Raw genomic sequence first — 115343 nt, 5'->3', positions numbered from 1 at the left:
CTTCATTGCTGCACGCAGGCACCACGGTTGCATTTCAGCAGACAGGCAACCGGGTATCGCTCACAGTGCCGAAGGTAGAAATGTATGAGGTTGTTGCACTTGAAATATGAGGACAATTCGCACGAGAATGAATGAACGTCGATTTCCATTCTGTAAGACGGACCTGGTAACCCGTAATCGCACCACTTGTCGTCGTTCTTGTCCCCCTGTGCATGAGTGGGGCCGGCGTTGAAGTTCACTGTGCATTCATGCGGGATGGAAGCAAAAGTGAACCAACGCGTTCACTCAAAACGCGGGGACGGGACGCGTTAGCGGCGACTGCGCCGGTCTCGATCAAGATCTCAAATGGACGGATGATCCGTTGGGTGCTCTGGCATGCTCGAGGACAGGCTGCATCAAACCAGGATCGAGGAGAAAGTCAGCAGCTGTCTGGGTGCCTGCCATGTTAAAGCCGCCGACCAGCCTTCGCATAGCAATCGGGGTACAGCGCAGTGACGTTCTCGACATGGTCCTAATCGTCGCATCATTCGCGATTGCCCGATTTACTATCTAGCCTCGTTTTTTGGCATCACTGACCTGTCACATTTGCTGGAGCAGCGGTGCTTCTACGCACTCCCGTTGGCAACCTTACCGGGGTGTCATCGTTATGCGCGATTTTTTGGAAGATGGAACTTCAATTTGCGCACACATGCCGAGTAAAACATGCCCTTCAACGGACGTAACTTTTAGCTGCTTTCTCGGGTTCATCTGCGGAAAGCACCTTGCAAAATCGTATTCGAGTCGCGAGTCTTGGACTTTTGTGGAGTAGTCAAGCTGCTGAAACCGACGGTTCCCGGGAAGTGAACTTCAGACAAATAGCTATTTCCTCCCCTTCGACTGAAGACGAGAAATCCAAGTTCAGCAGGGAGAAAACTATCTTGGGGTCTTACGGTGATGTATTGTTTATTTCCGGTCTTTAGATTAATCACGGACATTCCAAATGCGTCCGGTGCCAGATTAAACTTGTATGATCCCGCTTCGAAATGCAGATGGTTCACTGAAAAGTCGAACGGAATACTAGCGATGAACTCTCGCCCATCCAGGGCGTGCGCTAAGGAAGTGAAGAGCGGAGCGGAGACCACGATGGCTGCGGCGAGGGTGCTTTTGAGGGTTATGTTAGATTTCATGAGAACCTCCATAGATGCACCGATTTTGGAGCGCTGCATTTTTTGCAGCTTGTGCATCTCTCATCTCACTTCATCAGTACGGCCCTCTGAGTGCGATAAAAATTGGTCAAACATTGAAAAGATACGTAAAGCCAGTACTGAGCCCCCACTGCATTTCCTGCATTGAAAAACGTCGTATTGAGGAAGTCTCGAAGGACTTGTGACGTCGTGAAGACCCCCGCGCTAGCTTAACAGCGAGGGAAAAGCTCGTGGCTACCTCGATCAGGTCGTCAGTGGTAGGAGAATGTGCACCGCTAGGCCATGCGGCGTGGCGTTTGCGGCATAAACTTCGCCGCCATGCATGCGGATGGCGCGTTTGGTGATTGCAAATCCGAGACCTGTTCCGCCTGTTTGTCTGTCGCGTTCAGTTCCGACGCGTTTAAAATGGCTCAAAAAAAATTTGCAGATCTTCTGATGGAACGCCGAGCCCATGATCGCGCACAGTAATCTTTGCGGAAGATCCCATATATCGTAGATGGCTTCGATCGTAAAGCCTTCTGGTTGAAGCCGCTCACTGAGCAATCGGCAAAGCTCTACATCATCGTCGATGATGAGCACGCGATCCTGTTTCATCTCTAACCCCCCGCGATCCTATGCTAGATCAACTTTCTGTACGGAGTACCAGCTTTACAAAACTTTGCATGGCTTGACCGTTCTTTATGGCACTCGCTGTGTCTGATTGTTGGAATGGGGTTGAAGTGAAGGGACAACCCGTTATGAAAAGTAGAGTGTTCATCGTTGCAACCGTTCTGATTCTGCTCGCCGGTTTATTTATCGCTCACGCAGAGACACGTGGTTGGTATAGAGGATTTTGGGCATAGAGGATGGCGCCATAGTCCTATAGGCTACGTGGCGAGAGAGCTTGATCTGACTGACACCCAAAGACAACAGAGTCGAACGATATGGGAAGGTGATCGACCAACCCTGTCTAAGCTTGCGAAGCAGTTTGCAGAAGAGAACAGGGACTTGAGCGCCGTGACTGCAAAGGGGCTGTCAACGAAGCCGAAGTGTCAAGGATCGCAGGCTTGCAAGGCGAGACATTGGCGCAGCTAATCGTAGAGAAAGAGCACTTGAAGACAAAGATATACGCGGATGTTCTCAGCTCGGTGCAGCGAGGTAAAGCGGATATGCTGCTGTCACGTTGGCAATCGCACCTGGACCACTTGGGATCTGTGACGAGATGATGATTGTGTAATATCGCCAATGCACTTATGGATTCCCACAAGGTCAAATCGTCCGCGACTGTCGATTAACGGGGTTATATAAAGTTACTCTTCCGCCATGATTTGGCTGGTCTGCAAACTTCATGTGTACAGACGGTTCACCCAGAGCCATGTCTTTCGTTTCTGACGCGTTCAGGCTTCACAACGGAATTTGTAAAAATAAAGTCACTAACCCTGCGGCCCAGAGCACGAGCGCGCTGCCCAACCCGACTACGACCCGGCGCACATCAATGCCGCCGTTCTCTATTACGCCAGGCGAGAATGCCGCGACGACGCATATGGCGCATTGCGTTCCCGCCACCCAGCGGAAGAGCGACATATCTGTTGCTTTCCATAACCCCATGAAATGAACCCAACGACTAATCCAATCGCGGCCAAGAGAAACTGCTGAAGGGAAGATGCCTTAGCGACCATACCGCGATGCCGATACCCGCCGCCTCGAGGGCGACAGCCACCCCGTACACCTGCCCACGAAAGGCAACAGACTTGCGCCGTGCGGGAAGCATCACCAGAGCTGCGACGAGGGCAGCTGAAATTCCAATGCTGAGTCCCACGCCCCACACATTCCAGGGGCTGGGCAGCGCGATCGCCCCTGCAATTCCCCAGACGCAACAAAACGCGACACCCACTGCCACTCTGATGCTCCCCCAATTCATATTGTCATCTCGATGGCCGTCCGAACGAACTCACTAATTCCAGTTTGAATATAGGCTTCAAATTCTCGTTAAATTCGTTGACAGGAAGCATATCGCGGTATTTGCACAAGCTCAATTGACGCGGAGCCGATGCCGGGGCGGATCACAGGCAAACCGGAAGTAATTCTCGATTCACAAGAACAGGGCGAGTCACTCATCGAGACATCTAGAGCGATTGATATCTTCGGCAAAATGCTGAATGATCGGCCTCTCGGACAAATGCCGGTCCGTGAATTTTCGCATCCGAGCGCTACGCGCAGAGAGCAAAGGCGCTTCGGCAGAATCATCGTGAAGGTTTCCTTTTCAGCAAGAACACAAATTCGGAAAAGAATCTTACCTACCTGCGGACATTTAATATCTATCTCCGCGAAAGTTTCTCCATGAACGAGTTGAAAACGGGTTAGACCCTCCCTCGGTAGTGACATTTTCGGGAAGATTGAGCGGGGTTGAACATATGGATTCATGGCCGCGAGGCGAGCGAGTCTTTATTTTTTTCAAAATCGTTCGATGAAGAGGAATAAAAGTTCTGGTCGAAAGTTGTTACTAGCAGAAAGATCATATTCAACGGCTGAATCTGTTTCAGATAACGGCCTTTACAAGGAGATTCAAATGGGCGCGATCGCAGGATTACTGGGCGGTATGTCAGGCATGGGAGAGATGGGTGGACTTGAGCAGGCCGCGGGCAGTCTGGAGCAGGCCGCGGGCGGATTGGAAAAGGCCGCTGGCGAACTCCTGCAGGGCGTTGGCGGATTGGAGCAGGCAGTTTCCGGCATGATGGGCGGAGGCCAGGGCCAAGGCCAGTCAAGTGGCGCAGGTGCTACTGGAGGTCAAAGCGGTCCACAGGGTCTTGAGCAAGAGCTTTCTCAGGCATTGCAGAAGCTTTCTCAGGAACTGCAACAACTGACTGGCGGGCAGCAGGGTGGGGGAGGTCAAGCTTCCGGATTGGGCGGTGGACAGGCGGGAGGCAGTGGACAGATAGCGGGAGGCAGTGGACAACCCGCAGTAGGCAGTGGACAGCCTACAGGTATCTCCGGCAATGCGGCTGCCGAGATGCCCGACCTCATGAACCTGGAGGTCGATTCGGCAGGAAATGCGCCGAGCTCTCGCCCGTCGCACGTAGGTGGCGATCTCGATCGTCTGCGCGGCGAGGTCCAAGATCAGATGAAGGACGGCAACATCAGTACGCAGGCCGGATCAAAGGTTTTGGAAGACATCGGCAGCGGAAATGTTAAAGCAGTCGAGCAGGATCTGTCCGGCACTTCCGGATCTACTGCCGGTGTGGACAACATGAGCGGAATTGAAAAGGTTCTGAGTGGTAACGGCGGGGCATACTAGCGAAATAACAAGAGTGGATGAGATTTTCCGAAGTCTCATCCACTAATCAATAAAGCAATGCTTACTCGTCGTCAGGCCGCTCTCACATGGGAACATCGTCGGCCACTTTCGAGAGCTGCCACGTGCCGACGGCGCGGAACCGGAGCCAGCTCCCGCGGATTCAATGAGCTTCCGAAGAACGCGGATTATTTTTTCCTTGCCTGTGTTGTAGTCAGTGCAAGCACGTTCCGGCCATAACACCCGGAAGCAACTTCGAGGGGGAATCGCTACATGGCGACTGGCAAACAATTAGCTGCAGACAAAAGCCAGGCCAAAAACCAGGCGATAGAGAAGTGGCGGCGGGCTCGTCCTCTTGCTAAATGGATAACAGACGAACCCAAACCGATTGCGGAACTACTTCCCCTTATGGTGAGCGTTCTGGAGGCCATCGCGAAAGCCAATGTGACGGAAGCGCGTTTCTGCAGTCTGAATCCGAGCAAGATCCTCGTTCGCGAAGACCAAACTGTTCAGATCGCAACGCACAAGCCCTTCGAGCTTGGCAAGACATTCGATTTGGACTCTGCGAAGTACACCTATCCTGAATTTTTCGGAGAGGTAGCGCCTGGAACACCTGTAGGAGCGAATGCCTACATCGCCGGCTTTGTTTTTTATGAGCTTCTGCTGGGCCGCAAGCTGTTCGACGCGCAGTTCAAAGATGTAGAGAAGAACAGCAATCTAGGCTGGCTCACTTGGCACACGGACGTAACGAAACACGCGACCTCTTTGAATGAGATGAATCGGTATCCAGCGTTCATCTGTAGGATAGTCGACCGGATGATCGAGAAAGACCCGAAGAATCGGCTGACAGATATAAATGGCATCACGCGCCTGCTCGGAAGCGTTTCGAACGCCACAATGGTTTATAAGGTGGTCCGTGATCCCTCGCCCGCGGGAGCCTCGGGCATAATTGCGGCTACCCCCAGCAACGAGCCGCGACTATGGCTTGCCAACCTCGGGCGACAGAGATACTGGACGTCGCTCTGGAAACACGTTGCGCCGAACGAGCCTCAGCTGCGCCAGCGCAGTATCGAGGAGCTGGAGCGTATGTTCCGAGCTGTCGAAACAACGTTTCAGAAACTCTTATCGATTTTCAGCTTCAGCCAGTCAGCAGCACGAAAGACACGTAGCTAGCGACTTTCCAACCTCTGCGACACATACACCCAGTCGTTGAGCAATGTGTATAGCAACAGGACTTGATTTATGGACCCAATTCTTACTAAAGCAGTAACTCCCACGGTCAGCGATTCCTTCAACGGGACAGGAGGAACACAGCTTCCAAAGGATGGCGCTTCGCAATTCGACAAGATAAAGGCGCAGCTCCAGGACACTGCTGACCAGTTGAATTCCCACGCGTCGCAATCCGTCTCGGCCGCTGCTCCTACGCCACCGGCATCAGTTGCTTCGCTACAGCCATCATCGACGGCAGTACAACCTGCTGAATCCGTTACGAGGATTACCACTGGAACAGCGCAAACAAAGAGCATCAATGGCCTTTCTTCCGGGGCAGAAAAGGTGCAGCAAACTATGGCAACGGGACGCTATCACCTGGATCGCGTCCAGACGACAGTGAAAGCTAACTCCTCAACCGGAACGATGAACAAAGTGAAAGGTAAGTTGAACAGCATCGAGGCCCAGTACAACCAGCTCGATGCAACCCTGCAGAAGATCTCACCGAATGCATCGCCGCAGGACTGGCTGAGATTGCAACAAATGGCCAATAGCATGAACGAGAACATCAGTGTGCTTTCCAAACTGGTCGACTCAGCCTCCAGCGGAGTCAAGACGATTCTGCAAACTCAAATCTGATCGGATGTAAGTATGAAAAAACACCTGCTGTCCTCATCGTTCTTGCTCGGTAGCGTTCTGTTCCTTACGGGGTGCTCAAAGCAGCTTGATTCTGGCCTCAACGAGTATGACGCGCAGCAAATTGTTGTTCTACTTCGCGAAAACGACATCAACGCCTCGCTCCAGCTGGACCCAACCGCCAAGAAAGATGCGGCAACTTGGATCGTGAGCGTACGTGGCCGCGACGACACACTTATCCGTGCATGGAAACTCCTCCAAGAAAACGGACTCCCGCGGCAAAAAGTAAAGGGGCTCGACAGCGTGTTTCAAGATGCGGGTATGATTCCTACCGCGTCGCAGGAAAAGGCTCGCTTTCTCTCCGGTCTCAACGGCGAAATCACCCGGACTCTGGATTCTCTCCCCGACGTAGCGGACGCTCGAGTGCAAGTGGTTTTACCTGAAAACACTCCCCTACTCGACAAATCGCAGCAGGCGCAACCCACAGCTTCCGTACTGCTCCAATACCGCAGTGAAACCCCTCCGCTCAGTGAATTGGAAGTCCAAAACCTGGTCGCCAAAAGTGTCGAAGGACTCACGCCGAGCAACGTCGCCGTGATCTACAAGAAGGTCACGATCCAGCCCATCCCAACCGAGATACTTGGTCCGTTATCTTTGAGCAGATGGATGGAAATTGCCGCTGTTTTTCTCACGATTGTGGCTGCAATCATATCTCTTTTGGTCACATCCGTGAGCAAGATTCGCAAGCGGAAGATTCAGAGCCTCGAGAAGCAGCTTGAGGAACTGAGAGGTGGCACCGCAAAGCAGAAGCAAATAGCTCCCGCAAAGGCGTAATCAGCAATGGATGCATTTGTTTTCGCTCACGCGTTACTCCTTTACAAAGCGGACTCACGCGTGGACATCCTCGCGTTGCTGCCTATCAAAAGCCGGGACGCGGTCGAGGCAGAACTAAAACGGATTGGGGATTTTTCCTCCGAACAAGTGCGTGGAAGTCTCCGCGCGCTTCGGGAGACGCAAGCCGCACGTGAACTTAAAAAGGCTGAAGATAAGTTCGGCTTCCCTCTCAAGCATTCCTCGCCACGCCTCATCGCGTGGCTAACTCGACCGTTTTAGCGAAAGGACGAAACACAGTGTCCGCAAACATCATCAAGGCGAAACTAGGTACGGGTCTGCCTCTCACCTCCCGTATTCCCAAAGCCCTATCGGACGCTTCCGAGCAAGCGAAGGAGACTATTGCAAAAGCACGCGATGAAGCTGAAGAAATCGTTCGTGCTGCGCATCTCGAACGGGAAGAACTGATCACGGAGAGTAGGCAGCAAGGCTATGCGGATGGCCTGGACAAGTGGCACAATACTCTCGTCGAAGCCTGGAACACTCGTAATCGTTACCTTGCAACAAATGAAACTGTCGTCGTGCAGTTGGCAATGGCGGTAGCGCGCAAAATTGTCGGTGAAACAGCAAACATCGATCCCACCGCAGTTCTGCAAAGCGCCCGCGAAGCAATACGTTCCGCGCGCGGTGAACAGAAACTCAGGCTGCGAGTCCGCCCTGAAGATGAATCGATCGTGCTTCAGCAGACGATCGAGCTGAAGCGCTCCAACTCTGAGATCGGCGAGATTCAAGTCGTCGTCGACGAATCCATAGCCTTGGGTGGTTGCATCGTTGAAAGCCCTTTGGGCACCATCGACGCCCAATTTAACACGCAACTCCAATCGTTGGAGCGCGCAATTTTGCGAGGTACTGATGCCGGAAGTCTCAGCGTTTAGCGTCGCTCCGTATCTGGCCGCCATCGACAAGTGCACCCCATTTGTCGTGAAGGGGCGCGTGAAAGGGCTTGTCGGACTCCTCATCCGTGCCACCGTACCTGACGCCTGGATAGGTGAGCTTTGTATGATTCATAATCACCGATCGGCAACGCCTCTCAAGGCCGAAGTCGTCGGTTTTGAAGATGGCGACGTGCTATTGATGCCGCTTGGGCCGCTCGTGGACATCGGCCCTCAGAGCGAAGTCCTGCCTACCGGCAACTATCTGACCGTCAAGGTGGGCGACGAATTGCTAGGCCGAGTGCTGAACGGACTCGGCGAGCCCATGGATGCGGAATTCAAGGGGCCGCTCCTCGCAAAGGAAGAGTACGCCGTCTACCAGGAAGCCCCTGACCCGATGCACCGAAATCGCGTGCTCAATCCCATTTCGGTCGGTGTACGAGCCATCGATGGACTGTTGGCATGCGGTGAAGGACAACGTATTGGTCTCTTTGCAGCCGCCGGCGTTGGAAAAAGTACCCTCCTCGGCATGATTGCAAGGAATACAGAGGCCGCCGTCAACGTTATTACTCTAGTGGGCGAACGTGGACGAGAAGTACGAGACTTCCTGGAACAGGATTTAGGCCCTGAAGGATTGAAACGCTCCGTGATTGTTTGCGCGACCTCTAATGAATCGTCGCTCGTACGCCTGAAGGCCGCGTACGTAGGCACAGCTATCGCAGAATACTTCCGTAACAAGGGGAAAAAGGTCATGCTGATGATGGATTCCGTCACACGTTTCGCACGTGCACAGCGTGAAGTAGGCCTCGCCTGCGGAGAGCCGCCGGCGCGGGCAGGCTACACACCTTCCGTATTCGCCGAGCTCCCACGCCTATTGGAACGAGCAGGCAACTCCGATCGCGGCTCTATCACAGCTTTCTACACGGTGCTTGTAGCCGGTGACGACATGAACGAGCCAGTCGCCGATGAAGTACGCTCGATCCTCGACGGCCATATCGTCATGTCTCGCGACCTTGCGGGAGCCGGTCACTTCCCTGCGATAGACGTTCTAGGCAGCGTAAGCCGTGTTATGAGTGCCGTTAGCACGAAACAGCATCGCGCGGCTGCAACTGCAATGCGAGGCGTGCTCGCAACCTACAACAAGAACAAGGACATCATTGCCCTCGGTGCCTATCAAGCAGGCAGCGACCCGAGGATCGATGATGCAGTTCGTCGAATTGACAGCATCAATGACTACCTAAAGCAGGCAACAGACGAGTCCATGCCGCAAAGCGAATCTGTTGAGAGACTCTGCGATATGTTCGCCAACTAGCGATGCCATTTGTATTTCGATTGCAGGCGCTTCTCGATCAGCGAATCGATCTGCGAAAACAAGCTGAAGACGAGTTGAAGGCAAGAGAGAATGAGCTCTCGGCGGAGAAAAAAACGCTACAAGAACTGGAACAGGCGGTAGTGATGACAGTCGCGCTCTATCGCCGCAGACGAACAGAGCGTTCGAAATCTGGAATGAGTCTAGGCGTACCGATTCTCATACAGAATGATGCACTGATCGGACTCGAGATGGATGTGCAGGAAGCGCGTTCTGCCGTTCTCTCCCAGCAGATCCTGGTGGACCAGGCGCTGGAACTTGTCAAGAAAGCAAATGTAGTCCTAACCTCTCGCAGGGTTGATGAAGAGGTTCTGGAGAAGTACCGGCAAAAGGCCAAAACCAGATTTGAGCATGAAGAGAACTACAAGGAAGAACTCGAACAGGACGAGATTGGTAGCGTCATTTACCTGGGCAAGCGAGCACGGACATGATTATTACGAATCAAAATACGGTAGACCCTCAGCTGACAGAAACCCAACAACAGCGACAGGAAAAGAAGGATGTCCAGAGATCCTCGGATCGCTTTGAAAGCTTACTGGACAGCCAGAGGAAGCAACAGCAGCAGTTTGACAAAGTTGCGGAGAAAGCGGAAAAAAAACAGGCGTTGGAGCTCCGGAATAAAGCCGGGTTTGCTCCTTTGGCTGGCTTAGGAGAGGCCGCCAGTGGCGTCGATTCGTCGTCGAGCCGTCAGGTCGCGGCAGGCAGTATCACCAAGCCCACTCCCACGATTCCACCTGATATCCAAAAGCTCGCCGAGGAATTCGGCCATCAGATCCAACTTCATCAACTGGGTAACAACACTCAGATGGTCGATATCACATTTCATTCAAAAACGCTTCCGGGACTCAAGGTGCAGATTCAACAGTCGAAGGGACAGTTAGCCATACGCTTTCTGTCGCAATCAATTAGCACCACACAGCTTCTCGCAAAACACACTGCCCGTCTGCGGGAAGCACTCGAAAGCAAAGGTCTCAATATCGCAAGCATCATCCTTGCCGGCAGTCGGTACCCCATGAACATTCCAGGAAGCTCCAGTGCCACGATCTGAAGTAAAGCGAAAACCCGAGAAACTGAAGCTGTTCGCCGAACTAACCCGATATTCGTCGGCGCAAGTGGCAGAGAACAATCTTTATCGCAAGTTCTTTGCGGCTCTCCCAGACTGCTCTTCGTGGGCAGAGGACGTTCTGCGTGAATTGTTACCAGTTTCCAGTGGAAATGAGCTTCAGATCACGCTCACAAATGAGCTCAACAGTGAGCAGAAACAAACCCTCGTTTTCACGCAGAAGGAGATATCCATCGGCAGGGCGACAACAAGTGACATTCCGCTGCCTCTGCAATCCATCAGCCGCCATCATGCACGTATTGTCGAGCGCGATGAGGCTTTCTACATTGAAGATCTGCATAGCGTGAGCGGCACCTTAGTCAACCGGCGCAAACTCGATGCTGCGCACCCATGCCTGTTAAGCGTAGGGGATGAAGTTCGAATGTACCCCTATGTCATGCGTATCGTGCCGAATGCCATGTGGACCCGTGACGACACGGTTCGAATTAAAACTCCACCTTCGCCTGTCTACCTGGACTCGGAGACTTTCGTTTCCAGCTTTGGCTCGGATGCCTGCATGTTTGAGGTCAGCATCAACTCCAACACCGGCAAGGCCGCCCTTGCCATCAGTCGCTCGCTGCTCACAGTAGCGCTTGCACGTCTGCTGCGTAGCAGTAAAGAAGCAGGATTAGTCGATGCTGATGGAACCCTGGTAGAGTTCGTGGCCGTCTGTATCCTCGAACGGATGAATCGCACACTGCAGTTCCCTTTCGAATTTTCGCTTTGTCCACTATCTAGGAAGACAGCGCAGCAAGAGTCAGGGCTCATGCTCGAAACTGCTATACAACTAAGCAACGAACATGGATATACGCGCCTCTTCCTTCCCAGGAGTGTGTTGGAAAAGCTCGCACATGAGCGCACAAGCCTGCCACTTTTCACCAGGACTCTTCTGTCCTGGGAGCTCTTGTTGTCCATTGGCTCCGTGACGCTGGGTGCAGGCGAGATACACCAGGTAGAACCTGGCGACACGCTGATCTATACGCCAGCATGTTGTCTTATCCTGCCCCCCGAACAAAGATCCGGAGCTACGCACAGGGGCTGGCAGATGAGCAGGAGCGAAGAGGAACCGTTCCACTTTGCTGTTCAAACATTTCACAAATGGGGTTTAGAAATGCCGCAAGAAAAGAAATTGCAAGAGCAAAATATCAAAGCGGGAGAGGTCGATCTATCGGCGCTTCCAGTCCACATCCATGTTGTGCTGACGCGCGTCGAGATGAGCTTGAACGAACTGGAAACACTCTCTGCCGGCAGCATCATTCAACTCGATAACGAAACTAACAGCACAGTTCAACTAGCGAGTGGAAATACCGTGATTGGCTCCGGTGAGCTCGTAAATATTGACAGTGGACGAATGGGTGTGAAGATCACACATTGGCGGGAACAGTAGATGACAGCTTCGTTTGTTCTGCAACAGACTGTGCCCCTTGGCTCCCTCTGGGGAGACTACGTGAAGACAATGGCCTTACTAATTGGCATCTGCCTGTTTGCTGTCGGGGCTCTGAAGCTTCTCGGGCCTCGTCTACGGGCCAATACAGGTTCCTCCTCAGGAAGTATCAGGGTGCTCGCCCGCCAGGCGCTCGAACCCCGGAAAAACCTATATGTCGTGCGCGCCGAAAACACAACCATGCTGATTGCTACAAGTGGCGAATCCATGCATTTTATGACGCTCCTTGAACAGACGGATTTCCCCGAAGAACGGCCAAACGAAGTCAACTTGCTCGCAAATGCACCCATGTTTCGGAAACTTACCCAACTTGTGAAAGATCGTTAGGCAGCGAAGATATGACACCGGACTCGTTACCCAATCCAGTTGTAATGGTCGTTATTCTCGGCTCGTTGGCCCTTGCGCCATTTGTGCTGGTCATGCTGACCTCCTTCGTCAAAATGTCGGTCGTTCTTTCCATGTTGCGAAATGCGCTGGGAACGCAGAACGTTCCACCGAACCAGGTCATCACAGGGCTGGCATTCGTCCTGACGTTTTTCGTGATGACCCCAGTCGTGAAGCAAATGTACAAGGATGCGGGATCAATCGCAGGCACGAAGGACATGATATCCGAGGCAAGCATAAAGAGTGTCTTCGACGCCGTTGGGCGTGGCAAAGAACCTTTGCGGCGCTTCCTCATCAAGCATGCTCACAACGAAGATCGCCTTCTCTTCGTAGAACTTGCTCGGCGTCTGGATGAATCATCGCATTCGCAGTTGAACGGAGTTCCCGCGACGCCCTCGCCATCAACTACAACCAACGCTCCTGTCGGCTCAACGGCTTTGACCGTCACACCTGTGGCTCAGGTAGCCGTCACAAACACCGCACCTGGCTCTCGCAATGCAGCGGCGCAACTCTCTTCGGTGCAGACACCAAACGTGTCTGCATCACAACCGGTGTCTTCGGTCCCCTTTTCGCAAGAAAAGTCGCCGCTTTCGAAAGATGACTTCCAAGTCATCATCCCTGCGTTTGTCACAAGCCAGTTGAAAGAGGCATTTCAGATTGGCTTCCTGATCTTCCTGCCGTTCATCATCATCGACATGGTTGTCGCGAACATCCTGCTCGCCATGGGCATGAGCATGCTTTCTCCCAGTGTTGTCTCGCTGCCATTCAAGCTCCTGCTCTTTGTTCTTGTCGACGGCTGGTTCCTTATTGTGCGAGGACTTGTCCTCAGTTATGTATAGACCGGAACGGAGCGAACTATAGATGGATACGGAAACAATAGTTTCCATTTTGCGCCAAGGGCTTTACCTCGTGCTGATGGTATCCGCGGGCCCGATGGCAGCAGCACTGGTGGTTGGTCTCTTCATCAGCATTCTGCAGGCGACCACGCAGGTACAGGAGCAGACTCTGAGCTATGTACCAAAGATTGTTGCCGTCTCGACCGCGCTCGCCATCCTTGGTCCCTGGATGCTGAAAGAAGTTGTGCAGTTTACGCAAATGATTCTCAACTCGATCCCTTCGGTGCATTGATGGATATGTTGGGCGCTCTGCAAGGCATCCTCACGAACCTGGGCCTTCATACGAATATCCAGGACTTTTTGATGTTGTTTTTCCTGATCTTCACCCGCGTCGCCTCAGCACTAAACCTGACACCGTTTCTCGGTGGCAAGACTCTGCCTAGTCAGATCAAGGTGGGGCTTGCGGTGATGATCGCAGCTTTACTCTTTCCCGGACTAAACAAGACTGCCGGCCCAATGCCGGACAACTTCTTGTTCTACTGTGCTCTCTTGGGGAAAGAGTTTATGGTTGGCATGATAATCGGTTTCATCTCACAGATGGTGTTCTTCGGGGTGCAGATCGCAGGCACCATCATCGATACACAAAGAGGGCTGAACCAGATCACATACCTTGCCCCCGAGCTCCCCGGCAACGTCTCGGCTACTGGCAACCTCCAGATTCAGGCGTCGATCGCCCTATTTCTCGTGTTGGGGGGCCATCTATTTTTTATCCGAAGCCTAGGGCTTAGCTTTCTGGTCATCCCTCCAATTCAGCTCCCACACCTGACTCCCGGCTGGGAAGCTCTGGCGGAAGAGTTTACAAGAATCTCGGCCTCTGCCATTCGCATTGGCGTACAGTTGTGCGCTCCAGTTGTGCTTACCATCTTCCTCGTCGATATCTCGTTCGGCAGCATCCAAAAAGTGGCTTCATCGCTCAAGATTAGTAACGACACAAACACTGCAAAATCATGGATTGGCCTGGCTGTATTTTGCCTGTCGGCGCCTTTCTTCTTCGAACAGCTCCTCCGTTATCTAGCTTCCATGATCCCGATGATTGACCACTTTATAAAAAGTCTTGCTTAGCGCAGATTCAAGAATCGCAGTAGCTAGAAAGTCCTGAAAATGGCCGATAAAACGGAAAAACCAACACCCAAAAAGCTAAAGGAAGCCCGAGATAAGGGGCAGATTCCCAAAAGCAACGACCTTACGCAGGCGGTGTTGTTTCTAGTTGCCGGCGCCATGCTTTCAGGTTGGGGCCCGAGCCTCGTCGAACAGCTCAAGAAATTTATGATCGACTCGTTCGATGCAAAACTACTTTCAGGTCCCCTCGATGGCTTGCTGTTTGCCCAGAGAATCGGTAACGCCGAACTCAAGTTCCTGCTGCTGATTATTCCGTTTCTGGCCGCCCTTATGGTCGCTGCCGTTGCCGTCAACTTCGCTCAGACCCAAGGATTGATCTTCTCCCCCGCGGCCCTGGCGCCCAAGTTCTCAAAGCTAAACCCCGTCGCAGCTCTTCAGAGTATGTTTCTGAAGCCGAGGACCTACATCGAACTCGTCAAAACTCTACTGAAGTTTATTATCATCGCGTGGCTCGCCTATTCCACGCTGATTCCTGAGGTTAGGGATCTTATCCTCTCGAGCAGAATCGGTTTGCCCGAGGTCGCGTCGTTCGCCCCTATGCTTCTTTTCAAGTTGCTCTTCAAAGTAGGAGGCGTATTCCTGCTCTTCGGCGCTGCAGATTTTGCTATTCAGAAAAAGCTATTCATGAATGAGCTGATGATGTCAAAGGAAGAGATCAAGCAAGAATTCAAAGAGCAGGAAGGCGATCCTCATCTCAAGGGTGAGCGCAAGCAACTACAGAGGAAACTCCTGCAGGAAGCCGCAACAAAGCGAGTTCCTGAAGCAAAAGCGGTAATCATAAACCCCACGCACATTGCGGTCGCCATCGAATATGACGAGCAGATCATGAACGCTCCGCGATTGGCAGCAAAAGGCCAGCTGCAGATGGCAAAGCGGATCGTCGAGATCGCAAAAAAACATAAAGTCCCGGTTATCCGGAATATTCCACTCGCCAGAACCCTTTTTACATTAGAGCTCGATCAGGAAGTGCCTGAAGACCTCTACGGAGCGGTCGCAGAGATTCTGAACTTCGTCGAAAAGCTGGAGAACATCAATGAAAGTCAATAACGTTAATACGCAGTACGAGATTCCGGGCTTTGATATCGCACCCCAGGCGTTCGAACCAGGGGAAGACGATGATTTCGAAGATGCGCCCTATAGCCGCGATCCCGGTCTCATCTCCCCCCCTTCGGCAGGTGGATGGCAACAGCTTCTCGGCTTGTTGCAGCCCTCCCCTACACCTACGAGCATTGAACCCCCTACCCGTCAAATGACCGGCCGGTCGCGTCTCGGCGACACGGCTTCCTATTCGGTCGGGGGAAATCCGGAAGATCGCAACGACTCGCAATCGTCAGCGCTCTCGCCGAAGGTCAGCAGGATGATGACAATGCTCGCAGACCGTCAGGAAATCGTCGTCAAAATCCGCATCCGTGCTGCGGAGGTTGGTCAATGAGCTCAATTCCAGTAGGTTGGAACGATGAGGTAGCCTTCGCTGCAAGCGAGCGCGCATACCTTCTGCACTCGGAAGGTCGCTATCAAGAGTCGCTTGCCCTCTTCGAGGGATTGCTGGACCTCTACCCCGGCAATACTTACTACATGGATGCCATCGGGGCGATCTATTTGGCCTTGGACCGCCCCGAGGTGGCAGCCCAAATAGTGACGGAACTACTTCGTGACGATCCGTCCCATGTGCAAGCGCTTGTACGTCGTAGCGAAGCGTATATTTCGCTGCGCATGTCCCATGAGGCTGAAGCGGACATTCAACAGCTTCGAAGATTGGGTGCCCGAGATCATGCGAACCGCATGGCAATGCGCCTTCTGGCCTCCCGCGGAACGGGTCTTCGCGTGTAACTAAAAAAATTGCTTATTTCGGGAATTACCTCATCGGAAACGCGTTATTCCAGACAGAGCAAGAAAGCTCAACCAATAGGAGGAAACAATGGGTATCAGCGGTTTATTAGGCGGCATCCTGGGTAGTTTGGGTGGTGGGAACGATCAGACCACAGGCTCAGTGCCGGACAACAGTCAGAATCTCGCGAACTTGCAGAATTCCGACTCGCAGTCTCTTCAGCAGCAGCAGGCCGAGGACAACGAAGATCTCGCTTTCCAGCAGGCCAGCAAAGAAGAGCAGGATCGCGCTCAGAACGACAAATCGGCAATTCAGGCAATCATTTAGCTTATTTCCGGTTCTCTTTGATCACCGAATATGGTGCGGCGTTGATTAGTTGAAGCCGCACCATATCTCTTGGCAGAGCATAAGTTTTCGATACAGGCTTTCTCTCAATGTTAAAAAGCATCCTCGCACAATTCGAAAACGTTAAAACGGAGGTCCGGGGCGGCAATTTTAGTAGCGTCGTGACTCGATTCAGCGACTTGCTGTTGGTGGCCTGTATCGTTCTTATCGTTGGCCTCATGATCGTTCCGTTGCCAACGTTTCTTCTGGACATCTTCATCACAGCAAACATCACGATCGCCATTACGATTTTGATGGTTGCGCTCTACGTTTCCAACGGTGCGCAACTTGCTTCGTACCCTACCCTGCTGCTGCTTACGACCCTCTATCGCCTGGCGTTGGAAATTTCCTCGACCCGTCTAATCCTGCTGCGGGCCGATGCTGGCGATGTCATCAAAGCATTCGGAGAGTTTGTGGTCGGCGGTAACTTTGTCGTCGGCGCAGTGATTTTCCTCATCATTACCCTTGTGCAATTCCTCGTAATTACAAAGGGTTCCGAACGCGTCGCTGAAGTTGCCGCACGCTTCACCCTCGATGCGATGCCGGGCAAACAGATGAGCATCGATGCCGATCTCCGATCCGGTAGCATCGACTTCAAAGTAGCGCGTAAACGTCGTCAGGCGCTTGCCAAGGAATCGCAGTTCTACGGTGCCATGGATGGCGCTATGAAGTTCGTCAAGGGCGACGCCATAGCGGGCATCATCATCACCGTCATCAACATCGTCGGCGGTCTTATAATCGGCGTGGCCATGAACGGTATGCCAGCATCCGAAGCCCTGCAGACCTATTCCATACTCACAATCGGCGACGGACTTGTCTCGCAGATTCCCGCGCTGCTGATCTCCATCTCTGCTGGTCTGGTTGTTACACGCGTCGCCTCTGAAGATGAAGAAACAAACCTGGGCAGCGATATTGCTGTGCAGATTCTCGCGCAGCCGAAAGCGATCGGCATCGCATCCGTCATTCTACTGATCCTCGGCCTTGTCCCCGGCATGCCGAAGCTCGCCTTCCTTTTGCTTGCAACGGTAACCGGCGGCATCTCCTACGGGCTCTATCGGGCAACAGGGCTTAAAAAGCAGGCTAAAGACCAGGAGACAGAGAAGCTTAAGCAGATTGTTCCTCCGCCTTCGTCTGATCCTTCGATTACACGCACTGTCCCGCTCATCATGGAACTCGGTAAGGAGCTTGCCCCGTACGTTTCGTATGAGACAGCGACGGGCAAGGAATACTTCCGCAAGCTGGTCGAACTCCGAGACACACTGTACCGGCAGCTTGGGGTTGTCTACCCTGCTCTGCGAGTCAATCTTGAAATGCTCGCATTCGAAGGCAACAACAACTATCGCTTCTGGTTGCAGGAGTCGCCTATCGCCACTGGACGCATCATCAGCGACAGGCTTTTGGTAAACACCTCCGCGCAACAGCTATCTCAATACGGAGTTCAGGCAGAAGCCACCATGAATCCGGCGGATTTCAAACCCGCTGCCTGGATTTCGCGTGCCGATAGAGCGCGTGTTGCTTCTTTACAGGTCAAGATTTGGGAAACAGACGACATCCTCCTATTGCAGACTTCTCGCTTCCTTCGCTCGCATGCCATGGACTTCATCTCGGTGCAGGAAGTGCAGTGGATGATTAACGAAACACGAAAGCTCTACCCTGCTCTCGTAGAAGAGATCGTACCGAAGACAATTAGTCTGCAACAGATAACGGATGTGCTTAAGCGTCTGCTCAGCGAAGAAGTCAGCATCCGCGATCTCAAGGTCGTCTTGCAGGCAATCGGAGAATGGTACCGCATCGATGGCGGCGACACAATTGAACTCGTAGAACATATTCGTATGGCGATGCGGCGGCGGATTTGCTTTGGTCTCAGCGGCGGAAAGGCGCGCCTCCTTGTCTATCAACTCGATCCCGGCATTGAAGACATGCTGCGCGATGCAATTCGCCAGGGGCCGGCAGGTCCATTCCTTGCCATTGAATACGACCAGCGCACAAAACTGGTTCAAACGTTGCGCGAACAGATTGCCGATGTTTCCACGCGCACCCAAAGTCCCGTACTGCTTGTCGACGCCTCCGTTCGCAGATACATAAAGGTTGCGGTTGGCGATGACTTTCCTGAATTACGTGCCATCAGCTACAACGAAATCGCCCCGGAGGTCGAAGTGGAGCCGATTGGCACCATCACGTTCGCGCCTACGGAGGCGGTCGATGAAGGTCAACTATCACTAAAGTAGGTACGCTTCATATGACCACTGCACGGAGAACGACTACACTTGACAAACCGGCTGGCACCACCGACAAGCAGACGCTACTGCCTGATTGGATGACATTTCCAACCCTCAACGAGGCTTGGATTCAATCTGCCGACGGCACTATCGCGCTTATGGCTGAGCGCATCAAGACCTTTCAGGCGCTAACCACTTCGGCGCATCCGACAGAACGGGCACGAGCGCGCCTGATAGCTCAAAGCTATCTCCAGGTCCACGCTGTGCTGCAAGAGCTAAACACCACTTACAAGAAGACGGCTTCCGCCGAACGCAAAACTATCTAGGAGTCGCGAGTATGGATACAATTTCCCCCAATACTGGATTCTCCGCTCCTAACGATAGCGATCAGGGCCTGCAACAGGAGATTCAGCGGGTTCGCTTGCAGCAAGTACAGCTTTACTCACAGGCACAGGCCCAGATGTTGAAACAGAGCAAGGGGCCAAGCAACTTCCGAAAGATCATGAGTGTCGTCGCTGGAGCAGCGGCGGACGTATTCGCTCCTGGCCTAGGGGGCGCCATCGGAAGGATGGTAATTGGCAACAGCCAGTCGAACTCGGTAAATAATCTGGTCACGCTCAACGCCGTGAACACGTTTGCAGCTAATGCAGGGCTGTCTGGAAACCTTGGTGGATCTGCAAACTCTGCCAGCATCAACGCTGCGAACAACAGCACCGCTGCCTTGCAAGAAGCGAATACCGAGCATCTGAACGCGATTCAGCAGGAACTCTCCGATCTTGCGGGCCTACCCAAGGGACCCGACCCTGTATCCTTCCTCGCGCTCGCTGAAAAGACCAACACCGAGTCCGAGATCTTCCAAGCGACAACTGCAATCGCCAAAGCTAAGCACGAAGCTGCGATGGCGGCGATTCAAAACATCAAGGACTAAAGGACACGGAATGGAAAGATTGAACGTGAAGATTCCCACAAAAGAACTAGCGCTGATAATGGAAGTGGGACACCTTTGCCGATATGCACAACGCTTCCGCGAAGCCCGGGACATCTTCCAGGGCGTTGGCGCTCTCTTGCATGTACGCGATACCGCAGACCTCGCGTTAGCTGCCGTAGCTTTCGATCAGCAAAAGTTTGGCGAGGTAGAGACGCTCTGTCGGCGTGTGCTAAACAACGATAGGCGAAATGTATCGGCATACACGCAACTGGCGGAGCTATATATCTGTCGCAACGAAATGGCAGAAGCTCTAAACCTCCTGAAAGTGGCACGCGATCTGCGACCCGCGGAACCCGTCGCCTCATTTGTAAATTCTCTACAGCGGTTTACGGAATTGCGTCTCAAGCTCGAACAGGCTACCAAGCAAAGGGCTGCGACGCGCTGACCGCTTTTGCGGCTTACTCTCAAACGTTTCACACGAAGGACCTGAGTTATGCAAGTAACGCTGATACGCCTCAATACTTCCACGCAGGAAACAGTCGAAGCTCAGGTTAACCTCGAAGATCGAGTGGTTTTGGGGCGAAATCTTGGTAGTCCACTGTTACTTCAGGGTGAAGCGATTTCGCGGCAACACTTCGCGCTCTTCATAACTGACGAGCAACTCATGATTGAAAATCTGAGCGGTAATGGCACCCGTCTCAACGGTGAGTCCCTTGCTGTACAGAATCCCTTATCTCTGCAATCTGGTGATTTGGTGGAGGTGCCCGGTTATCAGATCCGCGTGGAACAACGGGAAGCCTCTCAGAACGAAGCGACGGCGGAAATAAAGATTCCAGTCTGGCAAAGCTACGGCAAAATGGCTCTTAACTTCTTCGATCCGCTTGAGATCACTCTGTTGCTCTGCGCTGTGGCATGTGTCTGCCTCTTCACTTATTACATCGCTACCTAGACAGATTTTAAGGCGAAGCATAAAAAGAGTTCCGCAGGGAATAACTTCCTTCGGTTTTCGATTCCTAACCATAGGACTACAAACCGGTCTCCACTTCTCGGACCTACTCGAAGAGGACAGCATGCCTATCAACACATACGGACCATCTGCACAGAACCCATACCTTACACAAGCATTTAACGGGGATGCCCCGCAAGAACCGTTGCGGGACGATCCTCTTTCCTCAGCGAACCAAGAGCACTCGAACGGATCAAACAACGACACGGAACTTACTGCCCACGTAGCAGACATGTATGGCAGTACCTCGGCACTTCCTGAGCAGCAACATCCCACTACAATTTACGGCTATCCCACCATCGGCCCCGGTAGTGCCGGCGGAACTTACGATCCTCACGCCATTTTGAAGAGGAGATATGAGCAGCAGGAGCAACACTATCCCATGGAGGAACAGGCCCCTCATGCGGCAGGACCGTATCAGGTTCACCAAACTGATGCAGGGCCATACTCAACCCGGCGTGGGTGGGGAGGACAACCCTTCGTTCAAACTCAGCAAGCTAACTTCAACAATGTAGGGATGCGGGGTGACTATGACTCTTTGGTTGCCACATTGAATTCGGCGGATCCGATACGGCAAGAGAATATGGCACAGGCCATGCTCACACACATGCAAGGGCAACCCGTAAATTTCGGCAGATTTACAGACGGGGAGCGGCATGCGATGACCCTCATGATGGGCATCACTCAGAACGCAGAGGAAAACCGGACTACTGGAAGTGCAGCTTTCGCGCGAGCTTCGCTCAGAAACATAGCCGACGGCGTATCCACGTTCTCCGAGGAATTCAATCGCCAAAATGGAGCCTATGTGCCTGCACATATAGGAGGAACCGGGCAAATGCGCGAATACGCTCCGGGAAGGCATATTGATCCTCGCGCAGACGAGACCGCAGCAAACATGAGCGATGACGAGGACTTCTCCTAGGTGCTTGGGCGCCTCTTAGTTCGGGTTTGATTGAACCGAGGGTCACAACCTGCCGAATTACGAATGATATCGAAAGATCGGTCTGGCCAGGAAGGCTATGGCTACTGCTTTGGCCTCCATCACTCGACTTCAAAACGCAAGCACAAGCCCAAATGAGTACTCACTTCTACAGGAAAGTCATCCTTCACAACGAAGCACTTTGAATACAAAAAGAGGCCACTCTGGTTTAGAGTGGCCTCTTTGCCGATAACCAGTCAACTTTTACTGAACGCTTAGATTGATCGTAGCCGTCTCCGTGATGTTGCCGGATGACGCTTTGATCGTGACCTGCTGCATTCCCATTGGCGTAGGGGTTGACGAAGGCGAGTTGGACGACGAGCATCCTGTAACCAGACCGGCAATCGTGAGGAAGAGCACGAAGGCTCCAAGGGTACGCAGCTTTCCATTCCCTGTTCGCTTGCATGAGAAGGCAAGAATTGAACCGAATGGGAACAGGGCGGCAACAGCAATGCCAGCCGCTCCGTTGTACAGAAAGGAACCCTGACCTTTCGCCATTGTGCCCGTAGTCTTGATCTGGACATTTGCAGTGCCGACAGCCGTGGCGCTCAGAGAAATCGAGCTGGGAGAGAACGTGCACGAAATTCCTACAGGCCCGCTGCAGGAGAGCGCTACATCACCGCTGAAGCCGTTGGTTGGGACCAGGCTGACGGTAGCCGAAGTACTCGAACCATCCGTCACAGTCGCTGCCGAGGTCGACGTACTGAAGCCGAAGGTGGGAGTGGAGGTTGTGTTGTTTGCCGAGGTAATTGTCGCAAACAGGCCGTGGGCCGCGCCGGTTAGTCCGGACGTAAAAAATAGCGTATTTGGGTCTCCGGTTCCGGGAGGAGTCGCGCTGCTAGTCCCGAAGGCAATCTCCCACAAAGATGGATTTGCTATGGCCTTGCCGTCAGAGTCGATGAGTTGGCCCAGGAAGGCATAGGTGGTCGGGTTATAGACGTTGATGACCCCGTCGCCAAAATTGCCCACCAGCAGGTCGCCGCCAAAGACTCCGAAGGTGCTCGGCGCGATCGCTACACCCCATGGAGCGTTTAGGTTGCCTCCATTTACGGCGGTCGCGACAAAGTTTCCGTTGAGGTCGAACACATCGAGAATGCCGTCCCCAGCGCCGACCGTCTGCCTGAAGGCCGTTACACCGTTCGTTGTGGTCGTCGAACGCAAGGCATAAGCAACATAAACCTGGTTGCCAATGACGTGAACAGAGAATGGAGAATAGCCGGCTGGGAGCTTCGGATCGGTAAAATTGCCCGACAGTTTATCCTGCTTGAAGCCGGTGTTATATACCTCGATGTCGCTCGCCTGACCGAAGTTTGCGGCAAGCAGGTAAGTGCCGGCTGAGTTGTTCAGCAGAGTCAGACCTGTATACGAAGCATTACCGGCGCTATTATTGACAACGACTTGTGCTGTACTACCGTTCATTCCAAGCACAGCATTCCAGCCCGAGATTGTGCCGTCTTTCGTAGCAAAGAGGAATGTTGGAGGAGCGCCGACCGGCAGCACAAATCCCGTCGCAGCGCCGGAAAAGATCACTCCCGTCGGCTGTCCCAGGGCGTTGCCCGAGGCCGGAGGAACATTGACGTCGAACTTCTCGGTACCGGTAGCCGTAGATACGATTTCAAGTCCGGACTTTTGGCCGCTGATCCAGGCCGTCGATCCAATGCCAATGCCCCAGGGATTGATCAGGTTTGGGTCAGTAACTGAAGCGGCTACAGAACCGTCGGAGATCAGATTTGTTACTTGATAGCTATTGCCAACCTGTGCAGATGCGACTGCAGAGACGCTTCCGAGCAACAATGCAATAAAAGCTTTGTACGCGTTCATCCGTCGCCAAGAAGATTCATTCGCCGCAATTTCACCGCCAAGGGTGCTCCGAAAAAATCTGCCTCTATTTATGATGCGCGCTGTCTCTCTCGCCTCAGTTTTTGTAACCGAGATCGTTTCAATCTCGGTCGGTCGTTCATTGCCAATCATTTCGATGATGCTCCTATTTGGATTTCTGTTGTACACAACAAGAAAGGCAAATAGTTATTCCCATCTCATTCGAACAAAACTTGGTCAGTTATAGTTTCATTCGGAAACGGTGAATCACAGGAATTCAAAAATAACTAAGTCATGGAGCGACTAACGGCTCAAACTGTCCTGAAACACAAGTGCGATCGCACGTAACCACACACTAGAACGTCTCAGTCATTTGGATTTGAAATTTCGGTTCCCTTGCACTACATTTTCTCTGTTGCTCGAAATCATCCGCTCCAGATCCGAGATCGAGTAAAAGAGAGAGTTCTTAGGCAATGGGAAATTATTGTTCACCAAGGGAATAAGGGGCCTTGTTAGCGTGTTCCACCATCAGCAGGTCGAAAACGGATTTATCTTATGCTTTTCAACTCGACCCGAAGATTGCACTACTCCTCGCATCTAACAACGAGACAGCTTCAGAATTCGATTTGGGATCAACCACTATCGATTCGTGGAAAACATGTTGGACTTTAACTTGCTCTTCCCTCTCCGTGCTCTCCTGCTTACCGCATGTGAATGCTCAAGGGAATAGGAGCGCGATCGAGGTCCCCGTTGACTTACCACTGCTGCGGAAAGCAAAAGGAGAAGGAGTCCGGACTATGAATGTATCAACGGAAGTTGGGTGTTCCGGGCGCCGGCAGCTGATTTGGGCGAGCAGAGAAAAGTATCGGACGCCATATCTGCGCTCCTACACGGTGCAGGTCCCATACACTACGATGTATTCGCTTATTGGGAACCGCGATGATCCATCCGCAAGCGTGAAAATGTGAATGGAGGGAAATCCCATTTTTTGTTCCTTGGCAAGGCGACTTGTAATGATATGAAAACAAAGAGATGTTAGTTCATTACTATTCAATTTCGTACAATACGAACATGTCTGGAAGTCCGGGTGAAGCCTTCGCTAAAAACGAACTTGGCAGTGAGCATGTGGATGGGCTGTATGGATACGCGATGGTTCTCACCCGCAACCGTGCGGAAGCGGAAGATTTGGTGCAGGAGACCTATGTTCGGGCGCTGGGAGCCGTTGGACGTCTTCGCGAGAATAGCAACATCAAGGGATGGTTATTTACAATTCTGAGAAATCTCTGGTTCAACGAATTACGAAGACGTCGGAGTTCGCCCGCAATTGTGGATATGGATGGAGATGACCATACAGCGGATAGCCTTGTTGGGAATGCGAGAAATGCACATGAGCTTTTTGTGAGCAATGAGGACTCCAGCATCGTAAGGTCTGCCATTAATGATTTGCCACTGGAATTTAGAGAGATCATCCTGCTACGGGAGTTTGAAGAGCTTTCTTATCAAGAGATTGCAGATGTGCTTGGCTGTCCGGCGGGCACTGTTATGTCGCGGTTGGGAAGGGCGCGCGCCAAACTTCGTGCGGCGCTTGCCGACATGTGGAGCGCCCCTGGCCGCTCCGAAAAGAGGAATCAATCATGAGCGATTGCGTGGATCGCAGCTCACAAATACAACTCTATCTTGACGACGAGCTGACCGGGAGCGACATGGAGGAGCTGCTCGCTCACTTGAAATATTGCGCAAGCTGCCGAAATGCGATGGAAGAAGCCGAGGCATTCGCTCGAAGAGTAGCGCAAGCGCGCCCATTTGCAGTTGCCCCGGCTGCACTGCGTGAGCGCATTGAGAACTTGGCAGCGACTCAGGCAGTACTCAAGCCGGAGATGCCGCTCCATGTGAGCAAAGGCCTGGTTGTGAGTTCCCGCAAGAAGACGATTCGGTATGCTCTGGCATTTGCAGCGATGCTCTTTTTTGTTATCGGTGGCTTGCTCCTTGTGTCACGTTTGCGGGTCGAATCGAATGCAAACAGTTTCGTTACAACTGCCATCGATTCCCATCGCGCGCTCTCAGACGCAAACCTTCAACTCGACGTGCAATCAGAATCGCCAAGCGTAGTTTCGGCGTGGTTCTCTCAAAGAGTCTCATTTCCATTTCGTATGCCAAATGCTGGCATTGCTGCTAACGATTTGGCCAAGTACAAGCTCCTCGGTGGGCGTTTGGTGACGTTTGGAGGAGAGCGAGCAGCGGTACTCGTCTTTCGGCTGTCAAAAGACTTGGTCACTGTACTGATTGTTCCGGACAGACATGCTCGAGCAATCGGTGGAAATGTGATGTACTCTGACGGAATTAAATTCCACGCCTTGAACCGAGATCGGATGCATGTCGTGACCTGGGAAAACAGGAACCTCACCTATGCATTGACCTCACACATCACGGGAGGCACAGCTCGCAGCTGTTCGGCTTGCCACGAGGGCGCTTCTCCTGAAGTAGTGAGTTCTCAATCTATTCGATGGATTCGGGAGGCACGGCCATCGCAGGATTTGCAGCAAACTCACGCCTACGCCGAGGTAGCCCCGGCAACTCGATAACCGACTTCAGAAACATTCTGAACAAGACCTTCCCTAGGCTTGTCGACTGGGCCGCTTCGATTTCCTAAGCCTCGAGATGCATCGCATCACGAAGGTGGTTGGCAGCAGGGGTGTAAATCGACTAACGCTTGTTGACAAGCGGCTTGCGCGCATGAGATCGGCTGTAGGCTCACGACGATGAACGCGTAGCTAGTGACACGATCGCCAGTAAGCTTTCCTCTCTCCGAACTTAGTACGATCTCGACGCGGGACGGCAGCGTCGTTCGTGGCCGATCCTGCCACTCAGGTTACGTATCCGGAATGTTCCGTTTGGGCTTCTGATTAGCGGCCAAGAGTATTGACCCATTCTCCCGCTCATTCGGTCACTAACAGACCCCACGAATCATCTTTTTTTGAGCTGCAATGGAATAACGTCACAAACAATACGTTATCCCTTTCAGTCCAGTTACGAACGACTTGAGTTGGTATCGAACATTCAACGTTCAGCGGGACGGAAGCCCTATGATTGCAGAATTGTCAAATAACCCAATAACGAAAATCGGAAGATACCGCATCACCGGCGAACTCGGACGCGGCGGCATGGGTATTGTGTACCAAGGCGAGGACCGGCTGATCGGAAGGCGAGTCGCAATCAAAACACTGACGGAAGTCACGCCTGAATTGCGCGAACGTTTTTACCTTGAAGCCAGATCGGGAATTCTCAGCCATCCAAACATCGTGACCGTGTATGAGTTGGGTGAGCATGAAGGAAGCCCATTCATTGCAATGGAGTTCATTGAGGGCGAGTCTCTTGAGAAGCTCTTGCGCGAGCAGAAGCGCCTGTCGTTGCTTGAGGCGCTCTCCATTGTGGAACAGATTTGTGCTGGTCTGGGCTATGCCCACGGACATGGCGTGGTGCATCGCGATGTGAAGCCCGCGAACATCCTTGTACGACCCGATGGGCGAGTCACGATCGTTGATTTCGGAATCGCCCGTCTGGCCGATCAAACAAAGCAACTTACAAAAACCGATACGCTGCTCGGAACCTTCCATTACATCGCTCCAGAACGTCTGAAAGGCGAAGCCAGTGACGGAAAAGCGGACATTTGGTCGGTCGGCGTCATGCTTTACGAGATGCTGACTGGCGAGTTGCCGTTTAAAGGCAGGGATGTTTCCGCCTTATATCGTGTGATCCACGAGCCATATGTACCGCTTGCCGAACATATACGGGACATGCCAGACGATCTCAGCCATGTTCTCGATAAAGCTTTGGCGAAACAGCTTAACGCACGGTATGCAACCGCGGAAGAGATGGCCTTTGATCTCCATGTGCTTGCACATGGTTTGAAGCACGATCGGGTTGGCTCGCTGCTCGAAACAGCTCGGCGGTTGACAGACCAAAGTCAGTTCGCCAGTGCACGAACAGTATTGTTGCAGGCGCAACGGATCGACCCAGCTAATACCGATGCCAAATCACTCTTAAGTGATGTGCAGGATCACCTCAGTCACGTGCACCGAGGCGAACAGCTGCGCCAAATCATCGGACAGGTGCAGGACGCTGAGAACGGCAGACGCTGGAGCGACGCAGTCCTATTGCTTCAGCAAGCTCAGAAGCTGGACACGGAAAATGCATTCAACCTCGACGAACGACTGAAAAATGCTCAAGAAGAGAAGAGCCAGCAGCAGAGAGTATTGGAACTCTGGAAGCGAGCTGACGATGCGCGCAACTTCGGCGACTTGACGGGCGCGCAGGATTATCTGGGACAGGCTTTGCAAATCGATAGTCGCAATACCGAGTTGCAGAATGCCTACTCAGATTTGCTCCGGGAACTGAAGCGTCAGCAACAACAGCTGCGCTTGGGCGAACTATTGCGAAGCGCCCAGGAGGAGAACGAAAGGCAACTCTACACTGAGGCAATCTCGCATCTGCGCGAGGCAGCAGAGATCGATTCTGCTCATCCTGAAGTTCAGAGCCTCCTGGTCTTCGCAATGACCCGGCAGGAGGAAAAGCGACAGCAGTCTCCGAATCTCGTTAAGTCAAAGGTGCAGGAGTCGCTCGATCAGCCGGACTCTGGTGCAGCGGAGGATCACGTGACCCGCTTACTGGAGACACTGCCCGTGGACGTATCGCCACTTAAACTTCCGTCCGAGATTGAAGATAAGAAGCGAAGGGGCGATATCGACCAGGCAGTTACGGCGTCGGTAAGCAAGCCAGAACTGATCGCGAATGCTAACGATGGCACCGACCCGACGAGGCTGCTTCAAATGCCGCAGCAACCGCCCGACGGGAGAGAAGGCGAAAACGACCTAACTCTCCAGTTCTCGGAGGCGCTGCTAAAGGCACAGTTGGGCGAGACTCCGATTATTGGCCAGGATCTGTCCCGGGAACTTCGCGCGAAGCAAGATGAACTTGCCGCCAAGGCAAAGTATGAGGAGATTCAGACAGCTGTCGAAAGAGCCGTCGCGGCCTGCGACACTGCAATCGCCGCAAACAAATTTGAGCACTGTTTGCGTTCACTGAACGATTTGGAAGAACAACATCCCCGGAACGTTGTGCTCGCTGCTGCCAGAAAAGCATGCGAATTGAATCGTAAACAGAAGGCAACACAATTACTTCAAGGGGCCACTCAGGCGGCGCAGCTGCAACTGCAGAACAAATCCGCCAAACAAGCTGAAAAAGCTTTGAGGGAGGTGGAGTATGCCTTGCCGTACGCAGCTCTGGATGTTCGTAATGATTGGAAGCGGCTGAAGGTTGAATGTGAACCTCCTTTGCCCGCAAAGCAACCGCCTTCAACAAGCGGCATTCCTGTGGAGCGCCGCAAAGTCGGGCTGTACGCCATGGGCGTTACGATGGCCGTCGCCTTACTTGCAATTGGGAAAATCTTATATCCCTGGCATGGAATTCCAGCTCAGGTTAAGCCCGTAGTCGTCAGTGCGCCGACATCCGCGCCGGCAGCAAGCGCTGCAATTTCGACAGATTTGGAGATAAACGCCTCACCCTGGGCAACGGTGGTGAGTGTTCAAGATAAATCTGGTAAGAGTATCGCTCTGCCTGGTAAAGACTCAACTACGCCGCTGCGATTGGATGCCGTTGATGGTGGAGTTTACGAAGTCACACTCGCCGGACCAGACAACAAACAGCAGACTGTGGCATGCAGAGTGTCCTCGAGCGAGCACCTATGCTCTGCGGATATGGAATCACCAAATGTGGAGCAGGTACTGAGGGGAAAACAACCATGAAGCTGAAATGGGGTGGAATATTACTTCTGGCCGCAACAACGATGATGGCGCAGACCTCGAATCAGGACAAGAGCGCCGATCAACTCCGCGATCTTGCCGGCATCGCGAAGAATTCCGGTGACCTTCTGGCCAATGCCAACTATATTTGCCAAGCGGCTGCTCTTGATAGCAAGAAGTACGAGAAGAAGTGCGCCCGAGCAAAAGAGGATGCCAACAACGCGCTCTTACAATTCCAGATAGACCTTAACACTGGTCGCACGGAAATACAACATAAAGACTATGGTGGCGCATTGCGTGATCTCGGCAAGATCACTTTCGGCACTAACAGACCTGAAGCACAGGATCTGATGCAACTCGCTCGGATCGCAAGCAACGGAGGAACGCCGGTTGATCTGACTAGCTACGAAGCTTTCAAATCTGCTCGCGCCGCCTATGGCAGTGGTGACTTCGACGTAGCTCAATCCGAAGCAAAACGCGTTCAGTCCCCTCCTCTCCAGAATGCCACCAACAAGCTGCTAACAAACATCAATATTTACCGCGATATGATGAAGCAGGGAGAGGCCTTGACTCGTAGTGGTGACTTGAAGGGGGCAGAGCAGAAGTATCAGTTTGCAGCACTCATCAAGCAAAATGGACCAGGCCAGCCTCAGGATCGCTTACAAGAACTGCGAGCGACGGAAGCACAAGCCGCAAACGCGAAGCCTGCTCCTCCTCCTGCACAACCGCCTGTTCCAGTTCAGCCGCAAGCCCTGAGCAAAGCGTCGCAACCTACCCAGACGAGCAATAATCGAGCGAGGACCAAGATATCGCCGATTCCTGCCCCGCATGAGCGAGGGCTGGGTTTAGGGGACGATGCGCGGCAGCTACCGAAATCGTCGCAGGCAAATGCACGAAAAGCTGAAGACGCCTCCGATAAGAAAGAGGCACCAGGGAATATACAGCAAAATTCCGAAGCTGTGGAAGAGACGCTGACACAAGGGGTAACCGACTTTTACGCATCGCATTTCTCGCACGCCGATGACGCAATCGAAGTGTATTTGCAGGGCGGCGGAACCCACTATGCTGGTGCAGCTCATTTCTATTTGGGCGCATCGCTTTTCACCCAGGCACTCCTGATGTCTCCGAATGATCGGCCTCGCGCCGAATCACTTCGCCGAAAGGCGCAGGCTCAGTTTACTGCCGCAAGACAACTGCACTACAAACCCGTAGAGTCGGCCGTATCGCCTAAGGTGCTCGCCGAATGGACGCAAATAGGTAATCAGCAATGATGGATCAGCAGGCTAGAAAGGCAGATGCGCAACAGCATGGCCTTCAGTCGAACCATTCCGCAACAATGACAGAATTGCGGGTGGAGGTGGCAGCACTCTCAGACGTGGGCTACAGGCGATCGAACAATGAAGACAGCTTCGGATATGACTCAAAGACAAATATCTTCGTAGTTTGTGATGGAATGGGAGGGGTGGCAGCTGGCGAAATTGCGAGTTATAAGGCGGTGGAGCTGACCCTCAAGACCTATAACGACCTAAGCAACCAGGAAGTGAATATCGAAGAGCGACTCCGTTCCGCTATCGCCAGTGCCAACGAGACCGTCTGGAACATGTCCCAACAAGACCACAGGCTCCGAGGTATGGGAACGACTTTGGTCGCGGCATCCATACTCCGAAATAGGCTTCTTATTGGTAATGTTGGCGATAGCCGGGCGTACTTCCTAAGAGACGGCAACTGTACACAAATCACGGAAGACCACTCGTATGTCGCAGAACAGATGCGCCATGGAGGGACGATCATAAACGATGAAGCATCTCACCGACTACGGCAATTCATCACACGGGCGGTGGGAGTGCAATCGAGCGTTGAGCCTGACCTCTTCACTCTCGACCTGGAACAAGCCGATATGATCCTGCTCACAACTGACGGTCTGACCCGTTACGCCGATGAGAACAAGCTCGCGCACCATATATATATGCACTCAAACATAGAAGAAATCTGCCGAGGGCTGATCGCTTTAGCTCACGAAGGCGGGGCGGAAGACAACGTAACTTGTATGTTGTTGCGCGTCTCTTGACTGGCAGGCTGTGGGACGACTCCGTAAGAAAGTCGCTTCAACGAATAATCCACATTCCTTAGCTCACGGTTTTACCTCTTGTTCACGGTCAGACGCTAATAATTAAGAATTTCTCGGACGAGAGCGCACTTAGATCCGATTCACGTTGAATCGTCAGCCCCATATCGCGTCTGTTGCACTCGTCAATACACCGTCTGCGAGAGTAGAGGGCAAGCTCCGAGTGGAAGAGATATATTATTGCGCTGCTCCAATCGATCCGAGATAGAAGTTCGTTTGCGGAAGCATGCTCTCGAAGAAACGAAAAGGAAGTTTCTACCCGAAAGCTCAACCGATTTCTCCACACGTAGAAGTCAGTGAGAAAGAATTCGCCGTGACGGCGACAAGAGCGTAGAAGGCGGATTTTGGTTTTCGCGGCGAGTGGCGAATCGGCACAGCAGAACCAACCAGCCCACAGTTCTTTATGTCGTACCTAGGTTTGGTAATGTCCTCTTCCTGTGTCATTCCCCAGCGTGCAGGACGAATTTGTTGAGCAAAGAATAGATGTCTAATGAAGCTGTTTATTCAGAGTCGTTCTTTCCTGTCTCTTACAGTAAAAACGATCACTGCCTTACGCCTAACGACCTCTCCTGTGATTCATCTGGTATTGCTTGGCAGGAATCGTGCAAATGAAGCTCACAGTCGCGGAAAATCACATCGATTGCTTTTTAAGCGTTCTACTCTTCGATTTAGTAATATTCGATGAATCGCGGAACAAACCATTTGTGAAGGTGTCCTAGTCTTCATGAAGCCAAACGCGTTCTCTGCTGAAGTATTTGCGTCTCGAAATATCGAAGATAGTCGAAAAGCATCAAACAAAACGCAGTCTCGTTATGCCTGGCAATGGGGATCGATGGCATTTTTGCTCGCCGTCGCCTGGATGACGCCGAATTCTGTTGCCCAAACGACGAAAGAGTCGATCGACGTACCTGCTCATTCCAGGCTTTTGCTGCGGGCCGTTGGCAATGGAGATCAAGTTTATGGCTGCGTCAACGGCGGTTGGTCATTACAGGGCCCAGATGCCAAGCTCCTCAATCAGGAAGGAGCCGTTATTGGGCGACACTTTGCGGGCCCTACCTGGCAGCTCAATGACGGTAGTCGGGTAAAAGGGAAGGCCATCGCTAAACAAGTTGCTCCCGATGCGACTGCCGTGCCGTGGTTGTTGCTTGAGTCGGTTGGCGGTACCGGAAGATTAGCGGCGGTACGATTTATCCAGCGTACCGAGACGCACGGAGGAAATGCGCCTGACGGGAGTTGTAGCCAGAACGAAAAGCGCAGAATTTCTTACACAGCGACATATTCTTTCTATGAAGCGAAACCATGAAAAAATCGCGCTCACAGTTAGAAGGATGCAGGCATCGGCAACGCCTACATTCCGAGAATAAGTCGAAGCCAGACCGGCTAAATTTTTGCCCAAGGACTCTGCATTCTGCATCAACCGCCCCCTGTGCCTGCATCGTCCCAACCGATGAGCCCATTCTTCTTCGCATCCCCATAACTCGCCCACGAACTATGCCCCACGGTTCTTCGAAAGACCTCGACCCTGTCCCTCGCCATCCGCAATCTTCCCAATCGGACCCGACAGGGCTCATCATCCCGTGGCAACACCGCGGATCCCATCTTCATTATTAAGAGCGCCGTCGACACGCTTACTTATGCCCCGGGAATAAAAGCAGCGGCACCGTGTTCAGACTTACCGGGAAAGCCAGCGAGGTCTCGCTTTTCGCCAGACCTCGTACGTTGTGTCTGTGGCCGATGTCAAAAGACTCTTCCTCGCAGGAACACCACCGGCTGTTATTTGTTTTCTTTCGGGCCCGCTTGTACTGACTCTGCCGTTCCAGAAAACCTGTTTCAATTTTATCCTCGCTAACCACCAAAAGGTTTTATGAGAATTCTTATTGCGTCTACACCGGCGCCCGGACACCTCAATCCACTTCTGTCCATCGCCTCACCCTTCGTAGAGTCCGGGCCGCGAGGTCGCTGTGCAGGTCAACGAAGACTTGCGTCCCGCCGTCGAAGCTGCCGGATATCGCTTCCTCTCAGAGATTCCCAATGCTCAAACCTCAATAGGCTATTACTTCGAGAGCTATCCCGAGCGTATGCAGAAGTCGCCCGATATGGAGATGACCGGTTACGATCTCGTCCATTTTTTTGCCCGCGTCCTTGCCGCCCAGTTCGCCAGCCTCAAGATGTCGCTTTACGACTTCCAAGCCGATCTCATTCTCACTGACTCCCTCTACTGGGGCACGCTGCCCATGCTCGTCGGCCCTCGCGCTGCACACTTCCCTGTCAGCGACGAGTCTGCATTCCTAGTCTCAACTAGAAACGGAAAGCATCATGTCTTCGACCTCCGTTGAACTCCAGCCTCTCGAACTCCAACCCAGCGGTCCTCTCCGCCACTCGGCGCCTTTGAGGAGCTCTTCTGCCTCTTCGACTAACACTTTCCTACCAACGCTGCACTTGCAGCACAAATCACCGGCGCCACAACCGTCCGGCAGTGGCGCGATGCGCTCGATGCAGTGCAGCAGCGCCAACCGTTTCTCTCTTCCTGCATCGACACCACCCTCAACCGCGTCCCTCACTTTCGCCGCGTCACCGGTTCTAACATTCCCCTCCGCGTGGTTACATCGCCCGGTGCACAGTGGCAGCAGGAGATCGCCGAAGAGGTAAACGCACCTTTTACTCCCGATCAGACTCCTCTCTTCCGCGCTGTACTGCTCCATCAGGAGACGCACTGCACCTTTATCCTCTCCTCTCATCACGCTGTCTGTGACGGCTCCTCTCGCATCTTTCTCCTTCGCGACGTCCTCCTCGCCCTCAGCGGACATCCTCTCGAGGCTCTGCCTCTGGCACCATCGCGCGAAGCTCTCTTCAGAGCACAACAGCGCATCTCCGCCGAGCCCGGCCTGCCATCCTTTGCCGCGCAACGCCATCTCATGCCGCATGTGGAAGGGATTAGACTAACGCCAGAACACACTATTGCACTCCAGCGTCGAGCCCGCGAGCAAGGCGTTACCATCCATGCCGCTATCTCCGCCGCGCTTACCGTCGGAGGCAGAGCCATCGATAAAAACTGGCGCAATAACCCGCTCCGCATCATGTCGCCTGTGGAGATTCGTGACGTCCTTGGCCTCAAAGATCAATGCATCGTCTCTTTCTGTGGTGGTGAGATTTCTATCGCGCCAGGCAGTTCGATGACGTTCTGGGAGCTCGCACGCTTCGCGAAAGATGGCCTCTTTGCCGTCAAGAGCACAGAGAGTATCTCCAGGATGATCGATCTTCAATCCGCAGTCGTCTCTTCCAACCTGACCGTCGATCAGGCATTTCAACTCAAGCGAAACGCGTTCAACGCACAGGTCATGTTCTCCAACCTCGGCCGTCTCCCATTCGACAGCGTATTCGGTCCCTAAAGCTCGAAAGCCTCTGGGCACCATGTGCTCTCCGTGGAATCGACGGGGAACAGCCCCTCGGAGCGGTCACCGTCAACGATTCGCTGCACCTGGCGCATACTAGCCCGGTGCCAATCCGCGGCCTGCTCGAACGTATGGAAGAAGTACTCCGCAAAGCCTGCACGATCTTGCGAGGGGCTTCCAGCATAGCCAACTAGGTTTCGTCGAGAAAAAAATTGCGTAGCAAAGCTCGATTGCTGAAAGGGTCGGCACCTAATCGGAGACCGGCGATCTGCTAATCCTTCTGTCTTCCGTAATGCATCTATCCCTTGATCTTGGCACACACAATAGCCAAGTCACACAAAGGGTCCGATTCACTTAAGTTGGATAGTGGCTAATCTTCGAAATGTCCACGAACTCAAATCGCAGGAGTGCACAATCCATACAGTGGAGTTCCGGAGTTCCTGGTACGAGCACTCTCATACCTCAACCTCTGCCGTGTAAAATCTCCAAACTCGACAGCATGAGCGAGCAGAAAACAAGTAGGTAACAACGGGTGACAGCTCTTATTCCTATGAATGTTCCCTGACCACCCGTTCTGAACGCAACTTAAATGCGGTATGGACGGTGCCCATTACCGCATCGCTTTCTGATTGTCTTCTGCCTTCATGCAAAACCTTAGTGTGTAATACCGAAGCTCTGCGGATTCTCTCCAATCTTATTCAGATAGTTGCTCAGTTCTGTGGTGTCGCCGCCAGTCTTCTTGAGATGATCGGCTTCTTTCTGCATGTAATTATTGAATTGATCTTGCGTAATCGGGTGTCCATGGTCCGTGCCGTCAAGCCGGATGTAGGGAGTCAGCTCTCCCTCAGATGCGCCGATGTTATTACCGAATTTGTGCACAGCCGTACCGTTAGCATGTTTCGTTTCATATCCGTTTTCGAAGGCCTGTGCTTCAAGTTTGTGAACGTCTTTGGCAACACTCGTGTTGTATTTCGCTGGCTTGCCATTGGAGGACTCTTTTTTGATCTGACTATTAATCGCGGAGTCGCTCATCTTCGTGGTATTGAAGCCAGGCTTGTGTTTCCCTTTGTGCGGGAAGACAGCGTCTGATTTCTCCGGCCATTTCCGCACCTCCGCGTTTTGGCCCGCTTGGCTGCTCCCCGCATGCTTCGCGTCTTCCAGCGCATCGTTCGCGTAACCGAGGTGTTCCTTTGCAAGCCCAAAATTCCCTTGTTTAAAGGCCGATTCCGCATCCTGAGTGTGCCCCTCTACTTTTCGCCGGGTGTCGTTTGGCAGAGTCTTTGCTTCACTGCCGGCACGGTTTAGACCTTCTGACAGTTCTTGATGCGCCTGTCTCACCTGCTCTTTCTTGACATCGCCTAATTTGTCGTAGCCTTTCTGCATCTTTGGATTGGAACTCAACCAAGTATCAAAATTGTTTGGCTCGGGAGTTGTCGTATTCTGCGATGTCCCCCCCGCTGTCGCTTGCGGAGAACGCGTCGACCCTCCTGGCGCGTGAAATTCCGACGCGCTGTCGTTTGCATAGGACTTCAGAAAATCTGAGCCCTCCGTTGGGCTGCTATTGGTAGCTGCTGCGCCTTCAGAGTGCGAAGACCCTGGAGCGACTGCCCCGGAAGATGTTTCCTCATACGAAGGGACATGAGTTATTTCGGGGCTACTTGTTACATGAAGGGGACTCATCAATTAATCCTTTGGACCAGTGAACGCCGGTCACCAAGAATAACTTGTTGCAAGCAGAAATATTCCCTCCTTTAATTCCATAGAACGGCTTGCTGCAAAGCACAAGCAAGGCCCTTAGACTCAGGGTGCCATCGCCCAGTCGACGTAGCAGACAGTCAGCGCGACAAGGCATTGTCTGCCCCAAGATCCAGTCCCCGAGTCCGATCCGCTGAGCGCCCATGAACCAACATCACAACTCGTATATTTTGAGGCTGCTTGGAAGCTTTAATTTCCGAAAGAAGATCGCAACAATCAAACTGCGGTAGATCCGCTCCAAAAATGACGACGTCGGGTGCGAAAGCGAAAATGGCCTCCAATCCCTCGCTGGGAGTCAGTGGAACCTCATATCCCGAGTCTTGCAACAAAGGAGGGAAAGCTGCTCTCAGAGCGTCGTCAGACTCCACAATTAGCACTCTCCCAGTTTGGTCGTTCATAACATTCTTTCTTCGCGGGCCGAACCGGGGGTTAGCTGCCACAGCAACGTCGAAATCTGCCCTTCGTTCACGCGTTGCCCTCTGGTAAGAGACGATTAACGGCAAGATTGCAGAGATGGGCTCGTCGCCGCCCAACGGACCACCTGGACTCTTCAAACTCTGGCGTCACTCGATTTCATGAGCAAGAGGGGGTCCAGGCGACGTCCTTCTTCAATAGATAGAACGACGCCGCCAGTCGGAACCACATCTCTTCTCAGGAAGGCGACATTTTGACTATTAGGATTTCTTTTGGGAAAGAATTGTCTTCTTGCCGAAAGAGCTGATCAGGTAAAAAGACGCTCCAAGGGCTATAACATCCTTGAAAAGGAACAGGCCCAAGTTATTCATGTACCGCATACCGTGGTAGGAAATAGTTGCGTCCGGGGTAGTGATGAGCATCGTACTCGTCGTAAAGAACATCACCGTTAAGATGAGCCCTCCTACGATACCCGCCTTGGGTCTGAAATAGCCCGCGATAAGCAGAACTGCCGCAATCCACTCGGTAAGGCCGATAAGATCCGACCCGATATAGGGACCGAATACCTTAAAGTGCCACGAGATCAGCGGACTGTTGGAAACCAGCGGAATGATGCCTTCCGCGCCGGGAGCTGTCATCTTAAAAGACCCGGCCCAAAGCAGCATAACGATCATGCCGATACTAGTGACCAGGAAGGGGATATTGTGATCATTGATCCATGCAGCCAATCTGGTCAAATTGCTTTCTGTTCCCGTTAGAAACCCGCTAAGCTTGTACATCGTTCTCTCCTCTCGCTCCGGAACTTCCGGTGTCTTCGCTAGAGACTTGATAAATCTTTCCATCGTGCTCTCCTTTTGCTCCGGGACAACAACGCTTTTCACCCGGCTCACAGCTCCACTTCCACAACAGGAAAATCGATCTCAGTATCCGCAACTTCATTGGCATAGTTGGTGAAAGTATTCAGCGCAACATTCGCAACGACCTCCATCACCAACCCATCGTCGAGCCCCGCTTTCCGCGCTCGTTCCAACTCCTTGTCCGAAACATGTCCGCGCTGACGAACGATCTCCTTCGCAAACATAGCCACAGCGCGATCAGACCCGTCCTCGCCGTCTCCATTGCGTGCCTTAAGAGCACCGGCATCATCCAGTCCAGCACCCTTCGACGAAGCCGTATGCGCCGAAAGGCAGTACCGGCATTCGTTCTCCTGACCCACGGCGAGGGCAACAATCTCGCGCTGACGAGCCGTAAGCCGGCCACGCGAAAGCGTCTTCGACAACGCCAGAAAACCATCCAGAGCCACAGGGGCATTCCCCAACGTGGCAAAAATATTTGGGACCATCCCCAGGCTCTTCTCTACCAGCGAGAGCGTCGTGGCAACTTTATCGACATTCGAAAAAGCAACTGCGGCAACACGTGACATCGTCTCTCCAATTCTCCTGAAGCGCCTCAGCGGCGTTCAGGATCGGTTCTATTTATAAGATGGGACGGATTGTTGCGCAGAGTATTATAGAAATACCTTATAGTCTCACCTTTGGTTTTTTATATGGATCTCCTCGCCCCATTCTTCGAACGATTCGCCCTCTCTGCCCGCATGTTCTACTCCGGAGCCTTCTGCGGCATCTCTCCCAACCTCAACGAGCAGGCCGGTTACCTCCATGTGCTCAAAAAGGGACGGCTGACCATCACTCACCCCAAGGCTCGCCAGGTCGTCATCGATAAGCCCAGCATCATCTTCCTTCCGCGCCCCCACGAACATCGCCTTCACGCTTCAGAGGAAGAAGACACCGAACTCGTCTGCGCCACCATCGAATTCGGCGTCGGCATGCTTAACCCCCTCACCGCGTCTTTCCCTGAGCCCTTCGTCATCCCGCTCGACTCCCTCCCCGAGCTCGCCCCCACCCTCCAGCTCCTCTTCTCCGAGTCCGCCTCCGACCTCCCCGGTCGCCAGACCGCCCTCGATGCTCTCTTCGAGTACATCCTCGTGCTCCTCTTCCGCTCCGCCATGAATTTGCGCCTGGTCGATTCCGGAGTCCTGCTCGGTCTCAGTGACCCTCGCCTCTCGAAGGCCATTGAGCTGATGCACAAACGCCCGGAGACCTCCTGGTCGCTCGAAGCACTGGCCCAGCATGCCGGAATGTCCCGCGCGCGCTTCGCCGCCCACTTTCGCAAGGTCGTCGGCATAACGCCATTTGATTACCTGACGAACTGGCGCCTCGGAGTTGCCCAGACCATGTTGCGCAAGGGCAACTCGCTGAAGCTGATCGCATCCGCCGTGGGATATGCAAATGCCACAGCTCTAACGCGAGTCTTTACGCAACGTTTGGAAATGTCCCCTTCTGAATGGCTCGCTCGTAGGCAGGGACACAGCAAGTAACTCGGAAGACATCTGCTCCGGCATGTCGGACCGTCCAGCGAAACGCCGGCTGGCGGAGAAAGCAGCCTCCGTGGGCCCGTCCTGGTAACAGAGAACAACTACTCTTTATTGGCCGCAAGAGGCATCTGCCGTCCCTACTTTGCGTAATCTCTGAAACGAGCTGTAACGCTTGCGATCGTTGATCTTCACTCTACTTCGCGACTGGCAAGTAAAAGGCAAGTAAAAAGCGATGGATTTCTAAGGTGGACGAACTCCTTCTCTTCTAAACTTCTTCGTTCGACTCACACCTTATACGATAGAGATATGAAACCCAGCGAATTCAATGGGCGATGGCCAACTTCGAAGTCCGAAGAAAACTTTGAACCACTGGCCCGCGACACCCAATGCTGCAGAAAATCTCAGGCGGCACCGTGCTAAATAATTGCGTGACGAACAATTGAAGATCCGTCTAGCACCCTTATTTCTCCCCACGAAAGATTGAGATCAAATAATTCACTAACGTCCCATCAGATATACAGGAGACAGGTTTGACTCGCCTTCGCCCGACAACCTTTCAAAAAGCGCAATCCGAGCCAAGAGACAGATCTAGCGTCATCATCGCTATCTCCGTGCTCTTCACCTTTCTCACATGCTATCTCCGCAATTTCGTCCTACCCAATGTTCCCACCATGTCCTGGAACGATCAGATGCTCTTTGCAACAAATGGCACCAGGATACTGGCGGGACAGTTGCCATACCGAGACTACTTTCAATTCCTCACCCCAGGCACGGACCTGGTCTACAGCTTTTTATTTCGATGGTTCGGCGTGAGGCTTTGGGTAGCAGACTTAACAATGGTGTTTCTGGCGACGGCGGCAGCCTGGTTGATGATGCTTGCTGCACGCCGTGTTTTGCATGGCATGGCTCTCGCGATGCCACCCCTCTTCTTCATTGGATTTGCCCTGGCCAGAAGTCTCGATGCAACCCATCACTGGTTCAGCACCATCTTTGCGATGGCTGCAATGTTAGTGCTGATGCGCGGGCTGCGGCCTCGAAATATCGCGTTCGCCGGAATTTTGTGTGGAGTGGCGACAAGCTTCACTCAGACTAAGGGCGCATTCATAACAATTGGCTTTGTAATCTATTTGCTTTGGATTTCGATCAACCGGAAAGAACCGGCGCATTTTTTTTGGCGTAGATCGTCTCTGCTCGGAGCCGCCGCCGTATCTACCTTCCTTGCCCTGAATCTTCGCTTCATTCTCCTTGTAGGTTGGACGAGTTGGGTTCAATCAGTAATCGTTTTTCCGATGCGTTATTACCCCAGCATCCCCAATCAGACCGGCTTCGCCTTCGGGAGTCAGTTGCACGGTCAGGGAATCCTGACCTGGATCTCGGTTTTGTTCATCTACGGTATCGTGATCGCCGTCTATCCCATCTTTCTCCTGATAGTAGTGCGTCGAAACAGGATTGAAAGAAAAGAACCTTGGGACCAGCTTCTTCTCCTCACAATCACAGGCATCGCCATGTTTATGGCGGTCGCCCCCGGTATGACACTTCTGCGAGTCGCCCCAACGAGTCTTCCAGCCCTGGTCCTTCTCACATGGCTTTTGAGCCGCGTCAGAGGGCCGATCCTTCTGGTTGGTCAGGCGTTGGCTATCCTCTCGCTTGCATTTGCTATCTACTCGACGATCCACGTCCAGCGGCAACCATGGAACTATCTCACTCTACCCGCAGGTCGAACCGCGATCCCAGACCAAGGTAGGTATGAGCTTTATCGTTGGGCGGCGGCGCACACCAAACCAGGAGAGTTATGCTTTGGAGTTCCATATATCTATCTCCCCTTGTGGTTGCACTCACCCGCTCCGATTGACTCACCAGGACCGTGGAGCTATTACCGTCCCGAGCAGATCCAGGCATCGATTAAAGCGTTGGAAGAACATAAGGTTCGCGTTCTGATTCTTAGCGCATATACGGATGATCAATTAATGTGGAGCTATAAGGCTGAAAGTCTGCGTCCTCTGCGAACCTACCTCGATGCCCACTATCGTCATGTGAAGACCTTCTCGAACGCTCTGAAAAACGAGGCATGGGTAAGGATTAACGACACGGATTCGTCGGCGATTTTGGACGATCAGCGACCTCAAAAATAGAAGTACTTGAGGCGCTAGGTTGTTGCGCAAGTCCACCGTATGCGTAGACTATTGTTCTCTCGCAGTATCTAAGGTTTTTCCGGCCATTCATGCCTCGGATAGCGGCGCATCAATTCTCGTCGAACTTGCGGATAGAGGCTCTTCCAAAATCCGGCAAGGTGTGTCGTCGTTTGTACTGCGCGATGATTTGGCGCCAATAGATGAATAACGAGCGGGGTCTTGTTCGGACCGATCTTAGGCGTATCCTGCATCCCGAAGAAATCTTGGAGGCGTGATGAAATCCACGGTAGTCTGCCTTCCTCGTAATGGACTTTGATTTGACGTCCATTTTTCAGGCGAACGCTGAGCGGGGCGATCTCATTGAGGAGTTCCGTGTTTGACTTCTGTTCTAGCAATGGTATGAAGTTTTTGGAAACATTTTTAAGATCCCCGAAGCTTTGAAGTCCTAGACACAGTTCACGCAGCGTATCTTGGAGATTTGGTAGCTCGAAACCCGCAAAGGTCAATCGAGCCAGGAAGTATTCCAGAGACGCTTTCTCTACAAAGTGATCTATGCCTACCTCGAATGCCTTCTGAGCAAGCAGTTCAGCAGCTTGGGCCTCCGGCGCGGCGCCTCGCGATTCCTCAATGACGAGTTTGTCGTACAGCAATGCGCTTAATCTTTCGACACGCTCCGTCGTGCGATTCCATACCACGCTTAACCTTTCTTCAATGCGATCAGGAAAAAGTTCGAGCAGCCACTCCGGCTCGATTCTCGCGGTCATGCGGATAAGTGGCAAGGGATTTTCCTTACGATTCTCAGCATCGATGGCAAGCATGAATTCGTAGCGTGGCATCTCGCCGGTTACCTCGGCAAAGATGCCCGTCGACAGCTGCACTTGATTACCGATTCGCTGGCGGGCCACACGATCAGGAAAACCAACCAACAGGGACAGAAGCAATGCCTCGTCATCATGGCGAGCTTGTTTCGGTGGTCGAGCCATCCTGAGCAGTTGTTCCGTGTGCTGCCGCAAACGATGATCCTGAGGCAGGTCCATGGCCACAAGCAGATCATTCTTCTCACTGCGAGTGCCAAATCCAAGCATTGCTGCAGCCAGACATCCATCCTCTCCAACGCCTCGATCCAACGCTTCGATTAAGATGCGGGACAAGCGGGGAGATAAAGGAAACCGTGCAAGGCGTTGAACCATTCCTCCGCTTGTGCCGCCGTTTGCGCCAATACGATCGAGCAACAATTCAGCACTCCCAACGTTCTCTATAGGTGGGGCATCCAGCCAATCAAGATCATCGAGATGCGCGACCTTCATAGCCCGAATGCTAAGTAGAAGCTGCGACAGATCTGCGCGTGCAATCTCAGGAGGATCGTGCTCCGGTCGTAGCAAATAATCTTCTTCAGAATAGAGGCGTATCACCTGGCCAGGTCCGGTTCGGCCTGCTCTTCCGGCTCTTTGCGTGGCGGATGCCTTACTGACCCGGCCGACCTGCAGCGTCGGCAGTCCAGTCCAGGGCGAATAGGTTGCGATGCGCGCCAGACCAGTATCGATGACTGCGGTCACTCCTTCGACCGTTACAGAACTTTCAGCAACATTCGTCGCGAGAATGAGTTTTCTTTCCGCAGACGGTAAAACGGCGCGGTCCTGCTCGGCGGGCGAAAGGTCTCCATGCAAGGGTAGAACAAGCAGATTGGACTGCCGAGCAATCGTTTCGCACTCGCGCATCGTTCGCCGGATCTCGGCGATGCCAGGAAGGAAAGCCAGAATATTGCCGGAGTGCTGCCAGATATTCAGCAGTTCCACTGCCTTCCTCGTTTGAACATGAAGCGGCTCTCGGGAATAAGGTAGATGCCTAATCGATAACTCGAACAGCCGTCCCTCTGATCGAAGAATCGGACAATCTTCAAGATATCGAGCTATCGGCGCCGCATCGAGCGTGGCCGACATCACAATGATGCGTATCTCCGGCCTGGTGCGCTGGAGACGCTTCAGCAGCGCCAGCGCAAGATCGCTGTCCAGGTGGCGCTCGTGGAACTCATCGAGGACGATTGCATCGATACCCTTAAGCGTCGGGTCAGTGAGCAAGCGTCGGGTCAGAATGCCCTCTGTGACAAAGCGCAGTCGCGTGCGCGGACTAACCCTTTCTTCGAAACGGACTTGATAGCCAACTGTTTCGCCAACCTCTTCCCCCAGCTCCCACGCTACCCTTCGTGCCGCCATCCTCGCCGCGATTCTGCGCGGTTCGAGCACAATGACTCCGCCGACGACGAGACGGAGAATGGTCGGCGGGATGCGGGTGGTCTTGCCGGTTCCCGGCGGCGCTTCGATGACGAGGTTGGGCGTATGCTGCAGGGACGCAAGAATCTCCGGCAGAATCGCATCCACCGGAAGTGCTGGCTTTCGATTCACTGCATTGATCGGAACACAGCGTTCTAGCGCCGTCAATGCGGCGGTATACGGTTAGTCGTGTCTACAACGGTGAGATCTGGACGAATATTTCGAGGAGCATTCGGTCAGCGACATCGTATCGGACCGCCTGATCGAGCAGATAAGGGACAAGGCCATTGTGGAGTTGAACCTGATTAGAGTCTGACCGATCTCAGACGCATCTGCTCTTTCTCTATCTGGCGCGCGCGCGAGAGAGAGAGAGAGAGCAAAAGAGCGCCGGCTATTTCATTCTTCCCTCTTTCATGACTACTCCCGACGGGAGACGTCCGCACGATGTCGATCAGAAAATCATTGAACTATTTCTAATGACATTTATATGAACTTTTTCCGGTCTTGTAAGGGCCGCCAGTTATGTAATCGCGATGTCGTAATCGTTTTTGCCTCGAATCTCCACGCTCTGATGCTTACGAGATGAAATCCGGTTTCGTATTCGCGATCTGAGATTACTGGGGACCAAGAAAGGAAAGCAATGCTCATGTGGGATATTGGCATCATTTTCGCGATCATCATGTTCTTCGTCATCGCCGGAGCCTATGTCCGGGGATGCAGTTGGCTTAGCAGAAAGGGCCCTCATGATTGAGATTTTCGCTTTGTCGACTATCGTTCTGGCTTTATTTGTCTATCTCGTTTATGCGCTTCTGCAACCAGAAAAGTTTTAAAGGAAATTCAATCCATGACTGTCAATGGCTGGTTTCAAATTGTTTTTTTCTTCGCGCTCGTGCTTGTCTGTGCGAAACCGCTGGGCGTTTATATGGCACGGGTCTTTGAACGGGAACGCACATTTGCGGATATCATCTTCAGGCCCATTGAGCGTCTAATTTATAAACTCACGGGTATTGATGAAACGCACGAGATGCGATGGACCGAGTATGCCGCGTCAATGCTTGTCTTCAGCCTTGTGACGTTGCTCGTTACATACCTGCTTCAGCGAATGCAACAGTATCTTCCCCTCAACCCGCAACACCTTGCCGGAGTCGCCCCTGATCTGGCCTTCAACACCACGGTTTCGTTTACTGCCAACACGAATTGGCAGTCTTATGTTCCGGAGACCACGGTCAGCTATCTAACCCAGATGATGGGGCTTGCCTACCACAACTTCCTTTCCGCGGCTGTCGGAATCGCTGTCGCCATCGCTTTTGTGCGTGGCATCTCTCGGAAAGAGTCGAAGACCCTGGGTAATTTCTGGGTTGACACGACCCGCGCCTCTCTTTGGGTCTTGCTCCCTACCGCGTTCATTTGCGCTCTTCTTCTTGTCTCGCAAGGTGTCGTTCAGAACTTCCGCCCTTATGACCAAGCCAGGCTTTTGCAACCGCAGACAGTAACAACCACCGGCGCGGACGGTAAGACGTCGACGCAGATAATCACGACACAGACGATCGCTCAGGGACCGGCCGCTTCCCAGGAAGCCCCCAAGATGCTCGGCACTAACGGGGGCGGATTCTTCAATGCCAATAGTGCCCATCCATTCGAGAATCCAACGCCCTTCTCTAACTTGTTGGAGATGTTTGCGATCTTTCTCATCCCAGCCGGTTTGACAGTAACCCTCGGAAGAATGACTCGATCTCCAACTCACGGCTGGGCCGTATTCGCCGCGATGTCAATCCTGTTCTTTATCGGTGTATCCATTGCATATTACGCGGAGGCCCAGCCAAACCCGCTCCTTCACAGTAGCGCAATGCATATCGATCAGCGCTCCACGGCTCTACAGCCTGGCGGAAACATGGAAGGGAAAGAGGTTCGCTTCGGTATCGCTAATTCGGCACTCTTCGCTACCGTGACTACCGATGCAAGCTGTGGCGCTGTCAATGCGATGCACGACTCCTTCATGCCACTCGGCGGAATTGTGCCGCTGGTGAACATGATGCTAGGCGAAGTCATCTTCGGCGGGGTTGGCGCCGGTCTCTATGGAATGCTTAACTTTGTCGTTCTGGCTGTCTTCATCGCCGGTCTGATGGTGGGCCGAACCCCTGAGTACCTTGGTAAAAAGATCGAATCGTACGACATCAAGATGGTAATGCTCTACGTGTTGATCTTTCCGCTATCGATTCTGGGTTTTACCGCGGTCTCTCTGTTGATGCCCACTCTTGGTCTATCGTTGCTGGCGAACGCCGGGCCTCATGGTCTGACTGAGATTCTGTACGCCTATACGTCAACTACGGCCAATAACGGATCGGCGTTTGCAGGCTTGAGTGCCAACACTCATTGGTACAACCTGTCCCTAGGGACAGCTATGCTGGTCGGCCGTTTTCTGATGATTATCCCTATGCTTGCCATCGCTGGAAATCTTGCAAAGAAGAAGGTTGTCCCGCCCTCGCCGGGTACCTTCCCGGTTCATACCCCGTTGTTTACGGTGTTGCTCGTCGGAGTCGTCCTGATTGTGGGAGCCCTCACATTCTTTCCCGTGCTTTCGCTCGGTCCCATTCTCGAACATCTCCTGATGCAAGCCGGGAAAACCTTCTAAGAAAACAGAAAGAAGAGCAGACACGTATATGGCTAATACACGTAAACGGTCCCTGTGGGACACGAAGATCATTCGTCGCGCATCGGTCGATGCATTCGTCAAACTCAATCCTCGCACAATGATGAAGAATCCTGTCATGTTCGTGGTTGCGATTGGCAGTCTTATCACGAGTATCTATCTCTTTAGAGATCTTTTCACCCATCATGGCTCCTTCCGCTTTGATCTTCAGATCACTCTTTGGCTTTGGTTCACTGTTCTCTTTGCGAACTTCGCAGAAGCGATGGCAGAAGGGCGGGGCAAGGCGCAGGCCGACGCTCTTCGTCGGGCCAAGTCAGAGACGACTGCGCTTCGCTTCAAGGCAAATGGTCAGACGGAAGAAGTTCCCAACTCTCAGCTTCGGTCAGGTGACATCGTATCCGTCGTCGCAGGCTGTATGATTCCGGGCGATGGTGAAGTCATCGAGGGAGTCGCATCCGTAGATGAGTCTGCAATTACGGGCGAGTCGGCACCAGTGATCCGAGAGGCCGGCGGTGACCGTTCTGCCGTAACAGGTGGGACACGGGTTCTCTCCGATCAGATCAAGGTAGAGATCACATCTAATCCTGGCGAGACTTTCCTTGACCGTATGATCGCCTTGGTCGAGGGCGCAGAACGCCGAAAGACGCCGAACGAGATAGCGGTCAATATTCTATTGGCGGGATTGACGATCATCTTCTTGCTGGCGGTAGTTACGTTGCAGCCGGTCGCCATCTATTCGACCGTTCCGCAATCTGTCTTCGTCCTGATCTCTCTTCTGGTTTGTCTGATCCCTACGACGATCGGCGGTTTGCTTTCTGCCATAGGGATTGCAGGTATGGACCGTCTTGTACAACACAACGTTCTTGCGATGTCTGGCCGCGCAGTTGAGGCTGCGGGCGATGTAAATACGTTATTGCTCGATAAGACGGGGACCATCACTCTGGGTAATCGTCAGGCTTCGGAATTTATATCGGCTCCCGGTGTTAGCAAGGATCGTCTAGCCGATGCGGCACAACTATCGTCCTTGCCGGACGAGACGCCGGAAGGCCGCAGTATCGTCGTCCTGGCGAAGGAACTGTATGGCCTCCGCGGTCGTGAACTCGCCGACTTAGAGGCTGAATTCGTTCCTTTCAGCGCAGTGACCCAAATGTCTGGCGTGAATCTCGACGGCCGTATCATCCGCAAAGGATCTACAGATGCGATAGCTGCGTTCCTCAAGGAGAATGGCGGAAGCCTTCCCGAAGAGGTTCGAGCCGATGTCGAGGCGGTGGCCCGCAGCGGAGGTACGCCCCTTGTGGTGGCCGAGAATCGTCAGGCACTCGGGGTCATTCACCTCAAGGACATCGTGAAGGGGGGCATGAAGGAACGATTCGCTCAACTACGGGCGATGGGTATTAAAACCATCATGATCACTGGTGACAACCCGCTCACCGCCGCAGCGATATCGCGCGAAGCAGGTGTAGACGACTTCCTTGCCGAAGCTAAGCCCAAAGACAAGATGGATCTGATCAAACGCGAGCAGGCTGGAGGCAAGCTGGTCGCGATGACGGGCGACGGAACAAACGATGCTCCGGCGCTGGCCCAGGCAGACGTAGGTGTCGCCATGAACACCGGAACCCAGGCTGCTAAGGAAGCGGGCAATATGGTCGACCTTGACTCCAATCCGACCAAGCTGATCGAAATCGTCGAAATTGGTAAACAGCTCCTGATGACCCGGGGCGCACTCACAACCTTTTCCATCGCCAATGATGTGGCGAAATATTTCGCAATTATTCCGGCTATGTTTGCAGGGGCGTTTCCGGTGCTGAACGCGCTCAACATAATGCATTTGAAAAACGCGGAATCGGCAGTGCTCTCGGCGGTGATCTTCAACGCGATCATCATCATCGGCCTCATACCGCTCGCCCTGCGGGGTGTGAAATGCAAGGCCATGTCGGCAGAAGCTCTTCTTCGCCGCAATCTCATCATCTACGGCGGAGGGGGTATCATCGCTCCGTTTCTGGGTATCAAGCTCATTGACATGCTCATTACAGCCCTTCACCTGGCCTAAATAAAGGATCGTTTATGCGTCGTTATCTTATTACTGCAATCCTCTATACCGTCGTTACGACTATCATCTTCGGCATCGCTTACCCCTATCTAGTGACCGGAACTGCTCAACTGATCTTCAAAGACAAAGCCGATGGGCAGCTGATAAAAAAAGATGGTCATGTCCTCGGTTCGCAAATCATCGGGCAGCCATTTTCAGATCCGAAATACTTCCATTCACGTCCGTCGGCTGCCGGCAACGGATACGATGCTGCGAGTTCCGGCGGTTACAACTTTGCACCGACAAATAAAAAGCTTACCGATCGCATCACAGGGGATGCTACTGCGGCACAGACGGATCACCCCGGCGTCGACGTTCCTGTCGATCTGGTGACAGCCTCTGCTTCCGGTTTAGATCCCGACATAACTCCTGCTGCTGCGGAGTTTCAGGTCGCTCGCATCGCCAACGTAAGACATCTGCCGGAATCAGTTGTTCGTGAACTCGTCGCGAAGCATACGTTAGGACGGCAGTTTGGGTTTCTGGGCGAGCCGCGTGTTAACGTTCTTCAGCTCAATCTCGGCCTCGATGACGTAGCGTCTGCAAAATGATCGATTCAACACATAGGATGGTGCACAAGGTCACCAGAACCAGCTGGAGTTCCCTGATGGTTCTGGAAGCAGCATGGACGGCGATGATCGTCGGCTTCCTTCCCCTTGCAGGTAGCATGGTGGAAAGGTTCGGGTACGAACATTTGGTTCTCTTCAGCGCAGCCTATGCTGGGATTCTTCTCTTCCTTCAAGACAGAGCAAGTCGTTGGAAATGTCCGCGTTGTTCGAAGTGCTTCCTGCGTACAAACGGGTCCGGTAGGGCCTCGCCGTTCCGGTCACGATGCGGGACTTGCCGCCTGACGAGGGGCAGCGAAGATCTTTGACGAGCGCGGGATCCTACTGATCGTTCTCTTCTGAAGAGTTTAACGTGTAGCCGACCCATGGGTCGGTAAGTAAATAACGTGGGTGCAGTGGGTCAGGTTCGATCTTCTTTCGTAGCGCGGCAACCAGCACTCTTAGATATTCCGGTTGGTGTGTACTGTGTGGCCCCCAGATCGAGCGAATGACAATTGAGTGTGTCAGTACCCGATCCGCATTACGCAGAAGAAAGAGCAGGAGATCATACTCTTTCGGGGTTAGTTTTATCTCACGCTCTTGAATGGTTACATGTCTCTTAAGTAGCTCAACCTTGAAGTCTCCAACATGAAGGAGAGATTCATTCTCCGCTGGCTGAGAGGCCATGTTTCGGACCAGCTCCAATCTACGAAGTGCAGTGCGTACTCGGGCAAGGAGCTCTTCGATGCTGAAGGGTTTGGTGACATAATCGTCGGCGCCGGCATCGAGAGCACGAATCTTGGAATCCACGTCTTCCCGTACGGATAGAAGAATGATAGGCAATGCCGAGGCAGTTCTTATCCTTTTGCAAAGTGCTACGCCATCCATTTCCGGCATCGCCAGATCGGTGATGATTAAGTCAGGCTTCCAGTCCTCCAGAACGTTCAATCCCGAGATACCGTCTTGCGCTGTCCGGATGTCATAGCCATTTGCAACGAAGCTTGCTCGGAGAGCCCGCGTGATCGTAGGCTCATCGTCTATGACCAGAATTCTGCTACGGTGCGATGGTACTTGAATATCTTGATTCATGATTCGCCGTCTTCTCTGATGGGTATTCGAAACGTGATTGTGGTTCCCTTTGAGGCAATGGCCTCTGCTATCCATATGGATCCGCTATGCGCTTCCACCAGTCCCTTCGCAATGGATAAACCTACACCAAGCCCGCCTGGACTGTTGAGGCGTGAATTACTTCTATCTGTGCCCCGATAGAACTTGTCGAACACTTTGGACAAATCGTCTTTTTGTATTCCGCTGCCATGGTCCGAAACAGAGACCTCCACGTCACGCTCTATGCGTCGGGCGTTGATGCTGATTTCAGAGTTATCAGGAGAATACTTTCGAGCGTTGTCCAGGAGAGTATAGATAACTTCCGCCAGCGCCCGGACGTCGATGTGCATCAGCGGAAGGGTCTCGGGAATGTTGACGATTACACGATGCTTGAGCAGCAAAGTTTGAGCCCGTTTAATAGCCGCCTGCGCTACGTCGTTCAAAGAACCCCATGTTGTTTTGAGCATGAGATCTCCAGCCTCGATACGCGCAAGTTCTACGAAGCTGCTGATGATCTGATCGAGGTGAAGGCTCTCTTCGTCGACTAATTCGACTAATTCGCTGTTGACCTCAGGATTAAGGGTTTCTCCCATCCGTTGAGCTTTTCGCAACGTGGTCGCTGCGGCTCGAATCGATGTCAGAGGAGTCCGAAGATCATGAGTTACGGCGTCGAGGAGTGCCGTCTTCATCAGATCACTCCTCTTAATTGCTTCCGCCTGACTGGCCTTCTCAAATGCGGTTTGCAACTCTGTATAAAGACGGTCAGTTTGTTGTTTCGCCAACAACGCCTCTACGGCTCTTTCCTTCGCTTTCGCCGAGAGCTGGCCAGCGACGAGAGCCGTGACAGAAAATGCCGCAAGCGCGACCCAGTTCTGCGGGTCCGAAATAGTCAGACGCAAAATGGGAGGAAGAAAAAAGAAGTTGTATCCAAGCATGGCCACGACGGATGCAGCAAGTGCTGGCCTGCTTCCCATGTGAACAGCGGAGAAGAGCACTCCGAGTAGCAAGGCAAATCCTATTGTGGTCGTGTTCACGATGCCTTGGAGTGGCGCCAGTGCGAACACCAGAAACGCAAGACAAACGGTCGATGTTAGTGTGCGCCTCATCACGTTTTTAGAGATGAAAGACTCAGCACTTCGGAACATTGTGGCCGGCCGCAGCATGCTGATCTTAGTGTAGTCGACATCGCCCAAAGTCTTGCTCTTCTTCGTGCACTTTTCGAACGTGTCGCGTGTTGCGCTCCTTATGACTTTTCTATGATCTTTTTACGAGCAGCTAATTCCCGTCCGCGGTGTAATCGCCTTGGAATAAGGCGGTGATTGGAATGGCAACAGTATCAACGGGCGTTACGATCTTAGCGATTGGAACAGGTGGAGGAGTCGTCTTCTTTCTTTGTGTGCTTTACCACTTCATAAAAGAGAGCGGACGCCGGACAAGAAAAAGCATCTGTGCCTTGATCTTTGACTCTGTCCAGGAGGACAGTCGGCGCGATCATAGGACACTAACGATCGCCCTAATGTGCGCAGTCCTCTTCCTTGCATGCTCCGAGGCGAACGCCCAGACGTCGCCTCAATCTAATCCCGAAGTGGAAACACTCCAGCAGAAAGTGCTTTTGTTGCAGCATCAACTTAAGGAGATTCAAGGTGAGCTCGATAAGCTGAGGTCGCCTGCGACCTTACCGCCAGCTGCAGCGGAGAACGTTCCATCCGAGCCAACGAAGGCCGCGGAGGCGAAGACAGTCGATGTCGCTTCAGACTCGACAAGGCAATCCATTTTGCCAGCGAATTCGACATTGAACGTTATCTTTGACGGCTACTATGGCTACAATTTCAACCACCCCATTGGGCGCGTCAATTCACTGAGGGCTTATGACGTTCTAAGCAACAGTTTCAGTCTCAATCAGGCTGCCGTCATTTTCGAACTGCCAACGGATGTAGCGGCAGGCCGGCGCTATGGTATGCGCTTTGACCTGCAATTTGGGCAGGCTACTTCGACCCTCCAGGGAAATCCCTCCAATGAAAATCGCCCAGACATCTACAGAAACATCTTCCAGGCCTACGGAAGATATGTGGTTCCTGTGGGGAACGGTGTGACCGTAGATTTTGGAAAGTGGGCCAGTTCGCTTGGCTACGAAAGCAACTATACGAAAGATCAACTTAACTACAGCCGTTCGTTCTACTTTTATTACTTGCCGTTTTACCACACCGGTGTGCGCGTTAATTATCCGGTAAATGACAAAATTGCAGTCAATTACTGGCTGACAAATGGAACACAGCAGACGGAGCCATTCAACTCTTTCAAAGACCAGATGATTGGCCTCGCGATAACACCGCGAAAAACGATTACATGGAACGTTAACTACTACTATGGACAGGAACACCCGGATGTCACCCCATCCACCAATTGTGGTACAGCACCCATTCAGCCTGGATTGTGTTTTACTCCGATCAACCCCGCGCCAGACGGCCGCACCCACTATATAGACAGCTATGTGAGTTGGCAGGCTCGGCCTAAACTGCTGTTCGGGCTCGAGGGCGACTATGCCATCCAACGGCAGTGGAGAACTGCCGGTCCAGGGCGCTCCTCCGCTCCTTCGCACGTAGATGGTGGTGCGGCCTACACGCAGTATCAGTTCAACTCACGTGCCTCTTTCGCTGGTAGAGCAGAATATCTTTCGGACCGCGGCGGTCTTTTTAGCGGGACGACTCAAGCCTTGAAAGAGACTACCGGCACCTTTGAATACAAGTTTGGTTCTGGGTTCATAGGGATGGTGGAGTACCGGAGGGACTGGTCGAATAAGAATTTCTTTCCGACAAGTATCGAGGGAACAATGAAGGGGCACCAGGATACGGCAACGATAGGCCTGGTCTGGTGGTATGGGAACAAAGAAGGGGCGTGGTAATGCCCCACAGGGATCGTAGGTTGTGGCCTGGTTGGCTCAACTCATTGTTTTATTTCTGATTTGTCCCGGAGTAGTCGAGGATCGTAACGGAATGGCTCCGCGCGGCCAAGTGTGATCTTCTGGAACTCAGGATGATTAGGGTTTAGAAGCCAATTGTTCTCAGCGGGAGCCACGACCGAAGGAATGATCAACACAGCGGCTTGGTTCTCGCGAACGAATGTTTCACCGATGGCCGCAAGGGACTGAGGAGCCGGATAATCCTGCCATACTTTCGGCAGGTCATCGATCTGCAGGTGACGCCTGGGGATATCATCTGGAACTTCCGCCCTTGCAGGTACAAGGTCTCTTGGAGACTGGTCAGAGTCGAGATGCACAAGGTACTCAACCATGGCTAAGGAGAGATGCTCGGCTGTGTACACAATGCGGGTTCCCGGTGCCGACCAGCGGCCACCGTAACGGTAACTTCCCTCTCCATCAAACGGTGTTGAAGCAAATGGCTGTCTCAGCAGGCGGTACACAAAGGTCAACTAACACCGCCGTACCCAATGCGACCCAGTACGTTCTCCACCTCACGCGCCCCAAGTTCCGTGTCTACGATACTCAGAGGAGCTACGCCGCCCAACGCGTGATTCGGCCTCTTCATCCAGTCGATGGCGATCTTGTGGTCGCCGAGAAAGTATGCGGCCAGCGAGACTAGGCGTGCCAAACGATAGAGACGATCAGACTCATACCGAGCGAGACGTCCTTGACTCTTACGGCGTTGCAAGCTTCGAAGAGAGAGGTCGAGACTGCTGGCTATTTCCTGCAGCGAAAGTCCCGTTGAAGTGAGAGCGCTCACAGCTGCTTGCGGAAACCCCTCCCGGATGGCCGCACTCAGGTCCTCCGAAGTGCGCACCCTACGACCGACTCCGGCTTCGCCACCCAGTTCATCAACGACCGCAGTGAGCTCATTCACCATAATGTCATCTATTATACCGCCAAATGGCGCGAGTAGAGGGTCGTCAATTGTGAGCCACGCGATGGACACTCATTCATCTGAAGCTTTTGAGGCATTTACATGTAAAGATCCCCTGATCAGCCAACGTCCCCGGCAACAGAACGGAGCCGTTCTTAAAGGCCCAGTTTTCTACCGCTCAATGATTTCTACCGTCATATTGGTTCGCCGCGCCAGGAGTTGGAACGTTGTCGGAGACCTGTGCTCCATTGGTATGAGTCCGGGATAGTGGAGTGGTGAGGCTAATGCCGCTACCCGAGATCTGCGCGCCAGCTGCGTGGGCACGAGCGAGGGGTGCGACGACTGTGATAGTGGCCGCGCCACGGGCTCTACTCGAAGAAACAACTGCCGTTTCAGAATTTGCTCCTTCATCAATCGTGATTGTCTGACCTTTACCAAAGCCAGTCACGCTCACGACAGGCAGAAGAGTTGCTCCAGCATCAGTGGAAGTGCGGACCGTCGTGGCGCCTGCTGTTCCGACTGCGGCGATGACGGCGGATTCAGTATTTGCACCAGAATCAATTTGAACTGTTTGCCCAAGCCGAAACCCTTCCGTACTGGCAACCTTGATGTTCGTTGCACCCGCGGCCGACGTAGCCGACAAAGAGGCCGCCGCCTGCGTTGAAAAGTCGGTACAGTTGCTGTCGGTATCGGAACCGTCAGGGAACCGTCCTGCGCTCGTATTGATGGCAACAGGCGCCACAACTGTCGACCAGGGATTGAACACTGAACCAGGTGCAGGGGCGTAGCAACCGCTTAACTCAGCTCCTGAGACAGCTTGATCTCCTTCGGCGGCCCATGGATCGACGAGGCCTCCATAGTTAAGACTGTCGGCAACCACTCCCGAAGGGTCACGGAGTACGATGCTGCCTTCTTCGACGATGAGGGGACGGCCGAATTGCGGGGACGTCGTGGTTAATTCCGGTCCGCCAAACCACTGGTTGGGCGTTGGCATACCCTGGTATCCCGCGGTCTTGACTGCGGCATCGCGTACGGCCGCGTGGATCGCGTGATTGCTGGTCAGTGGCCTGTCGAGCGTTATGCCAGTCCCAAGCGCCTGGACTGGCTCATTGCTCGAATGGGCAAAGGCAGTCGCAGGCTGGAAGCTGATTCCTGTTCCACGATCGCTGAATGGAAGGTTGGCAGCATGCTGGAATCGTAAAGGATCGGCTAGGTCCAGTCCTGTGCCCGGGGATACAACCCACTCACTGACGACATGAGATTTGGCAAGAGCGGGCGTAAAGTCGATGGGGGTGCCATCCGGCCCTGGCGCGCCCACGGCGGTGACAGTGACGACCTGCTGACTTGCAGGCGTGCCGACCGTGATCTTGTCGCCTGCGGCGAAACCTTCAGCCCGGCGCACGCTGATTCGGGTTGCTCCGGCGCTCACAGGAGCTGAGAGATTGGTCTGGCTTGCAGGCGTGCCCACATGCGCCACCGTCACGGTTTCGATCCCATGCCCCACGCTGTCGATATCCAACCTGATCTTGTCACCGGTGGAGATATTTGCGAGGGATGTCAATTGGATATTGGTGGCTCCCGCAGGCGCGTCCATTGCAAGGTACGCCTGTGTGCCAGGCTTGCCAACCGCGGTCACCGTCGCGATCTCATACTGCTCCATCGTATTTGCAACAACCGGATAGGTAGAGCCATAGCCAAGCGCAATCTTCTGACCAACAACAAAACCGGATGCGTCCTCAACCGGTACATTGGTCGAACCGACAGGAATTGTGATCACTGGTTCTTCTGGCAGTGATTGACACAACGTTGTATGGTTGCTGGCAGCCGTCCCGAGGCTGGCGATCTTGCGCGCTTCCATGCTGGACCCTGTGCCGATGTTGATCGTATCGCCAACCGACACTCCCTCGGTGTTTCTAACATGGATGATGCTGTCGCCTGCACGAGCGGGGATCGCCAACCCGGAGTTGGAGAGGCCAAGCAGGTAGAAACCGCCCGCAGCAAGCTTCGTTCCAGGCAGGATCTTTACCGTCGAGGAGATGGCCTGATGGGCTGGATGCTCGGTCAACGTCCAGTTGGAGAGATCGACGCCTTCGGAACCTGCATTGTAGAGCTCAATAAATGAATTCGTCAGGTTACCTGGAGCGCCGGAGGTGACTCGAAACTCGTTGATCTTGACTGGTATGGCATTACGAACCTTTGCAACTGCCGTCTCAACTTGCCTTCTGCCTCCGGTCGCATTTGTCCACGATGCATGAGCGACGAGATCGCCGTTGAAGGCTGCTGGCGCAGAAGTGACTTTGAAAGTCGCGCTCACGCTCGCACCCGACGCGACCTGTTGAGCGAACGTCTTCGACGGCTCGGTCGTGCCTGAAACTACAGCGGTCCACTGTTTGCTCGGTACAGAAATGCTCAACGAGACTTGTGCTGCCGGAGCTCCTGTTGTATTCGTGAATGTGACGGTGAAATCTTGCGAAGATCCCGGAGTGAAGGTCTGCGGGCCCGCATGTTTTTTTGATGTCGCAGCCGGAACCAAACGAAGTGGAGCTTCGTCGTACTTGGCAGCCACAATGTTCGCCTGGACAAGCTGGTCGGTAGCGTTCGATGGAAATGTACCAGCTGCAGTCATCGCTCCTTCGTAGAACGTTCCTTGCGAGCCGACGCTATTGTCACCGCCGTTGCCCAGGAGAATCGCCCCCTGCTTGCGCATCGGGTCATAGGTTGGATTCACACGGTGCCCATCGAACATGACCGACAGAGCGCCCTTTTGAGCATCGCCACCCATGGATGTCCAATGATGTGGCTCTCCTTTGCCGATTGCGGTTACAAAGCGCCAGGGGATACTGGGTAAATTGGGGCAGCCTTTGGTCCCATCATCGTTGACGCAACCGACAAGGTTATTTTCCTGATCGGTCATAATCCACGGACCGTGACCAGCCCCGCTATACCACGGTGTGGCGTTACCGAAGTAGAGGGTCTCCATGGTGCCGTTATCATCATCGCGACTATCGATCTCGGCATTGCCGTAGTCGAAACAGCAACCGGCGTTGAAATGCTTCCCGTTGACCACCCAGTATTGCCCCTCTGCCTGGTCGTCGACCGCGGTGCCTTTCACATCGTTCTGGCGAAGCCCCATGCCCGGTTCGATGAACACGCCATAGACCTTGTGCCCCATGATCGTGATCGGGGCCATGTCCGCGATCGGAAGGGTGTTGAAGCCTCCCAGGGCCGGACCGCTGAATCCGCCACGGGGAGCCTGAATCAAGTCGTTGTGTTTGGGAGACTGGTCGTAGATGATACTGATCCAGCAATAAGTACCGGCGCAGAACTTATCCTGTGCGGCTGCGTCAGCGTATCCGCCTGGATCCGGAACTGGCGTGGCAGTCGCTCGGACAACGTCAATGTCAAGGGTCTTGCCGTCCGACTGGCGCAAAACCTGGTAGAGAGGACCGTTATAGGTCGCATATAACGCCCGGGTCGTACTATGTGCCGCGGCACATGGGTCCCCAGCAGCCGCGTAAATGTCGCACGGGCCCTGCAGCCTGTGTGAAGAAACGATGGCACCCGTAGGAGATTGTTGCGCTATCGTCGAGGTGACGCCAACAACCGTAAGTACAAGCGCGAGCCTAAGCACAAAATCGATTCTCGTTTTCATTCTTATCCTGATCTACTGGGACGAAATTGTCTTGGGCTCTGAAGAAACGAAGTCTCTCCGTTTTTGGGACCCAGTCTATTTTGAATTTTCTGTCGGGATACGTATACCACTTGGCAGTGATTCGTTCCATCTGCTTCTCCAACCCTGGCGTCCCGGTTGATGCGGACACGGTGTGCTTGTCCGGGTAGAAAGCAGCAGGGCACCCGTGAGCGTCGAGATATCCGCGCAGCCAGTCGAAGTAAGACAACGTGCTCTCGCTGCCACGAAGATTAGCGAACGCGCGTTTCCTCGACCTCATTGTCGAATATTGCCGTGAACGCAACTCTCAAATTTCTGTTCGTTGCCTATGCAGCGACAGAGCTATATGGTCAAAGCCTTGATCTCCGGCGAAGGTGGCTCATATCTCGAAATTCAGCGCAACTGATAAGGAGCTGCAGACGCAGCGACCAGTGCTGCCTCCGCAGGTGCCGCTGCCTTCGAGGCGTTCTCGATCCCTTTTCCTGAGACGTTCACAGTGCTCAGTAAAGGCCCGCTAAAGCCGGCGACCTGAATGCCACGCAGCCTCGCATTTCGTACGTTGGCGATCGTGATGCCTTTTTGACATGTGCCGGAGATACCCTCGAGAACAAGACCGTCGAGAGGCTTGCGTGCATCGATAGCCCTGGCATCTACAAGAACAGGAGCATCCTGCACACGAATATCTTCGAATCGGAAGTTTCGGTATAAGGGGAGTCCCTCAAGACCAGGCACAGGGTTCGCGTCCTGGATGCCTGCGCTGGTCTGGTTGATGCTGAGAAAGCCCATGCGCATCTTTGTTGCCTCCATATCGCGGACAGCAATGTTTTCAATGAAGGCGCCGCGGCCGATGCGACTCTTTATATAGATTCCAAATTTAAACACACTGGTGATCCGGCAGCGCTCGATGACCACATCGCGGATACCAGCTGACGTTTCGCTGCCGATGCCGATGCAGGCATAGCCCCGTCCTTCCAGCGTGCAGTTCACGATTCGCACGTCTTCAGTCGGGCGATTCATCTGACAGGCCTCTTCGCCCCGGCCGGATTTGAGCGAGATGCAGTCGTCGCCGGAGGCGATATCACACGAGTCGATAAGAACGTGCCGGCAGGAGTCGATATCGATGCCATCGCCATTGGTTTCGGTGCTCCGGACGGTCAGGTTGCGAAAGACAAGATTGTCGCAGCAGGTGGGATGAATCGACCACATATGCTCGTAGTTGGTGCTGAAGCCTTCCAGATGCACACCATCGCAGTAGATTGGTTCGATGAGCGCAGGACGACGCAGAGGGTTGTCTTTGGTGGGCCGTCCACTAACAGCTGGATTCCCTTCAATGCGCCCCTCACCAATAACAGCGATGTTTCGAGCGTCGAAGGCATGAAGAAGAGCTGTGTAACCCGGAATCCATTTGCCCTCCCAGCGCACTTCGGAGACTTTGTAGTCGGAAAGATTCGGTGACCCTACAAGAGTAGCGTCCTTCTCCAGGCGAAGCGTCACGTTACTCCGCAAGGTGAGGCCACCGGTGAGGTAGCGGCCAGCGGGAACAATGATCTGACCTCCTCCCAAAACATGACAACGGTCGAGTATCCGTTGCAGCGTATCCGTTTCGAGCGTAATGCCGTCGCCCTTAGCCCCAAAATCACGAACGTTCAATTCAATCTTCGGCGCTGCAGGCGACTGAGAAGCGGACTTCGAGGCAAACGAGCGGGGCGCCAGTGAGGCGGTGGCCGTTAAGCTGAGAGCTCCTTTGAAGAGGTCTCGCCGGTTAACCTCGATCAGCGACTGCGGCATTTTCATGAATTCCTTTCATCGTTTCGCGAACGCGTGCCCTTTTTGAGCGCATGAACCATTCGCTCTCAAAGGGGGCATATCGATTGATTTTTGCGGTGCAGAAGTGCTCTCTGTTCGGAGATGCCTATGTGGGTCTCTTCCCTGCCCAAAAAACCAAAAAGAAAAAAAGAGAGAGCACAAACATCGAAAAATTCCGTAAGTCCATTTATACCGCTACTTGACAGCTATTTCAAAAAGGGACTAGTTTCATATGTGAATTTCTAGTTCAATATCAAAATAGAGGCCTGCTTTGTCCCTATCAGTTATAAAGGCCGCGGTATCGCGTCAATTCGCCCAGTTCCTCGTTGTCGTTGTGCTGCTCGTGTTGCCCATTCGAACGCTTGCCCAAGAGTTTCGCGGAACTATCAGCGGCACGGTCACAGACAATACAGGCGCGGTGGTCCCCCATGCTTCTGTCGTCGTAACCAATATGGACACAGGCGGTCAGGCTCGGTTGCAGAGCAACGATGCCGGCGCATATGCTGCTCCCTCGCTTACTCCAGGTCCGTATTCAGTACGGGTGGAAGTACCTAACTTCCAGTCTGTTTTACGCAACGGCATTACGGTACAAGCGGGCGATCATCCTCAGATTGATATTCAGCTTCAGCTGGGCGAGGTTTCGCAGAGCGTTGTTGTCGATGCAGATGTTCCGTTGATTGATACCACGAACTCCGCGATTGGCCAGAGCATCGGCACCAAGGAGGTCGAAGATCTACCGCAGAATGGGCGCACACCAGTCGTGCTGGCTCAGCTTGCCCTTGGTGTTGCCAGTACGCAGCCGCCTGGGCAGGTTCGTCCCTTCGACAACGGCGGAGCGGCTTCTATCACGATCGCAGGCGCAAAGAATCAGACGACGGAGACACTGCTCGATGGCTCGCCCGATACCGACAGCCAGCTGAAGGTAGCCTACAGCCCGCCGCAGGATGTGGTGCAGGAGGTCAAGGTCTATGCCTTCCAGGCGGATGCGGCTTATGGTCACTCGGGCGGCGGCGTGGTAAATCAAGTCACGAAGGGCGGCGCAAACAAGCTTCATGGTTCGCTCTATGAGTACAACCAGACTGCCGCTTTGACGGCGAATAACTATTTCAGCAACCGAAACGGTACGCCTCGCCCGAATACGCACTTCAATCAGTATGGCCTGTCGATAGGTGGTCCCGTGTGGATTCCTAAGGTCTTCAACGGCCGTGACAAGGTGTTCTTTGAGTTTTCGTGGGAGGGGATCCGTGATTCGCAGCCGGCGGGCGGTTATCTGCACGTTCCCACCGCAGCGGAGAAGCAGGGCGACTTCAGCGACCTTTTGGCAAACGGTGGTTCCGCTTATACGGTCTACGATCCAGGTTCGGCTGTGACGACGAATGGCGTAACCCGACGCACTCCGTTTTCCAACAACAAGCTGCCGAACGTGAACCCGATCGCGGCAAAGCTGCTTTCGTACTACCCAGACCCGAACGTTCCGGGGGCGAATGCCCTCGCGATGAACAACTACTTCAGCAACTTCAACAGCACAGATACCTACGACAACCAGTTTGGACGTATGGATATTAACATCGGTGCCAACAATAAGCTCTTCTTCGATGTTCGCCACAACCAGAGAGTCCAGACGACCTCAGACTACTTCCACAACAATGCGACCGGCGCTTTGCTGACGCGCACCAACTGGGGCGCTGTTGTGGATGACGTCCATACCTTCAACGCAACGACAGTCGCCAACGTGCGATTCAACTGGACACGCTATGCTTCGCTGACGGGCGGACCGTCGCAGGGCACGGATCCGGCTTCGGTCGGCTATTCCGATGGGCTGAGCCAGGGCGCAAATATTCAGCAGCTTCCAAGCGTTGCGCTCAGCAGCACAGGTTCCTGCAACTCGCCTGGAAAGCAGACAACTTTTGCTTGCCTTTTCACTCCGAACAACACTCCGAATGCAAACTGGAACGATGTGTTCCATATCTTCGGCAGCGTCAATAAGTTGGCTGGAAATCATTCGCTCAAGTTTGGTGTAGATGCTCGTGAATACCGGATTGAAAATATCTCCTACGGGTATCCGACAGGACAATTTGTCTACGGTTCGGATTTCACGCAGGCGGCCAGCAACTCCAGCGCTGCACCGTTTGGTCAGGACCTCGCCGCGTTCGAATTAGGTCTGCCGACCTCTGGCGCGATCAACAGGAATGTCTTCACCGCGACGTGGAACCGCTATCTCAGCCTGTTCGCACAGGATGACTGGCGCATCTCCCGCACGCTGACGATTAATGCAGGTCTGCGTTTTGAGCATGACTTTCCGATGTACGAGCGTCACAACCGCGTGATCAGCAGCTTCGATCCAACGCTGACGACGACGCTCTCCTCGGCAGCAACCGCGGCCTACAACGCGAACCCGATTCCGCAGATTCCTGCGGGACAGTTCGCTGTGCCGGGAGGTGTAGTCTACGCCTCGAGTGCGCGACCGCAGATCTACAACACGGATTCCTACACCTTTAGCCCGCGCGTTGGGTTTGCCTGGAACCCGGAGCTCTACGGTGGCAAGACCACGATTACAGGTGGCTTCGGAATTTTCGTCTTCCCCGTCCAGAATCTCGCAACCATCAACAGCACCGGCTTTAGCCAGAACACTCCTTATGTTGCGACAAACGATAACTACGCAACGCCTGCCAGCACACTGGCAAATCCATTCCCCAACGGGCTTCTTGAGCCACAGGGCTCGGCGGGAGGAGCTGCAACCAACCAGGGACTAAGTACCGGTACGCTCAATCAGCATATGAAGAACGGGTATTCAGAGCGCTGGGCTCTGTCATTGCAGCAACAACTGGATGCCAATACCATCTTCCAGTTGGCCTATATCGGCGCCCAGTACATCAAACTGCAGGTCAGCAGCATACCTCTGAATCCAATTCCGGCGCAGTATCTGAGCTCCAGCGCTGTACGGGATCCGAATGTCGTGGCGTTACTCAACAACTCGGTGACGAACCCATTTCGCGGATTGCTTCCCGGAACCACACTGAATGGCAACACAATCGCCCGAGGTCAGTTGCTTACAGCGTATCCGCAGTACCCGATCAACGGTCTGACCCTGCAGGACATCCAGAACGGAAAATCCAGCTACAACAGTCTGAATGCACGCGTGCAGCGCAGGCTTTCGCATGGCTTGACGTTCATCGCGAACTATACCTGGTCAAAGAATATCGAGCAGACCACGCGTCTGAACGACTCCGACCTTCGTTACGAGAAGCGCATCGCCAGCTTTGACTACACCAACAAGCTTTCGATTGCGAGTGTGTATACGCTCCCGTTCTCTGCGGCGGGCGGGGACAGTGTAGCCGGTCACCTTGCACACGCCGTACTCGGCGGTTGGGCTGTGAGTGGCATCTATACCCTTCAGTCGGGCGCTCCGCTTGCCTTTGGCAATCTGATCTACTATGGCGGCGATCTCCGGTTGAACCCTCGCGAGACCAGGTCGAATGTTGCAGCATTCGATACGACTCAGTTTGATCAGAAGGCAAACGATCAACCAGGAATTTCTGTCAACGGCGTGGCGATACAGACGAATATCCGCACGTTGCCGTCAACGTTCTCGCAGTATCGTGGAGATCGCACAAACAATCTGGACACATCGCTTGCACGTCAGTTCCATTTTCGAGACACCCTGACCGCTGAGATACGAGGAGAAGCCTTCAATTCTCTTAACCGTGCTCAGTTCGGCGGTCCCAACCTTTCGCCGACGTCGACGAGTTTCGGTTTGATCAGTTCTCAGGCGAACCAACCGCGCGTGCTTCAGATCTCGGCGCACGTACGCTTCTAGCCAGCATTGCCAGAGAACAAACCGGAAAAGGCCAGATCGATCCGATCTGGCCTTTTCGCAGCGAGAAACATTCTTCTCTGGAGGAATGTTTCTGCGCCACTCACGTTAGCGCTAAAGCTTCCTTTGTGAGTAGAGAGAATCCCAGTATCCATTGCAGGGTCAAGGAATAGCTAGGCCGTTTTTATTTTTGAAACTATTTTTCCATTGACAATGACGGTCAACGGTTCCTAAGATTGGCGCGGTCAGAAAAAATATATCTATAGAAATAACCTTTGCGAGGAATGGTGCTTAACAAAAGTCTGTTGGGGTCTCTTCGTTTGTTTTTGTATCTTGGTCTGGCGCTCACAGCGACTCGCATAAGAGCCCAGATTGCTGGACAAGGCGCTATTTCGGGTACGGTGACGGACAGCACTGGGGCAGCCATTCCCAGCGCCAACATCACGGCCACAGAAAACAGCACGCATATTGCAACGGCGCGCAAGTCAACCGGAACGGGATACTACGTACTCTCTCCGCTTGCTCCCGGGACATATACGGTTATTGTCGCCGCACCAGGATTTCAGAATTTAAAGCAGGACAAGGTGACAGTTAACGCTTTGCAGACGGTGGGGCTGAATTTACAGCTCACGGTCGGAAGCGTTGCCGATACGGTTACCGTTTCGACGGAGCCACCGGCGTTGCAGACGACGAATGCAACCCTGGGCGCCGTGATGGAGAACAAAACATATTCGGAGCTGCCAATCCAGATGACGAGCGGAACTCCTCGCGACCCAACAGCATTCACGGGCCTCATGCCTGGAGTTCAAAGTGGAGGACGTTCTGGAATCTTCAACGGTGTCGGTTCGGGAAACTCGAATGAGATGTACGTGGAAGGCGTTCCGCAGACCACCGTGGACTCGCAGGGCGACAACCGTAAGCTAAACCAGAATCTATCGATTGAGGCGGTCGATCAGTTCCAGGTGCAAACCAGCGGTTCCTCAGCCCAGTATCAGGGTATCGGCGTGGAGAACTTCTCGATCAAACAAGGCACCAACCAGTTTCATGGAAACGCCTACGCTTTCTTTCGTAACACGGCGTTCGATAGTTGGGGATATTTTCAGCCGTGGACTCCGGTAGTGCATGCGGACGGCACAAAGGGGCTTCCTACAGCGAAGAATCCCGAACACCAGAACGAGCTTTCGTTTTCGCTGGGTGGACCGATCAAGCGAAATAAGCTGTTCTTCTTTCTAAATTACGATCGCTATCACTACACGGGTGTCGCCAATCCTTCCTCGCAGACGATACCGACGGTAGACGCGCGGAATGGCGACTTTTCGGCCTATAGCGCAAGCACGGGATACAACATCTACGATCCAACATCCGCTGCGGAGTGTACTGCCTCGAATGGCGGAGTTCCTTGTGTTCGCCAGTTTATGGGAGTGAAGAATGGAGCGCCTACCCCGAACGTGATTCCTGCTTCCAAGATCTCTTCCATCGCACAGGCCATGCAGAAGAATCTGCCCCCGGTTTCGAATTCGTCCTTAACCAATAACTACCTTTATGGACGTCCCGTGGGAAATGACGTCTGGGGAGTTACAGGACGGTTGGACTATACGATCAACGAGAAACAGCAGATATCCCTTATCTCCACGTCGGGAGATAAGAAATTCATTCCTTGTGATTACGGGTCAACGTCTGTCCTGCCAAATCCCTATACAAACTGTACGTTCGTGGACGAGCGTACGACGACCGACATCGTTAAGCACACGTACACGATTACGCCGCATGCGGTGAACCAGTTGCGGTATGGATACACGAGATTTGCGACTCCCGTGCACAATCTGACGGATGGTACCGACGATACTGCCGCCAACTTGGGGATCGGGAATCTGCCGGCGGGGCAGGCGTCTTCGACATTTCCTGGTGCAAGCTTTTCCGGTGGAGTCGACAATCCAACTGGATTCTCTTCGCCGACCGGGCAACATGAGGCGGTAAATACGTACACGATTGGAGATGAGTTCCAGTGGGTACGCGGACGCCATTCGATCACGTTCGGTGGAACCTTCCAGTGGTTGCAGTTCAATCAATCCGCAGCCGATAGCCAATCAATGCCAGTTACATTCACGTATACCAATAACTCGACTGCGGGCTTTACGAAGGGCGATATCAACGTAAAGAGTGGATTGGCATACGCAAGTTATTTGCTGGGAGCGGTGGATAAGACCTCTCTGTATATCCAGAACTTTTCGACGCTTGGAGCGAGATACAAAGCCTTTTCACCTTATGTCCAGGATGACTTCAAGGTAACGAAAAATCTTACGCTAAACCTTGGGCTGAGATGGGATCTCTACACGCCATTTACAGAGACCAAAGATCGTTGGTCTGGCTTTAGTCCAACGCAGATGAATCCTGCAACTGGATCGAATGGAGCGTTGTTCTACTATGGTCGCGGCGACAGTACTTGCAATTGCAAGACAACCATAAACACGTGGTACAAAAACCTCGGCCCAAGACTGGGCTTTGCTTACCAGGCCGGTTCCAAAGACGTTATTCGCGGCGCATTCTCCATCATGTATACGCACAGTGGAGGTGTGGGAGGATCGAGCGCAGGAAATTACAACGGAACAGGTCAGGTCGGTCTCACGATCAGCCCGGCCTTTGCGTCCTCGAATCAAGGAGAGCAGCCCGCATTCTTCCTGAACCCGGCACTGGGCAATAGCAGTCTTCCGGGTTATGCAACAACGATTAATCAGACACCGACTGCTAACGCCGGGAACTATATTGCAAGCGATGGATCGTCGGTTGTCGCCAGTACGGTAAGCTTCGCAGACCCATATCTTTCGGGGCGTCCCCCTTACGCGGTCAGCCGGAACTTTGGTGTGCAGCATCTGCTTACAAATACGCTTACGTTGAGTGTCGACTATGCAGCCAATCAGGGTCACTTTCTTATTGCTGGATTAAGGGGCTACTACAACAATCAGTTGGCTCCGCAGTACCAGGTATTGGGAGGCTTACTGAAGCAACTTCCTAGCAATGTAGATAAGGCTACCGGTAAGACCTATCTGCAGGAAGCGCAAGCAATCATCCCCGGAATCGGGCTACCTTACGCCAACTACGGTGGATCAACCGCTACGCTGGGGCAGATGCTCAAGCCGTTTCCGCAATACTCCGGAGTAACCGATACATATGGCAACGTTGGAAACAGCAACTATAACGCCCTGCAGATCTCTCTGTCGCAGCGTGAGTGGCATGGGTTGAGCTATACGCTGAACTATACGTTCGCGAAAACCATCGATGATATCTCGGGTTCGCGCAGCGGCTATGCCATTCCTGCCAGCGTCATCGATGGAGGACACGGAACGGTCGAGGCGAACAGAATCGATCGTTCCGTGAGCTCGAACAACGTTCCAAACAACCTGCATATCTTCGGAGTCTATTCATTGCCATTCGGACAGCGGGATCAGCCCGGAGGGCAGCATTTTGTTGTGCGTGCGCTTACAGGTGGATGGAAGCTGTCGTTTATCTTCTCGAAAACCTCGGGCGCTCCGCTTTCAATCAGTGGCGCTAACTGTCAAACACCGGGAAGCTGCTATCCGAGTTATAACCCGGCGTTTTCCGGACCAGTGCGAATCAATGGAAACGTCGGCAAAGGGATTACGGCGACGACGGTCAACGATGTTTCGTATATCGATGCGAATGCGTTTGTGACTACCCCAGGAAATGGAGGGTTCAATTTCGGTAATGTTGACCGCAATGCCCCCTATCATCTCTACAATATCGGGACTTATAACATGGACGCTGGATTGAAGCGTGAGTTTCCCATCTGGGAGCGGCTAAAGTTTACCTTCCAGGCGGATGCCTTCAATGTAACCAACCATACGCAGTTCGGTGGCCTGGGTACATCACTGTCCAATCTCAGCGCCTTTGGAAAAGTCACTAAACAAAACAACAGCGCTCGGGACTGGCAGTTTGCTGGCAAGTTCAACTTCTAAGGACGAGCAGTGAGAAGGGGACGGAATGGATGTCCTCTTCTCGCTTAATTTTCTATAGAGACATGGACCTGCAATCTTATTGGAATCGTCGTCGCTTTCTGTCGCATGCTGCAGCTACAGCAACGCTGGGGGTTCATCGGCCACTGCTATCGCTTCAGCAACGCTCGCATCCTCCTCAATCTGCAGCGAGCTCTCCAGAAGAGATTACGGGAAAGACTCGTGGTCTGATGGCTGGTCAGACTGCTCGGCCTCTTCGCTACCATCCTCAAGACAGCGGCTTCGCTATTCGGAATGGCCGCGAATTTTTTAATCGTCCTCTCTACGGGCCAAACAACGCATTTCGTGTCGATGCAGGCGACCTCCCTGAGTTCTCCCTTTATCTGCCCGGGCACGGCGGCAATCTGCGTCTCGGCTTTTCCACCGAGACAACGGCTAAGTGGCTCATCGAAGCTAGCGACGTCGTTGCTACCTACCGCATGGGACGCATGTCCTACGAAGTTCGAGATCCTCTACTTAAGCAGGGTTCGATTCTCCTTGAGCTATCCACGATGGGCCAAGGGGAAGGGCTGCAGGCCAGGATTCAGTCTCGGGAAATTCCTCAGGGGACCAGACTGATATGGATGTTTGGCGGAGTCAGCGGCCGCAAAGGAAAACGCGGAGGCGACATTGGTTGCGAAAGTGAGCCTGTAAGCCAGTTCTTTCAGGTTCGACCGGAAGAATGCAAGGAGAACCATTACTCCATTGAGAGTCATAAGGCTGTTCTTAGCAGCAAGGCCGCAAGGCTGCTTCTAACATTTCCAAGTGGCTCTGATCTTTCTGTAGGAGATGGAAAACACTGGAATGATGCATGGCAGGCGGTAAGCCGCTTCGGCAAGGCTCTTACGGAGGAGCCCGTACTGCTTGGCTCAGTGGATTTGAATCCCGGCAAGTCCCAATACATAGAAATCAAGAGAGCGGATGGCACCACATCTCCTTCCACACAGGAAGACGTGGCCGAATCTTTTACAAGACGCAGCAAGCAGCTCGAAACTCTGGCGAGCCAGATAGCTCTCTCCACTCCCGATCCATATATTGATGCAGCCGCCGGAGCTCTATGCTTTGCGGGAGATGCCATCTGGGATGACCGACAAAAGTGTGTCATGCATGGAGCGGTAGCCTGGCGTAATCCTCTAGCAGGTTGGCGAGGTCCTTACGTACTCGATTGCCTGGGATGGCATGATCGCTTTCGAGAGCATGCGAGGCATTGGATTGCAAAACAGAATAACTCACTAGTAACAACTGCGACGCCAACAAAGGGAGGCCCCGACCCTGGTTCGCACCTGACCCGTTCGGAAAATCTCCTGCACAGTCGAGGAGATCTCTCCCACAACCATTACGACATGAACCTCGTCTTCTTCGATGCGTTACTGCGTCATCTGCAATGGACGGGAGACAAGGAATTTGCGCAAGAGATATGGCCTGCGCTGCTCATGCATCTGGAGTGGGAGCGACGTCTGTTTCGGCGGACGTACCAAATTGAAGAGGGGCGGGAGCTGCCGCTGTACGAAGGATATGCCTGCATCTGGGCAAGCGATAACCTGCAGTACAACGGTGGTGGCGCTGCCCATTCCACGGCATACAACTACTACGCGAACATAATGGCGGCACAGATTGCGCGATGGCTGGAACAAGATCCTTCCGTCTTTGATCGCGAGAGTGCGCTGATTCTTGAAGGAATGCATAAGCTGCTGTGGCTGCCAGAAAAGGGAACCTTTGGCGAATCCAAAGACATTCTCACGAATCAACGCGTATACACTTTTCCGGCACTATGGTCGGTCTATCACACGATCGATTCTGAGGTAGGTTCTCCACGAGAAGCATGGCAGATGGCGGCGGAAGCTCTGGGGCGTCTGAAAAAGGTTCCCCTCGAGGGACCAGATGTTCCTCGCGAGGGCCTGTATATGCTTCCGTGCTCTGATTGGCTTCCGTACATATGGTCCTTGAACCTTCTACTGCTTGCAGAGAATATGCACATGGCCTTGGCTCTCTGGCAGGCAGGCATGGCAGAAGAGGCCTTCACCATCTTCAAAGGCAACATCGTTGACTCGATGTTCCAGGGACTATGCCCCGGAAACTTCCATATGACATCCGCTTTGGATGATCACCGTCAGGAAGCACAACGTGATTTTGGTGATCCTATCGGCATCACATCGCGTGCCTTGATCGAAGGATTGTTCGGTATCAAACCCGATCTTCTTCATGACACCCTCACAATCCAACCAGGATTTCCAAACAAATGGAATGATGCATCCCTGCATCATTGCGATGTCGATATGAAATGGCAGCGCATGGGAACGCGGGAAGTGCTGGAGGTTACCTCCAACTTCGGGAGGCCGGTTCAACTCCTCTTGAAGTTACGCTCTCCTCGGACTGGTAAGCCTTTTGTGCGGGTCAACCAACATCCAATTCACAACGCGAAGTTCGACCCCGAAGCTGTTGGAGCTCCACTGTTCACCGTTCCAGCTGGTGCAGGGGAACGTTGGATCGTGGAAGTGGAGTGGACGGGAAAACAAATTCTCTCCCCGGCCCCATTTCGCTCTTATGCCCTTGGAGAGAAGATCGTGCTTCCAAACCGAACGACGCATGCGATGGAAGACCCGCAGTCCTGCTTCAAGGATGGCCGCGCGATCCGTTCAGGGCAACATACGATCTTCATCCGTATGGAAGATAAGGATTGTCGATGGTGGATGCCGGTCTCGTTCGAAGTGAAGGCTGCCATTGGCAGCGACATATCGCAAAAGTTACCCAATAAGGCAGTGATCGAACCGCTGGACCTGACGGTGCATCTCAAGCACAGGGTTACGGATATCTTCCAGCGGAATTATTCTGCTCCTCGAGCTCCCTACTGTTCGCTTTCCATTCCAGAGCAGGGTGTGGGCGCATGGGCGGCTTTCGACCTGCACCCAGTTATCGACGACACCGGCCTTCGTGCTGCAGGCGGAAGCCTGGCGACTCCTATGGGTGTCTCCTTCCGTACGCCATCAGACCCAATCATTCCTAATTGCCTCTATCTGTCACAGTGGCAACAGGATCAAAACAGTGTCGAAGTCGCCCTTACTGGAAAGGCAAAGAGCCTATTTCTGCTGCTGACAGCGAGCACGTTCCCTCAATGCAGCCGCATGAGGCATGGAATGGTGACCGTGCGCTATGCAGATGACAGCGCTTCCCTGCTCGAGCTTCGTACACCGGAAACCTTATGGCCGATTGAACAGGATTTTCTCCTCGACGATTACCTGTTTGTGAGTGACGCCCCCATTCCTCCAAGAGTCGACCTCCGCTCCGGAAAGGTTCGGGTCCTCGATCCCGTTTCCTTCAAAGGGAAGGGTAAGTCCGTCTCCGGCGGAGCAGCGTCTATCTTGACGCTGCAACTTGATCCAGCCAAACAGCTCTCATCCTTGCGGGTTGAAGTGGATCTATACGGTCCTGTTATTGGTCTGCTTGGAGCAACACTCGTACGCTCTCATTAGTAAGAAGCTAAATATCATCAGACGCGACCGACTGTTGTTCATGCTCGACACAACAGAGGCGCTACGGCCGAGCGAGTTATTCACTCTGCGTTGGCATTCTTTTTGATGACCAAACACCCTGACACTATCCGAAACCGTCTACTGGGGCGCTCAGACCATTTGGCAAGACTCGGGAAAGTTCACCAAGGTCTATCTGCCGAAAGGGCCGGCTGAGAGTGTTCAGGAGAGGGTCGGATCAGTGTACGCTCCTACTGAAGCTCCAAGTCCCACTTCACGGGGATATCGACCACCTCTTTCAGTCTCCGAAACGATTGAGAAAGTACGCCGTCTTCCCAGGTTTCCAGAGATCCCATTGCGAGGAAATTGTAAAAAAGGAGATTTATGCAAAAATTTCCTGGACGATTGGTCGAATTCGGGTCCAGCCGTTCGTCGAGATGGTAGACGCGGCGTAACCAACCCGCCTGAATCGAGGTCGAGATGTTGTTCTTTCACGATTTGAAAATTGCCGTGCGGTCCCTTGCGCGAGTCCCTGCGCTGTGGACCACAGTCGCCCTTACCTTGGCATTGGGTATCGGAGCCAACGCCGCAATCTTCAGCGTAGTACGCGCCGTACTGCTGCGTCCGCTGGCGAATCGCGACGAAGATCGGTTGCTTTACCTGCGCCAGAGCGCCCCCGGTATCGGCCAGGACAACGCAACGTTCTCGGTCCCCGAGATTCAGAACATTGGCAGCGGGCTTAAATCCATTAAGGAATTGGGCACATTTTCAGAGGTAGATTTCACGCTCGTGGGTCTGGGCACGCCCCGCGAGATTCCAGCGGGTGTGGTGGACGGGCATTACTTCGAGGTGATGGGCCTGCGGCCCGTGCTTGGACGACTGCTGACTCCGGCTGATGACGGTCAGAATGCTGCCGGAGCCGTGGTGCTGACCCATCACTTCTGGAGGGCATCGCTGCATTCCGATCCCAGCGTGATTGGAAAGACGGTGCGGCTGGAGGGTCCCACCGGCGCGCGCACGGCTACCGTCGTTGGTGTTCTGGAACCATCCGTTCCCTATCCTGTGGCGACGGAGATTATCGCGAACCTCGTCACCAGCCCGCATCATCTTTCCGCCACCATGGTGACTGGACGCGAGCATCGCATGACGGAGGTCTTCGGCCGGCTGGCACCGGGCGCCAGTGTCGACGCTGCACGGGCTGAACTGCGCAGCGTATACGGCGGCATGCTGGCGGCACATCCGGAGGTTTACAAACCGGAGGACCATTACACAATCGACGTAACACGCATGCACGAGCAGATCAATTCGCGCGCCAATACGATCCTATGGATCCTGTTTGCGGCTTCGGGCCTGCTCTTCGTAATTGCGAGCTCGAACGTTGCGAATCTGGTGCTGGCGCGAACGGTACGCCGCGAACCTGAGCTGGCTATACGCTCGGCGCTGGGGGCAAGCAATGCGGTGCTGCGCCGTTCTCTGTTGGCGGAGAGCTTCGTCCTGAGCGGGAGCGGGGCCCTGGCAGCAGTAGCCCTCGCTATACCAATGGTGGCCGTTTTGGGCCGTTATGCATCGCGCTTCTCAGCGCGCGCCAACGATCTCACGCTCGATTTCAGTATCGTGTGGTTCGGGATTGGGCTGGCGCTGGTTGCGTCCATCTTCCTGGCATTCATTCCACGACTCCCTTCGGCTGACTCTCCGCAAGGCGGCCTTACCGGCCGCGGAGCACGTGTTGCCGGAGGGAGCAGCCGGCGTCTCCGCATCTTTGCTGTGACACAGATAGCGGCTTCCTTCCTGCTGCTCGCCGGAGCGTGTGTGTTGATGAAGACTCTGTTTGTACTGGAGCAGACGCGGCCGCCGTTCGATTCAGCCAACGTTCTGGCGGTGAATCTTCCGCTGATGTCGTATGGGAAGACACCCCAGCAGGTGGATGCGTTCTATCGGGAGGTGCAACGCCGCGTCAGCGCGCTGCCGGGCGTTGAGCACGTGTCTTCAGGTTTCGGCACCCCCTGGCGAGACGATCGGGGCCTGAGCATCAGCTTTCAATTCGCCGCGCAAGGCGCAAAGCGCGCAGACGGACAGGATTTTCGAGCCAAGTTCCGGGTGGTATCGCCGGGTTTCTTCAATACGTTCGGGGTTCCGATTCAAGAAGGGCGCGACTTCAACGACGCCGACAAAGACGTTTCCGAACGCGTCGTGATCATCAGTCAGAGCCTCGCCAAGTTGCTCTACCCGGGGCAGAACGCGGTGAACCATCAACTGTGGTGGACGGACGGGGTCATAAAGTTTGTCGGCATCAGCCCCGAGCCAAGGCGAATCATTGCCGTGGTCCCTGACTTCGACGATGAAAATATCATCCCGTCACCGGCCATGACGATCTATGAGCCGGTCGAACAAGAGCAAGGATGGACCGGCCGCCTGTTTGTACGCGCACATCAGGATGCTTACGCTCTGGTCCCGGCCATCACGCAGATCGTTCGCGAGCTTTCAGCAGATCAGCCCGTAGAAAAGGCCAGCACCCTCGAAGACGTTCGCGCGGAGGTGCTGACGCCCGACCGCCTCAACGCGATTGTTTTTGGAGGATTCGCCGCCGTGGCACTCTTAATCTCTGTGGTGGGCGTGGCGGGCGTTCTTGCTTTTTCTGTGAGCGGGCGGACGCGCGAGTTCGGAATCCGCATGGCCATGGGCGCTCTGCCGCGTAACATTCTCACCATTGTCCTTGTAGAGGGCGTGGCGATGGCCGGCATCGGAGTGGGCGCGGGTGTGGCGATCGGTTTTGCGGTCTCACGCATAGTTGCCAAATACGTCTCGGAGATCCACCAGCCTGGCTCACTTGCGTTTGTTGCGTCCGCTGTAGCCATCCTGGGTGCGGCTGTAATTGCTTCAGCCGTTCCCGCTATGCGCGCCGCGAAAGTGGACGCGGTCGAGGCATTGCGTTCCGAGTAAACCGCTGCTTTCGACGGCATAGTTTGGAGGAATCACTTCAGGCGTTTTCTTCGAGGATCAGTCATGATGACCCTTTATGTCTACCGAATCTCTTCGTTCCGGAAAGCACCCAGCATTCAAGGAGTCTTTTTGGATCAAAGGACATTCACTCAGAGACCTAACGACCATTCAATCTCAGCTGCTCGACCGGTCGTAACTTGTCAAGCCTGCCGGAATCTGCAATGGGATGAGGAAATCGCTAGCGAGAACATAGCTGTAAAGATGACCGAGTGGCGGTTCAGGATGAAGTTGATCGGCAGAAACCCATCCGTTCGAATCAGTCCAATGCCATCCAATTGTTGAATTGTTTGGAATCGATTGCTGGAGGTTGCTGGAGCTCATCGGATAAGCGTAGATGCGCACGTTTTGCGCCAGGAGACGAGACATACCTTCAAGGAAGCTACCGGTGAGATGAGCGTAGCGATATTCCCAGATGCGAATCAGAAGAGACAGGCCTACGACGAAGCGGACATGTTCCTTGGTGTACCGGTTGACGAATGCTGTCATGGTGTAGAGTTCTCGCTCACGGAACACCAACACGCCACCCCCACGCCCCTGAAGGGCATCAATACGTTCCAGCAGGCCAGCGGCTCCCGGAGGCGGATCAGCTTCTGTGAGCGGCTTTGCAGACAAGCAGAAAAAGCCGCTAGGCGCAGGGCCTTCATTACCCGATTCTCGACGGAGCTGGTCGACCCCCGAAGTCAACAGTTGTTCATGGATACCCGCCTTAATGGGATCTATGTGTTCGAACGATCCTGGAGCAAGCACGACAGATTTTTTATGAAGAACTTCAATGGGCGGCACGGGCAACCCATCAGGCGAAAAACAAACCGCTTCAGCAAGACCTCCACGCACTAATTCCGCCAGCATTGCTCGCTGATCCCACCCTTCGAAAGCGACCCCACGCATTTCCACATAGTCGATTTCAATGCGATTTTCGACATCCTCAGCAACATTCACGAAAAAAGATTCTTTCGTCAATGGTTGAAGCAAAGCAGCGTGAATGAGGTTCACACCCAAGATGCCGATCGCCTCTTGCTGCAGGGGGTTGGAAGGATCTCGCATGTTGATATGGAGAATGATGTCGTTCGGTTGGCTGCCGGGTTGCAATTGAAACCGCAAGCCGACCCAACCGTGAGGCTCATTTGTTCCAGCGTAGTTGCGAGCGGAGATAGTATCGACAAAGGAAAAGAATCGAGTTACCGATCCACGACTCTTGTTCAATTGGTTGATGAGTTGGGACCACTCGCTATCCAGCATGGCTTCGACGCGTTCTTTGGCAACGTAACGCGCCCCAGAACCATACAGATCGTCGCTGACCTCCTTGTCATACGCTGAGATTGATTTAGCGACCGTCCCGGAAGCCCCTCCGACAACCAGGAACCATCGCACAACTTCCTGGCCAGCACCAATTTCTGCGAAGGACCCGTAACTGGTCGGATCAAGGTTTATTGTTAGCGCTTTCTGGTGAGTGTTGAGTTTTTCCGCTGATGCCATAGAACGCCCCTTATCGCTTGAGTGATTGACATTTCATCGTTAGCAGCAGACGGCTTTTTTGGCCATCAAGCGCGTGGGTAATTTTTGTAGTCTCATAAGTATTTACGACGCTGTCGTTCTTCGTTGTCGCGAAGGCTGATAGATTCTTCCATTCGTCACTAGGCCAACATCGGGCAGCGTCGAAACTCAGGCCCGGCTGACGAGCAACTTTGTTGTTCAGAGATAGCAAGAAGCAATGTTTCGCGTGACACAATCGGCCTGGGAAGAAGCTCGCACGAAGAAAAGCGCCGGAAGAGTTGAGAGAAACCTCCCGGCAAATACCACATATACGTTAATGTTGGCCCGTAAGGAATAATACGCCGGGAAGGATCCTGCATCGAAGGACTTTGAGAGGGGCGCAGCAATTCTCTACAACCCTTGATACACGTTCTTTTGGGAATTATCTACATTCGTTTCCTCTGCGGTGATGCTCAACTCCGCATCGAAATTCGAGGCATCCGCGACAGGCGCATCGCTCTCGAGGCATAAGCGTTGAACGCTTGCTTCAGCCTGGTCTTCTGACTGGCGGCAGATTTGCAATGCGACCTCTTTCTGCGAACGGATAAAATCTGGAGATTCCATGAGCCTTGCCCAAACGCCATCTCACAAACGGATTCGCCTGATATATTCGGACGATTCGTATTCGGACCTCTGCGAGAGTCCATCCGATGCAAACGCTGCGATCCAACGATTACAACAACTACGGATCGCCCTGTTCGATGAGTGTTAGCAGCAGTCGACAGTCCTTTCTTCTTTGCCTGTGACCAGATTAATTTGACGGTTTTTAAGACTCCGCGTTGCGTACATCTCTGAAAGCTGGCGAGATCTGAAAAAAGCGTCTAAGCTGGTGCACAGAAACGGGCCTAGTGAGACAGCTATTCGTGTGAGAGAGACGAAAGCGAGGATTCACGATGGGCAAGAGATGCGAACGCTCTGTCCTCAATAGCAAGCCAATCAAATCTAGATCGATCTCCAGGCGGATTCGCGCTTCGCCTGCCCTCGTCTGTTCTGCTCGGCTCCTGCTATTACTCTCTCAAACTGCCTTCCTTAGCGGCTGCAGCGGAGCCCCTTCGCTGACCTTAGCCGGCGCTTACTTTCCTGCATGGCTGGCCTGCGCCGTCATCGGTGTGATAACAACTGTCATCGCACGTGGTCTCATGGCTTCAGCCCATCTGGCAACGGTTATACCTTTTCAGCTTGCGGTCTGCTCGGCTGTCGGTGTGTTGGTCGCACTCGCAGTATGGCTCTTCTGGACGGTGCACTAACGATGGAAGCTCGGGGTATCAACAAACGCAAACCGCTGGGCATTCTCATTGCTCTGGTTATCATAGGCGCTGCTGTCGGGCTTGCTGTAGAGGTAGCCTCCCGTGCAAAGCTCTCAACAGACGATGCCAGTATCGATGCGGAGGTCATTCACGTCGCCTCCGCAGTTGGTGGCCGGATCATCGAACTGCCCATCCATGAGAACGAGTCGGTTCACAAGGGCGATCTTCTCTTCCGAATCGATCCGATGGTCTACCAGACCAACGTCGCCGCTGCAGAAGCGCAGCTCGCTCTCTCCCGCGCCACGCTGGAATCCAAGCGGCGGCTCGTCTCCGCACAGCGTTCGAATGCCGAGATCGCAAGCGAACAGACCCGCAGGGCGCAAACCAACCTCGAACTATCGATGCGCACCGAGGAGCGCCTGAAGCCCCTGACTGCGAAAGGCTACGTCCCGAAGCAGCAGCTCGACCAAGCGGAGGTTGCAAGACAGAACGCCACGAGTTCTCTCACCGAGGCCGCAGAACAGGAGACTGCCGCTCACCATCTGGTCGATGATGTCGCAGCTGCGGAAGCTGCCGTAAAGGCCGCTGCCGCGGCGCTCACCAATGCGCACAGGGCCTTGGAAGATACGGAGGTGCGCGCTCCACATGAAGGACGCATCGTTGGTCTATCAATATCAACAGGAGAGATGGTCATACCATCCCAGTCGCTCTTCACACTTATCAATACGGAGGAATGGTTCGCGTCGGCCAACTTTCGCGAAATCGATCTCAAGCGGGTCAAGCAGGGTGATTGCGTGACGATCTACTCTATGATCGACCGCCATACTCCGATAAAAGGTGTTGTCGACAGCATCGGATTCGGAGTTTTGTCGGAGGACCGCATCAATGTTCCCAGGTCGGTTCCCTATGTCGAGCCGTCTCTCAACTGGGTTCGTGTTGCGCAGCGATTTCCCGTACGAATTCAGCTACAGGAGCCGCCCGAGCAGCTCGTACGCATCGGCGCTAGTGCCATCGCGGAGGTCGATCATGGTCCCGCCTGTAGATGACGCCACGTCTCAAAATAATGCCTGGATCCTTCTTACACGCTACTCTCCGGAACGCCTTTCGTTCGCGCTGAGGCTCGCCTTTATCTGTGCCCTAGTCGCTTTGATTGCCGAGACCTACAAAACGCCTGAGATCGCTCTGACCACCTACGTCGTCTTCTTCCTCAATAAACCAGACCGTGTCGAAAGTATCGTTCTCTCGATCGCGTTCACGATCATCATCACCATCATCGTCGGATTCCTGCTCGTAATCTCATCGCCTGTCCTCGCAAGTATTCCTCTGCGGGTGGGAGCCATGGCGGCAATCTCATTCACCCTCCTGTTCCTGGTATCTGCGAGTAAGCTCAAGCCGATCGGGTCAACTCTCACGCTAATCATTGCATACGCCTTGGATCTACTGGGCTCTGTTCCTCTTGGCGAACTGGCCACAAGAGCCTTCCTCTACACCTTGCTATTCGTCGCTATCCCCGCAGCAGTCTCCATCGTCATCAATCTCTTGTTCGGAGAGGCCCCTCGCAGCCTCGCGCAAAAGGACCTCGCAGCAAGGCTTCGTACAGCAGCAATGGCTCTGGAAACCGATGAGGAATCGATTCGCGAGTTGAATCAGCTCCTCGCCGAGGGAGACGAAGAGACGCAGAAGGGACTCAAGCTCTCCTCCATCGAACACAGCAGCCGTCCAGAAGATCTTGACGCACTCAAGGCCTCATCCGACGGCGTAATTACAATCCTCTCCGCCGTCCAGCTCATGGTCACCGAACCCGAGGCGCTCCCATCGACTGAGACACGATCGGTAATGCAGTCAACCCTCCTCGATATGGCCGCAATCTTCGAGAAGGGCGGCTATCCGGCCCTTGTCGAACCGATTCCAGTAGAAGGTGACTCCGCCGATCTCGTTGGCTCCTCCATCATGTTCTTCAACGCCGGGCTGGCCCAGTTTGGAGAAGCGCGACCCGCTCCACCCAAGGAGAAAAAAGCCAAGTCAGGATTCTTCCTTCCCGATGCGTTCTCCAATCCGGAGCACGTGCAGTACGCGTTCAAGACAACTCTGGCAGCGATGACCTGCTACTTCATCTACTCCACCCTGAACTGGCCCGGTATCCACACTGCTCTGATCACCTGCTTTATCGTATCGCTCGGAACCGTCGCGGAAACCGTAGAGAAGCTGGGACTGCGAATCCTCGGCTGCGTGGCAGGAACCGTTGTCGGACTCGGCGTCATGATCTTCATCATTCCCCAGACAACCGACATCGGGCACCTGATGATAGTCGTCTTCGCAGGAGCGTTCATCGGCGCATGGATAGCTGCTGGAAGCCCCCGCATCTCCTATGCGGGGCTCCAGTTCGCCTTCGCCTACTTTCTTTGCGTTATTCAAGGATCATCCCCGTCCTTCAACATGGTCGTCGCTCGCGACCGCGTCATCGGAATCTTTCTCGGAATCCTGGTCTCGTACTTCATCTCGACGCGTCTCTGGCCAACAAGTATCGCTCCGCAGATCGACGAAGCGCTTCAGACCGCACAGAAGCAACTGCAGGAGATCGATCAACTTCCCGATCCATGGCAGCGCCGCCGCCTTGCCGCAGAGACACAGGCTCTCCTCCACAAAATCGAAACTGACATTCAGTTGGCAGGTTATGAACCTTCCTCCATTCGCCCCACTACAGCATGGCGTCGCGCGCGCAGGAACGCAGTGCAAGCCGCGCAGCAACTGGACACAACACTCTTCGCACGTTCTGAGCTGAGAGATTCCGGGAAAGAGCCTGGGGCCAATAACGCCGCTCTATCGGAATTGTTAGACGTCAGATCGCATTCGTTCCAGCTTGCATGGTCGAGAATCGACCAGTCGGAGGAACATGGATAACACTCACCTGAAAACGGCCTCAGTGCTACTCACGCTATACGCCATCGCCGCAAAACCGCAAAGCACGTCTTTGCGCATCGCCCCCTCGGCTCTGGTGTCTTCCGAACAAAGACTCCCCACCCAATCTCCGCAGGAAACGCCGCCCGCCGTCGGACAGAGCTACGCTCTCACACCGAATCCCTCCGCTGCGGTTCTGCCAAAACCCCACGTCGATCTCGACGCCGAACACCCATACACCCTCCCCGAACTGATCGATCTTGCAGAACGCGAACATCCTGAAACGCGAATCGCATGGGAGACCGCGCGGAACGCTGCTCTGACTGCCGGCATAGCCAAAAGCACTTACCTCCCGCGTATGTCTGCAAACGTCATAGGCGGCCATCAAGCGTCATCCGGGAGTAGCAGCGCTTTTGGGGTCAACACGCAGGGGTCGGAGTCGGTTACCGGTTCTGTTTCCTCCGTCACACTCGCATGGCTCTTGTTCGACTTCGGAGCACGCAGGAATGCCGTGGACGCTGCCCAGAAGGTCTCGCTCGCCTCCAACATCCTCTTTACCGGAGTCCATCAAAAGATCATTCACGACGTATGTGTCGCATATTATTTCTATCTTGCCGCCTCCCGGCACACGGTAACCGCCGCCAAAGCGTTCCAGAATGCTCTGGAGATTCAGAAGGCCGCCGAAGAACGGTATCGCGGTGGAATCGGGACGGTACTGGAGTCGACCCAGACCCGCCAGGTGACTGCCCAGGCCCAGCTCGCCCAAATCCAGGCCCATGGGGCAGAGCGGAATGCCTATGCCTCTCTTCTCGAAGGCATCGGTTTTTCTGCTCTTGAAAAGATCAAAATTGCTCCGCTGGAGCGGCACACATTCACCGACGACACGCGCCCTGTAATCGAGCAGGTCGTGACCGACGCGCTCTCTCGTCGCGCGGACGTTCTCGCCGCATATGCGGCAGAGCAGGCAAGCCAGGCCGCAGTCAAGGCGGCGCAGACCGCCTACCGCCCAAAGATCTTCCTCGCTGGCACAGGGGCCTATGTGAGCGGACAACTCGGACTCACAGCAATTCCCGCGATTGGCGAGCAGCAATTGCCGACGCTAAACATCACCGGCAATCACTGGAACTCGACCGTTCTTCTGGGACTATCCGTTCCGATCTTCGACGGCCACGCCAGAGCGAACGCGATCAGCGAAGCAAAAAACAACTCAGCCAAAGCCTCGGCGACGCTGGATCAGACGCGAATCGTGGCGATTCGGGAGATCGTAGGCGCACAGAACGCGCTGGAAACCAGTCTCGCCGCCGATGAAGCGGCTCGCACCCTGCAGGACGCATCACAAATCTCCTATGACGCGGCTCTCGATGCCTATAGGCATGATGTGGGAACTATTACAGCTGTTGTTGCCGCTCAGACCCAACTCTTGCAGGCCACACTCGCCTCAGATGACGCCTACAGCTCCACGCTTTCTGCTGCGGCCACACTGGCATTCGTTTCTGGAACACTTGTGAGTTCGCCTCGATGACACCAAAAAATCAAAATGCACTTTGCCACAGGTTCTTTGTAGACGGGGCGAAGAAGCTCGCTCTTCTGTTTCCATTCCCTGGTACTGACGGTTTTGAGGGAACGGCGCAGAGATCCGGCCTCGCCGTCAGAAGACTCTGGGTAGTGCTTTCGAGCTAACTTTTAGAAGTGCCCTCTACCAGCAGCTTTCGAAGGAAGACCTTCGTGGCTGGCCAGTCCCTCTTCGTAAAGGAATAATTCACCGTGTCGCGAACAAAACCATCACGCATGATTGTGTGACAGCGCAAAACTCCATCCCGCACAGCACCGAGCCGCTCTATGGCACGTTGCGATCGGACATTTCTTGCATCAGTATTCAACTCAACTCTGTTCGCTGCAATCGTTTCAAAAGCGTGGTTGAGCATCAAATACTTCGCTGCAGTATTGATATGTGTCTTCCGATAGGGTGCTCCGAGCCAGGTCTTTCCCAGTTCGAGTCTCTTATGTTCTGGCACGACCCGATAAAAGCTGGTTGTACCAACTGCAGACTGGCTAGCTTCGTCGACGATCGCGAAGTTCATCTCAATTCCTCGCTTATTGGCATCCATCGCGGCGCCTATCCAATCCTGCAAGGCGTTTTTCGATACAAGGCGGGCGAAGGTCATGTACCGCCAGATATCCTCTTCTGCTGACCAGACAGCAAGCTGGTCGAGATGGGAGAAGTCGATGGGGACAATACGAACTGAAAAAGCCTGAAGAGTTACTTTTTGCAGGGGCCACTGAAAGAGCCTCTCCGAATGTACCGTCATATTGATACCTACCAAGTTCTCTTGCAGGCAGCGGTTCGTGACCGAAAGAAATGTTCCTTATCGTCAATCTGTGAAGAAGCTATCGTCAATTGAGCTTCTGCCGAACGCTTTCTAGAATCTCATCCGAGAGCTGCGAGTTTTTTACAGCCCGTGCCAACACAACTCCACCTAATAACGCAGCTGTCTGAAAGATAGCCTCTTTACGATCTGCGCCACTCGTGGCGAAAATCTCCTCGAGTCCCTTCTCGAAGGTTGCCTTCAGATCTGACGTGGAACGAGCTACATCAGGCCCTAGTGTAGCTATGGTGCAGCCGCCACCAGGATTATCGCGGTGATGGGCAGCCAGGTAACGTTCGGCATATGCACGTCTACCTTTTTTGGTCGCGCCGGCGCTTTGAACACGGTCTCTCGAGACTTCCAGACCGTATGCAACTGCAGCCTGCTGAAGCTCTTGCTTGGAATTGAAGTGGGCATAGAAGGCGCCGTGAGTAAGACCTGCAGCCTTCATCACCTCTCCCACAGTGACGTTTTCAAATCCCCGTTCGCGGAAGAGGCGGGAGGCTTCTTTCACGATGAGTTCATGCTTGACGGCGGTTTCTTTGGCTGGGTAGCGCATCTTTTCTGAATCCCCCATTCATGATAGCCATCATATCAAAATGTATGACGCTCATCATAGATGGGCACATGGAGGAAAAATGGCCACCATCCATCTTCACCAAACCACATCTCTTACACCCAGGCAGTACATCGCGGGTCTTACCGATTTCGGCCCTGGCCGATCGGCGCTTTTCGGAAAGAGCTCTGATGACTATCTCAAGGTCCATCAGTTAGGCGAATTACAAGCCGATGTCACTGAAGGTTCTGGCGGCATATGGGAACGACTGCACTATGACTGGACCGATTCGCATCATGTTGTTCTTACAACCGTCGACTCAAACGTATGGGGAGGCGCGTCTGGTCACACCTACACATTTACCACGCGACCGAACGGCACTACTGACATTGACGTGATCGTTATACGCGAAGGAAAGAACCTTTTAGGGCGCCTGCTCGGACTTGTGTTGGGATCCGTTGGCAAGCAAGTTCTGGAAAAGGCATTTGATGACAGTGTGAAGGCTATCGAAACCCTGAACGGAACAAGGCCTAAGGCATGGGCAGCATAAGTGAGCTGCCTCAAGTTGTCGAGTTCGACAGCGATGAGAAAGCCTTCGCAGCCCGCCAAAGCGAGGCGTACCAAAAGGCGCTTCAACCGTCCTTGACATGAGATTCTGCTATACACAAAAATCCCGGACAGAACAGTTCTCCTTCATCATTTCCCACCTCTTGTTTCTGATTGGTGGAATATCCGGGCTGGAATCAAGCACCGTACCGAAGACTGAGGAGGAATCGATGAAAGCACTGATCTTTCACGAGACCGGTGAACCGAAAAGTGTACTGAAATTGGCGGAGATCCCTACACCGCCGTTGGCACCTGGAGAAGCGCTCGTCCGAATGCTACTGAGCCCAATCAACGCATCAGACCTGCACATGGTGCGGGGGCGCTATGGCTATCAGCCGAAGTTGCCAGCCAGCCCGGGCATCGAAGGTGTTGGGATTGTGGAAGCCTTAGGTCCAGGAGTGCAGGCCCCGGCCGTTGGCACTCGTGTAGTCATCATTGACACGTGGAATACCTGGCGCGAGCAGATTGTATGCCCAGCGGAGAAGCTCGTGCCCGTTCCGGACGGCCTCGACAACGCGGCTGCCGCCGCTTCTTACATCAATCCGTTGACGGCATGGGCATTGACCATATCAACTCACAATCTTAAGGAGGGCGACTGGCTTCTGCAGACGGCGGCTGCATCCAGCGTCGGGAAGTTCGTGCTCCAGCTGGCGCAGCAGCACCGATTTAAGACAATCAACGTCATCCGACGGCGTGAGCAGGAGTCGATCATACGCAACCTCGGAGGCGATGAGGTTATCTGCACAGCCGACGAGGATCTGAGGGTACGCCTGCAGGAATTGACCGCAGGAAAAGGCGTTGAACGAGCGATTGACTGCGTCGCCGGGGACCTTGGCGCCGAGATTGTCCGCAACCTCTCTCCCGCTGGAACCATGCTTGTGTATGGTGCCCTCTCCAGTCATCGACAGACGGATCCCGCGAAATTCCTAATGCCGCTCTTTGCTCCTCGTTTGATTTATTCGACAGCAACGGTTCGCGGGTGGTGGCTTCCGCGCTGGGTGCCTTCCCAGCCGCTCGCCGAAATACGAGCAGCAGTAAGCGATCTCCTCACCATGTTGTCGAAGGGAGCACTTACGCCGCCAGCGAGCGTACGGTATTCAGTTAATGATTTCCGAGAAGCAGTAGAGCTCGCCGATGGTGAAGCAGGACAGGAAAAGGTTTTGCTCGATTTCTCCAATTAGTCTGTTGATAACTGGCCGATTCGCCTAGCGCCCAGCAAATCTTGGACTTCAGGGTAGATTTCGAAGAGCCTACCCGGTTAGTCGTATAAGCCTTCAAAACCCGCTCAACTCTCGCGCATCTTCGGCGGAGCAATCTCGCAGAAGCATATGCCTCCGTGAAAAAGACACAATCCGTCACATCGCCTAAGTTATTGAAAAGATTGGTGGGCGCAGCAGGATTCGAACCTACGACTTCCACCGTGTGAAGGTGTGCTAAAGGTGGACGGCTGAACATTCTAAAGGGGTTAATAGCCGGTATTGCTGGTAAAAACCGGCATTCTGGGCTCTGTTTGGCATCAAATTGGCATCAACTTTCTAACCAGTGGGCGTGGGCTGACCGTGGGGGTTCAGCCCATTTCTTTTTGCCTTATTAGCTTAAGAAGTCGGGGCGCGTGTTCATCTATCCATGTTGTTCACGTTACGTGAACAGGGTACAATCATGAACGGTAAGGGGGAGAGAGCATGGAGTTAGCAGGACGGGAAAATCAGACTCTTCAAACTGCGATTGCCGCCCTTCAGGCCACCGCTGGCTTGAAGACGGTTAAGGTTGACGTCCGCCCGCTAGCTAACGACCACCCAAATCCAGGGGCTGATGCTGTGCTGACGATCACCCTGAATGGGCACAGGCAGCTCTTTGTCGCAGAGATCAAAACAATCGATCGGCGTCTCGCCGTTGCCCAGATTCGTGCTCAGTTGCAGGCGTTTATTACAGAACGCTATCCCGGTTATCTTCCACTCCTCATCACGACGTTCGCTACACCCGATTTGGCTGAAGAATGTCGAAGACTTGATCTCCCCTTCCTCGACACCGCCGGCAACCTGTACCTCCCAACGGACACCTTTGTAGCCGACATACGAGGCAAAGCGCGCCCCCCTCGGCCCTTCAAGGATGAACATCGCGCCAACAATCCCGCGGGGCTCAAGGTCGTCTTCGCCCTCCTGTGCAGACCGGCATTAGCCGGTGCCCCATATCGGGAAGTTGCCAAATTTGCGAAGGTCGCCCTTGGAGCCATCGGCCCAGTTCTCAACGACCTCACCCAACGCGGGTACCTTCAAAAGGCCGAAACGCTGAATGGAACTCTTCTCAGAAAAAAGGAACTGCTCAACGAATGGGTCACTTACTATCCTGCAAACCTGCGTCCCACACTTAGACCGCGACGATATCAGGCTGATCGAGAGCAATTGACTCACATCGGCCTCGAAGCATTTGGAGCCCATTGGGGAGGAGAATACGGTGCCGAAAAACTCACTCGCTATCTAAAGGCCGAACATTTCCTGATCTATGCTCCCGGCACACCTCCGACCGCACTTATGACGAAAGCCCGAATGCGCTTGGCGACGGACGGGAACACAGAGATATTGGAGATGTTCTGGCACCCGGAGCTAATCGGCCTAGTGACGGACATCGCTCCACCGCTCCTGGTTTACGCTGATCTGATGGCGACCACCGATGGGCGCAACATAGAAGCAGCCAAAGAGGTCTATGAGCGTTTTCTCGAACCAATTGTTCATCAGCCCTAAACGTCCTGTCGATCCATTCACGCTCAGCATCTTGGAACTCATCGATCGGCTCCTTCGCGACGCGAAGATACGCTACATGCTGGTAGGTGCCACCGCGCGAGATCTGCTGCTCTATCACGTGTTCGGCCACGCTGTGACCCGCGCCACCTATGATCTAGACCTCGCCATTCTTGTGGACTCGTGGGAGCAGTTCACGACTGTGAAACAGCTGTTTCTCGACGTTCCGGGATTCACAGATAAAGGACGAAATGCCCAGCGGCTGTACTACCAGCCGACTGGCGCATCATTCGAAACAATAATTGATATCATTCCGTTCGGAAAGCTGGAGACAGCTGAGCGAACAATCGCCTGGCCACCCGATGCCGATGTCGTCATGAATGTGGCGGCCTTCTCGGATGTATTCGAGAACTCGCTGCGCGTACAGGTTCGCCCAGACCTCATCATTCCTGTTGCTTCCCTACCCGGACTTATTCTCCTCAAACTCTTCGCGTGGCTTGATCGGCATGAGGGGCGAGACGTCCAGGACATTCGAAGATTGATCGAAACGTATACGGACGCTGGCAATGTCAACAGACTCTACGACGAAGAGGCTGTTGAGCTGGAGCGGGTTGGCTTCGACACTATCTTGGCCGGAGCTTTCCTCTTGGGGAAGGACGCACAGCGCATAACCGATGAAAATGTGCGTGCCCGACTTTCGACCTCGTTTTCGGGCAAGGAACTCCCTGAGCTGGTACTTCAATTAGCCCGTACAATGAGCGTCTTGGATGATCGCACTGAGTCGGCGGAAGCCCTTCTCAGCAGTTTCTTTCGCGGAATGGGACTCGTTGATCTTCTGTAACCATTGAAATACCGATCCGATCACCTTGTCAGGAATCACGGTTGGCCGCTTTGAATGAGCCTGAAAGGCTGATGCCTATAACCAGTGACACCAGCCTCCAGGAACTGTCATCGGACAACCATCATCCCTACCAGCTTCGAGGTCTATTCCATGTAGTCGCGGCGGTTCTTGCGATGTCTGTTGCCCACTTCGACTGCGCAACCTGCATCTTAATGAAGATGCGATAGAAATCTGCGTGATCTCGAGCTCGCCTCGCATTCGAACTTACAGAAGAGGCCAGTCGCGTTTTATTTTCCCCATGGGCTTCAAGTGTCGATCTTCTATTGAGCTGCGTAATAGGTCTCCACTCTGGTGAGAATCGAGGACCCGCCACGAACTCGATGAACATTCTCTTCAAGAGTTTCTGTTTACCTTGGAAAACGCCCGCTCCGCATACATGAAACCGACCGAGATTCCTGTCGACGACGACGTACTCCCTGACCTCAGCACGAAGAACTGGATTGTTCTCAATAAATGTTTGGGGGGGGGGAAATCTGGGGCGGTACCTGTAATGCGCTTCTTCTCGAATCTGTTGAGACAGAACTTGCAAAAACTGCCCTCCAATCTCAAATTTCGCCATCGCACACATATGTAAGCCCTCGCAAGCTGTCACAAGGATCAAGCTAGATAACGATAAACGCCTTTGTGTTTACTGATCCCGCCGCGCGGTTCTAACAAGGTTCGCTAGGGATCTCAACAACAAAGGCTGCACCGCCGAGGACGCTATCCGTTTGCGAATGAATCGTGATCGACCCTCTGTGCCGTTCAATAATTTCCTTCGTGACCCACAGACCAAGCCCGTTACCGACGTCAGACTTTGTTGTGAAGAACGGCTCGAACAATCGATGGACATGTTCCGGTGCAATACCTGGACCATCATCTTCGATCACAGCACGAATCGAAATTCCGTTGGTGTTTTCAACGCACGACAACCTGATACAAATGGTGCCGTCATCACCTACCGCATCGGCAGCATTTGAAATAAGATTTGAGAGAGCCTGCTTCAACTCGCCGGACAACCCAGTCACAGGAGGACATTCTTCGAACTTACGCTGTACTGTGATTGATTTCGTTTTGAGTTTGTTCGAGTGTAGTTTAAGTACATATTCCACAAGTTGAACAAGGTCGATTCGTTCGGGAGTTTTGGTGTCTCGATAGAATCCGAGTGTCTGCTTCGTGATATGAGAAACGCGTTCCAACTCTTCTTCGGCAACATTGAGATGCTCTACCGCTGCCTCCGGAATACCAGGCGTACCTTTGACGATGTACAAGAGATTTCCGATTGCTTCCAATGGATTGTTGATCTCATGTGCGACCGTGGCGGACATACGGGCCGCCGAAGTAAGCTTTTCGCTTTCGCGGAGAGCTGCCTGGGTCTTACGCTCAATCGTCGCATCGCGAAACACCAGAACGACGCCTATTAATTTGTCCTGTTGGTCACGAATAGGCGCAGCGCTGTCCTCAATCGGTGTATATATTCCATTTGCATTTCGCAGTACGGTGTGATTTGCCAGACCCACGATTCGGCCCAACTCCATCACCTTTGCGACAGGATTTTCTACACGAAGTAGTGTCTGTTCATTGAAGATGGGAAACACATCTTCAATAGGATGGCCCTTTACCTGGGTCAATTGCTTTCCGATCAACTGCTCCGCGAGAGGGTTCAAATAATTAACGATGCCACGATCGTCGGTTGCGATGACCGCGTCTCCCAGGCTCGTCATCGTTACCCGAAACCACTCCTCTCGCTCAAGCAGTTGCGCTGCATGTCTTCGCCGAATCTCTAGTTCGCGGAGGATGTAGTAAGCCAATAAGATGAGACCAATGGCTGCGGCTGCGCTCGCCAGATAAACGCAGAGAATGGTTGTCTCGACGCTCTTCTCATAATTTGAAGAACGCTCGGCGTCGAGACGGTCTTCTTCTGCTTGCATCTGCACCACGACAGTGCGGATCTCGTCCATCAAATGAAGGCCTACATCTGATAAAACCAGCTGCTTCGCGATCTCACTCTTGCCAGCGCGCGCCATCGCTACCGTCTTTGCCAGTTCGTCCAGCTTCCTCCCTGTCAATTCACGCAAGGTACTAATGCGCATCTGCTGACCGAGATTGTCCGACGTCAGTCGCTGAAGTAAATCGAGGTGCCCTGTGATCTCGCCGGTCGCAGCTTTATAGGGAGCCAGATACTTCGAATCGTTCGTATATAAGTAACCGCGCTGACCGATCTCCGCATCCTGCAATAAAGACTCGGTCTTGACTAGTTCGAATTGAACTCGTCGAGTATGGGCCACCCAAACCTGGTTGGAGAGCTGCGTTGCGAGTTGCTTGCGAATAATGAGTGTGTTCGTCAGTAGCAGCGCCATCATGATGGCGAAACCAGTCAGAACACCAAAGCGCTTCGTCCAAATCTGCATAAGAGAATAGGGGATCCCCAATCTCATAGTATAGAATCGGGATCATTTGGTAGCCTAGTTAGTTCATAGACGCTTGTGCAGGAGCCTGTCTTCCCGGCTCTTTTGGGCAGAGTACTTTTCTTTGCCCGTCTGAGGTCCTTCTTCGGGCTGATTCGCGGACTCTTGCTGCGGCCAAAATCTTTGCTGCCGCCTGCTGTTCCTCTTTTAAATTCTTCGTGAGAAGCGCCGAAACATTTCTCAAGGCGAGCGCGTCCGCCATCTCGATTGCGGTAGTATAGCCAGCGATCTCATAGTGTTCCGTTCGAAGCGCCGCTCCGACAATTCCGGAATCGACTGACGCACCTTCTTCATCCTCCGAAATCTTAGAGTTTATGTGCAACCTGCAGGATCTCTCCGGCGCGTTCGCCGATGATGACGCAGGGAGCCATTGTGTTGCTGGTGGTGACGCGCGGCATGATCGATCCATCTGCGATGCGAAGGTTATCGATCCCATAGACTTTAAGATTGCCGTCGACTACGGACATTGAATCACGTCCCATCTTGGCAGAACACGTTCCATGCCAATAAGTGATAGCTCCCTCGCGAACGAAGCTCTCCAACTCTGCCCCATTTAAGTTGCCAGGCATCACCTCGCGTTTGACGTGTGGGCTAAGAGGTGCAGAGTTACCAATCTCTCGGCAAAGTTTTACGGATGTGATAGCGACCTTCAGATCATCTGGATGGGCCAGAGTATTGGGGTCGACGAGAAGAGGATCATTAGGGTTTGCTCCAGAGAGACGGATCTGGCCTCGACTTTTCGGAGCAACAACCCCTGCACTCAATCCCCAGGAACCGATGGGTGGCTTGAATCTGGCTGCTGCCTCCGCACTGCACACCGGTAATTCAACCTGGCAAGTCTGAATATCAGGACTGTCGAGGCTAGAATCACTCTTCCAGAAGAAGGTAGCCTCCGCCCCGTTGTTGTGCATAGGAAGAGGTTGCTGGTATTCCCAAATACATCCAATAGCAACATGATCTTGAAAATTCTGCCCAACACCTGGAAGATGCTGAACGACGGGTATTCCCAAACGTTGCAACTCACTCTGATCGCCGATGCCAGAGAGCATCAGAATTTTTGGCGTGTTCATTGCGCCCAGCGACAGAACAACTTCAAGCCCCGCACGGATGCGTTGTACTTTTCCTTCATACGCAATCTCCACACCCGTAGCTCGCTTGCCCTCCAATGTAAGCCTGGTGACCATTGCGTGAGGAAGTACCGTTAGATTTGGCCGGTCCATAAAGGGGAACACATAGGTACGAAAGATAGAGAGGCGCTTTCCATCGCGTATTCGCAAATCGAAGAGAGATGCGCCACCATCGGATTCCATCAAAGCGCCATTGTTACTGTCAAAGGCAGGCATTCCGATGGAACGTGCCGCCTCCACCATGGCCGGAGCGATTGGATTCGGCTCCGGGGCAGACTGCACAAAAACCAATCCGCCTGTTCCGCGACGTGTGGGGTCTGGTGCGCCCTGCCAATCTTCAATCCGGCGGTAGATATTAAGCACCGATTCGTAGTTCCATGCTGGATCGCCCGACTCGGACGCGAAGAAATCCCAATCGGTCTTATGTCCGCGTGCCCAGGCCATAATGTTGATGCTCGATCCCCCGCCCAAAACCTTACCCATACTAAGCGGAATGGCGCGCCCGTTGAGGTTCTGATTGGGCTGGCCCACAAAGCCCCAATCGCGCTCGGTCCCAAGATTCTCAGCCCACCTGAGCGATTCGGTCACGCTCGGCATATCGTCACTACCGCCTGCTTCCAGCAGGAGCACACTGACATCTGGATTTTCAGCAAGGCGACGAGCCACCACCGAGCCGGAGGAGCCTGATCCGCACACGATAAAGTCGTACTGGGGTTTCAGTTCGGCCGTGAGCTTCTCTTGACTGAACCGTACTTCCTCTGTGAAACTCGCGCGGGCATTCTGTTCAAGATGTGAATCAATCTCTGGGGTTCTCATGAATAGATCTCCTATATAAAATAGGACGATTTCCGAGTGCCATTTATTCCCAAGTCTAGATGCTTTGCAACGCCAAATTGCAACCGCTTGGAAATATCGGCTCGTTGCGGTAGTAGTAGGGTGTAGCGTGAGGAATTATTTGTCGTATGCGGCGAGAATCTCAGACTTGTCCCGATGACAAGACTATCCCTGGCTGCTTCGACGATCTCGACGGAGATGACCTGACATCGTTGACGCTCAGCGCTAGAGCGACGAGCGTGAGGTGAATGGAGATGTCGAGATTCAGCGGAATCAAGACAGAAAAGGCATGCAAAAGTTTTGACAGAATCCTTTGCTTCAGCCCAAGGTATCTTAGAGTCGAATAGGTCCCCCAATCGAGGATTGGGACTAATTGGCACTTTCCTGTTCATTGGGATTGGCACTGACAAGTAGGAAAACTCTGTACCAAGAACTGCCTGACGCGAATCATGGTTCTCAGGAAACAAGTTTTCGGAAGACTGCGATATTCCCTCATGACCGCCTCACAATCGAAATTTCGTGTATGGCAACTTGAGCATTCGCTACAGGCTGGCAACCTGCCAGTCGGTATTCTATCCCGCCGTCCGAACTACGCCTCTGGGGTGGTTCCTGCCATGAAAAACGCACGTGCAATCGTTCGACTGGTTGTAGGAATATTTCTACAGGCTAGGGCAAATTTCTACACCTTTAGGAATAGCGCAACCTGTCTGTAAATCAAAAAAACCGTTCTATAAGTAAAGGAGTAACGACAGCCGCAGGCATGACGTCGACCCTCAACTCTACCTCACCCAGTTGCTGATCAACCTGCCAACGCTATCCAGCGCCAAATATCCCAGTGGCTCCCAGATCAGTGGAAGACCAATCATGCCGTTCGACTTGACTGCTTGCAAAAGCCCAACGCGCGAATCCCATAACAGATAGCGCTCACGTTAAGTTAATTAGATGATGCCGCCATTCACCCGAATAGTCTGACCGTTCACCCAGCCACTCTCGGTTCCGGCCAGAAAAGAGATCACAGAGGAGATGTCTGCAGGTTGACCAAGGCGCTTAAGCGGAGTCATGGCTGTGAGGTGATCAAGAGACTCCTTCGGCGCGCCTTTGAGTAGATCCGTAGCCACCGGCCCCGGCGCGACTGCATTGACGCGGATCTTTTTGTCTCCAAGTTCTTTCGACAGAATACCGGTAATGGCTTCAATCGCAGCTTTTGTGGCACCATAGACCGTCATGGCAGGTTGCAACAATTTGGTGACTGAGGACGACACATTGATAATGCTGCCTCCCTCGCGCATACGGCCCGCGGCTTCGCGCATGCAATAGAGTGATCCCTTGATGTTGACGTCGAGAAGCTTGTCGATCGATGCGTCATCGATTGCGGTAAGGGGTGCGATAACCATTGCGCCCGCGCTGTTTACCAAGACGTCGATACCACCGAAGGTCTTCTCACCCTGGTCGAAAAGATCCTTCGCGACCTTAGGGTCAGCGATGTCACCGCCGACGGCGAGAGCCCTGCCCCCGGCCCCTTTTATTTTTTTGACCAGCTCATCCGCAGGTTTTGCAGCCGTCGCATAATTCATGACGACGGCGAAACCATCACTTGCCAGACGCTCCGCAACGGCCGCGCCAATTCCCCTTGAGGCACCTGTAACGATTGCAACTCTATTGTTATTGCTGCTCATCTTCTTACCGTCCTTTCGTAATGATGCCCCCCGGTTCCCCGGGGGTGGGAGTCAATTTATATGCTCCATTTATTTGATGGCGAGCAACATTAAGTGATTCTTCCGAAAACGGCGATTTATTTAACAAAATATGCGCCAATAAGTTTTGGCTTGATTTACCACGCTCGATGTATTTGTCAGGACTGAATTAGATCAGCAAGATGACGGCTTACATTTCTGAACAAAGCCTTGCAGCCACTTTGCAGCAAGCGGTTGCCACGGTCAACTTCCCAGGGGTAACTCTGGTGTGGATCAAACGGCCCTGGAAAAAGTTGGATGAGGTGAATGGCCACCTCTTCGAGCTTGGCCACCCAGTGAAGACTCTTCGGTTTACAGAGGCGCGGCGTTGCGCACCGAGGTTGAAGCCTCCATTGAATCCGGGTTTCCGATATTGCTCCAGTATGCGGAGAGCGAAGGAGACTTGGCCGAACTGCGGTCCAGACATATCGACGCTATGAACCTGCTGCCGAAAGAGATCACATGAGCCTACTACTGCGTGCATGATGTGGTCATGATGCCCAGCCCCAACCATCGTTCTTTGCTTATCACTTTTGATGAATGCTTGGTGGGTTTGCCGGTGTGATTCCTTTGCTCTGGGAAGAAGCGGAAGACTATAGCCATGCGTTCGAGCATACCCGTTATCTCCTTCAAAAGCGGGATCCGCAATGACCTACCAAGAGATCTTCTACGACGTCAGGTCTACAGGATGGAGCGTGAGATCTACAGTGGTCCACACTTTCAGATCTACCTCGCGCACGCAGAGAGAGAGTTGCTTCCAATGATGGAACATTCATCCTTCGTAGTGTCACTAACCCGCCCCTTCACGTTAATCGTGATTCTTTCGAGCTTCGGCCCGTTGACGACAGGCCCGGTTCAAAGGGGAGTCTTCATTGACTATGTATTCATTGTCGGGGCAAATGCAGTGTTCTTCGCCATAACGATGCGTAATCGAGACAATAGTGGCTCTTGAGTTGGCTAGTCTATCGGTCGAGTCCCGTTATACCGCAAAGAAACTCCGATTCAGGGCTGGATGATCTTGGTGCAAGGTATTACGCATCAACGGTGGGCCGATTTATGTCACCTGATCCGGGTGGTGCAACTGGATTTGAGCACATGGGTGATCCCCAGGGATGGAACGGATGCGCTTACGCGCGAAACAATCCTCTTCTCTATTCTGATCCAGATGGTGAGAGTTACCACGTCTGCGATCAGAATGGTCACTGTAGCGATGTATCAGATAAGGATTTCGATCAGATTTGTGCGAGGGAATTGGGTTCCTGCGTAGCGTCCGGAGATCATTCAGTTTGAGCAATACCTTCAAACCGAGCCGTGATTTCCGGCGACGAAAGTCGCCTAAGTCCGGGCCGTACTCGGCAATAAAACTTAGGGATGTAAGCGGTGGTTGGCTCCTGCAGCGAGCCCTGAGTATTGTCTGAATCACCGCCTTCTCGCTAGCGACGTAGTCGACGTTACACATGAGCGCGCTGAGGGTTCCCGCTAGAGCCTACGACGATAGTCGTTTGGGCTAACACCTATGACCTGTCGAAACACGCGGCTAAACTGTTTGTGACTTGAAAACCCACATGCAAGGGCAACATCGATCAAACGGACCGACCTATGCTTCATCATTGTCTGAGCCCTCGCCACTCGGAGTTGTAACAAGTACCGGTATGGAGTGTATCCCGTAGCTGCCCGGAACATCCTCAGAAAATGGGTTGTGCTGTAGCCGCTTTCTACCGCCAGTGTCCGGAGGTCGAGATCTTTGTCCAGAGCCGACTCCATTCTTTCTACAACACGCTTCAGACGAGGATGCGATAAAGGATTGTTCGAACGAGGCAGATCTTCCTTATTCATTTCAAGGTTGAGAAGACGCAGCGTAAGTGCAAAGGCTAAATGGTTCGAGATAGAGACGACCCGAGGCTCCGCCCGACTTGGCCTCGCCTTCTATAAGGCGTATGAGGGCGCCGACTGGCTCATCATGAAAATTCGTTCGGTCTCGAAGTTTGATAGCGAACGGTGACTTCTGCTCTGCGGACACTCCTTCAACAAATACCGGGTCCAGCGCACACAATATCATGTCTATTTGCGTAGATGGATAGACAGCGGGAACAACTCCCTCCGAGTAGAGATTAATCGCACCAGGAGTTTTTGCATATCGCAAACGACGTCCATTCCGAACGAACTCTCCAGATGAAACTTTCAATCCCGATGCGAGTGAGACTATTTGATGAGATATAGCGGCTTGTGGTTTTTCGCTTGAATCTATGAGATGGTGTTCGACTGCGATGCTCTCCCACCCAAGACCACTGCTCGATGATCGTCGTACTGAAGCGCCTCGTACACATGCATCGATCGAGCTTTCACCTGGAGGTTTGACAGACATCATGTATCCCAATAGTCTTTGATGCGCAATTTGCTGTATCGACTCATGGCGGACCGAGATCAGCAACCTCGTTACGGCTGTACCCGTGAACCAAATTTAAAAAGCGACTTACCTCAAGAATCTCCAATATTTCACGAGAGCTAGTTGCATAAATGTCTCAAGGTGATGAGGAGGCACGTGCAGCTGCGCTCAACCATCCAGGGTGCCACGAACAAGAGTGAGGCCACAACCGCTTCCTCAAGTGGACCTTCTTCGGCTGCGAAAGGAATCATCTCTGAAAACGGCCGCGATGAGCAGAGGAAGACACTTAAATAGCCACCTGTTGGCCAACTGCCTCATCTTCCATGACCTGTGCCACTAACCCGACTTGTCCAAGACCTGGAATAAAAGGGAGAGACGGTGTTGAAGACACCATCGCCTCTCAGTGCCTACCTTATCGAGCACATCAGCCGCTTCGGCGATTACATCCTCAATCTCGGCAGAAAACCTCCCTAACCCGACTATGGCTCATACCCTAAAGCAGGCTGCCTCCAGCGGCTAGCAAGCTCAGTTGCTGAATCCGTCGTCCCCTCCAGGAGGAACTGCCCATCCGGAGATACTCAATTGAAACCCGTGAATTGAAGAACCGATTTCATTTCTGCCTCTCTGGCCGCATCGCGTATAGCCTCCGGTGTGGCCGGCAGCAGACCAATGTACTTCACAGGCATTGGGCGATTGGTCGGGATACTCGAAGCTGCTGATTCCAAGATGCGATAAAGATCGCGCGGGTGGACGGCGTCACTGGTTTTGATCGGCTGTTGAATTGTTCCGGTCGAGCGCTTAGGCCAACTCACTCTCGTGCTTCCTGGTTGCTTGCTGCCGCAACCAGGGTACACATTAATCGGGCGCCGAATGCGCCATCAAGCCCCTGCTCGACCACTAGGGAACGCCAAACTTGGAACGCAAGTGCATGGCCGATCGTGGCACGAATACGACGCCGTGCTGGCCCATTAAGCTTTCGGCCTTTCATTAGAATCTCACACGCGCCACTAAGAAACCGGCGATAACCAGTTAGCATTTCCTTGACGAGGGGCATGGTCTCCTCATCGCGCAGGATATTGAACATCATCCGCTCTGTGCGCGCGTAGAAGGCGTAGAGGTCGCGCAACGCAACCCTAAGGCGCTCGTCCACATTTTCCACGCTTGCCCACTGCCCGAGGACGGGCAGTGGGTTAACCTCTGCCCAGTGCGTACTACAGGCGGTGAAAATGGCCCTCTCGTCGGGAAAATGGCGATAAACGGTTGCCCGGCGAACGCCTGCGTGTTCCGCGATTGCACTGACCGTGGAGTGGGAAGGGCCCAGGCTTCCATGGAGTTTGACGGCACTCTCAGTAATTCGCAGACGCGTCTGTTCTTCCGTCTCGGCGCGTTTCTTCATTCGGTAGGTGCGCTTTTTGATAGAACACGACTGTACATCCAATATTGACACCCCCCACAGTTCTGCGTATGTTTGGTTAGTCAGTAGCGTACTACCAAATCAAGGAGGGTACCAATGGAAACAGTAGAGAAAACGGCAGCAAGGGTCCTGGGTCCGCGTGACGGGAGGCTCGGTTTTTTGGGAAGTATCGGGGTGCGTTTCATGATCGATGGCTCCGACTCAAGAGGCGGTTTCTCGCTCGTCGAGCACCCGATGTCACCGTATGCACTGGCTGCCCCACTGCACAGGCATGCGCGCGAGGACGAATACAGTTTTGTCCTGGAGGGCCAGATCGGCGCGCTGCTCGGTGACGAGGTGCGGATCGGCAAGCCTGGGGACTTGATCTTCAAATCACGTAACCAGTGGCATACATTCTGGAACGCCAGCGACAAACCCGCGCGGATTCTTGAGATTATCTCGCCTGCCGGATTCGAGCAGTACTTTCGCGAGCTGGACGATCTTGGGGGAACGACTAAAGCCGAACCAAAGCTCCTTACCAATCTCTGCGAGCGCTATGGTTTGGAGATGGATATTTCCAGTGTGCCCGGTCTGGTCTCACGGTTTGGACTGCGCTTTCCCGGTGAACCGGTCTCTCCCTTTGCGGTCGAGGAGGATGCAAATTCATCTTTCTAACTGAACTTGTAAGGTGCGAAGGAAGATCACTCGCTTTTATCCATACCACCTCACCGACGATATGGAACAAGATCACGTTAATGGCTGACGACGGCCAGGCGTGCGTCTTCACCTATCTCCGGCCGAAGTTGATAGAGCAAAGGATTCTGGCCGACGAGACGGGGTTCCTCGCGCATTGCACGAATGAAGCTCGCGCGCGCATTGGATTGTCTGGCGCAATGTAGTCTGCGATGGCCTCGAGATCGCTCTCGATGTTGAAAGCTCAACGCGCATTATTTGCTCGCACGTGCTGCGTCCGCCAATGCGTGCAGGATAAGCTGAGGAGTTCTATCTAAGGTGGGCAGCGCCGCACTTTGGAGGGCGCGATCTTCCTACCCTGTTTCAGTAAGGGGTATCGCGTCAGCGCAACTTTCAAAGCCCTAAATTGTCATTCACCGCGATCTCGATATCCTGTTCGGAGCCCAGATTGTGGTTTGTGGAATCATTTGTCGTAGGCTGTGGCCGTGCAGACGTTCGCAGCGCGGTCCGAGATCGAGCGAAAGCTGGCTCTCGAGCGATTTCGGCTCTTAGAGCCTCACTTGCAGAACGGACGGGGCTCCGTTCCGTATCTGAGCAAAGGTGAGTACCGATGTCCCACACCAGGAAGCAATAGGATGAACCAGAGCGGAACCTTTGGAACGATTACCTCGCCAACCTCCGGTCGCGAGATTCAGCTTGCGCTCAAGCTACTCTCTAAAAACGAAGTTCATAACTCAGGAAGAACGCGGGAGACCAGGAATGGTTTCCCGCGTTCTTTTGAACAAGCAGCGGCTACAATTCCGCCGGTGCGTAGCAATTGATCTCACAGCCCAATGTCACCTCTTCAAAACCAGGACGTGTCCATACATTCATTTTCATTTCTCACTCTCCAAAAGTTCATGTTTCGGTTTTACGTTTTCCTTCCAGTGGGGACCGCACGCGCGTTGTAGTTGTGGGAACAAATACCACTTGTTCCGCCTCTTCTAATTAGGAAGGCTAAAGGCGAACAACTTGTTGTTTCCAGTACCCGGAAGGTTGACGATGTGGTATCCCGAACCCCAGTAAACCCACTCCATTCACGATGGAGGGTCCATCAATGACGGATCCCTTGCTATCGAAACGGATACTCTTCACACATTTTCTTCTTTCGAATAGTGAGTTATAACCAGCTACTTATGGTTGGCTGAAGTCGGGAGAGGGCGGTGCACACTATCTCCTATAAACAATCACAAGAATCAAACTAGTGTTTGATTGAACGGTACTTCTTATGGCTTGAAGGTGGAAGAAATTTACGGGTGGGCCATTAAATGACGACCAAGTTAGGTCGAATCGTTGATGGTCCATTCTATTGCTAGAAATATGAACGCGCGGTGCCGCAATTTATTCCCGCCGATAGGTATAACTGTCTACCGGAACTTAATAATTGGCAGTCATCCTTATCCTCCCTCAGTACGGGGCCTTTATATAGCAAGCGAAATCAAGCGGGAGGTACCAGGCCGCTCTGATGGCAGCAGGCCTGCTATATGTTCACGGAATAGAAAAGGAGTATCGACGAAGTTCTGTGGCGTGATGTGTTGGAAGGCCCGTGCTGTACTAAGAGGGCTTCTTGGGGTTAGGTTACTTTCGTCAGATCTGTGCGGGCCTGAATGCATCGCTACTCATCTGAATTAGTAGCAATTAATAGGCAATAAGGTGTTTATCGTCCGGCAAGCGTTTGCTAGATCCTTTACGCTTGCAAACATGAATCGGTCTAATGCACCAGCATTCGCAGAACGCGTCAACCAGGAGACACTTAATTCTAGTTTGAAACCACATTACGTCTTCATCCTCTGCGGATCAGGTTCGTCAGGTTTGCTTGCAATATGAGAATTGGATTTGTTTGCATGCCTTTTTCTGGGCACCTCAACCCCATGACAGCGCTCGCGCGCAAACTTCAGTCGCGCGGACATGAGATCTCGTTCATCTCTGTTCTGGACGCTGGCCCCATTGTTCAAGCCGCAGATTTGAACTTCGTTCCCTTTTGCGAAAAGGAATATCCCCCAGGATCTATCACCGCAGTTTTAGGCGACATGGCCAGAAATGCACGGCTGGGACGTCATCCGATATTGGTACAAGAATGTGACACCTGGACTTTCCCAGGCGGGGTTGGAGCACCTTCCGGAGGTGTTGGCGAAGACAGACATTGAGGCCTTTGCATTCGACACTACCTATCGACTTGAATTGGTACCGATCCATTTGCGCATACCCTATGCACAAATCTGGAACGTGCATCACATGGATTTCACGGGATCGACGCCTGCCTCCCTATTCGATTGGCCCTACGATCCGACTCCGGAAGGCCGCGTGAGGAATATGGAAGGACTTCGAAAGATCAAGGAAGTTTCTGCGGATATGAGAGCAGTCGCCATCTCTTACGCGGACAAGGTGGGGCTTGAGATCGACTGGACCGATCCCACCGCAACCTCTTCGAAACTCGCCATCATCTCGCAAACACCCAGAGAGTTCGACTTTCCTGGCATTCCCTGGCCAAGTCAATTTCATTATGCTGGCCCCTTCCATGACGATGAAGGACGAAAGCCAGTGCCCTTCCCTTGGGAGAAACTGACAGGCAAATACCTCATCTACGCATCTTTAGGGACACTTGTGAACGAGGGCGACAATGTGTACCAAATTATCCTGCAAGCAGTAGCAAATCTCCCTGGTGTCCAGATGGTGCTCTCGATAGGCCACAACGTCGACCCTAATTACCTCGGCACGATTCCATCGAACACCATTGTCGTTCCCGTAGCTCCTCAGATCGAATTGTTGAAGCGTGCGGAACTTTGCATCACGCACGCCGGTCTGAATACAACGCTTGAATCGCTTGCGCACGGAGTACCTATGATCGCGATTCCGCACGCATTCGATCAGCCGGGGATTGCAGCTAGAATCGCATATCACGGGGTGGGTGAATCCTTAAATTTAGGCTGTTTGACCGCAGAAGCCCTCTCTGAGCTAATCCAAAAAGTTCGAAGAAATTCAGGCTACAAAACCAAGGCGGATTACTTTCGGGCTCTGATCGCTCGGACCCGCGGGCTAGACGTGGCTGCAGACGTTCTCGAAGAGGCGTTCAGGAAGGCTTTAAGTTAAAAGTTATAACAATGGGTAGCCTGAGGGCTCTGTTGCATTCAAGAGCAGAAGCACAGCGTTCCTCGGCAGATATCTATGGCAAAGCATAGATGCAATCAAAGCGAAGTGTCCACACTAAAATGTGCAGATGATACTGTTGCAAGGACCGGCTGTCCGTGGCTGCAGCCCAAAGAAACTAATTGTCTGATCCTGACAGACACGTGAGCAGCCGTGCCTTTGTTCTCGCCTTACCCAACTGCGTTATCCCCAACACGTTATCGAACCGAATACACTTCGTCTGATAGCGGGTGAAGCGCACGTTCAAGCCGGGTGAGGCAAACCTTCGGCGATCAGTTTGATTGCTTCGGCAACCCCTGCGCCATACGCTAGGTCTGCCTTGGAACAGTTTGCGACGTGCCTTTGCTTGACTGCTTCGCTGGCATCACCGAGAGCTCTAGCGGTATTCCAGAAGAGTCTTTGCTGTTCATCCGGCTTCAGCAAACGGAAGAGATTGCCCGCTTGGGAGTAGTTGTCCTCGTCGACCCTATGATCCCAGTGATCCGCGACTCCGTCGATCGCAAGAGGCGGGTCGGCGTAGTTTGGTTGTTCTAGCCACTCACCTGTGCTGTTTGGTTCATAACTAGTAGTACCTCCTAAATTCCCATCAACCCGCATCTGACCATCCCTGTGATAGCTGTGAAACGGGCACCTGGGAGCGTTGACCGGAATGGTGCTGAAATTAACCCCGAGCCTATAGCGTTGTGCGTCGCTATACGCAAAAAGCCGCCCTTGGAGCATCTTGTCTGGTGAAAAACTAATGCCCGGAACAACGTTCGCAGGAGAGAACGCCGATTGCTCAGTTTCCGCAAAAAAATTATCCGGGTTTCGGTTCAACTCCATGATCCCGACCTCAATCAAAGGGTAGTCGTTATGTGGCCATACCTTGGTCAGGTCGAACGGATTGATGTGGTACGAAACAGTGTCTTTCTCTTCCATAATCTGCACAAAGAGTTTCCACCGCGGAAAATCCTTTCGCTCGATACTGTCGTATAAATCTCGTTGATTGCTTTCGCGGTCGCGGCCCACAACCTCTGCAGCTTCTGCATCAGTGATATTCTCGATGCCCTGCATCGTTCTGAATGTAAATTTGACCCAGTAACGCTCACTCCCAGCGTTGATAAAGCTGTACGTGTGACTGCCAAACCCATGCATGTGCCGGTACGATCGGGGAATTCCCCTATCGCTCATCACGATGGTCACCTGATGAAGTGCCTCCGGTAACAGAGTCCAATAGTCCCAATTATTTTGCGCACTGCGCATCCCGGTTTTAGGATCACGCTTGATTGCATGGTTAAGATCTGGAAATTTCAAGGGGTCGCGGTGAAAGAACACCGGGGTATTATTACCAACCAAATCCCAGTTCCCCTCTTCCGTGTAGAACTTAAGAGCAAAGCCACGGATGTCACGCTCCGCGTCCGCAGCACCGCGTTCACCGGCTACAATAGAAAATCTCGCAAACATCGATGTGACCTTGCCAATCTCAGAGAAGAGTTTCGCTTTCGTATATTTGGTGATGTCATGGGTGACGGTGAAAGTACCATAAGCACCAGCGCCCTTCGCGTGCATACGTCGCTCAGGAATTACCTCGCGATCGAAGCGGGCCAGTTTCTCTAAGAACCAAACATCTTGAAGAAGTGCTGGTCCGCGCCGTCCCGCAGTCTGGATGTTATTGTTGTCCACCACGGGTGCACCGAACTCCGTTGTTAGCTTTTTCATATTTATCTCCTGCAAGGATCGTTGGGTTAGATTAAAGGCACGATGTTCAGGCCTTTATTAGGAATTCTCGAATGGCGACTTTTGAATTTGGTCGTAGAAGTCGCTGTGCTCGTAGTTGCTTATGAAATGTGAGCAGATATCCTCATTGCAGGTGGCTTCCGTCGTTTGGGCTTTATACCCAAACCCGCCGAAAAAGGCTTCTGCTATGCCCCGTTTGAAGTTAGTCCTCGGATATTCCGCAACGACCCTCTCTCGAATGTCCTTTGGAAAGACATCGTATCCGATACCTAGAACATCGAGGCCAACCCCGTTATAGAGAAGCTCCACTTCAACCGCCTTGTAAGCCGCGATACCAGGGGTCGTATGGAGAGCGATCGCGTCCCATGCTGTTTGAATCCGATAGCTAGGAACTTTATGATGCTCGAGAAACTGACGAATTGCGTTTGCGCTATCGACCTCGAAACGATCGGTTTCACTTCGGAATGTTTTCAATAGCCCGAGATCATGAAATGCGGCGCAGAGAAAGAGCAACTCAACATCGAACTTCCATCCCGACTGTCTGCCCTGTTCGTTGGCCCAGAAGAACACTCGATGCGAATGATTGAAAAGGAGGGGCGTGCTAAACTCGCGGAGCAACCCTGTAGCTTCGCGCGTCATTTTGCTATCGGGGACTCCTGCTTGAACCCTCTGATATTGCGCAGCCGGCGTCGGAACCTTAATCATAGTCAGTGGACGGCGAAAGCTTATCGGAAGGTTGGAACCACCCAGTGGTAGGCCGGCTTCGGAAAATCCGACAAGTGAGGCGGAAGGAGTGTTCTTGGAACTTTTGTGATGTTTGAGAAACATGAATGATCTCCTTGAATGCGCTAGTCTCTATGAATGTTGTATTTCTGAATCAACACAAGCGGTTTGCGTGAGGATTCACCCGAACGAGGGACGCAATATGACCCCAGTTAGAAATGGAAGGGGATTGGACAGCGACAACAGAATGGCCCAGCTTCTAAACACTCTCTCCAACAAAACCATCTACTCAACTCTTTATCGAAGGGTGTGAATTCATATGAACTCCTTGGACGGTACACCGGCTGCCATATTCATACGCGGATGCTGCTCTTCAGAACTCATCCGTGACAAAGCATCGATGGAAATAACCTATTCTTCACCATGCCCTCTCTAAGAGCACGCCATCTGCCATCCACAAGTCCTTGGAAATATGCGAGGTTCGCCGTCGATCCGGCTACTGACTTCTCCAAATATGCGAGAACAGCGATTCTCACGAAAGCCAATCGGCTTCGAAGTCACGTTGAGCACTATTCAAGAAGTTCAGAAAGGCCTACGCTTGAGCCGAAATTCTAGTGAAGCGATTTGGCACTGATGACCTGCCGGATTCTCCATCACATTCCTCATGTGGCTCTTCCCTGGTTCCTGCGTTCCTAAGGCACATATGAATTCGTAGAATTACGTAGCACGGGCTTCCCTCAAACAGCCCCTCCCATAACGATCGGGATACGTAGTAGGAATAACTTTACGGCTGGAACGTCATCTTCTTTATATGACTCTCCAATCCACAATCAAAAATATCTTTTTAGCGGCGGCCGCCACCTTCGGCATCATTTGCGCCCAAGCATCACCATTAGAAAAGAACGCCTTAATAGTACAGAAGCTTTCCACAGACCCCGCTTTTGTCGGAAACACTAGCGAGGATTTATTGCTGCATGATGGTGGCGACGGTTTCACCTACCTATATGTCGAACAACAGCACGGGACCATCTTGGCTGTCTTTGATATCACTGATCCGGAACATATGAAATTCACCGAGTCAGTGCGAACAGAAGGCCACGGGGGCTATGATTTTGTTGGTGCGCTCAGCGCTGGTGTTGAGCTTATCGCGTTTCGTAACGGCTCCGGGACCGGGATGCTGGATTTGCACCGTACAAAGAGGCCGCGCTTGACTCCGGTGACGGGATCATCATCCACTCCAACTCAGATTTTAGGAGCCGTAGGGTACCTTGCGTTTCGACAGCAAGCGCCGGGAGCTGCAATAGAACTTCACCGCGATCTGCATCTTATAGATGCTAACCAGTCCGGATCTCATGAAACGACGATAACTGGCGTGACTAAACAGGTCAGGCGCGCAGACACGGGAACCATCTTTGTTTTGGCTGATAGTGGGATTACCGTCATTCGGCGCTTAGACATCGAGCGCGACTATAAATTTCAACTGCTGCTCAATGAGAACTAACGTATTTCACAGCACTTAAGTCTACCGACGAATGTAATCTCCTCGAGGAGGATTGACTTGACATGACGGCCCGGACGCACTGACCGCCAGTGCTTTGAGCACTTCGGAATGCTAAACATCGTTTACGACACACGAGAATCTGAAACTGCCCGTCGACGTCCCCATTAGGAATGTGATGCAGGAATCTATAAGCGCTAGATGATTGGCGGTTACTTCTCCTTAGGGCCGAGCCTAGCTCCGAGGTTATACTCGAAATCGCCTTTCTGTTGCAATCCACAATTCAGAAGTGACGCAAAGGCTGCTTTTGTCTCCGGCCATGTCGTTGTGTTAATGAAGTGCTGATTGGAGGCCCAGCGATCGGCTTCCTGAGTTACTCCTGCACGCGAATTGACCAGCTTCTTCGCGAGCTCAAGAGGTCGTCGCTCGAAGCTAGCGATACGGCGAGCGAGGTTATCTACAAACTCGTCCAGTTCAGAGTCGGGTAAAGCGCGGTTTATCCACCCGTAGCGCTCTGCTGTTTGAGCATCGAAGTCATTAGCTCCAAGTAAAATCTCGAGTGTCCTTGCCCGCCCGGCCAACCGCGATAGTCCTTCAGTCGCCCCCCCACCCGGTACAACAGCAACACCCACCTCGATTTGGCTAAACACTGCCTTTTCAAGGCTGGCAAAGCGCATATCACATGCGAGGGCGATTTCACTTCCGTGCCCGCGGGCCCGGCCCCGAACGAGCGCGATGCTCGCGACACGAGAATGGGTCAAACGCGTGACAAACTCGGGCCAGTGTGAAAACTCTGCCGCACCTGGGACCTGTGGGAGATCTTCGCCGCGAACTACATCGTAGTGGGCCACGAAATAGTCTGGATTTGCGCTGTCGAAGACAACTACTTTTAGGCCTGGATCGGAATCGATGTGGTCCATAAGTACTCGCAGCTCCGCAAACATTTCAGGGTCATAGAGATTAATGGGAGGGTTGTCTATTGTTATGCGCCAATATCCAGGTGTAACGACTTTGATGTTGAGACGTTGCTTTGTTGTGTTCATATAATCTGCCTCACTCGCAGAATTGGGTTTGGTAAGATTCCGGGACTTTGCTGGGCCGATGGTTACTCGTATTTCATGCATCCATAACATTGCGAAAACGCGTTGACGGTTAGCACTCGATGCAGAAAACAGATTCTCTATGTTTTGTCCCGCGTGGAACGAGTCATACGTTTTCACACCTTGCAACACTGCAAATCTTCAGAATAAGAATCACTACTCTCATACGGGCTTAGAGTACGGCCAGTATGAAACGATTCCACCTTTGTCAAAATTCTGAAAATCTTATTTGCGTTTGTATGAAGCATGAGATCACCGGCCATCTATTGGAATTCGCGGGCAGCATGAAACATCTGCACTGGCTATCTAGTGCCAATTAACTTCCATGCATTCTTAATACTGCTGTCCAGCAGATTGCACGCGGCAATGTTTATAGATGAATGGGATTGTCCTCAGTTGGAACTATAGGGAAGCAGTAATCATCTCGCCAAAGTCTTTAGAGGCGTTGGATCATGGTTCCGCTTGGCGTTTACCAACGATATTTTTCCGTTAGCTCGTGATTTAGCTTTGGACCACTTGCATCTCTGGAGCAAGCTAGCGAGCGAACTGAGGTCGGGGTCTCGTGATCTCGTTGCGTGCATCAGCCTTGATCAATAGGACAATTGTCGATACGACTGCGTGCCGGCAGGTTCTCCCAAGTGTATGAATCTCGATCTGCCTAAAGCTAGTCCCAAGATCGGGCTTCACTCATATCCCATGGGCAACCTTCAGAATCTCTGCTGCGCGCTCACCGATGACGACGCAGGGTGCCATTGTGTTCCCAGTCGTCACATGGGGCAGAACAGAACCTTCCGCAACACGAAGACTTTCAATCCCGTGCACCTTGAGGTCGCCGTTTACAACCGACATGGCGTCGCGGCCCATCTTCGCCGTGGAACACTGATGCCAGAAAGTCACAACACCGTTTCGAATGAAGTGCTCCAAACTCTTCTGATTAAGCTCTCCTGGAGCAACCTCGCGCTTTGCGTAGGCCAGAAGGGGGACCGAATTGCCGATTTCGCGGGCTCGCTCAATACCAAGGATAATACTTCCTATATCTTTTGAATCGGTGAGGTAGTTGGTTTGGATTTGCAAAGGATCGGAGGCGTTTGAGCCAGTCAGATGAATTTCACCTCTACTAGCGGGGCGCATGCCGGTAGAGAGAGACCATGAAGAGTCAGGAAGCGCGAATTCTGTCTGGTTCGCGGGAGTAATTGCTGCGCCCGGACGCGCGTAAGTGTAGAAATTGGGCGCATTCATGGCCGAGTCGGTCTTCCAAAAACAGACCGCCTGACTTCTTGGTGCTGTCGGCAGTGGTTTATCTGATGCCTCCCATATACAGCCCAGCGCTATATGGTCGTGTAGATTACGTCCGACGCCAGAGAGTTTCTCAACTACAGGAATATCGAACCGTCCAAGTTCCAAATCGTCCCCAATGCCAGACTGCATCAGAAGTTTTGGCGTTTGAATGGCACCGAGAGAAACTATGATTTCAAGAGACGCTCTCACGTTGACAAGCTTCCCTTGATAGAAAAACTCAACGCCCACAGCCCGCTGGCGTTCGAAGAGAATCCGGGTGACCATGGCCCCTGTCAACACTGTCAGGTTCGGTTGGTCCATGCGCGGATACGTGTAAGAGCGGAATATCGATTGCCTTTTTCCTTCGTGGACGATCTCGTCGACTAAGGCGCATCCATGTGCGGCCTCCATCAAACGTCCGCTCGAGTTTTCAAATCGTGGCAATCCTGCCGATACGGCGGCTTCTAGTAGAGCGCAGAAAAACGGATGAGGCTCGGGCGGGGACTGCACATGTACGGGCCCACCTGTCCCCCGATATTCCGGATCGGGTGTTCCTCTCCAATCCTCAATACGATTGCGATACAAGTCCAGCACCGCTTTGTATCCCCAAGACGGATCTCCTACTTCAGCCGCATAGGCATCCCAATCTACCTGATGGCCACGCGACCATGTTCCGACATTGACGCTTGAACCCCCACCTAGTACCTTTCCCATGGAATAGGGTATGGCTCGTCCGTTCAAGTGAGGGTTAGGCTCGGCGACGAAGCACCAATCCAGTTGGCTGCCAAGAGTCCTCACCCACAGATTCGGGTTCATCACTATCTCAAGCTCATCTGTATCACCGGCTTCAAGCAGCAACACTTTGACCGTTGGATTTGCTGCGAGTCTTCCGGCAACAACGGAGCCGGACGTACCGGCGCCGCATACGATAACGTCAAATTGTCTTTGATTCTCCGAAAGTTTCCTTTGATCTTCGGGGATCTGAGATGCACCCTCAACCGGCCTATCGGTGAAATTCCCGTGAGAACCCTTCATACTTCCCTCCCCTTAACCGTCGCGTAGCTGGCAAAACTATTGCTTCTTCAAATAGAGACGTGCACGAACCCACGGATATTCCCTAAGTTCACGGAGATGAACCGGCTTCTGAAGTGCCGAGGAGGCGTCTGGGGTCTCCAAGCTGCGGCTACGGCAACAAACTAACTTCCTTGAGATCGCCTCACAGAGTCCCTACGCAAGTCTTTTCGGGTTAATGCCACTGCTATCAGCCTTCTTGCCCTCCACAAACGCGATTTTGTCGCGCTTATTGAAGCTCCCGTGCAAGCAGCAATCTCCGGAACTGAACTGTCTCCTGTGCGCCGTATCTCAATGCATTCGCGAAGGGCAGGTGATAGCAGCCGGATCGCCTCTTTCAAGTGACGTCGCCTTTCATTCAGGAGGTACAGGCACTCTGGATTCGGCGTCGAGTCCGCATATTGCGTGCAAGGCGAATCATCATTCTCCAAGTCCGTGTCAAACCCAACTTCGGGATGCCTCCTTCTTTTGCGTAGCATCATAAGAGCACTGTTGATGGCAATGCGCGTTAGCCAAGTCGAGAAACTAGATCTGCCATCAAATGTGCTCAGGTGAAGGAAGGCCTTCATCAGAGTCTCCTGCAGGGCATCTTCAGCGTCTTCCTTATTCTTAGTTATTCGCATCAGAACGCGCAGGACCTTCGACGTAGAACGACGTGACAGTTCAATAAATGCGGAATGCTCGCCTTCTTTCGCCGCAGACAACAAGTCTTCATCGCTGTGGCGCTCCAGTCCTCCATCTATTTCATAACGATTCCAGCTCATGAAGCCTCCCTGAGGATCAATCTTCTTTGCTAGTCATAGGCCGAGTGTTGAGTATTGTCGAAATGTCACGCATGATAGGAGCATGGCCTTGTGTGTTGTAGACGCTCCTGGTTTTTTAAATAATGATGATTCCGTAACGTTGACCGTTGAGGTCTCATATAAAAAACAATGTTCGGCATACGTAGGCGGCATATCCGGACGACGGAACCTTGCCACGAGCTCATCCACATACGACTAATGCGCTTAATGTCTACGCGTTAGATCGCTTCTTTTGGAAACCGTGGACCGGAGAATCTCTCAAACGACTAATCACGTTCCCAATTCTTGTCTCGAGATGAACGAACCGACATGACCCTACCCTAAAGGCCTAATATCGCTACCGGACCCCCAGTAGCGCACAAGGAACTTCTTCAGCAATTTTTTGGGCAGTATGGCCCACGATCAATCTGTGTTTGGGCATGCCGATCACAAGAAGATCAGATTGATTGTGTCTTGCAGCTTCGATAATTCCCTCAACTTCATCTCCATTTGAAATCGTGGCCTCTAAAGTAAGCCCTGCATCTTCAGCTAACTCGCGGGCCCTTGATTGCAGGTCGGTGTATCTGGTTTGCATTTCATCCGTCCAACGAACATACGGTGCAACCAAGGTTGAAAATGAGAAATAAATAGGTGGAGGCTCAATAATACTTATTACGCCGAGACTGGCATTTAGTATTTTCGCTAGTTCTACGGCTGTTTTCAGTGCCCTGCCTGCCTCCTCTGATTCGTCGAATGCGACTGTGATTTTTTTGTACATACTTCTCGCCCTCTCGTTTCTGCCTTCAAAAAGCATCTACAACGCAATCGAACGTTACAAGCTGTATGGAGGGCCGGCTCCACAGAATACAAAAGCGATCGACCCAGTTCGCTGGAAACCACGCTAACGACGCAATTGCGTTAAGTTCATTTATTTATCCGCCCGGCGCATCAAATAAAAACTCGTTCTTACCATATGAAAGCACGTGAATAGCCATGTCGTAAGCGATTGAAACGGGAACATTTCGCAAGCCTTGGCTCGCGAAATTCGCGAGCCTCGCAGGTTTTAGCGGATTCAACAATCCTGCCCCGACCATGACGTGGTGCTCGTCGACAGAAACTCTTCTGCCTTATAAGGGCTCCAGCTCACGTCAATGCTCTGATAAAAACGGATGCACGTAGAATCAAGAATGTCTACATCTCGTAGCCTGCGCCCGCGGCGCTGGACATTGATCGACAACAGAGAGAGCTGACAAAGCACAAACGCAAACAACCTGTTTCTCGTTAGAGTGATACGGGATCGCGCTCTTCACAGACCTACAGAATGGGATTTTACTTGGGAAGTACAGCCTAAAGGCACATCCTCTGTCATTGTCCAACATACTTTCCGCTATGCGAGTTCCACCAACGTTTCAACCGTTAGCTTCAGGTCGGTCAGCATACAAAGATGATTGACCGGGAGGTATACGACTCGAATCGCCGGGTCTCGTTCCATCCTCTCAGCGGCGTCTTGGAATGAAGGAAATCCATTTCTTTGGCATCGTATGTAGCTCGTCGGTTTACTGGGAACTCCAGAAGGTATTTGAACTTTCTGAAAGAAGGTGCGCCAAGGCTGGCTCACTATTCTTGATTTCGTGAGCTCGCGAATTTCCGGTGTCGCAGCTTCAAAGTATTCCAGTGGAAGAGGCGGAATAGCAGAATTCTCAGCTTTTAATTTTTCCAATGAGGTCAGAAGCTCTGAAGCTGGGTAATAGTCCGATACCGACTTCCCATTTTCGGGGACGAACGCGTCAAGATATATGAGGGATTTGATCCGGTTCGAGCATCGCGCGACCACGTTCGGAACGACCATGCCTCCATAGCTCCAACCCACGAGAGTGACTCCCCAAAGATCATCCATCTCAATGTGATGACGATATCCTCGATGTGTGTTGACAGATCCAACGTATCGTTGACCAAATGTTTACGCTCGCCAAGTCCTGTGAGCGTCGGATTGCTAACGCGGTGGCCAAGCCCCCTCAGTGTCGAAACGACGTCGCGCCAGACCCACCCCCCGTACCAAGCACCTTGGACCAGGACAAATGTATGTCTTTTGTGGGATTCCACAGGGTCAGTGCCCGGAGCATCGGATACTTCTAATTTCGAAATGTTTTGCATTTAACTTCCTCTACAGGTTTAGACGAACACTCAAGGTTTCTATTCCCCCAGATTGGGGGACCACGTTGGTTTATGTGGCGTTACCGTCCTGACCTCATACTCGGCAAAAACATGATCCAGGGAATTGAAAATCTAACGATTCAGTATTCCGTAAAGTGATGATGGAATAAAAGGCTAGTTTTAGTGTCTTGACCATCAGAGGACTAACCACAATTGGTGGTTTCCAAGATACTGGTCGAGGGACATTCCACGCTGTGATCAAGACACGCTCTATATTTTTCTCTCAGTTACTAAGCTTCGCGCTGGCTTTTAATGCCTTTCTCTCCTCACGCACTGCGAATGCCCAGTTGGAGGTAAGAGTCAGCCAGGCAACGATTCCCTTTGCCTTCTACGCAGGGAACGAGAAGATGCCAGCAGGAGTTTATCGGTTCGAGAACAACTGGAATCATCTTCTTATGCTTCATGGACCAAACAACAAGTCGGCTTACGTATCTGTATACGATGCTTCACCTCCCAGGTCCGACGAAATGGGAACAATCGCGTTCCGGCGTTATGGAGAAATTTATTTTCTCGGAGAAATTAGGTACAAAGGCATTCCATTTGGAGTAAAGTGCGCTGCGAGCCGTGAGGAGGCAAGCATACAGGCATCAAGCCAAAGGCGTTTCAACTTAGTGACCTTGGCTCATGATTCCTTGCCACGATAGAACTAACGTTGTTCATCGCTCCTGAGCGATGAACAACTAGGCCCATCTTCCATTCAACAAACTACCTCTTAACGGGCGGCATGGCTGCTAGAAACAATAACCAACGAAGATCATCATCGGCTTCTCGCAGACGAGATAGCACGCAGATTGATTTATCCTCTCTCTAACCCCGCTCTGGTATGACGACAAAAGCTAGACTCCACAGGAATTCTTCAAAGATCTACAACGTAGGTTTCAAGCATGGTTCCAGTTGCTCATAGTTCGTGGCATGAGGTCTATCTTTCTCAAGCTCTACCGCAGCAGGTTATAGAAACTTGTTTGTGTGGCATCAATCGGATACATGCCATTCTTTTATGATTCAGAGATGCTTACAAAGCCTTCTTGTACCAGTTGCGTTATTCTCGCCATAGCGTCCGTGTCGATCTTGATTTCAGGAAGTAGATCTGCATTTCCCCAACTGTGAACCTTGGCTGTAGCCCCGCAGAGTTCCACTTTCACGCCACGCTGTATTAGTTCCGCAAGAAGCTCCTTGTACGGATTGCCGGTTACGATGTTTCGCTCGGAATTATAGGCCAAGTCATGCAACGTCACGTGGCCAGCATTAGTGTGGAAGACCGCAACAACTTGCGATTTTGCATGCCAATCAGCAATGTCATTCATAATGAGCTGAAGATGAAAGATAGCCGCCGGGAGATCTCCCTCAAACGATAACGAGGCGATGCTGAAGACGATCTTTACCTCTGCAAGCTTCACAGGGATATCGATGTGAAGCAATTGTTCTGACTTGGACATTTGGAGTCTCCTTTTAGCTGATACATAATCTGATCTGGTGCTTTAGTCTGTAACAACGATTCCTTGTTTCTTCTGAACCAGCGCCTCACTCGCGTTCTTGGTTCCTGCGAGATTCTGCTGCAAGTAATGCTGGATGAAATGCCATTCAATTGGAGTTAGGACTGGCGTAAGAGGGCCCTGCTTTCCTTCCCCGCATCTTCCCCCAAAAGCTTAGAGAGATCAGTATCCGTAAAGGCGAGTCAATCCTCAGGAGGATCTGCATCCTCCTCATCTCCACTAAGGGTCGATTAGGGCGAGGACCTCCATCCTCCTTGCGCTAACGACCTCTCTAGGCGTGTCGTCGTTTCCGAAACCGCCTATGGACTAAATCAAATGAACCAGGCTGCGATCTAAGCTGCTCCAATAAAACGTCCGATTGGCCGGACCCTAAACTCCGAAGTAGACCAGTGTTGTGAAGAGGGTCGGTGTGATCAGGAATTGTCCGAACTTCGCGTCATAGGCCACCGTCGGTTTTGCCGCGATCGTCTCGGACAGGGAGTTGCCTTGTTTCTTAAGTGTCGCTACGTTGTCCCGAATGGTGACTAACATGTCCTGGAATTGGACCAACCCCGCTCTCTCTCCCACGGGTCCATGGCCTGGGATGACAATCATGTTGTCCGTGATCACGCTTAGGTTCCATTCATTGGCGCGGATCATTCCGTCGATGCTCCCTCCGGTTGAGTAGTCGATAAACGGATAGATTCCGTTCCACCAGGTATCTCCGACATGGATGATGTCCGCCTCCTCGAAAACCACGGAAATATCGCTATCGGTGTGAGCTGGGTCGTAATATTTCAGGGCGATATTAGTGTCATTGTGATGCACGTCGTGTCTGTCGTCAAAGACGGTTGTGGGAAGGCCTCCTGCTGGAGCAGCTGGAAACGTCCATTGCCATCCCTCAACACGGGTTGAAGTAGCAAGATATTTCTTGGTGTTCACGTGCGCTGTGATTGTAGCTCCCGCTGAATGCACCCACGGATTTCCATCTGTGTGATCCGTATGCCAATGGGTATTTATCAGTTGGGTGATCGGGTCGGAGCTCAGACTCGCAAGAGCCGCTATTATCCTCAGCTTAGATACTGTGAACCCAGCGTCTATGAGGAGCTTACCTTCGTTGCCAATGAGCACCGCAATATTTCCGCCAGATCCTTCCAAGACGCTGATATTGCGTCGAAGCCGATTCATTTTGATGTTCGACTGAGCTGCATCATCGATCATCGTGGGGACGATGCCTTTGTTCTCCGCGACGAGAATATCTGGAACAAATATCATCGATGCAACACCAGCACTAGCATCAACGATGAAATCACGACGAGAGAGAGCCGATGGTCTCACAAGGTCCATAAAAACTCCTATCTACTCCACTCTGGTGAAATGCGTAAGGTGTCCGTATGCGGTGGCGGTTAATTCGCTCCATTCATCACGCTGATCAAATGTGCCAAACTCATTTCGACTGTCGAATCTACGCAGGAAAAGAACCAAGCTGTATGCCATCTCTAAAGGCAACCTCAGGAGAGCCTGGGTGATTGTCCGGACGCCGACCTAACAACCGTCACGGGTGAGCGGCGATACAGTGCACGCCCCTTCATCAGGTTCTGAGATGTCACCTACATCCATCCACAGGTGCTATCGAATACATCTCTTCTTATTGCACGCTGGATGCCATTCCATAACCTCTTGAAACAACGACGGATCAGCGTTCCGCTTCACTAACGGTGTACTCGAAGATTCGCGAAAGCTGCGATTTACTCGAAATATTTCTTTCAAATGCGAAATGTGACTATCGAGATACAGCTGGCCGGCGTAGCGGTATTCCTGTCCGCAGGTAGAATGCGCCGCTGCGATACGCTACCTTTCTCTTGTGTCCGCTGACGAATCTTCTATCTATGTCGGTCTCATCGTTTCTTCCTATTCAACGCTGGGAAGTAGGCGGCGTTGGAACGTAGCAGGGTTCGCAATTTGGCCCGCGCTCTCGCCAAACGAGACATCACTGTTCCAACGGGACAGTTCAACGTAGTCGCAATTTCTTCATAAGACATATCGTCGTATTCGCGTAGCACTATGATTTCCCGGGAAGACGGAGGGAGTCGCTGGAGTGCTTTCCTCACTGCTTCACCTTCAGCCTTGTTCAACAGACGTTCGCAGGGATCTGTTGGCATTCTTTCGGCAGGTCCTAGCATGTTGATTTCATTGTCAATTTCGATCATTGTCGGAGTAACGCGCTTCTTTCGTAACTGACTAATCCAAACATTCCGCAATATGGCCATTAGCCAAGGTTTTAGTTTGTTTTGGTCGGCTAGACTTGCAAGAGATTTGACTGCCCGCAAGTATGTCTCCTGGACTAAATCCTCCGATTCAATGCGGTTGCGCGTGAGAAACAATGCGTACGCATAGAGGTCATCTAGAAAAATGATCAACGATGCCACATTGCACATACCTGTGCACTCTACAGTCTCATTCTCCACCGGGCCGTTACGGGTTTGCGTTGTTGAGAGAGCATGGGACAGTTTCTTTCCAACTTCTGACATAACTTCCATCTAGGAGCCGCTAAAGAAGCCGGCCTTACGCTGACGTTGCTTGTCTTGAATCTGGCCAACCCAAATAGAGAGTGATTAGGTGGGTAGTCTGGCTTTGAATCAGAGACTGCGGATCATTCCTATCAGGAAGGGACAAGGCGGCTTACTGACAGAAAACGAGTCGATTAGAAATTCCCGATACGTCATCGCTGATGTCTCACGGGCATCCGTCGTGCTCGAACGCCTCTCTATAAACAGAATTGGTTTAGATCATGCATCAGTGCTCGGACATTCAGTATCGATGCTTGCTAGGCCGTCGAGAACGGTACTCGTGATAGTACCGACAAGGTGATTAAACATTGTCAGTACTATCAACTGGGTCAAAAGAAAAGTTACAGGATTCGACAACTTGTATATCTCACCATGCTACGAATATGAACGTCTTTTGCTTACCGCATGGACTTCTTTACGAGTGTTTGTTCCGCGCCTCAGGAGGCAAACCAACTTCCTATTGA

At 52.9% G+C, this 115343-nt stretch carries 90 protein-coding genes and 1 pseudogene (1 of these 91 running past the window's edge); 55 read left to right on the top strand and 36 right to left on the bottom strand.

Annotation, left to right across the window (positions count from 1 at the left end; genetic code table 11):
* A protein-coding gene (locus AC5S26_RS17505) for an alpha-amylase family protein (RefSeq protein WP_494186216.1) crosses the window boundary here: on the top strand, positions 1-110 show its 3' end. 2062 nt of this gene lie to the left of the window's left edge; the window shows 110 of its 2172 coding nt (coding positions 2063-2172); its start codon lies off the left edge, out of view; its stop codon occupies positions 108-110.
* A gap of 633 nt (positions 111-743) precedes the next feature.
* Here AC5S26_RS17505 and AC5S26_RS17500 read toward each other — a convergent pair.
* From AC5S26_RS17500 to AC5S26_RS17490, 3 genes are all read right to left on the bottom strand, one after another.
* Positions 744-1223, bottom strand: a complete 480-nt coding sequence (locus tag AC5S26_RS17500) for a hypothetical protein (RefSeq protein WP_494186215.1) — start codon at positions 1221-1223, stop codon at positions 744-746.
* Between the two features lie 204 nt (positions 1224-1427).
* The gene (locus AC5S26_RS17495) at positions 1428-1778 is read right to left on the bottom strand and encodes an ATP-binding protein (protein WP_494186214.1); all 351 of its coding nucleotides are present in this window, start codon (positions 1776-1778) and stop codon (positions 1428-1430) included.
* 1009 nt (positions 1779-2787) lie between these two features.
* Positions 2788-3063 carry a hypothetical protein gene (locus AC5S26_RS17490; RefSeq protein WP_494186213.1) on the bottom strand — a complete coding sequence of 92 codons (276 nt, stop codon included), beginning with the start codon at positions 3061-3063 and terminating at the stop codon, positions 2788-2790.
* 669 nt (positions 3064-3732) lie between these two features.
* Here AC5S26_RS17490 and AC5S26_RS17485 point away from each other — a divergent pair.
* From AC5S26_RS17485 to AC5S26_RS17375, 23 genes are all read left to right on the top strand, one after another.
* Positions 3733-4458 (top strand): hypothetical protein, encoded by a 726-nt coding sequence (locus AC5S26_RS17485; RefSeq protein WP_494186212.1) that lies wholly within the window; start codon positions 3733-3735, stop codon positions 4456-4458.
* Between the two features lie 270 nt (positions 4459-4728).
* Positions 4729-5628 carry a serine/threonine-protein kinase gene (locus AC5S26_RS17480; RefSeq protein WP_494186211.1) on the top strand — a complete coding sequence of 300 codons (900 nt, stop codon included), beginning with the start codon at positions 4729-4731 and terminating at the stop codon, positions 5626-5628.
* 69 nt (positions 5629-5697) lie between these two features.
* Entirely contained in the window at positions 5698-6303 is a 606-nt protein-coding gene (locus tag AC5S26_RS17475) for a hypothetical protein (RefSeq protein ID WP_494186210.1), read from the top strand.
* Between the two features lie 12 nt (positions 6304-6315).
* A complete protein-coding gene (locus tag AC5S26_RS17470) occupies positions 6316-7134 on the top strand; it encodes a hypothetical protein (protein ID WP_494186209.1) in 819 nt (272 codons plus the stop codon).
* Between the two features lie 296 nt (positions 7135-7430).
* Positions 7431-8066 carry a FliH/SctL family protein gene (locus tag AC5S26_RS17465; protein ID WP_494186208.1) on the top strand — a complete coding sequence of 212 codons (636 nt, stop codon included), beginning with the start codon at positions 7431-7433 and terminating at the stop codon, positions 8064-8066.
* Entirely contained in the window at positions 8044-9375 is a 1332-nt protein-coding gene (sctN, locus tag AC5S26_RS17460) for a type III secretion system ATPase SctN (protein WP_494186207.1), read from the top strand. Before AC5S26_RS17465 ends, sctN begins: the two co-directional genes overlap by 23 nt.
* Before the next feature lie 2 nt (positions 9376-9377).
* Positions 9378-9863, top strand: coding sequence for a flagellar export protein FliJ (locus tag AC5S26_RS17455; protein WP_494186206.1), 486 nt, complete (start codon positions 9378-9380; stop codon positions 9861-9863).
* Positions 9860-10480 (top strand): flagellar hook-length control protein FliK, encoded by a 621-nt coding sequence (locus AC5S26_RS17450; RefSeq protein ID WP_494186205.1) that lies wholly within the window; start codon positions 9860-9862, stop codon positions 10478-10480. The genes AC5S26_RS17455 and AC5S26_RS17450 overlap by 4 nt, the downstream gene beginning before the upstream one ends.
* Positions 10467-11921 carry an FHA domain-containing protein gene (locus tag AC5S26_RS17445; RefSeq protein ID WP_494186204.1) on the top strand — a complete coding sequence of 485 codons (1455 nt, stop codon included), beginning with the start codon at positions 10467-10469 and terminating at the stop codon, positions 11919-11921. The genes AC5S26_RS17450 and AC5S26_RS17445 overlap by 14 nt, the downstream gene beginning before the upstream one ends.
* A gap of 69 nt (positions 11922-11990) precedes the next feature.
* Positions 11991-12305, top strand: a complete 315-nt coding sequence (locus tag AC5S26_RS17440) for a flagellar biosynthetic protein FliO (protein WP_494186658.1) — start codon at positions 11991-11993, stop codon at positions 12303-12305.
* Positions 12306-12349: 44 nt separating this feature from the next.
* On the top strand, positions 12350-13201 hold the full coding sequence (locus AC5S26_RS17435) for a hypothetical protein (protein WP_494186203.1): 852 nt from the start codon (positions 12350-12352) through the stop codon (positions 13199-13201).
* Positions 13202-13223: 22 nt separating this feature from the next.
* Positions 13224-13490: a flagellar biosynthesis protein FliQ gene (gene fliQ, locus AC5S26_RS17430; protein WP_494186202.1), complete on the top strand. Its 267-nt coding sequence runs from the start codon at positions 13224-13226 to the stop codon at positions 13488-13490.
* Positions 13490-14320 (top strand): EscT/YscT/HrcT family type III secretion system export apparatus protein, encoded by an 831-nt coding sequence (locus AC5S26_RS17425; protein WP_494186201.1) that lies wholly within the window; start codon positions 13490-13492, stop codon positions 14318-14320. The genes fliQ and AC5S26_RS17425 overlap by 1 nt, the downstream gene beginning before the upstream one ends.
* 39 nt (positions 14321-14359) lie before the next feature.
* Positions 14360-15424 (top strand): EscU/YscU/HrcU family type III secretion system export apparatus switch protein, encoded by a 1065-nt coding sequence (locus tag AC5S26_RS17420; RefSeq protein ID WP_494186200.1) that lies wholly within the window; start codon positions 14360-14362, stop codon positions 15422-15424.
* Complete coding sequence (locus tag AC5S26_RS17415) at positions 15411-15809, top strand: hypothetical protein (RefSeq protein WP_494186199.1); 399 nt, start codon at positions 15411-15413, stop codon at positions 15807-15809. The genes AC5S26_RS17420 and AC5S26_RS17415 overlap by 14 nt, the downstream gene beginning before the upstream one ends.
* Positions 15806-16207 (top strand): tetratricopeptide repeat protein, encoded by a 402-nt coding sequence (locus AC5S26_RS17410; RefSeq protein WP_494186198.1) that lies wholly within the window; start codon positions 15806-15808, stop codon positions 16205-16207. Before AC5S26_RS17415 ends, AC5S26_RS17410 begins: the two co-directional genes overlap by 4 nt.
* 88 nt (positions 16208-16295) lie before the next feature.
* Positions 16296-16532, top strand: a complete 237-nt coding sequence (locus AC5S26_RS17405; protein ID WP_494186197.1) for a hypothetical protein — start codon at positions 16296-16298, stop codon at positions 16530-16532.
* Between the two features lie 179 nt (positions 16533-16711).
* A complete protein-coding gene (gene sctV, locus AC5S26_RS17400) occupies positions 16712-18817 on the top strand; it encodes a type III secretion system export apparatus subunit SctV (protein WP_494186196.1) in 2106 nt (701 codons plus the stop codon).
* Between the two features lie 11 nt (positions 18818-18828).
* Positions 18829-19134 (top strand): hypothetical protein, encoded by a 306-nt coding sequence (locus AC5S26_RS17395; protein ID WP_494186195.1) that lies wholly within the window; start codon positions 18829-18831, stop codon positions 19132-19134.
* A gap of 11 nt (positions 19135-19145) precedes the next feature.
* Complete coding sequence (locus tag AC5S26_RS17390) at positions 19146-19736, top strand: hypothetical protein (protein ID WP_494186194.1); 591 nt, start codon at positions 19146-19148, stop codon at positions 19734-19736.
* Positions 19737-19761: 25 nt separating this feature from the next.
* On the top strand, positions 19762-20181 hold the full coding sequence (locus AC5S26_RS17385; RefSeq protein ID WP_494186193.1) for a hypothetical protein: 420 nt from the start codon (positions 19762-19764) through the stop codon (positions 20179-20181).
* A 48-nt stretch (positions 20182-20229) separates the two neighbouring features.
* Positions 20230-20685 carry an FHA domain-containing protein gene (locus AC5S26_RS17380; protein ID WP_494186192.1) on the top strand — a complete coding sequence of 152 codons (456 nt, stop codon included), beginning with the start codon at positions 20230-20232 and terminating at the stop codon, positions 20683-20685.
* Between the two features lie 121 nt (positions 20686-20806).
* The gene (locus AC5S26_RS17375; RefSeq protein ID WP_494186191.1) at positions 20807-21664 is read left to right on the top strand and encodes a hypothetical protein; all 858 of its coding nucleotides are present in this window, start codon (positions 20807-20809) and stop codon (positions 21662-21664) included.
* Positions 21665-21925: 261 nt separating this feature from the next.
* On the opposite strand, the gene AC5S26_RS17370 is transcribed toward AC5S26_RS17375, so the two are convergent.
* Positions 21926-23542 (bottom strand): TIGR03118 family protein, encoded by a 1617-nt coding sequence (locus AC5S26_RS17370; protein ID WP_494186190.1) that lies wholly within the window; start codon positions 23540-23542, stop codon positions 21926-21928.
* A gap of 1029 nt (positions 23543-24571) precedes the next feature.
* Between AC5S26_RS17370 and AC5S26_RS17365 the strand changes: the two genes are divergently transcribed.
* The 8 genes from AC5S26_RS17365 (at position 24572) to AC5S26_RS17330 (ending at position 34851) form a co-directional block, all read left to right on the top strand.
* Complete coding sequence (locus tag AC5S26_RS17365; RefSeq protein WP_494186189.1) at positions 24572-25177, top strand: sigma-70 family RNA polymerase sigma factor; 606 nt, start codon at positions 24572-24574, stop codon at positions 25175-25177.
* Positions 25174-26121, top strand: coding sequence for a zf-HC2 domain-containing protein (locus AC5S26_RS17360; RefSeq protein WP_494186188.1), 948 nt, complete (start codon positions 25174-25176; stop codon positions 26119-26121). The genes AC5S26_RS17365 and AC5S26_RS17360 overlap by 4 nt, the downstream gene beginning before the upstream one ends.
* A gap of 501 nt (positions 26122-26622) precedes the next feature.
* Complete coding sequence (locus tag AC5S26_RS17355) at positions 26623-29340, top strand: serine/threonine-protein kinase (protein ID WP_494186187.1); 2718 nt, start codon at positions 26623-26625, stop codon at positions 29338-29340.
* Positions 29280-30608, top strand: a complete 1329-nt coding sequence (locus AC5S26_RS17350; RefSeq protein WP_494186186.1) for a hypothetical protein — start codon at positions 29280-29282, stop codon at positions 30606-30608. The genes AC5S26_RS17355 and AC5S26_RS17350 overlap by 61 nt, the downstream gene beginning before the upstream one ends.
* Entirely contained in the window at positions 30605-31405 is an 801-nt protein-coding gene (locus tag AC5S26_RS17345; RefSeq protein WP_494186185.1) for a Stp1/IreP family PP2C-type Ser/Thr phosphatase, read from the top strand. The genes AC5S26_RS17350 and AC5S26_RS17345 overlap by 4 nt, the downstream gene beginning before the upstream one ends.
* A gap of 781 nt (positions 31406-32186) precedes the next feature.
* Positions 32187-32765 carry a DUF3455 domain-containing protein gene (locus AC5S26_RS17340; RefSeq protein WP_494186184.1) on the top strand — a complete coding sequence of 193 codons (579 nt, stop codon included), beginning with the start codon at positions 32187-32189 and terminating at the stop codon, positions 32763-32765.
* A gap of 658 nt (positions 32766-33423) precedes the next feature.
* Positions 33424-33798, top strand: coding sequence for a hypothetical protein (locus AC5S26_RS17335; RefSeq protein ID WP_494186183.1), 375 nt, complete (start codon positions 33424-33426; stop codon positions 33796-33798).
* 162 nt (positions 33799-33960) lie between these two features.
* Positions 33961-34851 carry a phthiocerol/phthiodiolone dimycocerosyl transferase family protein gene (locus tag AC5S26_RS17330; RefSeq protein ID WP_494186182.1) on the top strand — a complete coding sequence of 297 codons (891 nt, stop codon included), beginning with the start codon at positions 33961-33963 and terminating at the stop codon, positions 34849-34851.
* A 657-nt stretch (positions 34852-35508) separates the two neighbouring features.
* Here the strand turns inward: AC5S26_RS17330 and AC5S26_RS17325 are convergent.
* The 4 genes from AC5S26_RS17325 to AC5S26_RS17310 all read right to left on the bottom strand — a co-directional run bounded on the left by AC5S26_RS17325 (position 35509) and on the right by AC5S26_RS17310 (position 38446).
* The gene (locus AC5S26_RS17325; protein WP_494186181.1) at positions 35509-36237 is read right to left on the bottom strand and encodes a hypothetical protein; all 729 of its coding nucleotides are present in this window, start codon (positions 36235-36237) and stop codon (positions 35509-35511) included.
* A gap of 452 nt (positions 36238-36689) precedes the next feature.
* Positions 36690-37007, bottom strand: coding sequence for a response regulator transcription factor (locus AC5S26_RS17320; RefSeq protein WP_494186180.1), 318 nt, complete (start codon positions 37005-37007; stop codon positions 36690-36692).
* A 276-nt stretch (positions 37008-37283) separates the two neighbouring features.
* Entirely contained in the window at positions 37284-37802 is a 519-nt protein-coding gene (locus AC5S26_RS17315) for a DUF417 family protein (RefSeq protein ID WP_494186179.1), read from the bottom strand.
* A 107-nt stretch (positions 37803-37909) separates the two neighbouring features.
* The gene (locus AC5S26_RS17310) at positions 37910-38446 is read right to left on the bottom strand and encodes a carboxymuconolactone decarboxylase family protein (protein WP_494186178.1); all 537 of its coding nucleotides are present in this window, start codon (positions 38444-38446) and stop codon (positions 37910-37912) included.
* 123 nt (positions 38447-38569) lie between these two features.
* Between AC5S26_RS17310 and AC5S26_RS17305 the strand changes: the two genes are divergently transcribed.
* Positions 38570-39400, top strand: a complete 831-nt coding sequence (locus AC5S26_RS17305) for an AraC family transcriptional regulator (protein WP_494186177.1) — start codon at positions 38570-38572, stop codon at positions 39398-39400.
* Between the two features lie 527 nt (positions 39401-39927).
* On the top strand, positions 39928-41529 hold the full coding sequence (locus tag AC5S26_RS17300; RefSeq protein WP_494186176.1) for a hypothetical protein: 1602 nt from the start codon (positions 39928-39930) through the stop codon (positions 41527-41529).
* Between the two features lie 68 nt (positions 41530-41597).
* Here the strand turns inward: AC5S26_RS17300 and hrpB are convergent, their stop codons facing one another.
* The gene (gene hrpB, locus AC5S26_RS17295; protein WP_494186657.1) at positions 41598-43907 is read right to left on the bottom strand and encodes an ATP-dependent helicase HrpB; all 2310 of its coding nucleotides are present in this window, start codon (positions 43905-43907) and stop codon (positions 41598-41600) included.
* Positions 43908-44503: 596 nt separating this feature from the next.
* Here hrpB and kdpF point away from each other — a divergent pair.
* From kdpF to kdpC, 4 genes are read left to right on the top strand one after another with little or no spacing between them, the layout of a single operon-like run.
* A complete protein-coding gene (gene kdpF, locus AC5S26_RS17290) occupies positions 44504-44629 on the top strand; it encodes a K(+)-transporting ATPase subunit F (RefSeq protein ID WP_494186175.1) in 126 nt (41 codons plus the stop codon).
* A gap of 14 nt (positions 44630-44643) precedes the next feature.
* Complete coding sequence (gene kdpA / locus AC5S26_RS17285; protein WP_494186174.1) at positions 44644-46431, top strand: potassium-transporting ATPase subunit KdpA; 1788 nt, start codon at positions 44644-44646, stop codon at positions 46429-46431.
* 28 nt (positions 46432-46459) lie between these two features.
* Positions 46460-48499, top strand: coding sequence for a potassium-transporting ATPase subunit KdpB (gene kdpB, locus AC5S26_RS17280; protein WP_494186173.1), 2040 nt, complete (start codon positions 46460-46462; stop codon positions 48497-48499).
* Between the two features lie 14 nt (positions 48500-48513).
* Positions 48514-49086 carry a potassium-transporting ATPase subunit KdpC gene (gene kdpC, locus AC5S26_RS17275; protein WP_494186172.1) on the top strand — a complete coding sequence of 191 codons (573 nt, stop codon included), beginning with the start codon at positions 48514-48516 and terminating at the stop codon, positions 49084-49086.
* Positions 49087-49422: 336 nt separating this feature from the next.
* Here the strand turns inward: kdpC and AC5S26_RS17270 are convergent, their stop codons facing one another.
* From AC5S26_RS17270 to AC5S26_RS17260, 3 genes and pseudogenes are all read right to left on the bottom strand, one after another.
* Positions 49423-50169, bottom strand: coding sequence for a response regulator transcription factor (locus AC5S26_RS17270; RefSeq protein ID WP_494186171.1), 747 nt, complete (start codon positions 50167-50169; stop codon positions 49423-49425).
* Positions 50166-50969 carry a sensor histidine kinase gene (locus AC5S26_RS17265; protein ID WP_494186656.1) on the bottom strand — a complete coding sequence of 268 codons (804 nt, stop codon included), beginning with the start codon at positions 50967-50969 and terminating at the stop codon, positions 50166-50168. Before AC5S26_RS17265 ends, AC5S26_RS17270 begins: the two co-directional genes overlap by 4 nt.
* A gap of 15 nt (positions 50970-50984) precedes the next feature.
* A pseudogene (locus AC5S26_RS17260) lies at positions 50985-51293 on the bottom strand (DUF4118 domain-containing protein); the annotation flags it as partial.
* A gap of 218 nt (positions 51294-51511) precedes the next feature.
* On the opposite strand from AC5S26_RS17260, the gene AC5S26_RS17255 reads away from it, so the two are divergent.
* Positions 51512-53089 carry an outer membrane beta-barrel protein gene (locus AC5S26_RS17255; RefSeq protein ID WP_494186170.1) on the top strand — a complete coding sequence of 526 codons (1578 nt, stop codon included), beginning with the start codon at positions 51512-51514 and terminating at the stop codon, positions 53087-53089.
* A gap of 41 nt (positions 53090-53130) precedes the next feature.
* Here AC5S26_RS17255 and AC5S26_RS17250 read toward each other — a convergent pair whose 3' ends face one another.
* From AC5S26_RS17250 to AC5S26_RS17235, 4 genes are all read right to left on the bottom strand, one after another.
* The gene (locus AC5S26_RS17250) at positions 53131-53607 is read right to left on the bottom strand and encodes an RES family NAD+ phosphorylase (RefSeq protein ID WP_494186655.1); all 477 of its coding nucleotides are present in this window, start codon (positions 53605-53607) and stop codon (positions 53131-53133) included.
* 5 nt (positions 53608-53612) lie between these two features.
* Positions 53613-54047: an Xre family toxin-antitoxin system antitoxin gene (locus tag AC5S26_RS17245; RefSeq protein WP_494186169.1), complete on the bottom strand. Its 435-nt coding sequence runs from the start codon at positions 54045-54047 to the stop codon at positions 53613-53615.
* Positions 54048-54222: 175 nt separating this feature from the next.
* A complete protein-coding gene (locus AC5S26_RS17240; RefSeq protein WP_494186168.1) occupies positions 54223-57696 on the bottom strand; it encodes an arabinofuranosidase catalytic domain-containing protein in 3474 nt (1157 codons plus the stop codon).
* Between the two features lie 411 nt (positions 57697-58107).
* Entirely contained in the window at positions 58108-59502 is a 1395-nt protein-coding gene (locus AC5S26_RS17235; RefSeq protein ID WP_494186167.1) for a glycoside hydrolase family 28 protein, read from the bottom strand.
* 289 nt (positions 59503-59791) lie between these two features.
* On the opposite strand from AC5S26_RS17235, the gene AC5S26_RS17230 reads away from it, so the two are divergent.
* The 4 genes from AC5S26_RS17230 to AC5S26_RS17215 all read left to right on the top strand — a co-directional run bounded on the left by AC5S26_RS17230 (position 59792) and on the right by AC5S26_RS17215 (position 73751).
* Positions 59792-63337 carry an outer membrane beta-barrel protein gene (locus AC5S26_RS17230; protein ID WP_494186166.1) on the top strand — a complete coding sequence of 1182 codons (3546 nt, stop codon included), beginning with the start codon at positions 59792-59794 and terminating at the stop codon, positions 63335-63337.
* 398 nt (positions 63338-63735) lie between these two features.
* On the top strand, positions 63736-67308 hold the full coding sequence (locus AC5S26_RS17225) for a carboxypeptidase-like regulatory domain-containing protein (RefSeq protein ID WP_494186165.1): 3573 nt from the start codon (positions 63736-63738) through the stop codon (positions 67306-67308).
* Positions 67309-67370: 62 nt separating this feature from the next.
* Positions 67371-70814 carry a DUF4450 domain-containing protein gene (locus AC5S26_RS17220; RefSeq protein WP_494186164.1) on the top strand — a complete coding sequence of 1148 codons (3444 nt, stop codon included), beginning with the start codon at positions 67371-67373 and terminating at the stop codon, positions 70812-70814.
* A gap of 477 nt (positions 70815-71291) precedes the next feature.
* The gene (locus AC5S26_RS17215; protein ID WP_494186163.1) at positions 71292-73751 is read left to right on the top strand and encodes an ABC transporter permease; all 2460 of its coding nucleotides are present in this window, start codon (positions 71292-71294) and stop codon (positions 73749-73751) included.
* A 174-nt stretch (positions 73752-73925) separates the two neighbouring features.
* On the opposite strand, the gene AC5S26_RS17210 is transcribed toward AC5S26_RS17215, so the two are convergent.
* Positions 73926-75287 carry a hypothetical protein gene (locus AC5S26_RS17210; protein WP_494186162.1) on the bottom strand — a complete coding sequence of 454 codons (1362 nt, stop codon included), beginning with the start codon at positions 75285-75287 and terminating at the stop codon, positions 73926-73928.
* 950 nt (positions 75288-76237) lie between these two features.
* Here AC5S26_RS17210 and AC5S26_RS17205 point away from each other — a divergent pair.
* Genes AC5S26_RS17205 through AC5S26_RS17190 form a run of 4 tightly spaced genes read left to right on the top strand, consistent with a single transcriptional unit; the run spans position 76238 to position 81011 of the window.
* A complete protein-coding gene (locus AC5S26_RS17205) occupies positions 76238-76591 on the top strand; it encodes a YtcA family lipoprotein (RefSeq protein ID WP_494186161.1) in 354 nt (117 codons plus the stop codon).
* A 2-nt stretch (positions 76592-76593) separates the two neighbouring features.
* Positions 76594-77637 carry a multidrug transporter subunit MdtN gene (gene mdtN / locus AC5S26_RS17200; RefSeq protein ID WP_494186160.1) on the top strand — a complete coding sequence of 348 codons (1044 nt, stop codon included), beginning with the start codon at positions 76594-76596 and terminating at the stop codon, positions 77635-77637.
* Positions 77618-79492, top strand: a complete 1875-nt coding sequence (locus AC5S26_RS17195) for an FUSC family protein (RefSeq protein WP_494186159.1) — start codon at positions 77618-77620, stop codon at positions 79490-79492. The genes mdtN and AC5S26_RS17195 overlap by 20 nt, the downstream gene beginning before the upstream one ends.
* Complete coding sequence (locus tag AC5S26_RS17190) at positions 79485-81011, top strand: TolC family protein (protein ID WP_494186158.1); 1527 nt, start codon at positions 79485-79487, stop codon at positions 81009-81011. Before AC5S26_RS17195 ends, AC5S26_RS17190 begins: the two co-directional genes overlap by 8 nt.
* Positions 81012-81165: 154 nt before the next feature.
* On the opposite strand, the gene AC5S26_RS17185 is transcribed toward AC5S26_RS17190, so the two are convergent.
* Entirely contained in the window at positions 81166-81798 is a 633-nt protein-coding gene (locus tag AC5S26_RS17185; protein ID WP_494186157.1) for a GNAT family N-acetyltransferase, read from the bottom strand.
* A gap of 85 nt (positions 81799-81883) precedes the next feature.
* Positions 81884-82414: a TetR/AcrR family transcriptional regulator gene (locus AC5S26_RS17180; protein WP_494186156.1), complete on the bottom strand. Its 531-nt coding sequence runs from the start codon at positions 82412-82414 to the stop codon at positions 81884-81886.
* Between the two features lie 79 nt (positions 82415-82493).
* Between AC5S26_RS17180 and AC5S26_RS17175 the strand changes: the two genes are divergently transcribed.
* The 4 genes from AC5S26_RS17175 to AC5S26_RS17160 all read left to right on the top strand — a co-directional run bounded on the left by AC5S26_RS17175 (position 82494) and on the right by AC5S26_RS17160 (position 86596).
* Positions 82494-82961, top strand: a complete 468-nt coding sequence (locus AC5S26_RS17175) for a hypothetical protein (protein ID WP_494186155.1) — start codon at positions 82494-82496, stop codon at positions 82959-82961.
* 226 nt (positions 82962-83187) lie between these two features.
* On the top strand, positions 83188-84198 hold the full coding sequence (locus tag AC5S26_RS17170; RefSeq protein ID WP_494186154.1) for a zinc-dependent alcohol dehydrogenase family protein: 1011 nt from the start codon (positions 83188-83190) through the stop codon (positions 84196-84198).
* 501 nt (positions 84199-84699) lie between these two features.
* Positions 84700-85758, top strand: coding sequence for a type IV toxin-antitoxin system AbiEi family antitoxin (locus AC5S26_RS17165; protein WP_494186153.1), 1059 nt, complete (start codon positions 84700-84702; stop codon positions 85756-85758).
* Positions 85721-86596, top strand: a complete 876-nt coding sequence (locus AC5S26_RS17160; protein WP_494186152.1) for a nucleotidyl transferase AbiEii/AbiGii toxin family protein — start codon at positions 85721-85723, stop codon at positions 86594-86596. The genes AC5S26_RS17165 and AC5S26_RS17160 overlap by 38 nt, the downstream gene beginning before the upstream one ends.
* Positions 86597-87306: 710 nt before the next feature.
* On the opposite strand, the gene AC5S26_RS17155 is transcribed toward AC5S26_RS17160, so the two are convergent.
* From AC5S26_RS17155 to AC5S26_RS17140, 4 genes are all read right to left on the bottom strand, one after another.
* Positions 87307-89046: a CHASE3 domain-containing protein gene (locus tag AC5S26_RS17155; protein ID WP_494186151.1), complete on the bottom strand. Its 1740-nt coding sequence runs from the start codon at positions 89044-89046 to the stop codon at positions 87307-87309.
* 58 nt (positions 89047-89104) lie between these two features.
* Positions 89105-89512 carry a DUF892 family protein gene (locus AC5S26_RS17150; protein ID WP_494186150.1) on the bottom strand — a complete coding sequence of 136 codons (408 nt, stop codon included), beginning with the start codon at positions 89510-89512 and terminating at the stop codon, positions 89105-89107.
* The gene (locus tag AC5S26_RS17145; protein WP_494186149.1) at positions 89409-91046 is read right to left on the bottom strand and encodes a GMC family oxidoreductase; all 1638 of its coding nucleotides are present in this window, start codon (positions 91044-91046) and stop codon (positions 89409-89411) included. Before AC5S26_RS17145 ends, AC5S26_RS17150 begins: the two co-directional genes overlap by 104 nt.
* Before the next feature lie 956 nt (positions 91047-92002).
* The gene (locus AC5S26_RS17140) at positions 92003-92740 is read right to left on the bottom strand and encodes an SDR family oxidoreductase (RefSeq protein ID WP_494186148.1); all 738 of its coding nucleotides are present in this window, start codon (positions 92738-92740) and stop codon (positions 92003-92005) included.
* 1005 nt (positions 92741-93745) lie between these two features.
* Between AC5S26_RS17140 and AC5S26_RS17135 the strand changes: the two genes are divergently transcribed.
* A complete protein-coding gene (locus tag AC5S26_RS17135; RefSeq protein WP_494186147.1) occupies positions 93746-94087 on the top strand; it encodes an RHS repeat-associated core domain-containing protein in 342 nt (113 codons plus the stop codon).
* A 189-nt stretch (positions 94088-94276) separates the two neighbouring features.
* Here AC5S26_RS17135 and AC5S26_RS17130 read toward each other — a convergent pair whose 3' ends face one another.
* Entirely contained in the window at positions 94277-94561 is a 285-nt protein-coding gene (locus AC5S26_RS17130) for a helix-turn-helix domain-containing protein (protein WP_494186146.1), read from the bottom strand.
* 1430 nt (positions 94562-95991) lie between these two features.
* A complete protein-coding gene (locus AC5S26_RS17125; protein ID WP_494186145.1) occupies positions 95992-96579 on the bottom strand; it encodes a TetR/AcrR family transcriptional regulator in 588 nt (195 codons plus the stop codon).
* 114 nt (positions 96580-96693) lie between these two features.
* On the opposite strand from AC5S26_RS17125, the gene AC5S26_RS17120 reads away from it, so the two are divergent.
* The gene (locus tag AC5S26_RS17120; RefSeq protein ID WP_494186144.1) at positions 96694-97251 is read left to right on the top strand and encodes a cupin domain-containing protein; all 558 of its coding nucleotides are present in this window, start codon (positions 96694-96696) and stop codon (positions 97249-97251) included.
* An 810-nt stretch (positions 97252-98061) separates the two neighbouring features.
* Here the strand turns inward: AC5S26_RS17120 and pqqA are convergent.
* On the bottom strand, positions 98062-98142 hold the full coding sequence (gene pqqA / locus AC5S26_RS17115) for a pyrroloquinoline quinone precursor peptide PqqA (RefSeq protein WP_494186654.1): 81 nt from the start codon (positions 98140-98142) through the stop codon (positions 98062-98064).
* Between the two features lie 1206 nt (positions 98143-99348).
* Between pqqA and AC5S26_RS17110 the strand changes: the two genes are divergently transcribed.
* Positions 99349-100398, top strand: a complete 1050-nt coding sequence (locus tag AC5S26_RS17110) for a glycosyltransferase (protein WP_494186143.1) — start codon at positions 99349-99351, stop codon at positions 100396-100398.
* Positions 100399-100698: 300 nt separating this feature from the next.
* On the opposite strand, the gene AC5S26_RS17105 is transcribed toward AC5S26_RS17110, so the two are convergent.
* Together AC5S26_RS17105 and AC5S26_RS17100 are read right to left on the bottom strand one after the other, a co-directional pair.
* Complete coding sequence (locus AC5S26_RS17105; protein ID WP_494186142.1) at positions 100699-102153, bottom strand: catalase; 1455 nt, start codon at positions 102151-102153, stop codon at positions 100699-100701.
* A 57-nt stretch (positions 102154-102210) separates the two neighbouring features.
* Positions 102211-102810, bottom strand: a complete 600-nt coding sequence (locus AC5S26_RS17100) for an HD domain-containing protein (protein WP_494186141.1) — start codon at positions 102808-102810, stop codon at positions 102211-102213.
* An 895-nt stretch (positions 102811-103705) separates the two neighbouring features.
* On the opposite strand from AC5S26_RS17100, the gene AC5S26_RS17095 reads away from it, so the two are divergent.
* Positions 103706-104395: a hypothetical protein gene (locus tag AC5S26_RS17095; protein ID WP_494186140.1), complete on the top strand. Its 690-nt coding sequence runs from the start codon at positions 103706-103708 to the stop codon at positions 104393-104395.
* A 209-nt stretch (positions 104396-104604) separates the two neighbouring features.
* Here the strand turns inward: AC5S26_RS17095 and AC5S26_RS17090 are convergent, their stop codons facing one another.
* The 8 genes from AC5S26_RS17090 to AC5S26_RS17055 form a co-directional block, all read right to left on the bottom strand.
* On the bottom strand, positions 104605-105624 hold the full coding sequence (locus AC5S26_RS17090; protein WP_494186139.1) for an enoyl-CoA hydratase/isomerase family protein: 1020 nt from the start codon (positions 105622-105624) through the stop codon (positions 104605-104607).
* A 555-nt stretch (positions 105625-106179) separates the two neighbouring features.
* Positions 106180-107805 carry a GMC family oxidoreductase gene (locus AC5S26_RS17085; protein WP_494186138.1) on the bottom strand — a complete coding sequence of 542 codons (1626 nt, stop codon included), beginning with the start codon at positions 107803-107805 and terminating at the stop codon, positions 106180-106182.
* Positions 107806-107966: 161 nt separating this feature from the next.
* Positions 107967-108605, bottom strand: a complete 639-nt coding sequence (locus AC5S26_RS17080; protein ID WP_494186137.1) for an RNA polymerase sigma factor — start codon at positions 108603-108605, stop codon at positions 107967-107969.
* A gap of 376 nt (positions 108606-108981) precedes the next feature.
* Positions 108982-109401, bottom strand: a complete 420-nt coding sequence (locus tag AC5S26_RS17075) for a universal stress protein (RefSeq protein ID WP_494186136.1) — start codon at positions 109399-109401, stop codon at positions 108982-108984.
* Positions 109402-110010: 609 nt separating this feature from the next.
* A complete protein-coding gene (locus tag AC5S26_RS17070; protein WP_494186135.1) occupies positions 110011-110472 on the bottom strand; it encodes a hypothetical protein in 462 nt (153 codons plus the stop codon).
* 1360 nt (positions 110473-111832) lie between these two features.
* Complete coding sequence (locus AC5S26_RS17065; protein ID WP_494186134.1) at positions 111833-112273, bottom strand: DsrE family protein; 441 nt, start codon at positions 112271-112273, stop codon at positions 111833-111835.
* Positions 112274-112699: 426 nt separating this feature from the next.
* Complete coding sequence (locus AC5S26_RS17060) at positions 112700-113656, bottom strand: MBL fold metallo-hydrolase (protein WP_494186133.1); 957 nt, start codon at positions 113654-113656, stop codon at positions 112700-112702.
* A gap of 551 nt (positions 113657-114207) precedes the next feature.
* On the bottom strand, positions 114208-114840 hold the full coding sequence (locus AC5S26_RS17055) for an RNA polymerase sigma factor (protein WP_494186132.1): 633 nt from the start codon (positions 114838-114840) through the stop codon (positions 114208-114210).
* Between the last annotated feature and the right edge of the window lie 503 nt (positions 114841-115343).

The organism is Edaphobacter sp. FHG110511_03, from assembly GCF_059115365.1.
This window is presented reverse-complemented; position numbering and strand designations above follow the sequence as displayed.

Bases quoted from the DNA above. Each gene is read 5' to 3' on its own strand.
- AC5S26_RS17205 (WP_494186161.1), top strand. From the start codon at position 76,238: ATGGGCAAGAGATGCGAACGCTCTGTCCTCAATAGCAAGCCAATCAAA.
- AC5S26_RS17110 (WP_494186143.1), top strand. From the start codon at position 99,349: ATGCACGGCTGGGACGTCATCCGATATTGGTACAAGAATGTGACACCT.
- AC5S26_RS17450 (WP_494186205.1), top strand. From the start codon at position 9,860: ATGATTATTACGAATCAAAATACGGTAGACCCTCAGCTGACAGAAACC.
- kdpF (WP_494186175.1), top strand. From the start codon at position 44,504: ATGTCCGGGGATGCAGTTGGCTTAGCAGAAAGGGCCCTCATGATTGAG.
- AC5S26_RS17315 (WP_494186179.1), bottom strand. From the start codon at position 37,802: ATGTACAAGCTTAGCGGGTTTCTAACGGGAACAGAAAGCAATTTGACC.
- AC5S26_RS17500 (WP_494186215.1), bottom strand. From the start codon at position 1,223: ATGCACAAGCTGCAAAAAATGCAGCGCTCCAAAATCGGTGCATCTATG.
- AC5S26_RS17475 (WP_494186210.1), top strand. From the start codon at position 5,698: ATGGACCCAATTCTTACTAAAGCAGTAACTCCCACGGTCAGCGATTCC.
- AC5S26_RS17495 (WP_494186214.1), bottom strand. From the start codon at position 1,778: ATGAAACAGGATCGCGTGCTCATCATCGACGATGATGTAGAGCTTTGC.
- AC5S26_RS17060 (WP_494186133.1), bottom strand. From the start codon at position 113,656: ATGGACCTTGTGAGACCATCGGCTCTCTCTCGTCGTGATTTCATCGTT.
- AC5S26_RS17215 (WP_494186163.1), top strand. From the start codon at position 71,292: ATGTTGTTCTTTCACGATTTGAAAATTGCCGTGCGGTCCCTTGCGCGA.
- AC5S26_RS17310 (WP_494186178.1), bottom strand. From the start codon at position 38,446: ATGTCACGTGTTGCCGCAGTTGCTTTTTCGAATGTCGATAAAGTTGCC.
- AC5S26_RS17435 (WP_494186203.1), top strand. From the start codon at position 12,350: ATGGTCGTTATTCTCGGCTCGTTGGCCCTTGCGCCATTTGTGCTGGTC.
- AC5S26_RS17380 (WP_494186192.1), top strand. From the start codon at position 20,230: ATGCAAGTAACGCTGATACGCCTCAATACTTCCACGCAGGAAACAGTC.
- AC5S26_RS17480 (WP_494186211.1), top strand. From the start codon at position 4,729: ATGGCGACTGGCAAACAATTAGCTGCAGACAAAAGCCAGGCCAAAAAC.
- AC5S26_RS17425 (WP_494186201.1), top strand. From the start codon at position 13,490: ATGGATATGTTGGGCGCTCTGCAAGGCATCCTCACGAACCTGGGCCTT.
- AC5S26_RS17420 (WP_494186200.1), top strand. From the start codon at position 14,360: ATGGCCGATAAAACGGAAAAACCAACACCCAAAAAGCTAAAGGAAGCC.
- AC5S26_RS17355 (WP_494186187.1), top strand. From the start codon at position 26,623: ATGATTGCAGAATTGTCAAATAACCCAATAACGAAAATCGGAAGATAC.
- AC5S26_RS17175 (WP_494186155.1), top strand. From the start codon at position 82,494: ATGGCCACCATCCATCTTCACCAAACCACATCTCTTACACCCAGGCAG.
- AC5S26_RS17190 (WP_494186158.1), top strand. From the start codon at position 79,485: ATGGATAACACTCACCTGAAAACGGCCTCAGTGCTACTCACGCTATAC.
- mdtN (WP_494186160.1), top strand. From the start codon at position 76,594: ATGGAAGCTCGGGGTATCAACAAACGCAAACCGCTGGGCATTCTCATT.
- AC5S26_RS17170 (WP_494186154.1), top strand. From the start codon at position 83,188: ATGAAAGCACTGATCTTTCACGAGACCGGTGAACCGAAAAGTGTACTG.
- AC5S26_RS17185 (WP_494186157.1), bottom strand. From the start codon at position 81,798: ATGACGGTACATTCGGAGAGGCTCTTTCAGTGGCCCCTGCAAAAAGTA.
- AC5S26_RS17365 (WP_494186189.1), top strand. From the start codon at position 24,572: ATGTTAGTTCATTACTATTCAATTTCGTACAATACGAACATGTCTGGA.
- AC5S26_RS17345 (WP_494186185.1), top strand. From the start codon at position 30,605: ATGATGGATCAGCAGGCTAGAAAGGCAGATGCGCAACAGCATGGCCTT.
- AC5S26_RS17440 (WP_494186658.1), top strand. From the start codon at position 11,991: ATGGCCTTACTAATTGGCATCTGCCTGTTTGCTGTCGGGGCTCTGAAG.
- AC5S26_RS17105 (WP_494186142.1), bottom strand. From the start codon at position 102,153: ATGAAAAAGCTAACAACGGAGTTCGGTGCACCCGTGGTGGACAACAAT.
- AC5S26_RS17095 (WP_494186140.1), top strand. From the start codon at position 103,706: ATGACTCTCCAATCCACAATCAAAAATATCTTTTTAGCGGCGGCCGCC.
- AC5S26_RS17125 (WP_494186145.1), bottom strand. From the start codon at position 96,579: ATGAAGAAACGCGCCGAGACGGAAGAACAGACGCGTCTGCGAATTACT.
- AC5S26_RS17130 (WP_494186146.1), bottom strand. From the start codon at position 94,561: ATGGAGTCGGCTCTGGACAAAGATCTCGACCTCCGGACACTGGCGGTA.
- AC5S26_RS17080 (WP_494186137.1), bottom strand. From the start codon at position 108,605: ATGAGCTGGAATCGTTATGAAATAGATGGAGGACTGGAGCGCCACAGC.
- AC5S26_RS17100 (WP_494186141.1), bottom strand. From the start codon at position 102,810: ATGACGCGCGAAGCTACAGGGTTGCTCCGCGAGTTTAGCACGCCCCTC.
- AC5S26_RS17140 (WP_494186148.1), bottom strand. From the start codon at position 92,740: ATGAGCAGCAATAACAATAGAGTTGCAATCGTTACAGGTGCCTCAAGG.
- AC5S26_RS17245 (WP_494186169.1), bottom strand. From the start codon at position 54,047: ATGGTGAATGAGCTCACTGCGGTCGTTGATGAACTGGGTGGCGAAGCC.
- AC5S26_RS17195 (WP_494186159.1), top strand. From the start codon at position 77,618: ATGGTCCCGCCTGTAGATGACGCCACGTCTCAAAATAATGCCTGGATC.
- pqqA (WP_494186654.1), bottom strand. From the start codon at position 98,142: ATGAATGTATGGACACGTCCTGGTTTTGAAGAGGTGACATTGGGCTGT.
- kdpB (WP_494186173.1), top strand. From the start codon at position 46,460: ATGGCTAATACACGTAAACGGTCCCTGTGGGACACGAAGATCATTCGT.
- AC5S26_RS17055 (WP_494186132.1), bottom strand. From the start codon at position 114,840: ATGTCAGAAGTTGGAAAGAAACTGTCCCATGCTCTCTCAACAACGCAA.
- AC5S26_RS17180 (WP_494186156.1), bottom strand. From the start codon at position 82,414: ATGCGCTACCCAGCCAAAGAAACCGCCGTCAAGCATGAACTCATCGTG.
- AC5S26_RS17065 (WP_494186134.1), bottom strand. From the start codon at position 112,273: ATGTCCAAGTCAGAACAATTGCTTCACATCGATATCCCTGTGAAGCTT.
- AC5S26_RS17415 (WP_494186199.1), top strand. From the start codon at position 15,411: ATGAAAGTCAATAACGTTAATACGCAGTACGAGATTCCGGGCTTTGAT.
- AC5S26_RS17390 (WP_494186194.1), top strand. From the start codon at position 19,146: ATGGATACAATTTCCCCCAATACTGGATTCTCCGCTCCTAACGATAGC.
- kdpA (WP_494186174.1), top strand. From the start codon at position 44,644: ATGACTGTCAATGGCTGGTTTCAAATTGTTTTTTTCTTCGCGCTCGTG.
- sctN (WP_494186207.1), top strand. From the start codon at position 8,044: ATGCCGGAAGTCTCAGCGTTTAGCGTCGCTCCGTATCTGGCCGCCATC.
- AC5S26_RS17470 (WP_494186209.1), top strand. From the start codon at position 6,316: ATGAAAAAACACCTGCTGTCCTCATCGTTCTTGCTCGGTAGCGTTCTG.
- AC5S26_RS17485 (WP_494186212.1), top strand. From the start codon at position 3,733: ATGGGCGCGATCGCAGGATTACTGGGCGGTATGTCAGGCATGGGAGAG.
- AC5S26_RS17405 (WP_494186197.1), top strand. From the start codon at position 16,296: ATGGGTATCAGCGGTTTATTAGGCGGCATCCTGGGTAGTTTGGGTGGT.
- AC5S26_RS17145 (WP_494186149.1), bottom strand. From the start codon at position 91,046: ATGAGAACCCCAGAGATTGATTCACATCTTGAACAGAATGCCCGCGCG.
- AC5S26_RS17120 (WP_494186144.1), top strand. From the start codon at position 96,694: ATGGAAACAGTAGAGAAAACGGCAGCAAGGGTCCTGGGTCCGCGTGAC.
- AC5S26_RS17455 (WP_494186206.1), top strand. From the start codon at position 9,378: ATGCCATTTGTATTTCGATTGCAGGCGCTTCTCGATCAGCGAATCGAT.
- AC5S26_RS17070 (WP_494186135.1), bottom strand. From the start codon at position 110,472: ATGGTCGTTCCGAACGTGGTCGCGCGATGCTCGAACCGGATCAAATCC.
- AC5S26_RS17340 (WP_494186184.1), top strand. From the start codon at position 32,187: ATGAAGCCAAACGCGTTCTCTGCTGAAGTATTTGCGTCTCGAAATATC.
- AC5S26_RS17350 (WP_494186186.1), top strand. From the start codon at position 29,280: ATGCTCTGCGGATATGGAATCACCAAATGTGGAGCAGGTACTGAGGGG.
- AC5S26_RS17155 (WP_494186151.1), bottom strand. From the start codon at position 89,046: ATGCAGATTTGGACGAAGCGCTTTGGTGTTCTGACTGGTTTCGCCATC.
- AC5S26_RS17270 (WP_494186171.1), bottom strand. From the start codon at position 50,169: ATGAATCAAGATATTCAAGTACCATCGCACCGTAGCAGAATTCTGGTC.
- AC5S26_RS17395 (WP_494186195.1), top strand. From the start codon at position 18,829: ATGACCACTGCACGGAGAACGACTACACTTGACAAACCGGCTGGCACC.
- AC5S26_RS17075 (WP_494186136.1), bottom strand. From the start codon at position 109,401: ATGTACAAAAAAATCACAGTCGCATTCGACGAATCAGAGGAGGCAGGC.
- AC5S26_RS17360 (WP_494186188.1), top strand. From the start codon at position 25,174: ATGAGCGATTGCGTGGATCGCAGCTCACAAATACAACTCTATCTTGAC.
- AC5S26_RS17160 (WP_494186152.1), top strand. From the start codon at position 85,721: ATGAGCGTTTTCTCGAACCAATTGTTCATCAGCCCTAAACGTCCTGTC.
- AC5S26_RS17410 (WP_494186198.1), top strand. From the start codon at position 15,806: ATGAGCTCAATTCCAGTAGGTTGGAACGATGAGGTAGCCTTCGCTGCA.
- AC5S26_RS17165 (WP_494186153.1), top strand. From the start codon at position 84,700: ATGGAGTTAGCAGGACGGGAAAATCAGACTCTTCAAACTGCGATTGCC.
- fliQ (WP_494186202.1), top strand. From the start codon at position 13,224: ATGGATACGGAAACAATAGTTTCCATTTTGCGCCAAGGGCTTTACCTC.
- AC5S26_RS17305 (WP_494186177.1), top strand. From the start codon at position 38,570: ATGGATCTCCTCGCCCCATTCTTCGAACGATTCGCCCTCTCTGCCCGC.
- AC5S26_RS17370 (WP_494186190.1), bottom strand. From the start codon at position 23,542: ATGAACGCGTACAAAGCTTTTATTGCATTGTTGCTCGGAAGCGTCTCT.
- AC5S26_RS17375 (WP_494186191.1), top strand. From the start codon at position 20,807: ATGCCTATCAACACATACGGACCATCTGCACAGAACCCATACCTTACA.
- AC5S26_RS17235 (WP_494186167.1), bottom strand. From the start codon at position 59,502: ATGCCGCAGTCGCTGATCGAGGTTAACCGGCGAGACCTCTTCAAAGGA.
- AC5S26_RS17325 (WP_494186181.1), bottom strand. From the start codon at position 36,237: ATGCAGAAAGGCTACGACAAATTAGGCGATGTCAAGAAAGAGCAGGTG.
- AC5S26_RS17210 (WP_494186162.1), bottom strand. From the start codon at position 75,287: ATGGCATCAGCGGAAAAACTCAACACTCACCAGAAAGCGCTAACAATA.
- AC5S26_RS17085 (WP_494186138.1), bottom strand. From the start codon at position 107,805: ATGAAGGGTTCTCACGGGAATTTCACCGATAGGCCGGTTGAGGGTGCA.
- AC5S26_RS17220 (WP_494186164.1), top strand. From the start codon at position 67,371: ATGGACCTGCAATCTTATTGGAATCGTCGTCGCTTTCTGTCGCATGCT.
- AC5S26_RS17240 (WP_494186168.1), bottom strand. From the start codon at position 57,696: ATGAAAACGAGAATCGATTTTGTGCTTAGGCTCGCGCTTGTACTTACG.
- AC5S26_RS17150 (WP_494186150.1), bottom strand. From the start codon at position 89,512: ATGGATCGATCATGCCGCGCGTCACCACCAGCAACACAATGGCTCCCT.
- AC5S26_RS17320 (WP_494186180.1), bottom strand. From the start codon at position 37,007: ATGAACGACCAAACTGGGAGAGTGCTAATTGTGGAGTCTGACGACGCT.
- AC5S26_RS17255 (WP_494186170.1), top strand. From the start codon at position 51,512: ATGGCAACAGTATCAACGGGCGTTACGATCTTAGCGATTGGAACAGGT.
- kdpC (WP_494186172.1), top strand. From the start codon at position 48,514: ATGCGTCGTTATCTTATTACTGCAATCCTCTATACCGTCGTTACGACT.